This is a genomic window from Paenibacillus chitinolyticus, assembly GCF_045038035.1.
GTDB classification, from domain to species: domain Bacteria; phylum Bacillota; class Bacilli; order Paenibacillales; family NBRC-103111; genus Paenibacillus_F; species Paenibacillus_F chitinolyticus_A.
On record NZ_CP173427.1, the window covers coordinates 806,576 to 921,918 of the forward strand.

92 protein-coding genes and 2 pseudogenes (2 of these 94 running past the window's edge) are annotated in these 115,343 nt (G+C 51.2%); 73 read left to right on the forward strand and 21 right to left on the reverse strand.

From position 1 onward, the window contains the following. Together ACI48J_RS03655 and ACI48J_RS03660 are read right to left on the reverse strand one after the other, a co-directional pair. A protein-coding gene (locus ACI48J_RS03655; protein WP_405081727.1) for a BsuBI/PstI family type II restriction endonuclease crosses the window boundary here: on the reverse strand, positions 1 to 92 show its 5' portion. The gene continues 850 nt to the left of window position 1, outside the view; 92 of the gene's 942 nt are visible here — the first part of the coding sequence; the start codon lies at positions 90 to 92; its stop codon lies beyond the left edge, outside the window. After that, positions 89 to 1,576, reverse strand: coding sequence for an Eco57I restriction-modification methylase domain-containing protein (locus tag ACI48J_RS03660; protein WP_405081728.1), 1,488 nt, complete (start codon positions 1,574 to 1,576; stop codon positions 89 to 91). Before ACI48J_RS03660 ends, ACI48J_RS03655 begins: the two co-directional genes overlap by 4 nt. A gap of 1,536 nt (positions 1,577 to 3,112) precedes the next feature. Here ACI48J_RS03660 and ACI48J_RS03665 point away from each other — a divergent pair. After that, on the forward strand, positions 3,113 to 3,691 hold the full coding sequence (locus tag ACI48J_RS03665; protein WP_405081729.1) for a hypothetical protein: 579 nt from the start codon (positions 3,113 to 3,115) through the stop codon (positions 3,689 to 3,691). A 117-nt stretch (positions 3,692 to 3,808) separates the two neighbouring features. Further along, positions 3,809 to 4,372 carry a hypothetical protein gene (locus ACI48J_RS03670; RefSeq protein WP_405081730.1) on the forward strand — a complete coding sequence of 188 codons (564 nt, stop codon included), beginning with the start codon at positions 3,809 to 3,811 and terminating at the stop codon, positions 4,370 to 4,372. A gap of 438 nt (positions 4,373 to 4,810) precedes the next feature. Here the strand turns inward: ACI48J_RS03670 and ACI48J_RS03675 are convergent, their stop codons facing one another. Continuing rightward, positions 4,811 to 4,999 (reverse strand): hypothetical protein, encoded by a 189-nt coding sequence (locus tag ACI48J_RS03675; protein WP_405081731.1) that lies wholly within the window; start codon positions 4,997 to 4,999, stop codon positions 4,811 to 4,813. Between the two features lie 640 nt (positions 5,000 to 5,639). On the opposite strand from ACI48J_RS03675, the gene ACI48J_RS03680 reads away from it, so the two are divergent. The 15 genes from ACI48J_RS03680 (at position 5,640) to ACI48J_RS03750 (ending at position 20,352) form a co-directional block, all read left to right on the forward strand. Continuing rightward, complete coding sequence (locus tag ACI48J_RS03680) at positions 5,640 to 7,145, forward strand: TROVE domain-containing protein (protein ID WP_405081732.1); 1,506 nt, start codon at positions 5,640 to 5,642, stop codon at positions 7,143 to 7,145. A gap of 389 nt (positions 7,146 to 7,534) precedes the next feature. Beyond that, the gene (locus ACI48J_RS03685) at positions 7,535 to 8,485 is read left to right on the forward strand and encodes an iron-hydroxamate ABC transporter substrate-binding protein (RefSeq protein ID WP_405081733.1); all 951 of its coding nucleotides are present in this window, start codon (positions 7,535 to 7,537) and stop codon (positions 8,483 to 8,485) included. Positions 8,486 to 8,925: 440 nt separating this feature from the next. Continuing rightward, entirely contained in the window at positions 8,926 to 10,305 is a 1,380-nt protein-coding gene (locus ACI48J_RS03690) for an amino acid permease (protein ID WP_405081735.1), read from the forward strand. Between the two features lie 209 nt (positions 10,306 to 10,514). After that, entirely contained in the window at positions 10,515 to 11,177 is a 663-nt protein-coding gene (locus ACI48J_RS03695) for a TetR family transcriptional regulator (RefSeq protein ID WP_405081736.1), read from the forward strand. After that, complete coding sequence (locus tag ACI48J_RS03700; RefSeq protein ID WP_405081737.1) at positions 11,167 to 11,703, forward strand: GNAT family N-acetyltransferase; 537 nt, start codon at positions 11,167 to 11,169, stop codon at positions 11,701 to 11,703. Before ACI48J_RS03695 ends, ACI48J_RS03700 begins: the two co-directional genes overlap by 11 nt. Positions 11,704 to 11,827: 124 nt before the next feature. Next, positions 11,828 to 12,151, forward strand: a complete 324-nt coding sequence (locus ACI48J_RS03705; protein ID WP_405083175.1) for a YxiJ family protein — start codon at positions 11,828 to 11,830, stop codon at positions 12,149 to 12,151. A gap of 13 nt (positions 12,152 to 12,164) precedes the next feature. Beyond that, a complete protein-coding gene (locus tag ACI48J_RS03710) occupies positions 12,165 to 12,605 on the forward strand; it encodes a hypothetical protein (RefSeq protein WP_405081738.1) in 441 nt (146 codons plus the stop codon). Positions 12,606 to 12,758: 153 nt separating this feature from the next. Then, on the forward strand, positions 12,759 to 13,124 hold the full coding sequence (locus ACI48J_RS03715) for a DUF4180 domain-containing protein (RefSeq protein ID WP_405081740.1): 366 nt from the start codon (positions 12,759 to 12,761) through the stop codon (positions 13,122 to 13,124). Next, positions 13,121 to 13,639, forward strand: coding sequence for a hypothetical protein (locus tag ACI48J_RS03720; RefSeq protein WP_405081742.1), 519 nt, complete (start codon positions 13,121 to 13,123; stop codon positions 13,637 to 13,639). The genes ACI48J_RS03715 and ACI48J_RS03720 overlap by 4 nt, the downstream gene beginning before the upstream one ends. A 377-nt stretch (positions 13,640 to 14,016) precedes the next feature. Continuing rightward, positions 14,017 to 14,805 carry a MarR family winged helix-turn-helix transcriptional regulator gene (locus ACI48J_RS03725; RefSeq protein ID WP_405081744.1) on the forward strand — a complete coding sequence of 263 codons (789 nt, stop codon included), beginning with the start codon at positions 14,017 to 14,019 and terminating at the stop codon, positions 14,803 to 14,805. A gap of 147 nt (positions 14,806 to 14,952) precedes the next feature. Then, positions 14,953 to 16,401, forward strand: coding sequence for an aryl-sulfate sulfotransferase (locus ACI48J_RS03730; RefSeq protein ID WP_405081745.1), 1,449 nt, complete (start codon positions 14,953 to 14,955; stop codon positions 16,399 to 16,401). After that, a complete protein-coding gene (locus tag ACI48J_RS03735) occupies positions 16,402 to 17,490 on the forward strand; it encodes an ABC transporter substrate-binding protein (RefSeq protein ID WP_405081747.1) in 1,089 nt (362 codons plus the stop codon). Between the two features lie 57 nt (positions 17,491 to 17,547). After that, on the forward strand, positions 17,548 to 18,330 hold the full coding sequence (locus ACI48J_RS03740) for an ABC transporter ATP-binding protein (protein ID WP_387543638.1): 783 nt from the start codon (positions 17,548 to 17,550) through the stop codon (positions 18,328 to 18,330). Positions 18,331 to 18,345: 15 nt separating this feature from the next. After that, positions 18,346 to 19,206, forward strand: a complete 861-nt coding sequence (locus tag ACI48J_RS03745) for an ABC transporter permease (protein WP_405081748.1) — start codon at positions 18,346 to 18,348, stop codon at positions 19,204 to 19,206. Between the two features lie 174 nt (positions 19,207 to 19,380). Further along, positions 19,381 to 20,352, forward strand: a complete 972-nt coding sequence (locus ACI48J_RS03750) for a hypothetical protein (protein WP_405081749.1) — start codon at positions 19,381 to 19,383, stop codon at positions 20,350 to 20,352. 1,035 nt (positions 20,353 to 21,387) lie between these two features. Here the strand turns inward: ACI48J_RS03750 and ACI48J_RS03755 are convergent. Beyond that, positions 21,388 to 21,693 (reverse strand): hypothetical protein, encoded by a 306-nt coding sequence (locus ACI48J_RS03755; protein WP_405081750.1) that lies wholly within the window; start codon positions 21,691 to 21,693, stop codon positions 21,388 to 21,390. Positions 21,694 to 22,237: 544 nt separating this feature from the next. Here ACI48J_RS03755 and ACI48J_RS03760 point away from each other — a divergent pair. Next, complete coding sequence (locus tag ACI48J_RS03760; protein ID WP_405081752.1) at positions 22,238 to 22,606, forward strand: hypothetical protein; 369 nt, start codon at positions 22,238 to 22,240, stop codon at positions 22,604 to 22,606. A gap of 204 nt (positions 22,607 to 22,810) precedes the next feature. Continuing rightward, entirely contained in the window at positions 22,811 to 22,969 is a 159-nt protein-coding gene (locus ACI48J_RS03765; RefSeq protein WP_326052743.1) for a hypothetical protein, read from the forward strand. 524 nt (positions 22,970 to 23,493) lie between these two features. On the opposite strand, the gene ACI48J_RS03770 is transcribed toward ACI48J_RS03765, so the two are convergent. Together ACI48J_RS03770 and ACI48J_RS03775 are read right to left on the reverse strand one after the other, a co-directional pair. Next, on the reverse strand, positions 23,494 to 23,898 hold the full coding sequence (locus tag ACI48J_RS03770; RefSeq protein ID WP_405081753.1) for a type II toxin-antitoxin system death-on-curing family toxin: 405 nt from the start codon (positions 23,896 to 23,898) through the stop codon (positions 23,494 to 23,496). Next, positions 23,895 to 24,158: an AbrB family transcriptional regulator gene (locus ACI48J_RS03775; RefSeq protein ID WP_405081754.1), complete on the reverse strand. Its 264-nt coding sequence runs from the start codon at positions 24,156 to 24,158 to the stop codon at positions 23,895 to 23,897. The genes ACI48J_RS03770 and ACI48J_RS03775 overlap by 4 nt, the downstream gene beginning before the upstream one ends. An 86-nt stretch (positions 24,159 to 24,244) precedes the next feature. On the opposite strand from ACI48J_RS03775, the gene ACI48J_RS03780 reads away from it, so the two are divergent. The 11 genes and pseudogenes from ACI48J_RS03780 (at position 24,245) to ACI48J_RS03830 (ending at position 37,403) form a co-directional block, all read left to right on the forward strand. Beyond that, a complete protein-coding gene (locus ACI48J_RS03780) occupies positions 24,245 to 24,787 on the forward strand; it encodes a hypothetical protein (RefSeq protein WP_405081755.1) in 543 nt (180 codons plus the stop codon). A gap of 139 nt (positions 24,788 to 24,926) precedes the next feature. Next, the gene (locus ACI48J_RS03785) at positions 24,927 to 25,094 is read left to right on the forward strand and encodes a hypothetical protein (protein ID WP_405081756.1); all 168 of its coding nucleotides are present in this window, start codon (positions 24,927 to 24,929) and stop codon (positions 25,092 to 25,094) included. A 272-nt stretch (positions 25,095 to 25,366) separates the two neighbouring features. Beyond that, positions 25,367 to 25,975: pseudogene (locus tag ACI48J_RS03790) on the forward strand (ABC transporter permease); the annotation flags it as partial. A 392-nt stretch (positions 25,976 to 26,367) separates the two neighbouring features. Beyond that, complete coding sequence (locus tag ACI48J_RS03795; protein ID WP_405081757.1) at positions 26,368 to 28,371, forward strand: chromosome partitioning protein ParA; 2,004 nt, start codon at positions 26,368 to 26,370, stop codon at positions 28,369 to 28,371. Further along, complete coding sequence (locus tag ACI48J_RS03800; RefSeq protein ID WP_405081758.1) at positions 28,371 to 29,012, forward strand: hypothetical protein; 642 nt, start codon at positions 28,371 to 28,373, stop codon at positions 29,010 to 29,012. Before ACI48J_RS03795 ends, ACI48J_RS03800 begins: the two co-directional genes overlap by 1 nt. 2 nt (positions 29,013 to 29,014) lie before the next feature. Then, positions 29,015 to 30,130, forward strand: a complete 1,116-nt coding sequence (locus tag ACI48J_RS03805; RefSeq protein ID WP_405081760.1) for a hypothetical protein — start codon at positions 29,015 to 29,017, stop codon at positions 30,128 to 30,130. Between the two features lie 82 nt (positions 30,131 to 30,212). Beyond that, positions 30,213 to 31,505 carry a hypothetical protein gene (locus ACI48J_RS03810; RefSeq protein WP_405081761.1) on the forward strand — a complete coding sequence of 431 codons (1,293 nt, stop codon included), beginning with the start codon at positions 30,213 to 30,215 and terminating at the stop codon, positions 31,503 to 31,505. Between the two features lie 86 nt (positions 31,506 to 31,591). After that, a complete protein-coding gene (locus ACI48J_RS03815; protein ID WP_405081763.1) occupies positions 31,592 to 31,858 on the forward strand; it encodes a hypothetical protein in 267 nt (88 codons plus the stop codon). Positions 31,859 to 32,053: 195 nt separating this feature from the next. Beyond that, positions 32,054 to 32,737: a nuclease-related domain-containing protein gene (locus tag ACI48J_RS03820; protein WP_405081764.1), complete on the forward strand. Its 684-nt coding sequence runs from the start codon at positions 32,054 to 32,056 to the stop codon at positions 32,735 to 32,737. Between the two features lie 699 nt (positions 32,738 to 33,436). Next, positions 33,437 to 33,814, forward strand: coding sequence for a VanZ family protein (locus ACI48J_RS03825; protein WP_405083176.1), 378 nt, complete (start codon positions 33,437 to 33,439; stop codon positions 33,812 to 33,814). Between the two features lie 460 nt (positions 33,815 to 34,274). Beyond that, the gene (locus tag ACI48J_RS03830; RefSeq protein ID WP_405081766.1) at positions 34,275 to 37,403 is read left to right on the forward strand and encodes an FG-GAP-like repeat-containing protein; all 3,129 of its coding nucleotides are present in this window, start codon (positions 34,275 to 34,277) and stop codon (positions 37,401 to 37,403) included. A gap of 458 nt (positions 37,404 to 37,861) precedes the next feature. Here the strand turns inward: ACI48J_RS03830 and ACI48J_RS03835 are convergent, their stop codons facing one another. Beyond that, positions 37,862 to 38,818 carry a hypothetical protein gene (locus ACI48J_RS03835; protein WP_405081767.1) on the reverse strand — a complete coding sequence of 319 codons (957 nt, stop codon included), beginning with the start codon at positions 38,816 to 38,818 and terminating at the stop codon, positions 37,862 to 37,864. A 108-nt stretch (positions 38,819 to 38,926) separates the two neighbouring features. Between ACI48J_RS03835 and ACI48J_RS03840 the strand changes: the two genes are divergently transcribed. Beyond that, positions 38,927 to 39,937, forward strand: a complete 1,011-nt coding sequence (locus ACI48J_RS03840) for a hypothetical protein (protein WP_405081768.1) — start codon at positions 38,927 to 38,929, stop codon at positions 39,935 to 39,937. Further along, positions 39,937 to 40,389 carry a hypothetical protein gene (locus ACI48J_RS03845; RefSeq protein ID WP_405081769.1) on the forward strand — a complete coding sequence of 151 codons (453 nt, stop codon included), beginning with the start codon at positions 39,937 to 39,939 and terminating at the stop codon, positions 40,387 to 40,389. Before ACI48J_RS03840 ends, ACI48J_RS03845 begins: the two co-directional genes overlap by 1 nt. 102 nt (positions 40,390 to 40,491) lie before the next feature. On the opposite strand, the gene ACI48J_RS03850 is transcribed toward ACI48J_RS03845, so the two are convergent. Further along, a complete protein-coding gene (locus tag ACI48J_RS03850; RefSeq protein ID WP_405081770.1) occupies positions 40,492 to 41,736 on the reverse strand; it encodes a hypothetical protein in 1,245 nt (414 codons plus the stop codon). Positions 41,737 to 41,963: 227 nt separating this feature from the next. Here ACI48J_RS03850 and ACI48J_RS03855 point away from each other — a divergent pair, with 227 nt between their 5' ends. Beyond that, complete coding sequence (locus ACI48J_RS03855) at positions 41,964 to 44,573, forward strand: LuxR C-terminal-related transcriptional regulator (RefSeq protein WP_405081771.1); 2,610 nt, start codon at positions 41,964 to 41,966, stop codon at positions 44,571 to 44,573. Between the two features lie 175 nt (positions 44,574 to 44,748). Continuing rightward, positions 44,749 to 45,099, forward strand: a complete 351-nt coding sequence (locus tag ACI48J_RS03860; RefSeq protein WP_405083177.1) for a response regulator — start codon at positions 44,749 to 44,751, stop codon at positions 45,097 to 45,099. 148 nt (positions 45,100 to 45,247) lie between these two features. Here ACI48J_RS03860 and ACI48J_RS03865 read toward each other — a convergent pair whose 3' ends face one another. Continuing rightward, positions 45,248 to 46,132 carry a LysR family transcriptional regulator gene (locus ACI48J_RS03865; RefSeq protein WP_405081772.1) on the reverse strand — a complete coding sequence of 295 codons (885 nt, stop codon included), beginning with the start codon at positions 46,130 to 46,132 and terminating at the stop codon, positions 45,248 to 45,250. 210 nt (positions 46,133 to 46,342) lie between these two features. Between ACI48J_RS03865 and ACI48J_RS03870 the strand changes: the two genes are divergently transcribed. The 13 genes and pseudogenes from ACI48J_RS03870 to ACI48J_RS03930 form a co-directional block, all read left to right on the forward strand. Next, a complete protein-coding gene (locus ACI48J_RS03870) occupies positions 46,343 to 47,722 on the forward strand; it encodes a GntP family permease (protein WP_405083178.1) in 1,380 nt (459 codons plus the stop codon). A 191-nt stretch (positions 47,723 to 47,913) separates the two neighbouring features. Then, positions 47,914 to 48,699: a 3-hydroxybutyrate dehydrogenase gene (locus tag ACI48J_RS03875; RefSeq protein WP_405081774.1), complete on the forward strand. Its 786-nt coding sequence runs from the start codon at positions 47,914 to 47,916 to the stop codon at positions 48,697 to 48,699. 37 nt (positions 48,700 to 48,736) lie between these two features. Next, positions 48,737 to 49,447: a CoA transferase subunit A gene (locus ACI48J_RS03880; RefSeq protein ID WP_326052716.1), complete on the forward strand. Its 711-nt coding sequence runs from the start codon at positions 48,737 to 48,739 to the stop codon at positions 49,445 to 49,447. Then, complete coding sequence (locus ACI48J_RS03885; protein WP_326052715.1) at positions 49,444 to 50,118, forward strand: 3-oxoacid CoA-transferase subunit B; 675 nt, start codon at positions 49,444 to 49,446, stop codon at positions 50,116 to 50,118. Before ACI48J_RS03880 ends, ACI48J_RS03885 begins: the two co-directional genes overlap by 4 nt. Positions 50,119 to 50,124: 6 nt before the next feature. After that, positions 50,125 to 51,309 (forward strand): acetyl-CoA C-acetyltransferase, encoded by a 1,185-nt coding sequence (locus ACI48J_RS03890; RefSeq protein ID WP_405081775.1) that lies wholly within the window; start codon positions 50,125 to 50,127, stop codon positions 51,307 to 51,309. Positions 51,310 to 51,811: 502 nt separating this feature from the next. Beyond that, a complete protein-coding gene (locus ACI48J_RS03895) occupies positions 51,812 to 54,949 on the forward strand; it encodes an ATP-binding protein (RefSeq protein WP_405081776.1) in 3,138 nt (1,045 codons plus the stop codon). Next, a complete protein-coding gene (locus tag ACI48J_RS03900) occupies positions 54,930 to 56,063 on the forward strand; it encodes a response regulator (protein ID WP_405081777.1) in 1,134 nt (377 codons plus the stop codon). Before ACI48J_RS03895 ends, ACI48J_RS03900 begins: the two co-directional genes overlap by 20 nt. A gap of 295 nt (positions 56,064 to 56,358) precedes the next feature. Beyond that, the gene (locus ACI48J_RS03905) at positions 56,359 to 60,252 is read left to right on the forward strand and encodes an S-layer homology domain-containing protein (protein ID WP_405081778.1); all 3,894 of its coding nucleotides are present in this window, start codon (positions 56,359 to 56,361) and stop codon (positions 60,250 to 60,252) included. A gap of 199 nt (positions 60,253 to 60,451) precedes the next feature. Beyond that, entirely contained in the window at positions 60,452 to 62,332 is a 1,881-nt protein-coding gene (gene htpG / locus ACI48J_RS03910; protein ID WP_405081780.1) for a molecular chaperone HtpG, read from the forward strand. 316 nt (positions 62,333 to 62,648) lie between these two features. Further along, complete coding sequence (locus ACI48J_RS03915; protein ID WP_405081781.1) at positions 62,649 to 71,579, forward strand: GH36-type glycosyl hydrolase domain-containing protein; 8,931 nt, start codon at positions 62,649 to 62,651, stop codon at positions 71,577 to 71,579. Positions 71,580 to 71,674: 95 nt separating this feature from the next. Next, positions 71,675 to 72,331 carry a spore coat protein gene (locus tag ACI48J_RS03920; protein ID WP_405081782.1) on the forward strand — a complete coding sequence of 219 codons (657 nt, stop codon included), beginning with the start codon at positions 71,675 to 71,677 and terminating at the stop codon, positions 72,329 to 72,331. A gap of 109 nt (positions 72,332 to 72,440) precedes the next feature. After that, the gene (locus ACI48J_RS03925; RefSeq protein ID WP_405080756.1) at positions 72,441 to 72,839 is read left to right on the forward strand and encodes a transposase; all 399 of its coding nucleotides are present in this window, start codon (positions 72,441 to 72,443) and stop codon (positions 72,837 to 72,839) included. Then, positions 72,794 to 73,594 (forward strand): annotated as a pseudogene (locus tag ACI48J_RS03930) (IS3 family transposase); the annotation flags it as partial. The gene ACI48J_RS03925 and the pseudogene ACI48J_RS03930, both read left to right, overlap by 46 nt. A gap of 62 nt (positions 73,595 to 73,656) precedes the next feature. Here the strand turns inward: ACI48J_RS03930 and ACI48J_RS03935 are convergent. The 3 genes from ACI48J_RS03935 to ACI48J_RS03945 form a co-directional block, all read right to left on the reverse strand. Continuing rightward, a complete protein-coding gene (locus ACI48J_RS03935; RefSeq protein WP_405081783.1) occupies positions 73,657 to 74,421 on the reverse strand; it encodes a YqcI/YcgG family protein in 765 nt (254 codons plus the stop codon). Between the two features lie 108 nt (positions 74,422 to 74,529). Beyond that, positions 74,530 to 75,153, reverse strand: coding sequence for a LysE family transporter (locus ACI48J_RS03940; protein WP_326052586.1), 624 nt, complete (start codon positions 75,151 to 75,153; stop codon positions 74,530 to 74,532). Between the two features lie 82 nt (positions 75,154 to 75,235). Then, positions 75,236 to 75,826: a DUF1989 domain-containing protein gene (locus ACI48J_RS03945; RefSeq protein WP_405081785.1), complete on the reverse strand. Its 591-nt coding sequence runs from the start codon at positions 75,824 to 75,826 to the stop codon at positions 75,236 to 75,238. Positions 75,827 to 76,023: 197 nt separating this feature from the next. On the opposite strand from ACI48J_RS03945, the gene ACI48J_RS03950 reads away from it, so the two are divergent. The 4 genes from ACI48J_RS03950 (at position 76,024) to ACI48J_RS03965 (ending at position 80,709) form a co-directional block, all read left to right on the forward strand. After that, positions 76,024 to 76,686: a phosphodiester glycosidase family protein gene (locus tag ACI48J_RS03950; RefSeq protein ID WP_405081786.1), complete on the forward strand. Its 663-nt coding sequence runs from the start codon at positions 76,024 to 76,026 to the stop codon at positions 76,684 to 76,686. Positions 76,687 to 77,072: 386 nt separating this feature from the next. Continuing rightward, positions 77,073 to 78,449: a glycosyltransferase gene (locus ACI48J_RS03955; RefSeq protein ID WP_405081788.1), complete on the forward strand. Its 1,377-nt coding sequence runs from the start codon at positions 77,073 to 77,075 to the stop codon at positions 78,447 to 78,449. Between the two features lie 14 nt (positions 78,450 to 78,463). Beyond that, the gene (locus ACI48J_RS03960; protein WP_326052580.1) at positions 78,464 to 79,567 is read left to right on the forward strand and encodes an acyltransferase family protein; all 1,104 of its coding nucleotides are present in this window, start codon (positions 78,464 to 78,466) and stop codon (positions 79,565 to 79,567) included. A gap of 2 nt (positions 79,568 to 79,569) precedes the next feature. Then, positions 79,570 to 80,709, forward strand: a complete 1,140-nt coding sequence (locus ACI48J_RS03965) for a glycosyl hydrolase family 18 protein (protein ID WP_326052579.1) — start codon at positions 79,570 to 79,572, stop codon at positions 80,707 to 80,709. A gap of 102 nt (positions 80,710 to 80,811) precedes the next feature. Here ACI48J_RS03965 and ACI48J_RS03970 read toward each other — a convergent pair whose 3' ends face one another. The 4 genes from ACI48J_RS03970 to ACI48J_RS03985 all read right to left on the reverse strand — a co-directional run bounded on the left by ACI48J_RS03970 (position 80,812) and on the right by ACI48J_RS03985 (position 84,541). After that, positions 80,812 to 81,543, reverse strand: coding sequence for a class I SAM-dependent methyltransferase (locus ACI48J_RS03970; protein WP_405081790.1), 732 nt, complete (start codon positions 81,541 to 81,543; stop codon positions 80,812 to 80,814). A gap of 171 nt (positions 81,544 to 81,714) precedes the next feature. Beyond that, positions 81,715 to 82,596: a WYL domain-containing protein gene (locus tag ACI48J_RS03975; protein ID WP_405081792.1), complete on the reverse strand. Its 882-nt coding sequence runs from the start codon at positions 82,594 to 82,596 to the stop codon at positions 81,715 to 81,717. Further along, positions 82,571 to 83,902 carry a helix-turn-helix transcriptional regulator gene (locus ACI48J_RS03980; protein WP_405081793.1) on the reverse strand — a complete coding sequence of 444 codons (1,332 nt, stop codon included), beginning with the start codon at positions 83,900 to 83,902 and terminating at the stop codon, positions 82,571 to 82,573. Before ACI48J_RS03980 ends, ACI48J_RS03975 begins: the two co-directional genes overlap by 26 nt. Before the next feature lie 243 nt (positions 83,903 to 84,145). Beyond that, positions 84,146 to 84,541 carry a hypothetical protein gene (locus ACI48J_RS03985; protein ID WP_326052575.1) on the reverse strand — a complete coding sequence of 132 codons (396 nt, stop codon included), beginning with the start codon at positions 84,539 to 84,541 and terminating at the stop codon, positions 84,146 to 84,148. A gap of 216 nt (positions 84,542 to 84,757) precedes the next feature. Between ACI48J_RS03985 and ACI48J_RS03990 the strand changes: the two genes are divergently transcribed. Together ACI48J_RS03990 and ACI48J_RS03995 are read left to right on the forward strand one after the other, a co-directional pair. Next, a complete protein-coding gene (locus ACI48J_RS03990; protein ID WP_405081795.1) occupies positions 84,758 to 86,023 on the forward strand; it encodes a class I SAM-dependent methyltransferase in 1,266 nt (421 codons plus the stop codon). A 3-nt stretch (positions 86,024 to 86,026) separates the two neighbouring features. Then, positions 86,027 to 88,612, forward strand: a complete 2,586-nt coding sequence (locus ACI48J_RS03995) for a metallophosphoesterase (protein ID WP_405081797.1) — start codon at positions 86,027 to 86,029, stop codon at positions 88,610 to 88,612. Between the two features lie 764 nt (positions 88,613 to 89,376). On the opposite strand, the gene ACI48J_RS04000 is transcribed toward ACI48J_RS03995, so the two are convergent. Continuing rightward, positions 89,377 to 89,658, reverse strand: a complete 282-nt coding sequence (locus ACI48J_RS04000; RefSeq protein WP_405081798.1) for a hypothetical protein — start codon at positions 89,656 to 89,658, stop codon at positions 89,377 to 89,379. Positions 89,659 to 89,850: 192 nt separating this feature from the next. On the opposite strand from ACI48J_RS04000, the gene ACI48J_RS04005 reads away from it, so the two are divergent. The 13 genes from ACI48J_RS04005 to opuFB all read left to right on the forward strand — a co-directional run bounded on the left by ACI48J_RS04005 (position 89,851) and on the right by opuFB (position 100,828). Further along, positions 89,851 to 90,093, forward strand: a complete 243-nt coding sequence (locus ACI48J_RS04005; protein ID WP_326052571.1) for a spore gernimation protein GerQ — start codon at positions 89,851 to 89,853, stop codon at positions 90,091 to 90,093. A 12-nt stretch (positions 90,094 to 90,105) separates the two neighbouring features. Further along, positions 90,106 to 90,492 carry a spore coat protein gene (locus tag ACI48J_RS04010; RefSeq protein ID WP_218092929.1) on the forward strand — a complete coding sequence of 129 codons (387 nt, stop codon included), beginning with the start codon at positions 90,106 to 90,108 and terminating at the stop codon, positions 90,490 to 90,492. Beyond that, complete coding sequence (locus ACI48J_RS04015; protein ID WP_405081801.1) at positions 90,489 to 91,625, forward strand: zinc-dependent alcohol dehydrogenase; 1,137 nt, start codon at positions 90,489 to 90,491, stop codon at positions 91,623 to 91,625. The genes ACI48J_RS04010 and ACI48J_RS04015 overlap by 4 nt, the downstream gene beginning before the upstream one ends. 31 nt (positions 91,626 to 91,656) lie before the next feature. After that, positions 91,657 to 91,857, forward strand: coding sequence for a hypothetical protein (locus ACI48J_RS04020; RefSeq protein WP_405081803.1), 201 nt, complete (start codon positions 91,657 to 91,659; stop codon positions 91,855 to 91,857). Positions 91,858 to 91,868: 11 nt separating this feature from the next. Beyond that, positions 91,869 to 92,165: a spore coat protein gene (locus tag ACI48J_RS04025; RefSeq protein WP_405081805.1), complete on the forward strand. Its 297-nt coding sequence runs from the start codon at positions 91,869 to 91,871 to the stop codon at positions 92,163 to 92,165. 353 nt (positions 92,166 to 92,518) lie between these two features. Next, positions 92,519 to 93,391, forward strand: a complete 873-nt coding sequence (locus ACI48J_RS04030; protein ID WP_405081806.1) for an alpha/beta fold hydrolase — start codon at positions 92,519 to 92,521, stop codon at positions 93,389 to 93,391. An 80-nt stretch (positions 93,392 to 93,471) separates the two neighbouring features. Beyond that, positions 93,472 to 94,029 (forward strand): DUF1273 domain-containing protein, encoded by a 558-nt coding sequence (locus ACI48J_RS04035; RefSeq protein WP_217561720.1) that lies wholly within the window; start codon positions 93,472 to 93,474, stop codon positions 94,027 to 94,029. 240 nt (positions 94,030 to 94,269) lie between these two features. Continuing rightward, complete coding sequence (locus tag ACI48J_RS04040; protein ID WP_326052565.1) at positions 94,270 to 95,325, forward strand: fatty acid desaturase; 1,056 nt, start codon at positions 94,270 to 94,272, stop codon at positions 95,323 to 95,325. 65 nt (positions 95,326 to 95,390) lie between these two features. Further along, complete coding sequence (locus ACI48J_RS04045) at positions 95,391 to 96,527, forward strand: sensor histidine kinase (protein WP_405081808.1); 1,137 nt, start codon at positions 95,391 to 95,393, stop codon at positions 96,525 to 96,527. Further along, positions 96,524 to 97,123, forward strand: a complete 600-nt coding sequence (locus tag ACI48J_RS04050) for a response regulator transcription factor (RefSeq protein WP_103997010.1) — start codon at positions 96,524 to 96,526, stop codon at positions 97,121 to 97,123. Before ACI48J_RS04045 ends, ACI48J_RS04050 begins: the two co-directional genes overlap by 4 nt. A 416-nt stretch (positions 97,124 to 97,539) precedes the next feature. Next, complete coding sequence (locus ACI48J_RS04055; RefSeq protein WP_405081810.1) at positions 97,540 to 98,016, forward strand: DUF523 domain-containing protein; 477 nt, start codon at positions 97,540 to 97,542, stop codon at positions 98,014 to 98,016. A 332-nt stretch (positions 98,017 to 98,348) separates the two neighbouring features. Then, the gene (locus ACI48J_RS04060; RefSeq protein WP_405081812.1) at positions 98,349 to 99,311 is read left to right on the forward strand and encodes an ABC transporter ATP-binding protein; all 963 of its coding nucleotides are present in this window, start codon (positions 98,349 to 98,351) and stop codon (positions 99,309 to 99,311) included. Beyond that, positions 99,308 to 100,828, forward strand: coding sequence for an osmoprotectant update ABC transporter permease/substrate-binding subunit OpuFB (opuFB, locus tag ACI48J_RS04065; RefSeq protein ID WP_405081813.1), 1,521 nt, complete (start codon positions 99,308 to 99,310; stop codon positions 100,826 to 100,828). Before ACI48J_RS04060 ends, opuFB begins: the two co-directional genes overlap by 4 nt. Positions 100,829 to 100,970: 142 nt before the next feature. On the opposite strand, the gene ACI48J_RS04070 is transcribed toward opuFB, so the two are convergent. Further along, positions 100,971 to 101,528, reverse strand: a complete 558-nt coding sequence (locus tag ACI48J_RS04070; RefSeq protein ID WP_405081815.1) for a DJ-1/PfpI family protein — start codon at positions 101,526 to 101,528, stop codon at positions 100,971 to 100,973. 222 nt (positions 101,529 to 101,750) lie between these two features. Here ACI48J_RS04070 and ACI48J_RS04075 point away from each other — a divergent pair, with 222 nt between their 5' ends. The 4 genes from ACI48J_RS04075 to speD all read left to right on the forward strand — a co-directional run bounded on the left by ACI48J_RS04075 (position 101,751) and on the right by speD (position 105,771). Then, the gene (locus ACI48J_RS04075; RefSeq protein ID WP_405081816.1) at positions 101,751 to 102,938 is read left to right on the forward strand and encodes a GyrI-like domain-containing protein; all 1,188 of its coding nucleotides are present in this window, start codon (positions 101,751 to 101,753) and stop codon (positions 102,936 to 102,938) included. Positions 102,939 to 102,965: 27 nt separating this feature from the next. Then, positions 102,966 to 103,544, forward strand: coding sequence for a GNAT family N-acetyltransferase (locus tag ACI48J_RS04080; protein ID WP_405081818.1), 579 nt, complete (start codon positions 102,966 to 102,968; stop codon positions 103,542 to 103,544). Positions 103,545 to 103,701: 157 nt separating this feature from the next. Then, a complete protein-coding gene (locus ACI48J_RS04085) occupies positions 103,702 to 104,760 on the forward strand; it encodes a site-2 protease family protein (protein ID WP_405081820.1) in 1,059 nt (352 codons plus the stop codon). A 162-nt stretch (positions 104,761 to 104,922) separates the two neighbouring features. Then, positions 104,923 to 105,771 (forward strand): adenosylmethionine decarboxylase, encoded by an 849-nt coding sequence (gene speD / locus ACI48J_RS04090; RefSeq protein WP_405083179.1) that lies wholly within the window; start codon positions 104,923 to 104,925, stop codon positions 105,769 to 105,771. A 302-nt stretch (positions 105,772 to 106,073) separates the two neighbouring features. Here the strand turns inward: speD and ACI48J_RS04095 are convergent, their stop codons facing one another. Continuing rightward, complete coding sequence (locus ACI48J_RS04095; protein ID WP_405081822.1) at positions 106,074 to 106,796, reverse strand: DsbA family oxidoreductase; 723 nt, start codon at positions 106,794 to 106,796, stop codon at positions 106,074 to 106,076. A gap of 407 nt (positions 106,797 to 107,203) precedes the next feature. Between ACI48J_RS04095 and ACI48J_RS04100 the strand changes: the two genes are divergently transcribed. Both ACI48J_RS04100 and ACI48J_RS04105 read left to right on the forward strand, forming a co-directional pair. After that, positions 107,204 to 108,322, forward strand: coding sequence for an NADH-dependent flavin oxidoreductase (locus ACI48J_RS04100; RefSeq protein ID WP_405081823.1), 1,119 nt, complete (start codon positions 107,204 to 107,206; stop codon positions 108,320 to 108,322). A 311-nt stretch (positions 108,323 to 108,633) separates the two neighbouring features. Further along, the gene (locus ACI48J_RS04105; protein WP_405081825.1) at positions 108,634 to 109,863 is read left to right on the forward strand and encodes a hypothetical protein; all 1,230 of its coding nucleotides are present in this window, start codon (positions 108,634 to 108,636) and stop codon (positions 109,861 to 109,863) included. A gap of 360 nt (positions 109,864 to 110,223) precedes the next feature. On the opposite strand, the gene ACI48J_RS04110 is transcribed toward ACI48J_RS04105, so the two are convergent. Together ACI48J_RS04110 and ACI48J_RS04115 are read right to left on the reverse strand one after the other, a co-directional pair. After that, entirely contained in the window at positions 110,224 to 111,054 is an 831-nt protein-coding gene (locus tag ACI48J_RS04110; RefSeq protein WP_405081826.1) for a 1,4-dihydroxy-6-naphthoate synthase, read from the reverse strand. After that, positions 111,051 to 111,752: a futalosine hydrolase gene (locus tag ACI48J_RS04115; RefSeq protein ID WP_405083180.1), complete on the reverse strand. Its 702-nt coding sequence runs from the start codon at positions 111,750 to 111,752 to the stop codon at positions 111,051 to 111,053. Before ACI48J_RS04115 ends, ACI48J_RS04110 begins: the two co-directional genes overlap by 4 nt. 262 nt (positions 111,753 to 112,014) lie before the next feature. On the opposite strand from ACI48J_RS04115, the gene ACI48J_RS04120 reads away from it, so the two are divergent. Next, positions 112,015 to 115,343: the 5' portion of a PAS domain S-box protein gene (locus tag ACI48J_RS04120; RefSeq protein ID WP_405081828.1), read on the forward strand. It continues 211 nt past the right edge of the window; only the first 3,329 of its 3,540 coding nucleotides appear in the window; it begins with the start codon at positions 112,015 to 112,017; the stop codon falls past the right edge of the window.

Below are 115,343 nucleotides of genomic sequence, written 5' to 3' on the forward strand. Positions count from 1 at the left end.
GCAGAGCGTTCGTTTAGTTGAGCTCTAGGTAATCCGAGCGATCTGAGTATTTCGAGCGCTCCTCCGATATTAGGATGGGTGTCCTCAGTCACAAAATCTCCTCCAACTTCGAGTCTATTTCTTCTTGACCTATTTTATCAGAGTTTGACATCACCCATCTACCAAACTCCTCAAGTTTTTCCCTGCTTGGGAACTTCATAGTGCGGAGGTCAGTTGCATTGACCTGCGTATGTCCATTAAATACTCGAAAATACTTGTCAACTTCTGTCGAGTTCAAGTATGCATATAAACCAAAAGCTAACTCAGCGTGTATACCTTGCTTTTGATAATGGAGAACATTAAGTCCGTTTTCAAATCCAACTTCAGCATAGTTGACGCTACTTGGGGTTAATACCCCCGCGACGATACGACGTTTTTCTTCTTTGGAGGAGAATCGCTTTACCACTGTATAATAGCCATTTGGGTATAACCACTTTTTCATCTCTTCATCAACAAATACCGCATTAGGCTTCTTCATGACCTTAGGCCATTCTGTTAAAGTGCCCACGAAATGATTGGGGTAGAAGAGAGGGACCGTACCTTCTTCTGGCATATCCCGTAAATGATCTTTTACACGGAAATCAACTACTGGCCCTGTTGAAACTTCCACACCAATTTCCTTAAGGGAGAAACAAACTGATGGGTATCTTTCAATAAAACTTTCTTCATTAGAAGTTGGGATATGAATAAAGAATTCAGAGTCTTTCGGCTGGACAATCTTCTCGAACGGGTAGCAATTTACTTCATAATCGCTAAAGCTATCATCCCTAGAAGTAGATATGCGAACTTTACCTTGTTTCTTGCCGCGCTCTAACAACATGATCACATTTTCTTGCAAAACCTCATCATCCTTGAAAGCCTTGTCCCTTGAGTCGAATAAGTGCATGTGTTTTATTACAGCTTTTTCAAGCAAAAATTGACGAAAAGGTCGAAAGTAAGGGCCGTTACAGAAGCTTCTCGGGATAATCGCGACGATCTGGCCATGATCTTCCATCAACTCGATTGTCAGTGCTACGAATGCAGAGTATAAATTAACAGTTTCAATTCCGACGCCGCGAAGAAGTTTACGGTGTCTGGAATTACTCATAATTTTCTTATAAGGTGGATTCAAAATGGCATGAGAAAAGCGTATCTTAGTGCTTGAAAGTAAGCTGTTTTCATCCAACAAGACATTTGTTGCCCATTCAATAAAGTCCGCAGCTATGACTTGACGCCCAAGGTTCAGTGTACCTTCAAACAGCGAAAGTGTATTTGTAAGTTTTGATATGAGGACCTCATCGATTTCAACGGCTGTGACTACCGCTTGATTACTTAAGCCTTCAGAAATAAGCCGACTCAGAAAAGCACTAGTCAAAGAGCCGATCCCAGCTCCAGCATCCAAAAGGTTAGGGTTCGACATCTTTTCCATATCAAATAGTGAGGCCATAAAACTGGCAACACTTGCAGGTGTTAAAAATTGACCTAGCTCAGATTTTCGTTTGAGAGAAGGATTTATTGCCAGCCGTTCCTTATCAACGGTGTCTAATATTTGAGTCATGATTGCACCTCTTGCTTGCGGATTGTATTCATCTATTTTAATATAATGGGTTTAAGGTTTACAAACCCAACTTTTATAACGTACACCAAATATAAAAGTCCTCGAGGGTGTTTCCCATCGAGGACTTTGCCGATGCTCTCGGACAAGTACCATTTTATCAACATGATTGTCAGTTTGTAAAGGGCAGTTTGCCGTACCAAGCGTATCTTCGGTCTGCCCGAAATTACATATAAACTGGCGCAGCCAACTCAACATTTATGGGTTATACAATCTCTTCACAGTATTAAACGCAGCCACCTTTGGGGAAAATCGTTGTTGCCTGTGCTGCCCATTACCACAGTTTGGTTGGACTTGTCTGTAACAGAAGAAACAAATGCGACTGGTGCCGAAGCCCAGCTGGCAATATCGTTACTATCAGCACAGTTTCCGCCGCTCCTGCCAGCAGAGATTGCCTAAAAGGACAGAAGTTCTGGCAAGCATTACCGCAGCTTCTTGACGCAAGTTTCCGTTGGGACCGAATGTGCTGTCACCTTCACCCCCGACGATGACGAGCGAATAAGCGGATAGAATCACTGGATCAGTGGTATCCCTAAATATATCGATGATCAGAGATTTTAATTATGAGGAGAATGATCTGCCGCTATTGGAACGTGTTGCTTTTAAGAAGCATAACAAGCATTCGTTTCATAACATGGAGTTGGATATGGTCAACATTTTTGAAAAACATCCTACAGCATCGTGTCAAAAGATTATGATCGAACTGTATCACAAAGGGCTTTGCTCTCCTTGCAGACGGCGAGCTGTAGAAATTATAATGGCCAATCACATTCTGCCTGCCTCTTTGCGGGATGAGATCCGGTATGATTGCAATCCGGATATCCGTGAACTTTGGATGAAAAGCGCAAGCGCCGGGCTTCCCTAGCCGACGCCTGCGCTTATTTTCTTCTATAGAACTTTTCCCAATCGTTTATAACTTCCGCTCGGGTCAATAATTGATCCCTCGGCCATCGGGATGTTTCCCATTCATGTACTGCCTGCCGCTTTGTTTGGTAGATACGGAAGTCGCAAATATTCCAGGGGCAGTACAATTTCCGGTACCATTTCCCGTTTTGAACGTCGCCTTTGAAGCGGCGTACCGCTTTGCCGGCCTGCCGTTTGGTCCAACCGGTGCTTAGGTGCTGTTGGTCTTTAAATACAGGCGATTTTTTTACACTTCTGCTCATTTGGTTCTCTAGTCCCTCCTTTTGGGAAGCTAGAGACCGTCTAATATTTTCATAGTTCACCCCGGTGTTTGAGTTATTCAATCCGTAGATATAAACGGAATCCATACAAAAAAGTTACTTATAAAGGAAAAGGAATAATAAATACGTATATAATTAGGAGGGTTTATTATATGGAATTAAGACGACTAACGGATCATGTTTTCTATACGATGTTCAGCAAAGAGACCGATAGGCCGGTTTTCGGTTATATAAATGGGCAACGTTTGTATCGTTTAATATCGTTAAGGGCCGGTTATATACCGACAAGAAAACGGTGAATCCCGTCTACGAGCCCTATCCCACTAAGGGTGAATTGATCAAGCGGATGGAAGAGCTGTCCGGTGAACTGAAAAGCAAAGGGTTCGCCAAGGAGCCGAGGGACGTTTTGTTTCAGATTCCGGAAAAGGAAATCGGCGTGTTCGATAAAGCGAAGTGGCATTATGAGGGCGATTTTCCGTCTGAGCTGGATGTCATTCAAGCCTACGTGCCGACGGGGATGTTCATTGCCTGGGTGATTAAAAACGACCTCGCCGGCAAACGAAGCCGCAAAGAAGATGCGCCGGAGATCGAGCTTGTCAAACGGGATGAGATGACCGGCGCCGAGTTTTATCGTACCAACTGGGACGGTGTGCTCAGCTCGAAAGAATTGTCGGAGGAAGCGGAGGCGTTTGCCCGCGAATACCTCGATATCCAAAACGATGTTTATACGGCCGTCGACTTCACGAACGTATTGGCGGCGGGTTTACCGACGATTTACCACGTGAAGGACTCGCTTGAGAACTACCGGGTCATCGAGCCGATTATTTCGGAGTGTTACCGGGATTGGAAGTCCCGTCAGGGAAGGCTTGCTTGAAGCGGGACGATTGCGTGATTTACTTTTACCGTGTTACTTTTTCTCAGCCAAATCCTTCAAAACTCCTGCCGCAAAACCGATATAAAAGGAGCACTTGTAAAAAAGGAGAGTACTGGGATGTCTAAACGTAGCAAAATTGGTTTTTTGATTGGAATGGCCGTTGTACTACTGTTTGTGATGACGGCGTGTGGAAGCAAGGAAAAGACCGCAGATGTAAAGCCGACCGAGACGGCTAAGAGTTCGCCTGCGAACTCCGCTAATCCGGCGAATGCTTCAGCTAAGCCGATAGAGCCGGCTTCAGAGTCTAAACTAAGTGAGATCAACAACTTTATGACGTTGTCCATCTGGAACGATGGATTCGTAAACGTCGGTTTTTACACAAGCAGGGGTACGGGCAGCACAGGCAAGACTCTGGATATGGATTTCACAATGGAGCGCCTGGGCAGAGCCATGGAGAAAAAGGCGGAATATGATACGTACATTCAGGGTCTGGATGCGAAGTATGATAACGTGAAGCAAGTATGGGCGAAGCTTTCGAAAGAGACCGACAACCTGTATAAGCAGCTTAAGGAAAATACACCGAAGGCCAACGACAAGAGCTATAAGTTCGATACGGGATTATTCGAGCAGTACAGCGATGCTTTTAGAGATGATGTACGGGCTTTGAATAAGAAGCAATAAGCGTGTGAGGTCACCAACTACGAAATCTGATCGCTGAAAAGGCGTGGAGTCTGGCTCCAGGCCTTTTTTTGTTGCCGCCAATGTATTGACCGCAGGCTTGTCGTTGATTTACCACGTAGAGGATTCGCTTGAGAATTAAAGGATCCTCGAACCTATTATTAGGGAGCATTACCCAGGATGGAAGAGCATCCAAAGTTGGGGAACCGGAGATCTTCTACAGCGTAAATAATTGATGGACAAAGAGAAGGGCGGCCGAGCCAGCGAAGTTTTTCGAAAAGAAAAGGAGCGAACTATTTTGGATCCAAGCAATAATAGGGATAAGAAGAAGTGGTATTTAAAGAATGGTTTTGTCCTTGCTTTATGTGTCATAACCCCACCAATAGGTTATATTCATGTGCTAGTAAACCGAAAGCATTGGGAAAGAAAAGAAATGTTAAGCTACTTACTTTGGGCAACACTTTTTACTTCTTTTTGGCTCTTAAAATTCATTTCTAAAGAAGTACAGCTAGTTGCATTGATCTTAGCGCTAATTTTTTTATCTATAGGAACAAGGAAAAAATAGGACTGGTCAGCCAATCGGCAGGCCAATCCTATTTTTATTGAACCCGCTCGTTCGTTAACCAACATTTAGGCCCATCACCTGTTGGTTACGTCATGAAGCTATAATACTGCAGCAGCAACCGTTTTCGGATTTCATCTTCCCTCCGCGTAACGGAAACCAGAATCTTTTTCACAACAAAAAAGGTAAACTTTTCTCCGGTCGTAATACTTTCGCCATGTTCGCGGAACCAAAAATGAGCGAAGATAGGTACAGAAGGCAGGCACGTTAAACGGCCGGCCCAATAAAGATCACCGAGGCGCCTGGACGGGTTACTTCGACTTTTAATCGGCTGGTCGTTGGTTCGAGTCCAACTTCCTCCATGGGGAGGAATAGCTCAGATGGTAGAGCAGCATGTACCTGTCCGACCTATTTCCTCGGTGATTTCTACAAAAGAATAGGCGGAGCGAGGCGCCGGAAAGGGTTTCTTCGACTTATTAGGGTTAAGTATGATGGTGTCCGACGGATGCCGCGAACCTTTTCAACCACTTTCCTCGCTCCGCTTCTATCCCAAAAAAAATGAAAATCCGGCGAAGCGCAGGAACGGGTTCCTTCGAGCTTATCGACCAATGGAAATACCCCGGGCAGTACGGCAGGTTCGACTCCTGCAGCAGACCTGTTCCGCTTTTTCTTCGCCGGAGTTTTTTTGAAAAAAGGAGTGTGTGAATCATGAGTATGGCGAAAAAGTTGTTCGGCGCTCTCAGACCGGACGCCTACAATAAAGACAATTATCCTGCTTATACGCGGTCTGCGGAGGAGCGGTATGTGCAGACGCTGATGACGAATACGATGGGGAATACGTACTATGCGGATCAGCAGGAGCTGGTCGGCGAAGCGGCACAGCTTCATCACGAGATGGCCGAAGCCAATCCGAATTTCATGGCGCGGGCGATTGTGTTTGCCCGAAATGCCGGTTTTATGCGGCTTCAGCCTCTGTTCGGACTCGCGATCCTTTCCATGTATCGTCCGGATCTGTTTGCGAAGATTTTCCGGCAGGTGGTGCGGATTCCTTCGGATTTGTCCGATTTTCTGACCATCTTGAACGGTCTGGGGCGAGGAGAAGGCGGTCGCGCCGTGAAACGGCAGGTGAACCGGTTCCTGTCTGGAGTGTCCGAATACTGGGCGATGAAGTACAACGGACGCGGTCGCGGATACAGCCTGGGCGACGCCATAGCGACGGCGCATCCGAAGCCGAAGGATCTACAGCAGCAGGCATTGTTCCGCTATTTGCGCGGGATGGAGGCCAACCTGGCGCTGCTGCCGCAAGTCGAGGCGCTGGAGAGTTTGAAGCTGGCCGCAACCGAAGAAGAGCAGATTCGCTGGATCGAGCGCGGTAAGCTGCCGTACGAAACGGTGACGGGAGCGATCAAGCCGTCGAAGGCGGTCTGGGAGGCGCTGCTGTACCAGATGCCGACGTTTGCGCTGCTCCGTCATTTGAACGCGATGCAGCGGGCGGGTGTGCTCGAAGATGCGCGGCACGTGGAGTACATCGTGCAGCGGTTGACCGATCACCAGGCGCTGAGCAAAGCGAAGATCCTGCCCTTCCGGCTGGCGACGGCTTTCCGGCAGGTGGAGCATCCGGAGCTGAGGGACGCTTTGCGCGAAGCGGCGGAGCTTACGTTCGACAACCTGCCGGAGCTGGGTGATCAAACGGCGATTTTCCTCGATATCTCGGGCTCGATGAACGGGCAGTACCTGGAGACCGGTGCGGTTTTTGCCCTCGCGCTGTATAAAAAGACCCGGGGGAACTCCCTGTTCTGGCTGTTCGATACGGAGGTCATGGATGCGAAGCCTTCCCGCAAAGACAGCATTTTGACCCAGGCGGCGCAGATACATGCCCGAGGCGGAACGGATACGGGAGCGCCCGTTCGGAAGCTTATCCGGGAGCGCAAGAAAGTGGACCAGATCATCATGATCACGGACGAGCAGCAGAACAGCGGCAGCGCGTTTTATAAGGAGCTGAAACGGTACCGGTCCAAAGTGAACCGCGATGTGAAGGCGTTCATCATCGACCTTGCGCCTTACCGTCATGCGATGGTTCCCGTTCAGGACCGATACACCTACTACATTTACGGCTGGAGCGACACGGTGCTGTCCTACATCGCCCAGACCGTGCATGGCTATTCCGGCTTGACCGAAGAGGTAGCCGCGCTGGATTTGGATCGTTTACAATAAGCCGGCGGTAAACGACAAACGTGCGGAGGCAGCCGGTTTGCGAACAATATTACTTGCGATTCAGCGTGCGGATTCTTCTCCTGCCCAATGGCGGGAAGAGGCCCGCACGCTGTTTCTTTATGCACGCGGGGACTTTGCCGGTTGGCGCGTTGCGTCCCTTATAGAGATAAGCTTGGCCGATGACGATGTTTTTTCGACTTGTTGTAGTTTCAAAGCAGAAGAATGCTGAAAGTAGCCCCATCCTATTCAGGTATTGACAGCAACCCGACCTGCCTATAGAATGGTTAACATATTGATAATGATTATCATTATCGATAAAGTGAATGTCCTCTCAACTCACGATTGGATTATTCATAGATAAGCAAATTGATGAGGGAGAGAATCGTCTTATGAAAAAGTTAATTCCGTTATCCCTGTTCCTTGTCCTTCTTCTGAGCGCTTGCGGCGGCAACCAGACAGGCACCAAGAGCGGGAACAATGCGTCCTCAGATAGTTCCGGGACCGCGTCGGTAGCTTCAAAATCCGGCACGTTTACCTATCAATCCGAGAACGGGCCGGTCGAGGTTCCCTCGAATCCGCAGCGCGTCGTTGTGCTTACGCGTTTTTTAACGGGAAATGTGATGGCACTGGGGGTGCCTCTGGTCGGTGTGGACGAGATGTCCAAGGAAAACCCGAATTTCCAAGAGAAGCTGAAAAACATCGAGGCGGTTTCGGACGAAAGTCTTGAGAAGATCATCGAGCTGAAGCCGGATCTGATTATCGGGCTTTCCGACATCAAGAACATCGATAAGTTCAAGAAAATCGCTCCGACGGTCACTTATACTTACGGGAAAGTCAATTACTTAAAGCAGCAGTTGGAAGTCGGCAAATTGCTGAATAAAGAAAAGGAAGCGCAAGCTTGGATCGATGATTTCACAGCGCGCACCAAAAAAGCCGGAGATGAAATTAAGGCGAAGATCGGCGCAGATGCGACGGTATCTGTTATCGAGACGTTCAACAAGCAGCTCTATGTCTACGGGGATAACTTTGGACGCGGCACCGAAATCCTCTACCAGGCGTTCGGGCTGCGTATGCCGGATAAAGTCAAAGAAGCGACAAAGAAAGAAGGCTACTTTGCCCTGTCCACGGAAGTGTTAAAGGATTACACGGGCGACTATGTCATTTTCAGTAAGAACGCGGAGGAAGACAACTCCTTCCAGAAAACCGAAACCTACAAGAACATTTCCGCAGTCAAAAACAATCGGGTCTATGAAGCCGACGCGAAGGCGTTCTATTTTAACGACCCGCTGAGCATGGAATATCAATTGAAATTTTTCATCAAGCACTTTCTCGGTCAGTAAGCGAATCTCGGGATGTATCGCATCGTTTTAACGCAGTCGCAATTCGGGTGCATGTGAGAACGGCCAGGGACCCAGGTCCTTGGCTGTTTTTTTGATTGAAAGAAAGCGGAGTCTCTGCACAGTTGTCATCCTACGAAAATGTTCATCCAAGCATAAGGAAGAATGAGGAGTGAATCCTGATATATCGGCCGAACCTGTGATTCTTGCTCATCCGTCCTTCCGACCCCCAAATTCCAATAAATGCCTGCATGCCCGCGGTTGTATTTGCCAATATTCTGTCATACAATTTTTTGTAACGCGGAGGGACAGTCACGCAGAAAACACAGTGCTGCCGCTTCATCCGGATTGCATCACACTAAGTTGGGGGGAACGGTGTTACGGACTGGAACACGGAAAGCATGAAAAGCAGATAACGAACACAAACGAAGGGGAGCGTTCTTTTGGAAGCCAAACAATTAACCAGGGGACTGAAGCCTCGGCATATTGAGCTGATAGCGCTCGGGGGCACGATCGGCGTCGGGCTGTTTATGGGATCGGCCAGTACGATCAAATGGGCCGGCCCTTCCGTGCTGCTCGCTTATCTTTTGGCCGGGATTATTATGTTTTTCGTCATGCGGATCATGGGGGAAATGCTGCTGCTCGAACCGGTGACGGGCTCGTTCGCCACGTTTGCCCACAGATATATCGGCCCTTTGGCCGGTTATGTGACCGCCTGGAGCTATTGGTTCCTGTGGGTGACGGTGGGAATGGCGGAGGTGACCGCAATCGGGATTTACGTGGGCTACTGGTTCCCGGACATTCCCCAGTGGATTCCGGCCTTGATCGGCGTGGGAATCATTGCGGCGGCCAACCTGGCGGCGGTGAAATTTTACGGGGAATTCGAGTTCTGGTTCGCCATGATCAAGGTTGTCGCCATCGTGTTTATGCTGGTAATCGGAACGGCGATGATTTTCTTTGGATTCGGCAACGGGGGAGAGCCTATCGGTCTCTCGCATTTGTACAGTCATGGAGGTTTTTTTGCGGGAGGGTTAAAAGGATTCCTGTTTGCGCTCTGCATTGTAACCGCTGCTTATCAGGGGATCGAAATGGTCGGAATTACGGCGGGCGAAGCGGAAAATCCGAAGCATACGCTGCGCAAAGCGATTAAAAATATCATCTGGCGCATTCTGATCTTTTATGTAGGCGCTATTTTCGTGATCGTGACGATTTATCCGTGGAATCAGGTCGGCGAAATCGGAAGCCCCTTCGTGATGACTTTTGCCAAAGTGGGCATTGTCGCCGCAGCGGGCATTATCAATTTCGTCGTGCTTACAGCGGCGATGTCGGGGTGCAACAGCGGCATTTACAGTGCGGGCAGAATGCTGTACACGCTGGCGCAGAACGGGCAGGCTCCTAAATTTTTCGGGAAGGTCTCCAAAAGCGGTGTCCCGAGAAACAGCATCATCACCACGATTTCTTTGCTGCTGATCGGCGTGCTTTTCAATTACTTGGCACCGGATTCGAAGCTGTTCCTGTACATTTACAGCGCCAGCGTTCTTCCGGGGATGATTCCCTGGTTTGCGCTCGCCTTCAGCCAGTTTAAGTTCAGGAAAAAGTGGAAGCACGAGATGGCGGATCATCCTTTCAAATCGCGGTTTTTCCCGTTCAGCAACTATATTACCATCGTGTTCTTGTTCCTCGTCATCATCGGCATGTGGTTCAACCCGGATACCCGGGTGTCCCTGATCGTCGGGGCCGTGTTCATTGCGGTCGTTATCGTGGGGTACTATGTTTTTGGTATCGGGAAGCGGCAGATCGCCGGGGAAAATGAGGAAGCGTAATCGGCTAAAAGAGCCGGGCGAATTCGGGCGAAAGCTTGGGTTTGGCCCGGTTTTTTTGATAAAACTTAACCGGACGGGACTATAACAAATAACGCACGCTTCCATCTGGTTGCATGCTGTTTAATTTTGGAATATATATTGAAAAACGACATGAATGTCGTTTATAATTCAACTAGAACAACCCACATTGTTTGATCGGAGTAAAAAAGATGTCTCCCAAAGTGAACGAGGAATACAAAAAGCAAAAGAAAATCGCTTTGCTGCAATCGGCCAAACAGGTATTCATCCGCAAAGGATATAACGGAGCGACTATGCAGGACATCATGGAGACGGCAGGTGTGTCGAGGGGAGCTTTGTATGCTTATTTCGATAACATTGAGCATGTCTATCTGGAACTGCTACGGCATGAGGACCGGAAGCATGAAGTTTATTTTCGCAGTGACGATAGGGAAAACTGTTGGCAGCAGATAAAGAATTGGTTGAACAAGCAGCAGGACGAAATCGGGAGCATGGAGGAGAATTTAGTACTGGCGAACTCGCAGTTTTTCTCATCGGCCCAATACCGGAACAACAAAGACGCCTATCCGTACATCGCGGCACGGTATGATGGGACCCTAGAGGTGCTGACCGGATTTTTTGAAAAGGGGGCCGCGCAGGGCGAATTTGCACCGCGACTTCCCGCTGAATCCATTGCCCGGTACCTGATTTCGTTCATGGATGGATTAATCATGGATACGGCCCATATGGGTCCTGAGAAAACGAAGGTGAAAGAGCAGCTGGATGCTCTGCTTTTTACCCTGGAAGCTATGCTCGATCCGGTTGAAAACAAGACGGGGACAACGGAAAAGGAGAACAAAGAGGATGTTATTTGAATCTTCGAGAGTAGCTTTCCGAAAAATGACGGAAGATGACGCAGTCGTTTACCACACCTGGCGAAACGACATGGAAGTGATGAGAACGACCAATCCTTCCCTGGATTTGGTTACATTTGCGGATACCCGGCAGTTTGTGGAGCAGGTGATTTTGGGATCGGGCACGTCCAAAAGCTATATGATCCTGGATAAGCCGTCCGGGCGGTCGATCGGAATCACTTCTTTGACTCAGCTTGATTTTAAAAACCGCAGCGCAGAGTGCATCCTCGACATCGGCGAGAAAGAATTTTGGGGCAAAGGCTACGGAACCGAATCCTTAAGATTGCTGCTCGATTACGCTTTTCTTGAATTGAATCTGCATCGGGTATCCTTGCGGGTGTTTGCTTTTAACGATAAAGCCGTGGCTTTGTACGAAAAAATCGGGTTCAAACGGGAGGGAGTCTCCCGGCAGGCGGTATTCAGGGAAGGGACTTGGCACGACATATTACATATGGGCATTCTTCAAGAGGAGTATAGGCTTGGCTGACGGAATGAGGATGGCCGGAGGGTTGCTAGCTCTGATGAAGGATCGAGTTCAGTATGAATAAAGGTGATCTATCATAAAAAGAGAAAAAATCATTGAACACCTAAAGCTTTTGTATAATCTGGAATTGACCCGACCTTTTCCTTATAAGGATCTTGAGCTAATAAAGAAACATTTTGAGTTTGAATTTTCTTTACTCTCAGAGGAAGGTTTAAACGCCGACTTTAACGATTATTGTACGACTGTTGCAGGAACTATGAGTTATGTCCTCAACGGCAGCGAAGAAAATATCCCTCCACGACAAATGCTTTTCATTAAGATGAATTTTTTTGAAAGATTCCCTTCTTATAAGTTTTTTGAAAATAAGGTCTCTGACTATCTTGCCTTTCAGGATGAACTTAAAAGCTTTGAAAAAGCAAGAGAACTGCTAATACGGTACTTTATTAGGTGAGCGGTGAGTAATTTTGAAATCATGGAAAAAGTCCACCACGGATGTATATTTGGATGACATAGATTTTCATGATGCGCTAGTGGAGCGGATTGAGGTAAAAGAACGGGAGATTATCGTTGAACTTGAATCGGTCAACATTTTGCCGGGGCACCCGCTCAATCCGTACAATGTTGCTAAAAACACGGACAGGTGCAGGTTAATTTTCCGGCAGGTTGCTTCAAATCAAGCTGTTAGATTCCAGGAGGGAGACATTCCTCTTATTATGAATTGTACAGTCTTTAAAAGCTTAGAGATTCTTAAATTTGAACGTTTCCAATCAGATGAGTCTCAGGTCTTCAAGATTTTTGGGGTGGATGATCAGTTTTGCGGATGGGAAGTGAAGGCGGAAGGTTTTGTCCTCCAGTGGAACGATTTTATGGGGGATGCCTGGTTTGTAGGCTGGGAGAAAGATTAATAAATTTTCCAAACGGTGGTCTATATAAAGAGAATCGGGTCGGTCGGAAGCGGCAAAACGACATTGGCCGGAAGGCTGTCATCGGAGCTAGGGCTTCCGTCCCCGCCAGGACTCACCATCCATAAAAATTAATCAAACGGAGGAAAAATGAAAATGAATATAACCGTCGATCAACGGCAAAATTCTAAAGTAGCCATCATCTCCAGCGAGAATGTGGTCATAAACACCGTAAGCGACGCGCTGGACTTAATGGCGGATGTCCATTACAATCACGGATGCGATAAAATGCTTCTCAGAAAAGAACAGCTTACGGAGGACTTTTTTGAGCTGAAAACGAAGCTGGCCGGAGACATTTTGCAGAAATATATCAACTATCAGTTTAAAATTGCCATCGTCGGGGATTTCAGCGGCTACAACAGCAAAAGTCTGAACGATTTCATTTACGAATCCAACCAGGGAAAAAACGTGTTTTTTAAAGGGACCGAAGCCGAGGCGCTGGATGCGCTGCATGAGGCATGATCGATTTTCTGAAAACGAAAGGAATCAAGGCGTACAACGAGATTGTGGAGATAGCGGAACGGCCGGATTTGCTTTTTTCAAACGACCGGGATCAGGTGGATGCGGAGGCCCGCTATAACCATCGCACCATCCAGCGGCTGAACAAAATCATTAAAAACAACAAACTATCCTTAAACGAGCTGGAAGATATACTCGCTTTTGTAGAGTCGGCGTGGGCGTCTTATTTGAAGAAGTTTTATGCGGAAAAAACGTTTGTCTTCTACATGTGGGGAGATTATCAAATTCCTGCGATTAGAATTTCCGCAGTTTCTTATTATGAGGGGCTGGGGCTGCCTTTCGGATGTATAGTGAACCAGATTGACGATCGGAAGGAAGTTCTCACACAGTATCGGGAAAAAGCTTGTTTCGATGGAGTTCCAGTTGCGGAAAGTGAAGATTTAAACCTAGCGGCCGACGATGAAGAAGAAAATACTTATATACTTACGATGTATGCTAGGATTATCCATGCTAAATAAGGGACCGCTTTGGAGACAGGGCACCTAATGAGAATGATCAGGGTGTAAAAGAATCTGCTCGGGCGGGTTCTTTTTTTGTTTCAGAGAGAATTAACTCCCACATATTTCACTCCGATAAAAGTTAACTGGAAGAATAATGCGATTTAAATTTTAAAACCTACTTGACAGGTAAGAATAATTGGTTTAATCTTACTTCAAGATCACTAGATGATTCCTAATCAAATGAAAATTCATTAAGCGAACATTCATTATTTTAAAACTAAACTAATTAGGAAAGCCGATTGGACCGCCAAAGGCTCCTGTAATCTCTTGCCGTCAGACGGAGGAGATAACGGGGGCTTTTGTGTTTTTCCGGGCCTCCTGACGAAAGGAATGGCATGCACGAAAAAGACTGGGCGTTATACGAAGAGGCCGACTGGCTCTTCCGCAGGCTGGTACGCAAATTTGTGAAGGAACGCGACAAAATTTCCGTCGAAGGCATCACACTGCCGGGCATGCTCATCCTCAACTCTATTGACAGAGAGGGAGAGCAGCGGCTGGGAGAGCTGGCGGAGCAGCTGGATTTTACGTCCGGCGCCGTCACAGCGCTGTGCGACAAGCTGGAGGCTGGCGGCTACGCGGTTCGCAAAAGAAGCGAGTCCGACCGCAGGTCCGTAGCGCTGGACATTACGGATAAGGGCCGGGAACTGCTCCGGCGCAACGGGGGGCTCAGCGCGCATATGATCGGTATCCTGTTCGGCGAATTTTCGCCGGAGGAGCTGGCGCATCAGATCGCTTTTTCCCAAAGGCTGCTGGAGAAGCTGGACGGCTTCGCGGAGGCGGTGCTGGCGTATCCCGGAGAAGATGCAGAGGATGGGGATGAAACGGAAACAGACGATCCAGCCATTGGAGTTCCGTCACCCGTGGCGGCCGCAGAGACGGATGCTTTGCAGATTTCATTGCTGCAATCATCAGAAATAGCTGTCTCGGCAGGTTTGCCGGTCGAGTCAGCGAGAGGAGCGGGGACCGGCCTCGAACTGGAATCGGCTCGATTGTCCGCCAAGCCGGAACGGGGAAACGACTCCGCCAGCTCAGCACCCGGTCCGTCATCACAGCCACCGGCGGATCAGCCACCTGCTCCAAAACCTAAAACGGCAGCCCGCAAAAAGAATTTCATTTCTTATTAACCCGACTAGCCGAAGTTTTTGAGACAAGAGGAGTATGCTTTTCATTCGTCAAAATGCATGTACAAGTCAGATTCAATTTATAAGCTGTACCTTGCGAGGCAAATTCTTTTTTTACAAACCATCCAAAAGAGAGAGGACGTTAACCATATGGGACATCCGACAATTTATCCGACGGGAACGACGGTTTACAAACCGGGCAAAAGCTGGAGCGGCTACACGCTGTATCAGGCGGCGGAAACGGGGGCGCTGCTGATCGACATGAACGGGCGGGAGGTTCATTTGTGGAAAGGCCTGCGGGGGTTCCCGAATAAGCTGCTGCCGGGTGGGTACGTGTTCGGCAGTACGGCGGAGCGCGATCCGAAGTACGGGTTTCAGGATGAAGTGAATCTGGTGCAGGTGGACTGGGACGGCAACATCGTCTGGAAGTTTGACCGCTACCAGCACATCGAGGACCCCGGGCACGAGCCGCAGTGGATGGCGCGCCAGCACCACGATTACCAGCGCGAAGGCAATCCGGTCGGGTACTACGTGCCGGGGCAGGAGCCTAAAGTCCACTCCGGGAACACAATCGTACTCGCGCACAAGAACGTGAAGCGGCCCGAAATTTCGGATAAAGAGCTGCTCGACGATACGATCCTGGAAGTCGATTGGGAAGGAAATGTCGTCTGGGAGTGGACGACGAGCGATCATTTTGAGGAGCTGGGCTTCGACGAGGATGCCCGGAAGGCGCTGTACAACGATCCTAACACCCGTTTTTTCGGGGCGAACGCCGGCGACTGGATGCACATCAACTCCGCTTCGGTCCTCGGGCCGAACAAGCATTACGATGCAGGGGACGAAAGATTCCACCCAGACAACATCATCTGGGACGCGCGAGAGACGAACATTATTGCCATTACGGACAAAAAGACCGGTAAAATCGTCTGGAAGCTCGGTCCTAACTATAATACCGAAGAAACGAAACACATCGGCTGGATCATCGGCCAGCATCACGCCCATCTCATTCCGCAGGGACTGCCTGGAGCGGGCAACATCCTGATCTTCGACAACGGCGGCTGGGGCGGCTACGGCGCACCGAATCCGGAATCTCCCGACGGCATCAAAAATGCCCGCCGCGATCACTCCCGCATCCTGGAGATCAACCCGGTCACACTCGAAATCGAGTGGCAGTACACGCCGACGGAAGCGGGCTTCCAGGCTCCGCTCGATTCGTACCGGTTCTACAGCCCGTACATAAGTTCCGCCCAGCGTCTGCCGAACGGCAATACGCTGATTACCGAAGGGGCGGACGGCCGGATTTTTGAAGTGACACGTGAGCATGAGCTGGTGTGGGAATACATATCTCCTTACAAAAACAAACGCAACTCCAACATGGTCTACCGCGCCTACCGCGTTCCTTACGAGTGGGTACCGCAGCTTGAGCTGCCGGAGGAAGTGGAGATCGCACCGATCGACGTAGCGGACTTCCGTATGCCGGGGGCGGCTGCCCGCGGAGCGGTAACGACGGTGGAAGTCGAAGGAACCGTCTCCTACGGCGAGGGCGCGCTGTGCGTAGCGAGAACGGATGAAGGCCAGCCGGAACCGGAGAAGGGGTAGGTGAGGACGATGAGAGAGACTACAGATAAAAGTAAAAAGGCTGCGGGCCACCTTGGCCTACGCCAAGCATCCCATCCCCACCGCTACGCCCGAACGGTGCTCGCGCTTGTTCTCACCGCCGCGATGCTGGCCGTGCTGGCAGGCTGCGGCAAAGCGGCCGCCGACCCCAAACAGGGCGGCGCGGCGAGGCTGAAGCTGAAAATCGCGGACATTTCCACCAACTCGATTTTCCGCGTCGCCAAAAGCAAAGGCATCTTCGACAAGCACGGCATCGACGCCGAGCTCGTCTCGTTCGCCACACCGGCCGAGGGCGTCAACTCCCTGTTTATCAAACAGGTGGACGTCGCGTTCGGCGCGGATTTTCCTCTGCTGAACGCCGTGAGCAAAGGCGATTACGCCATTTTCGCCTCGTCGGGTACGGCAACCGATCTGAGCGCCAGCGAGTGGAAGCTGTTCGTCCGCAAGGATATCAAGAGCGCGGCCGAGCTCAAGGGCAAGAAGCTGAGCTTTTCCCGCGGCACTTTTGTCCCGTATTTGTGGGATGTGTATCTGGGCCAGAACGGCGTCAAATTGTCCGAGGTGAAGCTGATCGGCCAAGGCGGCTTCGATGAAGCGTATGTCGCGCTCAAAAAAGGCGAGATCGACGGCGCGTGGGTATACGGCGCGGTGCTCAACGAAAAATTCGGCGCTCTGGCCGAAGCGCACGAGCTGACCGACATGTCCAAAACGCCGGTGCGCCTCGGCAACGGCCTCATCGCTCCCACCGAGCTGCTCAAAGCGAACAAAGCAGGCTTCGTCAACTTCCTGAAGGCGATTGATGAAGCATCCGCCTACGCACAGGCGCACCAAGAGGAAACCGCGGACATCATGTACAAGGAAGTCAAGCAGCCGAAGGAAGCCACCCTCAAGGACCTCCCCAAAAACCCGTGGAAAATCGGGTTCACGGATAAAGCGTACAACGGCTACAAGGAGCAGAAAAAATACATGGTCGATAACGCCATCATCGAGAAGGATTTCGACCTGAAAAGCAAGTTGTACCTGGACATTTTGCGGGAAGCCTTCCCGGACCGGGTCATTGAAGTGAAGTAGTGCGGATATCGGAAAAACGGCAGCATACCGCGCCAAAACTGAACAGGGGGATGAAGTATGAGCACTGAGGCAGCGCCGAAACGCAACGAAATCCACATCGAACGCCTGGACAAAAGCTACATGCAGCCTTCCGCGGGCGAGCTGCACTACATCATTCAGGACGTGAATCTGGCGGTCCGGGGCGGCGAGTTTTTCGTCCTGCTGGGGCCGAGCGGCTGCGGCAAATCGACGCTGCTCAGTCTCATCGCGGGCTTCGTCTCCAAGACGTCCGGCCAGGTGCGCGTCGGTGACCGCGAGGTCGACCGGCCCGGCCAGGACCGCGCCGTCGTCTTCCAGCAGGCCGATTCGTCCCTGTTCCCCTGGCTTACGGTCAGGGAGAACGTAGAGTTCGGCCTGCGCATGAAGCGTGTCCCGGCGGCCGAGCGCCGCAGCATTTCCGACCAGTATATTGAACTGGTCGGTCTCAAGGGACACGAGAGCAAGTTCCCGCGCGAGCTGTCCGGCGGCATGAAGCAGCGCGTGCAGCTTGCCCGCGTGCTGTCGAACGATCCGGCCATCCTGCTCATGGATGAGCCGTTCGGCGCGCTCGACGCGATGACGCGCCGCACCATGCAGAAAGAGCTTCAGCGGATTTGGCAGGAAACCGACAAAACCGTCATTTTTGTCACCCACGACATCCAGGAAGCGCTGCTGCTCGGAGGCCGCATCGGCATCATGTCCGCCGGCCCGTCGTCCAACATCTCACACATCTACGACGTGCCCCTCGCGTATCCGCGGGACCTGGGGTCGCCGGAGTTTTACGAGCTGTACAACCGCATCCAGGCGCATTTCGACGAATAGGGAGGAGAAGCTGACATGAACACGAACGCCATTACGGCAAAAAAAACAATCACGACCAAGCCCTCAACCACCACGACTGCCGCCCGTAAACCGCTTATCCGCAAGCTATGGTTCAAAAAAACGCTGCTCACCCTCGTCTTCTGGATCGCGGGACTGCTCCTGTGGCACGGGCTGTCGCTCGTCTACGGACCGGAAATCCTGCCCGGCCCGGTCCTGACCGCCGAGGGCGGCTATGAGCTGCTCGCCGACGGCACCTTGCTGCAATACATCGGCATCAGCTCGTACCGCGTCCTGCTCGGCTGGACCCTCGGCAGCCTGATCGCCATTCCGGTCGGCCTCGTCATCGGCAAAGTCGACGCTATCCGCGCTTTTGCGGAGCCGTTTCTGAACTTCATCCGGTTCATCCCGCCGATTGCGTTTATCACGCTGTTCCTCGTCTGGTTCGGTATCGGAGAGACGTCGAAAGTCGTACTCATCCTGTACGCCACTTTCTTCATCGTCGTGCTGAACACCTTGACGGGCGTGCTCGCCGTAGAGGAGGACAAAATCCGCTCCGCCCGCAGCATGGGCGCCTCCGAGTGGCAGATCGTCCTGCACGTCATAATTCCGGCCACCGTGCCGTACATGTTCACGGGCATCCGCCTCGCCATGGGCACCTCCTTCATGGCCATCATCGGCGCCGAAATGATCGCCTCCAACGAAGGCGTCGGCTATCTTATCTGGAATTCACGGCTGTTTTTCCGTACGGACTGGATTTTCGTGGGGCTGATCTGCCTGGGGCTGATGGGCTTCATCACAGATCGCGCCGTGGCGCTGCTGGGGCGTAAGCTTTTGGCACGGTATGGGGTTGTGGGGACGGTGGGGGGACGGCGGTAGGGAGGACAACTAATATAATAAATTATAGCCTCGCAAAACTAGATTTTGACGAGGTTTTTATATGATAATTTTATTGAAAAAGTGAATCAATTTAATTAAATTCCAATTTATTGAAACATTTTAACTAATTGGTTCGTCTGATATACTGAAGTAAAATTTTAGGAGGTATTTTTTATGTTTAAAAGAAAGATAGCAACACTGATTACGTGTAGTAGTCTTGCCGTAACTCTATTCGGTCCTCTGTCGGTAAAAGCATCGGAAAGTGAGATTAATGAACATATAGTTGATCCTAAAACAATGGTAGTGAAAACGGATAAAGCTATGACAAAAGAAGAAGTCGATCAAATTTTAAAGAGTCTGAATGAGAAGACTAAAAATAGTCTTTCGAAGTCCCTTGCAAACAACAAAGATGAGTCTGTTGAAGAAAAATCCAAGAAAGGGAAAGAATTTATTGAACGATACAATAAAATATACAATTCAAAAGACAGAGGAATAACTATACAAGGAACCCATGATGATAATACAGCTAAACTTCGCCAAGGAAATTTCATAGAAACAATATTAGATTTAAATGAAGGTATGAATGATCTCCAAATATCCGAAGTTGTTCTTAATGGAAACATTGCAAAATCGGCAGCTAAACAACAATATCCCAACGATTCACAGCTAGAAGATGCTTTTCGTCACTATAGTTGGAATTTCATATCTACTAAAGATTCCATAGTGGGAAAGATCAAAACGAGAACAGCAACAATTAATCATGAATGGGGACTCCGGTTGGTAAATCCTGCGCTAAGTGTTTTTAATGAGGGTTACGAAAAGTACGTGAAGCAAGGTAAACCATCAGATACAGCAAGTAACGCGGCAATGAATGATGTAATTCAATGGGCTCCCGGCTTCAAAGAAAACTGTATTACAGCCGCTAAATCAAGCTACAGTTTTTTTAAAGGATTTTTCAGTGTTGCAAATATCATGGATTTGAGCAACAATGTATGGGGAAGATCCGGCCCTACTGATTATCCTGGTGCAAGCTATACAAGTGCTTTTTTACAAGACAAGGGGAAAAATAATCTTATTTTAAATGAAGCATATGTAGGGGACTATCAATACAACATGGTGTGGCAAAATCAATGGTATACTTACTAAGCATAAATTATCTTATACCCTAGCTCTGCTGGGGTTTTTTTGTTGCGATTCTATTTTGTGTTAAAATAGAGGCATGTTATCTGCAAAAAATTTTAGAAAGGAGGAAGGATTTTGTCCCTGAAGTTAAAAAAAATTCTTTATTATATCTGGTTAATTGTACCGTCTATTGGCATTATTTATTTATATTTTAAATATGGACGATACATGGATCCTCTAGACGATGAGTTTCCATTATTTAATGACGTTATGCTGATCGGTATATATATACCTTTATTATTCGTGCTATTTTATGGGGTATTGATGCATATCCTATATAAACTCATTAAACATAGTTACTGGCGTATTTTTCTTTTTTCGTTACTCATTATAATGGTTTTTATTTATTCAATTTCAATTATGGAGCAGAACTTAACTATTCGTATAGTGGTTAGTGTAATTGGGGCTTTTATAGGGTTTGCTTACTTTTTTATAACTACCTATTTCATAGATCCTAAGAAAAGAGTTCGATGACAATTCGAAAGGGCTAGTTTTCATAATTCAATATCTTTATAAGTTTGAGCAAGCAAGCTAAGCTGACTAAGCGGTTAATTACATCCTAAATCCTATTAAGGAAGATATTTATGAAAATGCGATCTAACCAATGTGAGATGAGGGGATGGATCGCTTTTTGTTTGAAGAATATTATGCGGAGCTTAGGCGGCGCCGTGGCGCTGCTGGGGCGTAAGCTTTTGGCTCGGTATGGGGTTGTGGGGACAGTGGGGGGACGGCGGTAGGGAACAAGCTTCCTAACGGAACCGAAAAAAGCAGTCGCACGGGTAAATGATACACCAATGCGGCTGCTTTGCTATGTCGGCTGAGAAACGCTATGTATGAGTATGGCAAAAGTTAAGTCGCAAGCTGACTCTTGTTTCTTTCCTTTACTATGGTTAAGATCCATACGGCATAATTAAAAGTGATCAAAATAGAAGCCACGTAAATCCAGTAGGAATATATATTTAAATTCACATACGAAATCAGCGTATATAGAACCCAAATTTAGCTTAGAAGTCGGATAATATTTAATGTAACGGGATCTCTTTTTATATATATTATTGAGAGCTCTATATATTTGAATTTCTTATTCGCTATTACATAATAAAATAAAAAAGCATGCAACGATAAATGAAAGATTGCAGTTAGAAAAGGAAAAATAATCAGACCTAAACCAAGTGCGGAAGCATTATCGACTCCCTCTGGAGTTAAGAGGCCCGCATCAAGCTTCTCCATACATTTGTAATACACAGATAGAACGGACAAAAGGGAAACAAGCAGGCTAACTATAAAATAAGTCTTTTTAGACATATAAAAATATCTCCCATCTAACCAATTGATAATAACTGGATGCCCACTCAATCCCAGTGTAAAGGAAGAGAAAAAATAAAGCACCTAAATTTACTTAAAGCAGATTATTAAATCTTACTTTTTTGCTTGTAGGTGCAGATTAAAGAATCCCTCCGTTAAAGAGGGATTTTTTATTGCCCTACACACAGCTGTAGGATGGAAAGTCATCATAATACTGTTTATATATGTTCTATATCTAAGCAGAGTTGCGATCAAATTTAATTAATAGATAAATTAAATACCACAATTTATTGGGATTTACTACCATGTAAAATAATAGTATCATTTGATGGTAATATCCAATAAATTGGTTTTAAGGGAGAGAGTCGTGAAGAAAACCATTTTATCTACTTTTCCGCCGCACTCATTGTTACCGCAATTCTGTACAATGCTTTAGCTAGTGTACCTAGTCATGAGACAACATCCTCTGTCTCTAAAGTTGAGGAAAACAGCACGGAGTCCCTTGGCAATAATACGGATACCGTAACAAAAGATGGAGTGAGTGTTGCCTTCGTCGCTGGATCAAGAGGATTCTGATTTCCTTAAAGCAAATTCGAGTGTTCGTGCCGTGGCAGAAAAATTCCTCGCCAATCGACATAATGCTAAAACAGTAGCTAACCCTGATAGTTACACTCCTAAATCCGACCCTATCTGGGGAAATGAAACCATTGTGTTGTCAAAGAAATCAAATGATTATAAAAACGCAGTTAAAAAGGATGTTATTACATTTGTATCAGTGTCCGTCACTAATGTAATCGGGGTTATTGGAGGAATCCTGTCCAAGAATAAATGGACAAAGTCGCCATCGGAAGTTTCTCCCAAACTGTATCTGGCTGGGTTAACAACCATGTGGATTACAAGTATACTTATATAACATTTTACAAAACGTATAGCGATTACTACGGAAGAGATGTATATTACTATGTAGAGGATATTTATGCAGACCCTTACCGGACGATTTTGAAAAAAACTGTCTTGAGCGAACCCCACGTGGACGCAGGGTATAAAGTTTATCTCACTACTAAAGATTACTACGATCTTTAGTTTTCGAATTAAGTAGTAAGGCGGTGGTGACGTTATGAAAACTCGTACCCAAAGAATACTTCTAACCGTCCCTTTTTTTATTGCAGTAGTTTTTATTGCAACAAAACTTGATAATATTTTATCCGCTATCATTAATGCTGTTTTTCTTTGGCTTGCTTGCACTTGGGTTCTTAAAGGAACTAAAGAGGATTAAGACAACGCTCCATCCATTAGGTAATAAATAGAAGCCCCGTCCAATTGGATGGGGCTTACATTTTTAAGATATTCGAGTGACATACAATTTCACTTCAAATGTAGAACTCACTGTTGTTAAAAGTACCGTCAAGAATGATTGAGGAAACTTCCTTTTTTATGTTCATGGCACTCACATTCTTCATCTGATTCTATGTTTACGACACCCATGAACCCAGTGCCAGTGATTTCTTTACGCCTCCCATCGTTTATGCAGTGAGCGTAGGAGTTTGTGAATCCCTTCATTACTTTATATACAAAAAAACGGCAACCGATCAAATCGGGAAACCGTTTTTTTGTGTTGAAAAGCATAGTGCTGCGCGGTCGTAAGTCCGTATCCTATATGAATGTCTTTCTACTCCCAAATAACACGATCAATAATTTTATCTTCCCAATCTAAAGTCATTTCGATCTTTGTTTTATCTTGCATGAGTAGCAAAGGATGGTTGCTCGCTGCTTATTGTTGAAAATCCGCCTGAAAAGTTGTTAAGGAATATTCACCGAATGCCGTTCGATAATTGAAGCAAGTTCCTCAAAAGTATACTTGTGGTTGACCATATCTACAGTAAAATTTTCAGCAGCTTTAGGATCCATTTTGAAATGATATCCGTTATAGCGCAGGAAAATAAGGAGTGCCGTGAACGCGGTTCTTTTATTGGCGTTCTGAAAAGGATGGTTTTGGCCGAGAGATTCGAACAGCGCGGCAGCTTTATTCCAAATTGCCGGATACGCATCTTCGCCAAATGCCGATGACAAGGGGCGATGTATGGCCGATTCGAGAAGACTGGAGGTCTTGACTCCGATTTGTTCCCCTGGGCTGTACCTCTGAATCATCGCGACGTTGATAGCGATAACCTCTTGGGCGGTTAAATAACGGGTTTTTGTGCTCATCTATTTTTAAGGCCTTTGAGGGTCTCGTCGTACTCACTGATTACCTCGGTCAAATTATCCAAAAAATCCGCGCTGATGCCTTCGGGCAGTGTAACTTTAGTCGCTTTCTTAATGAGGATTTCCCCGCTGGCTTGATTAACATCAATTTGTACCGTGTCCCCTTGCTCCAGGCCAATCTGCTTTAAAGCATCTGTCATGGTGATCCCGAGACTGTTCCCAAACTTCGTCACTTTTCTCTCCATATCGTTCACCTTACCCATCTTGTTTCCTCCTTCATAAGGATATTCAACTGTTATAACAATTATACGTGAATACCTCCTGTGGGGATAGGATAAAAAGGCCCGAGATGACAGCAGGTTCTATAAAAGTTAGAACTACATTTTACACAGGCCGTCAACTACAATTGCTCTATCAGCCAGGTCGGCAGATTGACTTCAAACCAACATACAAGGGCGGCGGCAGTATGAAAATTGTTAAATACCTCTTTCTATCCTTAAATAGTCTGTTGTCTTTTTACGCAGGTTTGTGGGCTTATGAAATGGTTCTATGGTTAGTTTGGGAGCAAACCGTTAGCGAAGGGGACTTACGAGCCGTTCAGTATTGGGCGGGAATCGCGTATCTCATCATCTTGGTTCCCTCTTATCTTTTGATATGTTCTTATGTCGCATCCAAAATAAAATCGGGAATTATGCGTCTGCTGCTTTATCCTATCGGGTGCGCACTCATGTTTGTTATTCCCACCTTATTTATATTTGCTGCTTTTGGCGGCGGGAATCTCTTTTCGGCGGAGGCGTTTCTGTTTTATGTGTTTTTTATTTCCTCGGGCGTAGTATTTGGTCTGGGGTATGCTTTGAGTCTGTTCTTGACATCAAATAGGTTTGAAAAATAATTCGTAGGTGCACTCCCTTTAGTGTAAAAGAGGGTGCTTTTTTGTTTTAACTTAATGAAGGAAATGAAAATATCGTTTACAATGGAATTATTAACCACCCTTAGCATTGCATGATTAACTTGGATCAGGAGGGTTTAGAATGTCTATGAAATTAATGCTGTCGGGGATTTTCGTATTCCTTTTGACCGATTTTATGGGAAATACAATGGGGATCAAGCTTTATTTGCTGGAACTTATTCTTCCTCTGTTAGGGATCGTTTTGTTTGTTTCAGGGCTCTTTGTGAAAAGTGGCCGTGATTCGCGGTGATTTGTAATCAAGACTGGAAGGAATAGGAGTCGCCTCTTGAAGCCAAAGACATTTTTAATGGAGTCTCAGGGGGTACCAGCGATTTCATTGTAGTGACGGTCTTTTTAGATACGAATATAGCATCTGAATTAGGGGGCAATCGAATGAATCTACTTCTGAAATTGCTATGACAATCAATGAATTTTGAGCTGAAGGGAAACTGTATATGGATATTTTGAAGGAAGCTTCCCGCACCTTAATTTCAAGTAACAGGATCATTGAAGAATAAAGCTATCGGCATCAGCTCGTACCGCGTTCTGCTTGGCTGGACCCTCGGCAGCCTGATCGCCATCCCGGTCGGCCTTATTATTGGCAAAGTGGACGCCATCCGCGCTTTCGCGTAGCCGGTTCTGAGCTACATTCGCTTCGTTCCACCGATCGCGTTTATCACCCTGTTCCTCGTCTGGTTCGGCATCGGGGAGACGTCGAAAGTCGTGCTCATACTGTACGCCACTTTCTTCATCGTTGTGCTGAATACCTTGACGGGAGTGCTCGTCGTGGAGGAGGACAAAATCCGCTCCGCCCGCAGCATGGGCGTCTCCGAATGGCAGATCGTCCTGCACGTCATCATCCCGGCCACCGTGCCGTACATGTTCACGGACATCCGCCTTGCCAGGGGCATCTCCTTCATGGCCATCATAGGCGGCGAAATGATCGCCTCCAACGAAGGCATCGGCTATCTTATCTGGAACTTGCGGCTGTTTTTCCGCACGGACTGGATTTTCGTGTGGCTGATCTGCCTGGGGCTGATGGGTTTCATAACAGATCGCACCGTGGCGCTGCTCTGGCGTAAGCTTTTGGCTCGGTATGGGGTTGTGGGGACAGTGGGGGGACGGCGGTAAAGGGAGGGGCTTCTAAAAAGCTATAATGGATTCTATATGAATTATGTGACACACTTACTGGTTGAAGTTTAAAGTAGTACAGTCATTATCTAATAAAACTGGATAAGTACAGCAATCTCAAAGGATAAAGATAAATATGTCTTTATCCTTTAAGATTTTTTTATTCCCACCACTTGTGGACACAAGAAAGTATAATTATATCCGCTGTACATTTTGAGGAGAAAGCCTTCAAAATTTACAAACTACTAGCATACAATAGTGTCTTTTTTGTTAAAATTTTAAATATATAGTAAACAGGAAAATGGTACAATATACCTAGAGACGGATGTATACTATTAGCCTATTTGTAAAATGGTAACTATTTTAGTGAACACTTTAGAGGGGGGAGTTACATGAAAGATATTTATTTGCCAATCTTAAGATCAATATCAATAAAAAATTATTCCCTATATGTTCAAGAGCCAACATTTAAATTTTATTTTTTAGATGGAATTAGCGCAATTATCGGTGGTAATGGTATTGGAAAAACCACATTTGTAGAAATAATACTTTATTGCTTGTTAGGACATAGGAGAATATATCCTGTACTTGGCAAGAAAAAAACCAAAACTAAAGAGAAGATAATTGATTCTAAGTTTTTCAGTTCTAGAATGAATCCTAAATATGGTGAAAATCTAAAGGCTGAGGCATGCTTAGAATTCACTATAGGTGGAAATGAAATAATTATAAATAGAAGCTTGTATTTAAATCAAATTATTTCATTAAAGATTAACGAGGAAGAAACAATACTATTTGATGAAGATTTTTATCGGCAAAAAATAACTCAATTTTCGGGCATTAATAGCTTCCAAATGTTTGATAATATTATAAGGAAATTTTTATTTTTTGATGAAAGAAGAGAGAATATTGCCTGGGATATTGATGTACAAGATGAAATTTTAAAAACTCTATTCTTCGATGAGGAATTTCTTCATAAATTTAAAGAACTTGAAGAAGAAGTGATTTATGAAGATACGCGAGGTAGACATAAAAGTGAAGATAGACGTTTAGAGAAAGAATCTTTAGAAAATTTAAAGCAAGAAAAAGAAAAGTTATTTGCTGAAGTAAAAAAAGATGGAGAAAGTATTGATTTAATACAACTCTATGAAAGAAAAGTTGAAATAGAAACGGAAATATTAGACGTCAAGAATGAACTGGATGATAAGCTTGATTTATTTAATATCGAACAAGAAAGATTAGATAATTCATTTGGGGAAAAAAATACATCAATGCAGAAAATTGAAGAATTAAATACTGATATTAATAAGTTAGAGGCGAAATTATATGCAAGTTTATACAATCAATTACCGGAGTATTATTTAAGCCTTGAAAGATTTTTGATAAGTGAAGGCAGATGTCTTGCTTGTGGAACAAAAAATAAAGACTTAAAGGCAATAGCCACCCAACATAAACAAGATGGAGAATGTATAATTTGCTCATCTAAGCTTCAGGATTTAGAGGCATTTGATCCAGAAATTGTAGATAAAATAAATATCTTGGTTGAGGAAAGAAATGAATTACAAATAATAGTTACTAATAAAGATCTTGAGATCACAACTCTACAAATTTCTGTAAATGTAATTAACAATGATGTTAACAATATCAAAAATAAACTTAATGATTTGCAAAGAGAGGTTCTATATATAGATTCTGTAGCTGCACAGTATAACAGTAAGAATAGCTCTGATACTTACACTCAAATAGTCGAAGTTAAACAAAAAAATATAGATAAACTAACCAACGAAATTACTGAAATATATAACAAAAGAGATGAGTTAAAGGATGAATTGAATAAATTGCACAATAAATTTAATAAAGTAGCTATTGGGTTAAATAAACATTTATCGTATTTTTTCAATAAATATGCGAGTACCTTTATTGGATTAGAATGTGAACTTACGGTTCAGAATAAGACAATAAATAAAATTCCTCATGTAACGTACTTGCCTAAAATTAATGGAAGTATCCGAGAAGGTGTTAATTCGGTTTCTGAATCACAGCGCTTTTTTCTTGATCAGGCGTTTAGAATGGCTATTATTGATTATCTTCAAAATAGCATAAAAGATTTTAAAACATTTTTTATTACCGAGACACCTGAAGGAAGTTTAGATATTGTCTATGAAAAACAAGTTGCTGAAATGTTTACCCTCTTTGCAAGATCGTCGAATAATATAATTTTTACTTCTAACCTAAATAGTTCGAACTTTCTACTAACTATATATAAAGAAATTAACGTGAAAGAAAGAGAAATGCGCACTTTAAATTTGTTGGAAAAAGGAAACCAAACGAGATTGCAACAAAACAATCCCCAATTAAAAGATTTATCTAAAAGAATAATGGAGAGTGAGGGCATTTAATGAAAGATCAAACATTAACAATAAAAAATGATTTAATAATAATGGCTTATTATATTGAAAAGTATGAATGGAATGAAGTGAATAAATCTACATTTCAAAGGTTACTTTACTTTTCAGCAGTTTTATCTCCAATATTTATGCCAAATGAAAATTGGGGATATATTTTCTCTAATACATTGTTTGGACCATATAATCATGAACTGGGCATTGAAATCAATGAGTTAGAAACAAAAGGTTTTTTAGAACTAAAAGAAAGAAGAATATATACTAATAGAATTGAGGAAAGATTTACAATTTCCAAACTAGGGATTGATACATTCGAAAAAAAATTATTTAATATAGCTACTTTGCGACCCAAAATTTTATGGTTTAATACTTTGGTCAAAACACTCAGCTTGTATGGAGAAGAGTTTTTAGTGAAATTAGTTAAGGAAGATCCTAATATCTATTATCAAAATGAAATGAATAAAAGATCAAAATTAGTAACTGATAATAGTAGTGATAATTTATCAAAAGAATTCTTCCAATTTTTAAAAGAGAAAGGAATAAGTAATGATATAAATTTTTCAATGAATCAAGATTATTTATTACTGTTTTTTGATGTATTGTATCAAAAATATAAGGGAGGGAGGGAAATTTGACCATGTTTGAAGACTATTCACTTGAGCTGAAGCATGTATATGAAAAAAATCCTATTATAAAACTTAATGAGCTTTTTGGAGATGAATTAGAGATTGAACCAGTAGAACTAATTAATCTTTTAATTATTATAAGGAAAAGCTGGGAATCTTATAAAGGCCTAGACGTTCAATGTGGTCTAATTATAGATACTAATACTCTACAAGAAACAGATTCGACAATCAAAAAATTTAATTTTTCGGAAAATATAAGAAATGTTATACAAGGTGGAAAATATAAATCAATTATTTACAAAGTTAATAGAAAAGGCGACATTATTGATACACAATTTACTGTTTCTAAAATTTGTTATGAAGATTTAGTCGATATTTCTAGATCACACAAAAAAATTGCCGTTTTTCTTGGTATTAATGGTATAGATGTGTTGATTAATGGAGTCACATTTGAAAGCGAAAATAGGTTGGATAATTATTCCGATGTTATAAATTTCAAGAAATTAAGAGATATCTCAAAATATCAAGAACTACTAAAAAACTTTTATTTAGAAAGAGTCCAATATGATCCATTTAGAAGTTTTTTTGTTCATAAAAGTGACGTAGGAAAAGACCAACATGGTTTAATCGATAAGCATCCAAAACTATTACAGGTCAAGCCTGAGGAACGTTTCCAAAGAGAACTTGAATATTTTTTGAAAAATAATTGTCTAGATGAAGTTAAAACAGAAATGAGAAATAGATTTGGAGAACGCTACGATGTTTGGGTAGCTACAAGTGATAACAGATTTTATGTTTTCGAAATAAAATGGTTAGGAAAGTCAATAACAGCTCAAGGTAATGTATTTGATCAGTATAATAATTCTGAGAGGGCTTTAGAAGGAGCTCACCAGTTAAAAAAATATGTTGATGATGCTGAAGAGTATGGACATCTTATTAATGGAGAGTTCAAAATTTTTTGCGGTGTTTTGGTTACTTATGATGCAAGGGAGGAAATGGATGATTTGGTATATCCTGAAGAATTTCAAGAATATGCTCAACTTGATTTAAATCAACACTTTAAAATTGACAAGTTTCGTGTTCCTGCTAGCCAACATTATTCAAAGGTAATAAAAAAAGCAAAATGATACACGCCTTCCTTAATTTATTCTTCCGGAAGTAGATAGAATTTGATAAAATTGTAGTAGTAAAGTAAGGAAGGCGAGAATAATGACATATAATGCAGCTAAAATTATAGACTGGTCACAAAATTATAGTAATTTTGTTAGTGCAAATAGAAATAAAGTAAAATCAATAAACAGATGGTATCCGATTCTTGAAGGTTATTCGAATGCTTTTGTAGAGTCTGTGGTTAGTGAACAAGGAATCAATCAAAGTGATTTAGTGTGCCTTGATCCTTTTTCCGGAGGGGGGACAACTCCTTTAGTAGCACAGAATATAGGGGCAAAATGTTATTCCTTTGAGGTTAGCCCTTTTATGAGTCAGGTTTGTAGGGCTAAGTTAAGACAAGACTATCATCCGCAAGAATTTCAAATGATCGTAGATTTAATTCGTGATTTGCTAGAAAAGGGAATTCAGCATGACTTTCAAGTAGGACTTAAAACATTAACAAAAAAAACATCACTAAAAAAGTGGTTGTACCATAAAACCACCTATACTTCACTCTTAAATATTCGTAAAGCTATTGATATAATTACAACAGAATATCCAAAATACCATGATATTTTATACGTAACACTTGGTTCGATTTTGGTTAATTTTAGCAATGTATATAGAGATGGAAAAGCTTTAAGATATAGGGATAATTGGAATAAAAAAACCTATAAAAAAAAGCAAATTTATGAGGCTTTTCTTGATAAGTGCCTAAATAGTGTGTTGTTAGATATAAACTCGCTTAAAGCTGGGAATATAAGTAACCTAGAATATTTTAGCAACGGAGATTGCAGACAGTTAATAGATAATCTCGAAAACGATCATTTGGATTTGGTTATAACTTCTCCTCCCTACTTAAACTCGAGAGACTATACTGATTCGCACATGATAGAACTGTGGATGTTAGGGCATGTAAATAATTATGACGAAGTAAGAACCTTAAGAAAAAAAACTATGCGTTCACATGTGCAAATTAAATGGGAAGATATTCCTCTTCCAAAGAGTAAAATACTTCAGAATAGATTAATAGATATTATGGTTTTTGAGGACAAATTTTGGAACAAGAGTATTCCTAATATGATAATAGGATATTTTTCGGATATTGAAGATCTTCTCTTTAAATTAAAATTTAAACTCAAGGGAAATGGTAAGATATATATAAATGTGGCTAACTCCTCTTATTTTGGTGTGGTTATTGAGACTGACCGTATTATTGAAGAGCTGGCTATTAATCTTGGTTATATAGTTAAAGAAATAAGGCTTGCAAGAAAGATAAAAACAAGTAGCCAACAATATGGGGAAGTTAAGTGGCTCAGAGAAAGTGTGATTGTAATAGAAAATACACCTTAGTGTTGTTTAATTACGCCCATACGTACCACCTCAATCTCAAATCTCTGCTACCCTATCCTTAAACCCTACAGGATGGAGGTAAATTCATGACTCATTGGCGTAACAACTCCCTAATCCACCGTTTCGATAAACTTGCAGACGAAGCCGACACAATAACGGTTTTCCAGCCTATGACTGAGCAGCTTAATGTCTTAGAAGTGGAATTATTGCAATCACTTCAACCTGATCAGCAAACGCTTTTCCGAGAATGGCAGGACAGTACAATAGCCCTGGAGTACATGAAGAAAGAGTGGATTTACATCAAAGGCGTGCAGGACGGCATTACAATCCTGTCTCAGCTTCATATCGAATGACTGGTCTTGGTCATGTTTAGCTCTTAGTCAACCAGGGGAAAGATCCACATTACCTACACACCACAAAGCCTCGTTCTCATTACCTTATAGGTATCGAGACCTAGGCTTTTTTTGTTTTGTGCCCTCCAAGAAAGGAAATCCATGGAATTTTAGCGAATGATGTCTTATATCGTTTTATGAATGAGGAGAAGACGTATGTTTGCTAAACTACGGGCACTTTTTGCCAAGCCAGCATTAAAACCATCCCAAAAGAAAGCTAAACAGGGACCCGCCGCGAGACGCCCCAAAGTGGAAGCCACCCGAATTGGGGAACTGGGGGAGCACAAAATCAATATTCAATTGGATCAGCTTCCAAAGGAATGCCGCTATCTGAGCGATCTGCTGATTCCGAATCCAAGGTCACGGTCAGGATATTCTCAAATTGATCATTTGGTCATTTCTCCCTATGGGCTTTTTGTCATTGAAACGAAGAATTACAACGGGGAAATCCAAGGTGCGCGTAAGGACCGCTACTGGCGTGTAAGCAACCGGTTCAACATGTACAATCCGCTGATGCAGAACTACGGGCATATCAAAGCGGTGGAGCTGCAAATTCCAGCTTACAAGCAGGTGAAATTCATTTCGATGATTTCGTTTACGATGCGGTGCCGTTTTAGCATAGATCCGGAGCTGCGGAAAATTCAGTCGGATGAACTTATCGTGTATGATGTTGAGCTTTCGGAGTTTATCGGGCGCAAGATGGTTCGCATGCAGGCAGAGAATCCGGAACCATCGCTTTCCGAAACGGATATTAGGGAGATTTACGAACTAGTCGCGGTAGCGAATATTACAGACACTAGGATCAGAGCCGAGCATATTGAGAAGAGTAAAAAGTCTTAGCACGCTATACGTGATAGGCAGAGTTTTCATAGATCACATTCTTTATATGACCTTGCCAAAAATCCGGATTATAAACTTGTTAAACAACCCCAGTTAAAGAAGACGTAAGAGCGGATGTTCAACTTTCTTCTAATGTCATAGAGCCAAGATCAGTAATAAATAAAACGCAGCCACAAGTGTTACCTTCTTCTAGCGCATTAATGAATTATAATTGGTGGAACAAGGTGGAAGGCACTAAGTTTTATTGAGATCAGACATTTGATTTTGCAAAAAGCTCTTTGCTCTTAAATTACAGGCAGTGGTGCGATTCTAATTTAGGACGAGACATTACAGCTAACGTTACTTACGCAGTTGTTATTGAAAAATGGAATGGCGATACCTTCTGGGGTGATAAAAAAGTTGTAGAAAATAACGAATCAGCAGCTCATCAAGTTAATATAACGGGGGATTCAGAAGGATTGAAGGGTGCGAAACTTAGATTTACCATCCCTTCCTATGGAGGAAATCCAAACCATGGCCGCGTATCTTTCGCAGGTTTCGGTGAATTGTATTGACTAATTGAAACATTTAATCAAAGATTAAGGGTATCCTGGAAATATCAGGATGCCTTTTTATCCTAATTAAGTAAGGTGGATTATTGTGTTAAAATTCAAGGGAAAGATAGTTCTCTATCTTATTTTTTTTGTATATTTGTTGTTCATGTATCGGATTCTATTCGTGCGGGCGGGTACCTGGATTGACTTTCAATATAACTTTCACCCTTTTGAAGCTTATTTTTATGAAAACAATTATAGAAATCCTAAATCGTTGATATATAATTTCTTCGGTAATATCTTGCTCTTTGTCCCTTTCGGCATCTTGTTACCGCTACTCTATATTTCTTTTAAGAAATTCAAAAACTATTTTTTGTTCCTTATCTCTACCATCCTTTGTATAGAGTTTATTCAATTATTTACTCGTGTAGGCATTTTTGATATCGATGATATTGTTCTCAATTCGATTGGTGGAGTTCTTGGATATTTCATTATTAAAAAGCTTTTAAACTATACCTTTTTCAAAAAAATATTTTATGACTGAACATTTTGCAGAAATTCCATTTTAATAGTCGCTTCGCTGCTAAAGCGTAATGGCGTCAAATTGCTAAACTTGGAAGGGATCGTTTACCTCTGGCATTATCCGTTGGAATTCCCTTGGAAGCGTAGCTCAATGTGTCTTCCCAGTGCAAAACAAACGGCTAACAGCAGGCTTTTCTCAATTGGTTTGAACTCATTAGCCAAAGCCCTGCCAAAAGATGCTTTTCCTAACATGAAAGGACTATAGCTCAATGAAAATACGAATTCGCGTTTCCTTTCTAATGCGTTTTTAATGGTTTATACTACAAATTTGTCCAAATAAAAGTAAGTTCTTTGTTTATTGAACCGATTTTTTCTTAAATTATTGTAATTTTTTTCTCCAACCCCTCCTCCGTCCCCCGAAAGGGGGATTTTTTCATACCCGTAATCCGTTATAATAAGCGGGTTAGTGTCTACTGGGGAGTGTGAGAGAATTGGTTCGGTTTACAAAAAAGATTCAAGCACAGAAATGGCTGCCGCTTGTACTGGGCGTGTCGCTGGCCGTGGTGCCGGTGAAAGCATATGCGGCGAATCTGGTGTTCGAGAATGCGGTCGCTTTTGAGGCCGGAGGCTGGGTTTACGACGTAACGGTTGGAGATGTGAACGGGGACGGGCTGGATGATCTGGTGACGCTGAATTTTCTGGCCAATCAGGTATCCGTTCTGCTCGGCAGGGGAGACGGAACTTTCGAAACCGCCCGGAGCTTTAACGTAGGCAACAATCCGAGAGCGGCGGTTATTGCGGATTTGGACGGGGATCATTATGCGGATTTGGCAGTTGTCGACATGAACGGTAATACCGTAAGTATTTTGAAGGGAAATGGGGACGGGACGTTTCAGACGGCGGTAACCGTACCATGCGGTGGAGCCTTCCCGCTGGGCATAGTTGCGGCGGATCTTAACGGAGACGGGGCTCCGGATCTGGCTCTGGCTAATAGTGTTTCAAATACGGTTTCGGTTTTACTCAATACGGGCAACGGCATGAGTTTTGTGCCGGGGATTTCTGTACCCGTCGGAATGAACCCAAGAAGTCTGGAAGCCTGGGACATGGATGGGGACGGGAGCCAAGATCTGGCTGTGGCCAATTCCGGCTCCGATACGGTCAGTATTCTGAAAAATGACGGGACCGGCACTCAGTTCAGCCGGGTTGATTATGCGGCAGGTAGAACACCGGAAAGAATGAAAGCGGCTGATTTAAACGGGGACGGCCGGAGGGATATGGTTTTTGCCGCTAACGGAGATCATGGCGTGACTGTGCTGCTGGACGTGGGCGGGGGTGTTTTCGGACCATCGGTGCTGTACCCTTCGGGAAATTATCCGCTTGATGTTGCACTGGGGGATTTTGACGGAGACGGAAAAATAGATATTCTCAGCCAAACCCAGACGGCGAATTTTGCGCTGATCAGGGGAAATGGAGACGGAACGTTCCAGTCTTCGGTCGGCTATGCTTATCCCCGGAATGCGCCTTATCTGGAGACCGGTGAATTTAACGGGGACGGCCGGTCGGATATTGTTTTTGCCGGAAATGGCTATTCAAGCACAACGGTTATGGTCTTGAATAGTAAGCCGGAAGGGACGCTCTCTCTCGGTTCGGACAAGATCGAAACGCCGGAGAACGGCGGAGCCGCGAATGTGACGATCAAACGGACAGGCTCCGGATCGGGCCAGGCAGCTGTGAGAATCCGGACAACGGACGGGACAGCGGTGGCGGGAAAAGATTATGCGGCGGTTGACGATGTGATTGTGCTGCAAGACGGAGAGACGAGCAAGGACTATCCGATTATGATTTTGGACAACCCGGTTTACGAAGGGGATAAAACGTTCAAGATCAGGCTGAGCGATCCGGCGAACGGATATGTGATCGGGAAGCCGAATGAAGCGGCCGTAACGATCCGGGAGGACGATGCGGTGCCGGATACAACGCCGCCTGCAGTAGACGTGTCCAAGTTCGGCGCCACGGATAACTATGCGGGCACGCCGGATCGGCTGTATGGAACGGCCGGGGCCGTAAGTGAAGCGGGAGCGTTGGTAAAAGCGTATCCGTGGACGGATACCGACAAGGACGGCATCGTGAACGCGGGTGAGCTGGGGGTGCCGGTGGCGCTGGGAACAAGCGACACGGACGGTTCTGTTCCGGCCGCCGATGTCGGAGACCTCGCTCCGGGAAGCTACGCTTATGTGATCACGGCCACGGATGCGGCCGGGAACGAGTCGGCGAAGGGGGCCGGCGCTGTCCTGACAGTGACGCTGGGGAAGGGAGTGTCTCCGGATACGGAAGCGCCCGTCTGGCCCGCGGGCGGAGCGCTGGCTTTCTCGGGCGTTACGTCCGCAGGCGTGAATGTAGGCTGGCCGGAGGCGGCGGACAACACAGCCGTTGCGGGGTACGATGTCTATAAAAACGGTGTCCTGCTGACGACGGTCAGCGCGGATACGTACAGCTATAAAGCGAGCGGCTTGACGGGCGACACCTTGTACTCGTTTGCGGTGAAGGTGAGGGATGCGGCCGGGAACGGGAGCGCGGAACTGGCCGGAACGGTACGGACTCTCGCCGTACCCGCTTCGGGAGGATCGTCGGGCTCTTCACCGTCTCTTTCGGCGGAGAGCAGGCTGCAGGAGCTGCGTCTTGCGGCCGGCGAAAAGGAAGTGCAGCTGACGCCGCAATTTCAGCCGGGAGTGAGCGATTATGCGGCTGTTACGGATGCGGAACGAGCCGTTATCCATTACAAGACGATGGATTCCGCAGCCAGAGCGGTAGTTAACGGGCTGAGCGCGGGATCGGCCGACGGGGAATATGCGGTTTCTTTGAACGAGGGCGTCCATGTGTTTAAAATCGCCGTTCAGGCGGAAGACGGGTCTACCCGGGAATATAAGCTGACGGTTACCCATAAAGCTGCCGGAGAGGGCGGGGGCAGCCCCGGAACGAAGCCTGAACCGGGCACGGCACCCGGGCCGGGAACAAAACCGGAGCCGGGTAAGGAACCCGGAGCGGGAGCGGAAAGCCGTTTTGCCGATATTTCCGGGCACTGGGCGGAAGCGGATATCGGGCGGGCTTATTCTCTCGGCCTCATCGACGGTTACGAGGACGGCAGATTCCTGCCGGACGCGTCCATCAACCGGGCCGAATGGATCGTGATGCTGGAGCGGCTGCTGAAGAGCGTTAAAGAGAGCGCGACAAGCGCTGCGCTGCCCGCTTTCGCCGACGCGGGTGCCATTCCCGCCTGGGCCAAGCAGGCGGTAGAGAACGCGGCCGCCAAAGGCCTCGTGACCGGCTACGAGGACGGCGCGTTCCGTCCGGGAGCGGCTGTCACCCGTGCGGAGCTGGCCGTGATGCTGGCCAAGGCCGTGAACGGCGGCCCTGCGGCGGAGGCCGGGAAAGCCCCGGCTTTCGCCGACGAGGCCGCCATCCCGGTCTGGGCCAAGCCTTACGTGCAGGCCGCAGCCGAGCGCGGGCTGATCGACGGGCGCAGCGGAGGAGAGTTCGCGCCGGGCGAGAAGGCGACACGGGCCGAAGCGGCCGTGCTGCTCGTCCGGCTGGCGAAGCTGCTGAACCCGTAGACGGATGGCCCTGCCGTTCGGCAAGCTTGCATGCTAAAGATGATGTGTGAATAAACTCCAAAAAAGCAGCCTTTCCGGTAATCGGACAGGCTGTTTTTTAATGATTATATCGATTCTAGTATTCCGTGCACCTGAGCGCTAAGACTCCATCCCCTCCAGCCGCCAGCGGCCTAGCCTTTAAAGCGCCAAGTGAGCGCAGCCGGATAATGGTCGGAAGGATAAGCCCCGTCGCGCTGTTCGCGGTTCACAGTAGTGTGGAGCATGCTAGTCGTCATCTGTTCAGGTAACAACTCCTTCCGTTTCCACCCCATACTATACCTCTGAGCGAACAGCAAGGACGCCTTAGTTAGTACATAATGATCAAGCTGAAATAGGAGATCAAAGGGATGACCTTTGGCATAATCAGTAAAAAGGCTGGCATCGTTAAACACCGACGTCAGCCTGCGATATATCAATAATTAATTAATTTTAATAGACTTTGCTTCTTTAATAAGACTCTCGACATTAAAAGAAGGACCATACACAGACTGGTTATACTTCAAACTCTCGTGGTTTTTCTTGATTCTTTCTAATTGATTAATATAATTGTTAAGTGTTTCTTTTGCTTGCTTTTTAACAAAATCCTTGTTTTCATTCTCTTCTATTCTGGCGAGTTCGTTTTTAATTGTAGAGAGCGTATTAGTTTTTGCTAATTCAAGATCGCCTCTAAGCAGTTTTTCCTCGGTCACCTTAGACAACACATCGTTTGAAGTTGTTGGAATCAAACCGTCAACGCCATTTCCTACAGTAGTGCTTACAACGTAAGTGTCTGAACTGTTGTAGATGGTATCTGGCAGAGCTAATAAGGTCCAATCTCTGGACATGACAAAACCTGTTCCGAAAAAGTTTACGCCCATATCATAAGCCGCTCGCCACACTAACTTGGAGCAGTACCACCCATCTGTGCGGGCCAGACCGGAGAATATATTATAATCGCCGTTTGAGTTGATTCTATAGTATTCAGCTTTGCCTGCTAAAGTAGCTTGCTGGCTTGTTGAAAAATTTTTAATTCTAAGTTGTGTAGCTTCGTTGTAAAAATCTCTAATTTTATTTGCATCTGTAATTACAATAGATTTTTTTGGATCGGGGGTTACATTCGTAGATTCAATTACGGTTGTATAATAACTGGATCCTGATTTAGTTGCATCTTGGTAAGCAAACATTGCATGCGTGTATGTTCCATAATTACTTCCTGGGTTATGACCAAGTATAATATCCCCGCGTTTCAAATTGCCTAAATTAAATGTATTGGGATGATCTAGGGTATGCGTTCCAGAAAATTCATCGGATGCATGAGCAATATTCTGTAAGCACAATGGGCCTCCGATAATTAAAACGCCGGCAGCAAATATGCCTTTCTTTAAATATTTTTTCATAATAGAAATGACCTCCATAATTGATAAAATTTGGTTGCCATTGTATTATAAATAAGCGGCGAGTCAATGACAACAAAAAATGTATATATTTTACATTTGGAGGTATGGATGCATTTTAAATTACTAATTCTATTAACATGTATTACGTTTCTCTCTGCTTGTAACAGCAGGACTGATGAAAATCAGTCAATGAAGTTCGTCGGCTTGGTTAAAGATGTTAAAAGCGGGAAAATGAATTTATCCAAATTAGAAAATAACAAGGATATCCTCTTCAGCCTAAATGGAATATCTTATTTTATTTTGAAGGATTCAAATGGAGTTTCGTGGATTCCTATCGAGAAAAATGAAAAGGGCGAGGCTGGGTCAAAAGTCATCCTTATTAACAATGAAGGTAAAGTTGTCAAAGAGCTAATTGACATTCCTCTCTCTCCCATAAAAGTTATTGAGGGCCCTAATAACATTATTGCAGTATTATGTTCATATACAGGATATAGCAGTATTGTTGTATTTTTTAATAAGAATACACTTGATGAAATTGAAAGAGTTGAAGTAAAGGGCAGCATTACTGATGCAGTTTTTGACGAAGACAATCTGTATATCTCAAGTGACAACTTGGAATTAAACAAAAATAGTTATGTTCATAAATTTAACCTTATAAATAAAAAGATTGATTCGACGAATATAGCCGGTAGCCTAAGAATAAACTCAATAATTGAAAAAGGTGAATTTTTATATGTAGGGGTACTGGCTTATGAAGGCAAAGATAGTACTTCGATTGTACAACTTAAGAAAAATAATCTTGATAAATCTAATGAATTTATGGTTTCGCATTCACCTTTTCACATGAAACTATCAAATGATCAAATATATATTTTACATTTATCCTATAGTGCTAATCCCATATATGGAGGACTTTTAACCGTACTTGATACTAGAAGTGAGAATATCAGGACTTTTAAGCTGCCTATTCTTGCAGAAAACTTTTATATTGAAAGTGACCGAATTATTTTTACAACATCCTTTTCAGATAATTATGCCATTTTAAATTTGCTTGATCACGAAACAAAAGTATATGCTGGTGCACCTATATCATCTAATCTTATAAAAGAGGGGAAATAATGAAGAAAATACTTCTGATCACTATATGTTTTTTGTTAACAAGTCTCGGTTTGTTGGGATGTTCCAATGATAAAGACCTTGTGGATGCAGGTGAAATCTTATTTTTATCAACCGTGGCGACAATCGAGCAAGATGCTGATTATAACAAATCATTTACTGGTGTGGGTTATAGTAAAGAAACGTTGGAAGGAATTAACGAATCGGACAGGAAAACATTATTCGAGCGTATAGCCCAAAAATACAACGTATCGGTTCAACAACTCCCTGAAGATTTTATCTTTGGGAAAAATGACCTGGCTCTTAGTATTAAAAGAAGCAAAACATCATCCAATAAAGTCACCGTGAATTCAACCAAAAGGATGGGGGCCGGTATTTCGTATACGATTGAGCTAGTAAAAAAAGAGGATGTCTGGAAAGTCGATAAGATTACAAAGACGAGCTCCGGCAAGTAAAAACATAAGTCTGACCCGTTGATCTGTATGATAAAACGGAAAAAAGAGCTTAAGAGTCGCACTCACTGGCAACTCTTTAAGCTCTTTTTCGTGCAAATTCGTTTATTTCTGAATCAAGGTAATGCGTGCGGTTTTGGCGCTGCGCGGAGGCGGGGGAGCGTCGGGATTGTCATTCGTGACTTGTGTCTCGACATACACTTCCTTTTTCCCGCTAAACTGGTAAACCAGCATATAGGAGCCCTCCATCTCGTCCCAGCCTTCCTGCAAAGGCTTGCCGAGCCGGTCGATGACTTTTTGCAGGGTCATGGGCGTATTGAGCTCGATGGCTGAAATTTTATTTTGCGCTCCGACAAAAAAAGAACAATTGCAAGGCTTGTACAGGTAGCCCGCGCCGCCTTCGCGATGCTGGTCCTGCTTCACTTTGCCCCATTTGGCCTCGACGGCTTTAAAGTCCGTGCCGAGACCGAATTCGATGCCGCCGAAATAGCCTTTTTTCATGTCGGCTATGGAAAGAGGCTCTTGAGCCTGCGCGTTCGGCGCTGCGGAACTTGGAGCCGGCGACGGTTTCGGCGCTGTCGTTGGCGACGCTGCCGGCTTGGCGGCAGCCGCGGGCGGAGTTGTCGGTTTCGCTGCCGGCGAAGCGGAACTGGTCTTGTTTGCGGAAGCTGCGGAACCGGCCGATGATTCCGATTTTGGTTCCTGCGAGACGGTTTGAGCCTCCTGAGCGAGCGTCTCTTTTTTGGAAAAATCGACTCCGAGCTGCTGCTGAATGGCGATGACCTTGCCGACGGAGTCGAACAGCAGGGCGTTCGCCTGTTTAATATGATCCCCGTAGGTTACGGCAGATCCGGCTTTGGTCGTGTTGATATAGTCCATCAGCCAATACATGCCTTGAGCTTTGTGGTCGTAAGCCTGGGCGTATTTTTCCCTGGATTTTTCAAGCTCGGTTGTCATATCCGGGCTCAGACCTGCCGGAACGGGAATTTTTCTGACTTTTTCCGCCACTTTCGAAAATTGATTGTAGGCATTCAAAATGACCGCGGAATCCGGCATGACATTCTCATGCATGTTGCCGATTTCCCGATCGGCTTCTTTTTTGGCTTCGCTGGCGCTTTTTTCGGCGGCATACAAGGCTTGCTCGAACGCAAGCACGAGGCTGGCCTGCTCTTCTTTCTTTTTGTCATCGGCTGCGGCGGGAGACTTAGTCTCCTGGGTCGGATTGGAGGCCGCCGGTTCCTCTACGGCTTTCAGGCCTTGAGCTTTTTGGAAAAGCAGATAACCCAGTACGCCGATGACTAAGAGCAGGCCGACGATGATGACGGAGCCCAGAGCTGCGTTTTTTTTCATGACGAATCTCTCCCAAGGAATGTAAGTGCTATTCTTTATTTATCGGCAGAGGCAGGGGGAAGATTGAGGATGCGGGGAATATTTATTAGGTCTTAGGAACTAGCCGTGTAAAAAGAGCCGATTTAGTTTCTTGCCGGATAGCTTATTTCCGACAGGAAAAGCAGGCTTTAGCCCCGAATACTGTCCGTTACTTGAGTTCGGAGAGAACGGTCAAACGGAGGATTGCTATGTCGCAAAAGGAAGACGCACTTTTAACTGAACCGCTCCTGCATGCCAAAATCGGCATCCCCCGCACGGTAGCTGCGCTGATCCGCAGGCCGCGTCTGGAAAAGCGCCTGGAGGAGGCGCTGGACGGGAACGTGACGCTGGTCTGCGCCCCTGCCGGTTCAGGCAAAACGACGCTGGTCGGCGAATGGATTACGGGCAGCGGGATGCCGGGGGCCTGGGTTTCCCTGGATGCGGGGGACAACCGGGGCGCCCGCTTCTGGCGCTACATCGCATCGGCGGTGGATGAAGCGTTTCCGGGCTACCTGGAGGAAGTGAGCCCGGTCCTTCCGCTTCTTCATACGGAACGCTTCGAGCAGGGACTGATTTTCTGCCTGAACGCGCTCTCCCGTATGAAAGGCAGGCTGCTGCTCGTGCTGGACGATTTTCATGTCATCCGGGAACCTCACCTGCTTCAGGCGGTGGCTTATTTTGCCAGGCATTTGCCCGCCCAGGTGCATATGTGCATCCTGAGCCGTACGGAGCCGGGCTTTGCGGTCACCCGGATGGAAGCCCGTCAGCTTGCCGGCCGCCTGAACGATCAGGACCTGCGGTTCACGGAACGGGAGGGCGCCGAATTTTTCGACAGGTGCGAACTGGAACTGAATGAAGAATCCGCTTCCGCTCTCGTGAGGAAAACGGAAGGGTGGGTAACGGGCCTAAAGCTGGCGGCTATCGCGCTGCGGCGTGAAGAGGAGAAAGAGCCGTTTATCCGTGAATTTGCCGGAGATACCCGCCAGGTGAAGCGGTATTTGCTGGAGGAAGTATTCGGGGGATTGTCCGAACGGATGAAGCGGTTCTTGCTAAGGAGCTCGATTCTGAAACGCTGGAACGTTTCCTTATGCCGGGCCGTTACCGGCTTCGAAGAAAGCAGGGATCTCATCGCCGAGCTGGAAAGCTCCCATTTGTTCGTGATCGCTCTGGACAACAGGGGAGACTGGTTCCGGTTCCACCATCTATTCTCCGAATTCCTGGTTCGTCGTCTTGACAGGGAAAGCGGGGAGGAGAAGGAGCCGCTTTTCCGTGAGGCCGGGACATGGTGCCGTGCGCAGGGGCTGGAAGAGGAAGCGGTGGAATATTTCCTGCAAGGCCGGTATTACGCACAGGCCATTGAGCTGCTGGAAGAGATGACTTCCCGCGTGGTGGACTGGGAGTGGTCGCATCTGCGCAAATGGCTTTCCTCGATTCCGGGAGAGATTTTGCTCCGGCATCCCGTCCTGTTTTTCTCGTACGCCAACTCGCTTGTGGCGGAGGAAGCGGGGGATGCGGCGGAAGGCGAAGCCCTGCTGCTGCAGGCGGAAGCCTGGTTCGCGTCCGCCTCGGAAACGATGAGCGCGGAGCAGCGTCACGTGTATCTGGCCATGTCCCATTACGTGAAGGGGACTTTGATGGTTTTCGCCCGCAACGATCTGGAGCGGGCCCGGGAGCATTACGAGCAGGTGACCCGGTATGCCCCGGACGGGATCCGGATCATTTTCGGGCTGCCGGAGAAGCCGATCCAGGCCGTGACGGTCAAAAGCTACAAAATCGGCCGGGGACACGCCTCCCGTGCGATCGCGGAACCGTATACGATGCAGATGGCCGAGCTGTACCGGGCCGTTAATCCGGTTTTCCTGGGAAGGCTCTTCCTTAACCACGCCGAGGTCCTTTATTACTGGAACGATTTGCAGGGCGCCGCGCAGTACAGTTCACAGGCCATGGTCTGGATCGGGCAAAGCCGGGGACGTCCCGAGCATGACCTGGTGCCGGGCTGGGTGCTCCAGGCCAGGCTGCTTGCGGCCGAAGGCCGTCTGTTCGAAGCGATGGAACGGCTCGAAGACGGCAGGCGCCGGATGCTGTGGATGGAGGTTCCGCGCGGAGCGGACATCCTGGAGATGGAGAAGGCCCGGCTGCAGCTTCAGTCCGGCAACCCGGGGCCGGCGCTGGAGTGGCGGCAGCGGTGCAGGCTCGGCAGCGGAGACCGGGTGACCGTCTTCGGGCTGTACGATTACCAGCTTCTGGCCCGGGTGCTGGTCCACGAACAGCGGTGGGAAGAAGCCGGAGCCCTGCTGGAGAAGCTCCTGTATCTCGCCGAAAGCGAGATGAGACCGATCGATGCGGCGGAAATCAGGTCCGTACAGGCGGACATGCTTCTGGCACGGGGGCTGAAGCCCAAAGCTTTGCTTCAGCTCGAAGAGGCGCTTCGAATCTCCGAAGCGAACGATTTCGTCCGTATTTTTCTGGACGAAAGTGCCCCCGTGCGCAGTCTGCTTGCAGAGCTGGCTGCGGCCAAGCAGCAGGGACGCTACCGGGGACCGGATGCGGCGACGCTGGGCTTCGTCCGCAAAATTCTTGCAGGCATGGATCCGGGGCTGGCTGCCGGAGCGGCTTCATCCCCGCTGGAAGCCCTGCTGACGGCGCGCGAGATGGACGTTTACCAGGGGCTGCTGGATCGTCTGAGCGGCAGCCAGATTGCGCAGAAGCTGGGCGTTGCTTACGAAACAGTCAAAACGCACCGCAGCCGTATTTATGCGAAGCTCGGCGTCCGGAACCGGGACGAAGCGATCCGGCGCGCCCGGGAGCTGGAGTGGTGACGGCTGCCGGGACGGTTACGGTATAGGGGAACAGGCGCCTGGTTGAATAATCCGGGTGATTCCGCACTAGAGTAGCCCCCGCATGTTTAGTTTTTGTTCAGTTTGTTTTGATACATTGGAACAGACAGAAGGAGGGGGCGCTTTGAACGTACTGATTGCGGACGACGCCGCATTTATGAGAACGTTGGTCCGAATGTTTTTGGAGCAGATGGGGCACACCGTAATCGGCGAAGCCCAAAACGGGAAGGAAGCGGTCGATCTTTACGGCCTGTTGAAGCCGGATCTCGTGACGATGGATATTACGATGCCCGAAATGGACGGACTGGAAGCCGTTAAGCGCATCAAATCCGCAGATCCGGACGCCAAAATCATCATGTGCTCCGCCATGGGGCAGCAGCAGGTTGTCATGGAGGCCATCCGCAGCGGGGCCAGCGATTTCGTGGTCAAGCCGATCCAGAAGGAACGCTTGCAGGAGGCCGTCGAAAAGCTGTTTGCCGGACAAGGGACGAAGACAGGCGTTTTGTAGGTTTAATTTTCTCCACTAACCGTACCGGGATGATTATAAGTAAAAGCACAGTTAGGCGACAAAATGAAAAAGATACCCGCACCGGCAGGTATCCTTTTTTTTATGCCTTCTTTTCGCTGATGGCGCACGTAGATTCCCGTACTCCGGCTCAAACCTCCGCCTTTTCTCCAATAAATTCCAGAAGCTCCCGCATCGCGTAGGAGATGTACCTTTCTTTGTTCCACAGGACATACAAATTCCACGGAATACCCGGCGAAGTCCTATGGATGACCCGGACATCGGGGTTCGCTATTTTGGAGCAGATAGGTTCCGGGATAAAAGAGACCCCGAGCCCCCCGGCGACCATCTCCACCAGCAGGTCCCACTGCGAGCTTTCGTGGGCGATAGCCGGGTGAAAACCCGCGCTGTGGCAGGCGTCGAGGACGTGATGCCGCACGGCGAAACCTTTGGCGAACAGCAGAAACGGCTCCCGGCTCAAATCGGCGAGAGAGACCGTATCCCGTTCGGCCAGCGGATGCGCGCGATGCAGCACGAGGGAGACGTGCTGGCGGATGAACGGCAGCCGCCCCAGGCTGGAATCCTCGTCCGGAGAGATGACGACGCCCATGTCGATCGATCCGTCCAGGACGCGCTGCTCGACGGTTTTGGCGCCCTCCTCGATCATAACGAACTGAATCGCGGGATATTTCCGCTGGAAAGGCGCGATCACGCGCGGAAAAAAGACGGTGCTGATTACTGGGGGCAGTCCGATGCGGATGGTGCCCGTTTTGAGCTGGGACACGTCGTCCAGCGTGGTGTAGAGGTCGTTCACCGACTGGATAATGACCTGCATCCGCTGGATGGCGGCGATACCCGAGTCGGTGAGCTTGACGGTTTTGCCGCTGCGGTCGAACAAGGTGACGCCGAGCTCGTCCTCCATGCTTTTGACCAGCTTGCTTAAGGTCGGTTGAGTCATATGTAAAATTTCGGCGGCTTTCGTGAAATTCTGCTGTTTGGCGACCTCCAGAACGGAGGCGAGATTCCTTACATCCACGGTCGTTCATCCCCAGCCATAAAATTTTGGAATGGTAGCTATTCGATGTCTGAATTTTACCTTGCCTCACCTGCCGTGTAAACTAGAAGCGGACACAGAACGTTCAAATTTCAGGGGACGCCCCGGAATTTCATGGAAAGCGGCACGCAACTTAAAAGAATGTAAGGGCTTACAAGTGATCTTCTGACAGAAAAGAGGAGAAGGTGCATGGTGTTTGTTCAGGTCGTGGCGATTGTACTCGCCTTGGGGCTGCTGATGTTTTTCGCTTACCGGGGGTATCCGGTGATCGTGTTCGCCCCGATCTTTACGCTGCTGGCCGTGGTCATTTCCGGACTCGCGCTAATGCCGAGCTATACGGAGACCTATATGGCGAATGCGGCGAACTATATTAAAACGTACTTCCCGATCTTCCTGCTCGGGGCGATTTTCGGCAAGGTGATGGAGCTCAACGGAGCGGCTTCCTCGATTGCCCGGTCCATCGTCAAAATGCTCGGCTCCAAACGCGCCATGCTGTCGGTCGTTCTGGCCTGCGCGGTGCTGACTTACGGCGGCGTCTCGCTGTTCGTGGTCGCTTTCGCCGTCTATCCTTTCGCGGTGGCGGTTTTCCGCGAAGCGGATATTCCGAAACGGCTCATTCCCGGCACGATCGCTCTCGGCGCCTTCACCTTCACGATGGATGCGCTCCCCGGAACGCCGCAAGTGCAGAACATTATTCCGACCACGTATTTCGGAACGGACGCCTACGCGGCCCCGGTCGTGGGAATTGTGGGCGGAATCATGGTGCTGGCGGCGGGCATGTTCTGGCTGGAAAGACGCCGCAAGCAGGCGGCTGACGCAGGCGAAGGCTATGGCACCGGACACAAGAACGAGCCGGAAACTGCGGAAGGCCAGCGTTACCCGAACCTGTGGGTTTCGCTTATTCCGCTCGTGCTGGTGCTTGTGTTTAACTACCTGCTGAGCCGGGGATTTTTAACGGTCAACACCTGGTACAGCCCGGAGCTTCTCAAAACGTTTAACATCGCGAATGTGAAAACGGTTGCATCTTCATGGGCGCTTATTATTGCCCTGTTCATCGGCATCGCGGCGGCGCTCTGTATCAACGTCCGGCACGTTCAGAGCAAGCTGGCGGCGGGGCTGACGGCGGCCGCGATGGGATCGCTTCTGGCGATTTTCAACACGGCTTCCGAGGTCGGCTTCGGTAACGTCGTCAAGACGCTGCCCGGCTTCAAAGCGATTCAGAACTTCATCCTCAACATCAGCTCCCAGCCGCTGATTAACGAAGCGGTGTCGGTCAATATTTTGTCCGGGGTCACCGGCTCCGCATCGGGCGGGCTGTCCATCGCTCTCGAAGTGATGGGCAAACAGTACCTGGCCGCGGGCCAGGCGGCGGGAATCAGCCCGGAGTGGCTGCACCGGATCGCCTCGATGGCGTCCGGGGGGATGGATACGCTGCCGCACAACGGCGCGGTCATTACGCTGCTGGCCATCACGGGCCTGACGCACCGGCAGTCTTACAAGGATATTTTCGCCATAACCGTCGTCAAAACGCTCACGGTGCTTATTCTCGCCGCTGTCTTGTCTTTCTTCTAAAGCGGGCAGGCGCGGGGGAGACAGAGGCATCCGGCGGATCGTTTAAACCGTTAACGGTAAAGTCCCTTAATAAGAAATGCAGGCAGCTTTAATCCCGATTTATTCACCTAGGCTTACTTAATTGCACTCAAACTGGTATCAGCATTCATTAGAATCCGAGATGAGAACGGTTCACGGAAGGAGTGGCGGTTATGACCCCATTTTTAGCTCAAAAAACAGCTTTGATCACCGGCGCGGCCAGCGGTATCGGCCTTGAAATCGCCCGCACATTCGCCCGCGAAGGGGCCAAGGTCGTTATTTCCGACATTCAGGAGGAAAAGGCAAAAACGGCGGCTCGGCAGCTGACGGATGAAGGACACGAAGCGGTCGGTCTCGCCTGCGACGTAACCGACGAAAGCCAGTTCGCCGGAGCGATCCGGACAACGCACGAAACCTTCGGCCGGTTCGATATTCTCGTAAACAACGCGGGCCTGCAGCATGTCGCGCCTATCGAAGAATTCCCGGTTGAAAAGTTCGAATTCATGATCAAGGTGATGCTGACGGGAGCTTTTATCGGGATCAAGCACGCCCTGCCCATTATGAAGGAACAGCAGTACGGGCGGATTATCAACATGGCTTCGATCAACGGCGTGATCGGTTTTGCGGGCAAAGCCGCCTACAACAGCGCGAAGCATGGACTTATCGGGCTGACGAAGGTAGCGGCCCTGGAAGGCGCGGCGCACGGCATCACGGTTAACGCGCTGTGCCCGGGCTACGTGGATACGCCGCTCGTACGCGGCCAGCTGGAAGATCTGGCAAGAACGCGGGGCGTTCCCCTGGAAAGCGTGCTGGAGGAGGTCATCTACCCGCTGGTGCCGCAGAAAAGGCTCCTGTCGGTCGATGAAATCGCCGAATTCGCCATGCTCATCGCCAGCGACAAGCTGAAGGGCGTGACGGGAACGTCCATGCTGATTGACGGCGGTTATACGGCACAGTAGAGAGAGAAATTTATCACGCGAGAGGAGAGGGGCAGACATGAGCAAGGTTCTGAAATCGGCGGAGGAAGCCGTACGTGTAATCGGCGAAGGAGCGACCCTGATCGTCGGAGGTTTCGGCCTGTGCGGCATACCGGAGAATCTGATCGCGGCCCTGCAGCGGCAGGGCACCGGCGAGCTTACGGTCGTCAGCAATAACTGCGGAGTCGACGATTGGGGGCTGGGGCTGCTGCTGGCTAACAAGCAGATCAAGAAGATGGTGTCCTCCTACGTCGGAGAAAATAAAACGTTCGAGAAGCAGTACTTAAGCGGCGAACTGGAGGTTGAGCTGGTTCCTCAGGGCACGCTGGCGGAACGCATCCGGGCCGGCGGGGCGGGCATTCCCGCTTTTTACACGGCGACGGGCGTCGGGACGCTGGTAGCGGAAGGCAAAGAGGAGAAACATTTCGGGGGCCGGCCGTATATTCTGGAAAAAGCGATCACCGGCGACTTTGCGCTCGTGAAAGCGTGGAAAGCGGACACGGCGGGAAACCTCGTGTTCCGCAAAACGTCCCGCAACTTCAACCCGCTGGCTGCGGCAGCCGGCAAGATCACGTTCGCGGAAGCCGAGGAGATTGTGGAGGCGGGAGAGCTGGACCCCGATGACATTCATACGCCGGGCATTTTTGTGCAGCATGTCGTGCAGGGCGGGAGCTATCAGAAACGGATCGAGCGTCTGACGGTCCGCGAAGCGAAGGAGGAGACAGCATGAGCCATCCGCGCCAAAGAATCGTGGAGCGCGCCGTACGGGAAATCCGGGACGGCATGTACGTCAACCTGGGGATCGGAATGCCGACGCTCGTAGCCGACGAAATTCCCGCCGGTATTACAGTGATGCTTCAATCCGAGAACGGTCTGCTGGGCATCGGTCCTTATCCGAAACGGGGAGAGGAAGACCCGGATTTGATCAACGCGGGCAAGGAAACCGTCACGGCGGTACCGGGCGCTTCCTATTTCGACAGTGCGGAATCGTTCGCCATGATCCGGGGCGGCCATATTGACTTGGCTATTCTGGGCGGTATGGAGGTATCCGGCGAAGGTGACCTTGCGAACTGGATGATTCCGGGAAAAATGGTCAAAGGCATGGGCGGCGCGATGGATCTGGTGAGCGGAGCCAAGCGCATCGTCGTCATCATGGAACACGTGAACAAATACGGGGAATCCAAGGTGAAAAAAGCCTGCACCCTTCCTTTGACAGGCAGAGGAGTGGTGGACCGGCTCATTACGGATCTGGCCGTGTTCGATTTTACGCCGGAGGGCATGGTGCTCACCGAGCTGCTCGGAGAAGCGGAGCCGGACGAAGTCCGGGCCAAGACCGAAGCGGAATTCACGCTCGGCCCTCTTTTAAAAGAGCGGCTCGAAGCCTGCGGACAGGAAGGGTGATCCGAAATGACCAGAGAAGCGGTTATCGTCAGCGCCGTGCGGACGGCGATCGGCAGCTTTCAGGGCTCCCTGGCCGGCGTGCCCGCGACGGAGCTCGGAAGCATCGTTATCCGGGGAGCGCTGGAGCGCGCGGGAGTGGAGCAGGAGCGGGTCCATGAGGTAATCATGGGCAACGTGCTCCAGGCGGGACTGGGGCAGAACCCGGCGAGACAGGCTTGGCTGAAAAGCGGGTTTTCCGACGGCGTTCCCGCCCTTACGGTGAATAAAGTATGCGGCTCCGGGCTCAAAGCCGTCATGCTGGCGGCCCAATCGGTTATGCTCGGCGATGCCGACATTGCGGTCGCCGGAGGCATGGAAAATATGAGCGCGGCGCCGTACCTGCTGGAAGGCGCCCGCTCGGGCCTGCGCATGGGCGACGGCAAGCTCGTCGATTCCATGATCCGCGATGGCCTCTGGTGCGCCATGTGCGACATTCACATGGGCGAAACCGCGGAGAATGTCGCGGACCGGTACGGCCTCTCCCGCGAGGAGCAGGACGAGTTCGCGGCTCTCAGCCAGCAGAAGGCGGAGCAAGCGGCCGCGGCCGGACGCTTCCGGAGCGAGATCGTGCCGGTCCCCGTCCCGCGGAAGAAGCAGGACCCGCTGCCGTTCGACCGCGACGAGTTCCCGCGCGCGGGCACGACCGCGGAGACGCTTTCGCGGTTGCGTCCGGCGTTCCGCTCCGGCGGGACCGTGACCGCCGGCAACGCCTCCGGCATCAACGACGGGGCGGCAGCCGTCGTCGTCATGTCGGCCGAGGAAGCCGGCCGGCGGGGGCTGAAACCCCTTGCCCGGATCAAGGGCTACGCCTCGGCGGCGCTGGATCCGGCCGTGATGGGCCTCGGGCCCGTAAGCGCCGTGCGGCGGCTGTTGAACCGGACGGGCGTGCCGATAGACGGCATCGACCTGTTCGAGTTCAACGAGGCCTTTGCGGCGCAGTCGCTTGCCGTGGGGCGCGAGCTCGGCGTATCGCCGGAAAAGCTCAACGTCAACGGCGGGGCCATCGCCCTCGGGCACCCCATCGGCGCCAGCGGCGCGCGCGTGCTCGTGACGCTGCTGCACGAGCTGGAACGGCGCGGCGGCAAGCGCGGCCTGGCCTCGCTGTGCATCGGCGGCGGGCAGGGCGTGGCGCTGCTGGTGGAGCGCGATTAGGGCGGCAACCGTACCGTTACGGTGTTCATAGTATGCGGTCAGACGGGTCTCTCCTGTTCATTGGAGGCCCGTTTTTTTGCGGGACAGGAGACTTTTTTAAAGATATTACTTCATGCCCTGTAAATAACCGAGGATCTTAACATTAAACGAGGTGAAAAACGTCCGCTCTAACGGGGGCGTTTTTTATTTACCGCATTGTGTAAAAAACCGGCGTATACTCGAGACGCTTCCCCGTATCGCGCGGGCAAATCAGAACGGCTTAATTCTTCGCGTTGAATTTATCCGAACCAAAAGAAACCCGGCGCGGGCTGTGGTACAATACAACAGCATCGCAACTTTTATCCGGCAGGTGACAAAAAATGGGGACTTTATATCATAGAAGTGAATGGGAGCAAAATTTGTCTGCGGTGCCGCACACGTGCGGCGGTCAGAAGCGGTACAGGAGCTGCGGGAATGGCTTACAGGGATTTTGCAAGCGATTTCATTCGCTGTGGATTAAACTATGAAAAAACAAGGCCTGTTTTTTATACTGGGGGCCGCGCTAATTCTGCTTATGCCGGTGTATTCCGTTTTTCAGCATCTGCTGTCGCTGGAACGGAATCCCGATGCGGTCCGCGGAGTGCTGGATCTCAGAGGCTGGAACTTTGCGGAAAAAGGGACGGTCCGGCTGAGCGGCGAGTGGGAGTTTTACAGGGGAAAGCTGCTCGTTCCCGGAGATTTTCACCCTTCCGCGGAAGCGGGAAAAACGCCTCCCGCACCGACCGGCATGGCGCAAATTCCGGGGAAATGGAATGCGTATATGGGAGAGGACGGCGGCCCGGCTGCGGAAGGATATGCCACGTTCCGGCTTAAAGTGCGGCTTAACGAGACCGGCGGGGCCCTTTACGGCATCCGCACGGGCAATATCCGCATGGCTAACCGGGTGTTCGTGAACGGCCGGGAAGTGGGAGCGAGCGGAACGCCGGGCCGTACGGCCGACGAAGAAAGTCCCGACAACGTCCCGTACACGGGGTTTTCCTACCTGCAGGGCAGCGAAGCCGAGATCGTGGTTCAGATCTCCAACCACAGCTATTCCTCCGGCGGCATGTACACTCCGATTCTGTTCGGGGACGAGAAGTCTGTCATGAAAAGCCGGGAAGCGGCTTTATTCTCCGAGTGGATGACGATGGCGGGATTCCTGATTCCCGGACTGTATTTTCTGGTTTTGTACAGGATCCGCAGGAAAGATCCCGCTTCGCTGTATTTGGGATTATTCTGTCTGGTCGGGCTGTTGTACGTGCTCACGCACGGGGAGAAGCTGCTTGCCGAGGCCTGGCCGGGCTTTTCTTATATTGGGATGCTCAAGCTGCAGCTTATGGTATCCTCCTTCGTGTACTTTTTGCTGCTCCGTTATGTAGCCGTTGCCGTACCGGGCGGCGTTCATCCGCTTGCCATGAGGCTGAGCACCGTCGTGACGGCGTCCGGTGTGCTGGCGGGCCTGCTGCTGCCGCCTGTTGTTTTTTCAAGGCTGGAATTGCTTATCTTGGGGGTCTCTTTCCTCAGTATGGGCTATATGGCCTTCGTTTTGCTGCGGGACGTGCGCAAGCGTTCGGAGGATACGATGCTTATGATCGCCGGTGTGATGAGTATTCTGATGGTCATCGCGGCCTATGTGCTTACCCTGATGGGACTATACGAAGGGCTCCTGCTCGTTCCGGCGGAAATGCTGCTGTTCGTGCTGACCCAGGCCGTCCTGATGGCGCAGCGGTTTAACCGCACTTTCGTAGAGGTGGATCAGCTGTCGCGCCGGCTTCTTTCCCTGGACGGGCTGAAGGATGAATTCATGGCGAACACGTCCCATGAGCTCCGCACGCCTCTGCACGGAATGGTCAACATGGCCCAGTCTATGCTGGAAGGCGCATCGGGAGATCTGAACGGCAAGCAGAGGACCGATTTAGCCATGATTGTATCGACGGGCCGGAGACTGACTTATCTCATTAACGATATTCTGGATTTCAGCAAGCTCAAAAACGGCGAAATTGTGCTGAAACGGCAGCCGGTCGATCTCAAAGCCGCAACGAACGCCGTGCTGGAAGTCATGACGCATGTCGCGAGGCATAAAGAAATTACGTTTGAGCAAAATTGGCCGGAAAAGCTTCCCTGGCTGCTCACGGATGAAGACCGGCTTCAGCAGATTTTGTACAATTTGCTCGGAAACGCCGTGAAGTTCACACCCAGGGGCAGCATCACGATCGGTGCGGAAACGAAGAACGGCCATGTGCTGGTCTTCGTTAAAGACACGGGGATCGGGATCGCGGAGGATCGCATGGAAGATATTTTCCATGCGTATGACCAGGCCGCCGGACCGGAAGGCCGGGATTACGAAGGAACCGGCCTCGGACTGAGTATTACGAAGAAGCTGGTCGAACTGGGTGAGGGAACGATCGAAGCGGAATCCCGGCTCGGAGAAGGCTCCGTATTCCGGTTTACCGTTCCGTCGACTACGGCCGCACCGGAAGCGGCACGGTCTTCCGATGCGGGTTCCAGGGCTTCGGCGGCAAGGGAGGAAACGGCCGCCGCCGTCCTGCGTGAAGGCCGGGAGGACCGGCGGGCCGGCAACATCGACGCGACGGTCCTGCTGGTCGACGATGATCCGGTCAACCTGCAGGTGCTGTACAACCTGCTGTCGGTCGAAGGTTACCGGCTGATCGCGGTGGACGGCGGGGACAAAGCGATGGCGCATATCGGCTCCGGGCAATCCATCGACCTGGTCATTGCCGACTGGATGATGCCGGGCATGTCCGGTCTGGAATTGTGCCGGACGATCCGCGCCCGTCTTTCGCTGGCCGAGCTCCCGGTCTTGCTGCTGACTGCACGGAGCCTGCCGGAGGATGTGCGCGCAGGATTCCAGGCGGGTGCCAACGATTTCTTGCGCAAGCCGGTCGATGCCGACGAGCTGAGAGCCCGGGTGCGGACCCTGCTTGAGATGCGCAAGTCCGTCCGGAACGCGGTTTCGGCGGAGATGGCGTTTTTGCAGGCGCAGATCAAGCCGCATTTTTTGTACAATGCGCTGAATACGATTATCGCGGTGCTGCCCTCCGACCCGGACAAAACGACGAAGCTTCTTCTGGAACTCAGCCGTTATCTTCGGGGCAGCTTCGATTTTCAGAATCGCGACCAGTTGGTACCTTTACAGAAGGAAATGGCTCTCGTTCAGTCGTATTTAGTTCTGGAGAAGGCACGTTTCGAAGAACGGCTGCAGGTGATATACGACATCCGGTCCGAGCCGAACCGTCTGATCCCCCCGCTCAGCATCCAGCCTATCGTTGAAAATGCGGTTCGCCACGGCATCATGAGACGTGCGGAAGGCGGAACGATCGGAATTTCCGTCGAGGAGAAGGAGGATGTTCTGCTCGTGGAAATTACGGATAACGGAGTCGGGATGGAACCCGGACGCGCGGCATCCCTCTTGTCGGCAGAGGCCGGGGGAGGGGTCGGCCTGATCAACATTCATACCCGGCTGCTGACGATGTTCGGCGAAGGGCTCGACATCCGGACCGAGGCGGGACGGGGAACGATTGTCCGATTCCGGGTGCCGAATAACGGGGGAACCCGCGGGAATGCGGGAGGAGGTCAAAACAGTGAAGGCCATTCTGATTGACGACGAAAAGCCCGCCCTGATCCAGATGGAGCGTCTGCTCCAGTCGGATGGGCGCATGGAGGTCGCGGGCATGTATACGCAGGCCCGGCACGGGCTTGAACATATGACTGCCGAGAAAGCGGACATCGTGTTCCTGGACATCGAGATGCCCGAGATGAACGGCCTGGAAGCGGCGGAGCATCTGTACCGGCTGAACCCGGAGGCGCAGATCGTCTACGTAACCGCCTATAACGACTACGCGATCGAAGCGTTCGAGCTTGGCGCGATCGACTATCTGCTCAAGCCGGTCGATCCGGAACGGTTCGCCAAGACCGTCAGCCGCCTGGAGTCGCGCCTTAGCCAGCTTCAGGCCGTCCGCCGGGAGGCGGCACCGTCCGGCGAACCGTCCGTGCTGTGCTTCAAGCAGCTGTCCCTGGCGGGAAGCGCCGGTACAGGCGGCAGCTTGAGATGGCGCACGCAGAAAGCGCAGGAGCTGTTCGCTTTCCTCGTTCACCACCGGAGCAAGCGGGTGGCCAAGGATGTCATTCTGGAGACGCTATGGCCGGAGCTTTCTCTGGATAAAGCGGTCACCCAGCTCCACACCTCCGTATACCAGGTGCGTAAAATGCTCAAAGCCTGGGGAATCGGAGCGGTCATCGATTACTCCCACGACAGCTATCGCTTCACGGGGGACGATTTCCGCACCGATGTGGACCTGTTCCTGGCCGGAGCCTCTGTCGGCGAGATTACGTCGCGGGAGCAGTGGCGGCGGCTGGACCAGGCGCTGCAGCTGTACCGGGGAGAATATCTGGAAGAGCACGATTATTTCTGGGCCAAATCGTACCGGGCGCAGCTGCTCGGACAGTATATCCAGGCCAGTCTTCTGGCCTCGGCTTACGAAGTATCCGCAGGTCAGACCCAATCAGCTATCCGGCGGCTGGAGCTCCTCCAGAAAAAGGAGCCGTTCTCGGAAGAAATTTGCCGGGCGGGGATGGAAGCCCATGCCGGACTGGGTGACAAGCTGTCGTTGAAAAAGCAATACGAAGCGTTTGCAAGCGCCCTCCGGGAAGAGCTGGGATCAGAGCCCGGCCGCGAAACTGCCAACCTGTATAGGCGCTTGATGCAGACCATCTGAGCGATCCGGTTATCCCGGACGAAGCCTTTGCCCCGATTGAGCGGCGGGGCTTTTTTTGTGGGGCTGAAACCCGATGGAAAACAGGTTTGCGGCTGCCGAGATCCGAAACAGACCGTATTGGCGAAAAATGACGAATTTTGTCCAGAATCCGTTCAGCGGCGTTTGATACAATTTTCCATGATAAAAACAGGGGGAAGGGACTGGATGAAGCTCAGATAAAGAGAGAAAAAAATTTTCGTTGATAGCCGTTCTGTCAGTGCGTTAAAAAGTTTTCTATAACTTATGAGGTGAATGTATGCATCAGAGAAAATCCTCTTTCCGATGGATTTCGGTTATGTTGATGAGCGTGATTGTGCTTAACGCCGTTTTGTTCGGCGCAGCGGGCCCGGTTAAGGCGGGGGCTTCCGGCGGACTTTCAGCTTATAACGCGGCGGTCACTGCTGCGGAAATGTATCAAGCCATTACGGATTACCCGGACGAAATTTTCGAAACCGTGCAGCAGAAGGATATTTTTTACGCGAACAGGAAAGCGGATAACGATTTTATCGTGGATGACCTGATCAGCAAGCGTCCTTTCGCGACGGTTACGGAGCTTCGGGATGCTTACGCCAGCGCAATGGACGAGAGATATTTCTTTCTGTTTCTCCATGAATCAAAGGATACAGCCGGTGTAAGCGCCGCTTTGAGCTGGGTTAATGACGGAACCTTCCTCAATCCCGGATTGGATTTGGGCAAGTATTCCGCTTTGGATTACACGGAGCAAGCGGTTGTGGACAAAGCTGTGCTTGACGGCATTCCTGTCAACGGGTATGTCGCCGCGTTCGGGATTCAAACCATCATAGACGCGACGATCGGCCAGATTGTGTCCGGAGCTCTCCAGGATGACAAAACGGCTCTGGTGATCGGTTATGCGGCGGGAGATAGTGCCGCACATGTTACCCAAAACGTAACCCTCCCAGCCTCGGGTACGCATTTCACGCAAATCACGTGGACCGGAGGTAACGGAGTCATCGATCCGGCAACGGGAATTGTCACGCCTTCGTCAGGCGGAGATGTTACGGCGGTTCTGCAAGCGAAGATCAGCAGAAATAATGAACATGTGACCAAGGACTTCACCTTGACCGTCAAAAGCTCGGCGCCTCCTGTTGCGCCTCCGGCGATCACGGCACATCCGCAAAGTACCCCGCTGGTGTTTGAAGGAACGCCCGCTTCCTTTAGCGTTACGGCCACGGGAACGGGATTGACGTACCAGTGGCAGGTAGACATCGGATCAGGCTTCGTAAACCTGCCGGGCGATACGAACGCCACGCTGAACATTCCGGCCGTTTCGCCGATCATGAACGGCTATAAGTACCGTGTCGTCGTGTCGGATACGGGCGGCCTGTCGGTCACGTCGAACGAAGCGGTGCTGAACGTGCTGCCGATGTTTCCGATGTTTCCGCCGATGATTACGGCGCACCCGCAAAGCACCCCGCTATTGCTTGAAGGAACGCCCGCTTCCTTTAGCGTTACGGCCATGGGAACGGGACTGACGTATCAGTGGCAGGAAGACAGCGGCATGGGCTTCCTAAACCTGCAGGGCGAGACAAACGCCACGCTGAACATTCCGGCCGTCACGCAAAACATGAACGGGTACACCTACCGCGTTGTCGTGTCGGGTACGGGCGGTCAGCAGGTGACGTCGAATGCGGCGGTGCTGACGGTGCTGCCGATGATACCGACGTTTCCGACGGTAATTATGATTCATCCGCAAAGCACGCCGCCAGTGCTTGAAGGAAATCCCGCAGCTTTTAGCGTTTTGGCCTCGGGAATGGGGTTGACCTATCAGTGGCAGGTGAACACGGGACAAGGGTTCCAAAACCTGCCGGGCGAGACGAACGTCGTGCTGGACATTCCGGCCGTCACGCTGAACATGAACGGGTACACCTACCGTGTGGTCGTGTCGGGTACGGGCGGGCAGACGGTGACGTCGAACGCGGCGATGCTGACGGTGCTGCCGATGATTCCGATACCGACTTTGCCGCCGGTAATTGTAGTCCATCCGCAAAGCCCGCCTCCGGTGCCGGAAGGAGCCCCCGCCAGCTTTAGCGTAACCGCAACGGGAGCGAAGCTGATTTACCAGTGGCAGGAAGACAACGGTTTGGGATTCCAGGACATGCCGGGCGAGACGAACGCGACGCTGAACATTGCGGCCGTTTCGCAGGGAATGGACGGCTATCGGTACCGTGTTGTCGTGACGGGCAAGGGAGGTCTGCAAGCTATTTCGAACGATGCGACTTTGACTGTGACACAGCCCATCGTGCCGCCCGTTATCAAAAACCAGCCCCCGGAGGACCTCTCGGTTCCCAAGGGAGCTCGCATTAATCTTTCCCTGAGTGCGGACGGACGCGATCTGAGCTTTCAGTGGCAGGTGAACACGGGAACGGGTTTTCACGATTTGCCGGGCGAGACGGGATCTCTCCTTAGCATTTTCCCCGTGACCCAGGAAATGAACGGGAACAAATACCGCGTCATCGTCTCGGCGTCGGGACTGTACCCGACCACTTCTGACGAAACGCTTCTGACGGTGTATACCGTTCCGTCAGCGCCTACAAACGTTACCGCCACGGCGGGCAACGGACAAGCCGTCGTCTCCTTTACGGCGCCGTCTGACGGCGGAAACGCGATCACGGGTTACGAAGTCGCCGTTTCGCCAGGCAATAAAATCATAAGCGGCACGGCCGGCCCGATCACGGTAACCGGGCTTGCGAACGGCACCGCGTACACGTTCACCGTTAAAGCTCTTAACGCGGCAGGCGAAGGTCCAGCTTCGGCTTCATCGAATGCCGTCACGCCTTATGCGCCGTCAAGCGGCGGCGGTGGAGGCGGAGGTTCCTCGGAATCGGGTACGCCGACGCCGACAACGCCGACCGTTCCGGAAGTACCGGCTAACGATGGAGCCGATATCCTCGTTAACGGGAAGACGGAACGTGCAGGAACTTTGAAGTCGTCCGAAGTAAACGGTCAATCTGTTCTGACGATCGTAGTTGATCCGAAGAAGCTGGACGAGAAGCTGGCGTCCGAAGGCCAGCGTGCCGTCGTGACCATTCCGCTTGCGAAGGACAAAAAAGCGGACGTGCTCATCGGCGAACTGACGGGCCAAATGGTTAAAGCCATGGAGCAGAAGCAGGCTGTCGTTAAAATCTCCGCCGGAGATATCACGTATACGATTCCTGCGGAACAAATCAATGTCAGCGCGCTGTCGGATCAGCTCGGCAAGCCGGCCGCACTGGACGATATCAAAGTGCGCATCGAGGTTGCCGCTCCTTCCAAGGAAACGCTGAAAATCGTCGAAAATTCAGCGTCCGGTGGGAATTTCACGCTGGTAGCTCCGGCGATCAACTTTGCGGTCACCGGAACATACGGCGGGGCAACGGTTGAAGTTTCCCGTTTCAACGCCTACGTAGAGCGCATGATCGCCATCCCGGATGGCGTAGATCCAAGCAAGATTACGACCGGCGTTGTCGTGGAAGCGGACGGTACCGTCCGTCACGTGCCGACCCGGATCGTAAACGTAGACGGGCACTATTTTGCGAAAATCAACAGTTTAACGAACAGCACCTACTCCGTAATCTGGCACCCGCTCGAATTCCGGGACGTTGCCGGACACTGGGCTCAGAATGCGGTTAACGATATGGGCTCGCGCATGGTTATCAACGGAGTCGAAAACGGCACGTTTAACCCCGATACGGCCATTACGCGTGCGGAGTTTGCGGCCATCATGGTGCGTGCGCTGGGACTTAAACAAGAAAATGCGTCCACGCCTTTCTCGGACGTGAAAGCAGCGGATTGGTACAGCGCTGCGGTGCAAACCGCTTACGCGTACAAGCTGATCGGCGGTTTTGAAGACGGAACGTTCCGTCCGTCCGACAAAATCACCCGTGAACAGGCTATGGTCATCATGGCAAAAGCGATGAAGACTACCGGCCTCCGGGACAAGCTGCCGTCCCAAGTAGAGGCGGAATCGCTGGCTCCTTATGCGGATGCCGCAGCGACTGCCGATTGGGCGAAAAGCGGCGTGGCCGATTGCCTGCAGGGCGCAATCTTTGCGGGGAGAACCGCCACGGAGCTGGCTCCGAAAGCGTCGATTACAAGAGCGGAAGTCGCCGCCATCGTGCAGAGACTTCTTCAGAAATCCGAACTGATTTAAGAAGAGAAGAGTTATTCCTTCGGCGGTCTTGCAGACAGCCGGGGGAGTGGCTCTTTTTTTATGAAAAAAGAGAGAAACGCTCGCATGTATTTTTAACGGAGCGGTTGACTTCAAAAAATGGAATAGGTACTATAAAACTAGGAATTAGCACTCATGACATTGGAGTGCTAACTATGATCTTTCGGAAGGAGATTCACTCATGGCCAAGAAGCAGTTTAAAGCGGAATCCAAGCGTTTGCTGGAAATGATGATTAACTCGATTTACACGCAGAGGGAAATCTTTTTAAGAGAGCTGATTTCGAATGCCAGCGATGCGATCGACAAAATTTACTACAAGGCCCTGACGGACGACAGTCTGAAATTCAACTCCGACAATTATTTCATCAAATTGAAGGCCGACCGGGCTAGCCGTACGCTGACGCTTTCCGATACGGGAATCGGCATGACCAAAGAGGATCTCGAAAACAACCTGGGCGTGATCGCCAAGAGCGGTTCGCTCGCTTTCAAGAAGGAAAACGAAGCCAAGGAAGGCCACAACATTATCGGGCAGTTCGGCGTCGGTTTTTATTCCGCTTTCATGGTGGCGGACGTCGTTACGGTCATCAGCCGGGCGCTCGGCAGCGAGGAAGCGTTCAAATGGGAGTCCAAAGGCGCGGACGGCTACACGATTGTGCCTGCCGACAAAGAAACGGTCGGAACCGAAATCATTTTGAAAATTAAAGAGAATACCGAGGACGACAACTACGACGAGTATTTGGAAGAATATCGCCTCAAGGCGATTATCAAGAAATACTCCGACTTTATCCGCTATCCGATCAAGATGGACGTAACCTCACGCAAGCTTAAAGAAGGCAGCGACGATGAATTCGAAGAGGTACAGGAAGAACAGACGATCAACAGCATGGTTCCGATCTGGCGCAAGAACAAAAATGAGCTGACGACGGAAGACTATGAAAACTTTTATGCGGAAAAACGGTACGGCTTCGACAAGCCGCTCAAACATATCCATATCAGTGCGGACGGAGCTGTCGTATACAAAGCGATCTTGTTTATTCCGGAAAATACGCCGTTTGATTATTACACGAAGGAATACGAGAAGGGCCTGGAGCTGTATTCCAATGGTGTGCTGATTATGAACAAGTGCGCGGATCTGCTGCCGGATTATTTCGGATTCGTAAAAGGGATGGTCGATTCGGAGGATCTGTCCCTGAACATTTCCAGGGAAATGCTGCAGCATGACCGCCAGCTGACGCTGATCGCCAAAAATATCAAAAACAAAATCAAGAGCCAGCTGCAAAGCATGCTCAAGGACGAAAGAGACAAATACGAGCAGTTCTACAAGTCTTTCGGCCGGCAGCTTAAGTTCGGTGTCTATAACGACTACGGCACTCATAAGGACGATCTGCAAGACTTGCTCATGTTCACCTCTTCCAAAGAGAAAAAGCTCGTCACGCTCGATGAATACGTATCGGCCATGCCGGAAGACCAGAAGTACATTTACTACGCTTCCGGGGAGTCCATCGACCGGATCGAGAAGCTTCCGCAAACCGAGATGGTTCTCGATAAAGGCTACGAAATTCTGTACTTCACCGACGATGTCGACGAATTCGCCATTAAAATGCTGATGGCTTACAAGGAAAAAGAATTCAAATCCGTGTCCAGCGGCGACCTCGGAATCGAGCCGGACGCGGCGGACAAGCAGACGGAAGAAGAGGAAAACGACAGCAAGGATCTGTTCGAGGCGATGAAAGAGATCCTGTCGGACAAAGTGAAGAACGTAAAAGCGTCCAAGCGCCTGAAATCCCATCCGGTCTGCCTGTCCACCGAAGGCGAGCTGACGATCGAAATGGAGAAAATTTTGAAAGCCATGCCGAACGGACAAGAAGTCCAGGCCGACAAAGTGCTGGAAATCAACGTCAATCACGACGTGTTCCGCTCCCTTAAAGAAGCTTATGCGAACGATAAAGACAAGCTGAACCTGTACACGAATCTGCTGTACAATCAGGCTCTTCTGATCGAAGGTCTCCAAGTGAGCGACCCGGTCGAATTTACGAATAGTATTTGCAAAATCATGGTATAAGCCGCCCGGCGGTTCAGACAAAAAGGCCCGTTCCTTTCGGAACGAGGCCTTTTTTGCCTGTCCGCGTTGAGGGGAAAACTATAATGGATTCGGCGTGTAAGCCTGGCTCTCCGTCGTGCTGCCCGTCATATGATTCTGCCGCTATCTACTGCATAGGGCATGCAGGCGAAACGGTTTCGTTCAAGGCCCGATCCTTCGGAGGATGCTTTCCGGCTCATAAAACCAGCCAAAGCTGGGAATAATTTAGTTGTCCCGGACTGTTTAGTTACACCGGACGAACAGTACACCTTTGACTAACTGATCTCCGGAGGAACCGATGACCTATACGAACGAACAACTCAGCCAAAAAGCGCGGGAACTTGCGCTGCAGCACGTAACGACCTTGCCGCGTACAAGGCCTGCTTATATCGAACAACATTTTATGAAGGACATAGAAAGCTTAAGGGATTTTGTGCTTTCCCTCCAGACGGTTCATGCCGGCTGTACCCAACCGGCGGAGCAGTGGCTGCTGGACAATGCCGAATTTGTCGAAGAGCAAGCCCAGGAAGTGAGGGCTCTGCTTCTTCAGGATGGACTGGGCCGCATGCCGAGATTGCGCGGCAGCGGGCTTCTCCGCATTCAGTCCGTAATGGAAGACTATTTGACGCATGTCGAGGGAATTTTGAGCGAGGAAACGATACTCGTTTATATTCAGGCCTACCAGGAAGTGAGCGCCTTAACGCTGACAGAAGCCCGTTCGGTGCCGCTCATTCTGCGCCTGGTCCTGGTGAAGAAGCTGGCGGAAACGATGGCTTTCGTCCGGGAGCGCCGCGAAGTCTGCATAGACGTCGGACGCATTCTTTCCTTGATCGAGCCTGCCGCCTTAAGCCCCGAAACGGTCCATCTCCAGGTGGAAAAAGCGGGCCTGACGATTCCTTTGCCGGGCCCGTGGATCGTCCATTTAATCAGCCATCTGCGGGAATGGGCCGGGGATACGGCTTCCGTCCGAGAATGGCTCGTTTGCAGTTATGAGAACGGGACGGAGGACCTCGACCGCATCGTTTCTTACGAGCATCAGCTGCAGGCAGCTTATCAGGTCCGGGCGGGGAGCGTAATCACCAGCTTGCGCAAAAACGAGCGCTGGGACTGGAACGGTCTCTTCGAGCAGATCAGTCTGCCGGACCGGACGCTCCGCCTGGAGTATACGGGCGTGTACCCGCTGCTCGACGCGTATAGCCGGAACCAGATTCTCGCTGAAGTGGAGCGGCTTGCCCGCCGCCTGCGGGTGCCCGAGAATCTGGTTGCCGGACAGGCGGCGGCGCTGGCCAGGGAAGCGGCGGAGAGGGCGGATGCCGCCCGCGCCGGTTCCGGCAGCCTGGGTGCCGCCGCCGCGCACGCGGACGGCCGGAACGGCTCTTCGTTGGCGTCGGCAGGAACAGCCGCGGAAACGGAGGCTGCATCCGGAGAGCAGCCTGCTGCGGGATCGGCCGTGGAAGCGGGCTCCGCGTCCGGGGAGCTGCCAGCATCGGCACGAAGAGCGGAGGCGCCTGCTGCGGGATCGGCCGTGGAAGCGGGCTCCGCATCCGGGGAGCTGCCAGCATCGGCACGAGGAGCGGGCTCGCTTCAGGCGGATATGCCAGCCGCAGATACACGCGAGTCTCTCCGCCAGCCGCAGCCCCCCGAAACCTCGGCCGCTTCCCGGCAAAGCGATGTCCTTATTCTCCACGAGAATGGGGAAGTCACAGCGCCTCTGGCGGCGGGGGACCGCACCCGGGAGCAGTTTCCTTCCTATTATCTGTTCGAATCGGAGGGTGTACAGAAGCTGATCGCCTCGCTGCGGAAGTGCAGCTCTCCCCGGACGATGCCGGAGAACGCTATATCCAAGCGCCCGGCAGGCACCTATTTCGCCTCGATGCTCGGCTTGTTCGCCGTGCTCTGGCTTATCGCGGCCGTATGGATCGGAAGCGGGTACGGTTTATCCGCTCTCGCCTGGGCAGCCGTCCTCGCGGCTTTGCTATTGCCCGTGAGCGAATGGGGAATGACCTGGCTGCATTTCGCCATTGAGCGGATTTGCCGTCCGCGTCCTCTGCTCCGCTATGATTTCTCCGCCGGTGTTCCGGCGGAAGCCGGTACGATGGTGGTTATACCGGCGATCTGGTCTTCGCCCGACGAGGTGGCGGAGCTTGCGGACCGCCTGGAGGTTCACTATCTGGCCAACCGCGATTCCAACATTCATTATGCGCTTTTAGGCGATTTTACGGATGCACCGGAAGAAACGCTTCCGGAAGATCACGGGCTGGTCCGTCTTGCGGAGGACAAAATTCGTACGCTTAACGAGAAGTATTCCGCGGCAGGCGGAACGACGTTTCATTTTTACCAGCGGCGCAGGTTGTGGAATCCCCGGGAGAGCGTGTATATGGGCTGGGAGCGCAAACGCGGCAAGCTGGTCGAATTCGTGGAACTGCTGAGAGGCAGCGGCGATACCAGCTATGCGGTGCAATTCGGCGATGCGTCCGTGCTTCCGCGCATCCGCTATCTGATCACGCTGGATGCGGATACGCAGCTTCCGATGGGCAGCGCGCAGCGGATGATCGGAACCCTGCATCTGCCGTACAACCGGCCCCGCTTGAACAAAGCCCGGACACGGGTCGTGGAGGGCTACGGGGTGCTTCAGCCGCGCATCGGAATCAGCCACGATTCGGCGATGCGCTCGCGGCTGGCGTATTTCTGGTCCGAGCCGGGCATGGACCCGTATGCGTTCGCGGCTTCGGACCCTTACCAGGATGCGCTGGGCCAGGGCATTTTTACAGGAAAGGGCATCTTCGATGTAGATGTGTTTGCCGAGCTTCTGTGCGAGCGGATTCCCGATAATACCGTACTCAGCCACGATTTGCTGGAAGGCGGTTTTATGCGCGCCGCGCTGTTGTCCGATATCGAGCTGATCGACGATCATCCGGCCAAGTTTGTTTCCTACCAGAAACGGCTGCACCGGTGGGTGCGCGGAGACTGGCAGCTTGTGTGCTGGCTTTTTTCCCGTATCTGCGACCGGCGGGGCGTGCTACGGCCCATTGATTTATCTTTTTTGACCCGCTGGCAGATGCTGGACAACCTGAGGCGGAGTCTGCTTCCGCCTGCGCTGTTCGTCCTGCTCGTTCTCGCCTGGACCGTTCTGCCGGGATCGCCGTGGCGCTGGGCCGCTGTGCTGCTGGCGACGATTTTTCTGCCGCTGCTCCGGCAGTTGTTTATGCTGCACCGGATTTACCGGCAGCCTAGACGGCTGCTGGCGACGGCCCTGCATGTCGTTATCCAGATCTGGACGCTGCCTTTTCAAACGGCTGTGCTGCTGGATGCGATCGGCAGAACGCTGTACCGGGTGTTCGTCAGCAAGCGCCGGCTGCTGGAATGGACCAGCTCGTCGCATATCGAGCGAAGCAGCCGGGAACAGCGGCGCGCACCGCTTCTTCAAGCGGGATGGGGGTATGCGCTCATTCTTGTGTTTGCGCTCGCTTCGGCTGTACAGGCCTCGGCGTCCCTGTTGTGGGCGGGCCTTGCGCTAAGCTTGTTCTGGGCGCTGGCCCCTCTGGCTGTCTCCTGGCTGGACCGGCCTGTGGAGCGGGAGGAAGCGCCGCTTGGAGCGGAGGAACAGGACAAGCTCCGAGAGCTGGCTAGACAAATCTGGTCTTTTTATGAAGACTATGCCGGTCCGAAAGATCATTACCTGCCTCCGGATAACATCCAGGTAGACCCGCCGAACGGAGTGGCTCACAGGACGTCTCCGACCAATATCGGCTTTTTGCTGACTTCGGCGCTTGCGGCACGCGAATTCGGTTTTATCGACACTCCATCGCTGGTTGAAAAGCTGGAAAATACGATCGGGACGGTCGAAAGCCTGGAGAAATGGCACGGTCATTTATACAACTGGTACGACACGCTGACGCTGGGGATTCTTCCGCCCGCCTATGTGTCCACAGTCGATTCGGGCAATTTCGTCGCAAGTCTGATGACGGTCAAGCAGGGCCTGACAAGCTGGCTGCGGCAAGAAGCGGAAACGCAAGGCCGCTTTACGGGGATCAGCCCGGCAGGGGCAGGGGCCTACGGGGTGGAATTTGCTGTCGATTTGGATCAGACCCCGCCCGGAGAATCCGCGTTGAACGGGATTGACGGAAAAGCCGGAAAAGTAAAGGAAGACGGCAAAAACGGCATGAACGGCAAAAACGGAATAAATGGCGAAGACCGTGAAGATCGTGAAGACCGACATCCCCGAAACGGCTCCCGCCCGGCAGTCCTGACGGCCGAAGGAAGCAGATTTGAGCAAGCGGGTCATGAGGACCCGTCGAATTTTCCGGATTGGTTGACCCGGGGGCAGCAGCTTTTACAGCGGCTCGAAACGCTTATCGCGGCGACCGATTTTACGCAGCTTTACGATCATAAGGCCAAGCTCTTTGTTCTCGGGTATCATGGCGCGACAGGGGAGCGGGACAGCATCTTGTACGATCTGCTGGCGTCCGAGGCGAGGCAGACCAGCTTCGTCGCGATCGCGCTGGGCCAGGTGTCCGTATCCCACTGGATGGCGCTGGGCCGCACGGTCAAACTCCAGGGGAACAAGACCACGCTGGTTTCGTGGTCGGGCACGATGTTTGAGTATATGATGCCGTGGCTCATCATGCGGACTTACCGCAATACGCTATGGGACAGCACTTACCGGGGCGTCGTCAAGCGCCAGCTGGAATACGCGCATGAACGGGGCGTTCCGTTCGGCATCTCGGAATCGGGCTATTACGCGTTCGATTACCAGATGAACTATCAGTACCGGGCATTCGGTGTGCCGGGCCTCGGATTCAAACGGGGACTGGAAGAGGATCTTGTGATCGCGCCTTATGCGGCGGTTATGGCGCTTCCGTTTGCCCTCCGGGAAGGGCTGGAGGACCTGAACCGCATGGAGGAGCTTGGAGCAAGGGGGAAATACGGCTTCTACGAAGCGATTGATTTTACGGCGGACCGAATGCCGCAGGGGGAAGACTGCAAAATCATCCGCAGCTTTATGGCTCACCACCAGGGCATGAGCTTGCTGACAATCGCGAACCTGCTTCTCCCCGTTAAAATGTACGATTATTTTCACAGCGACAAACGCGTCCAGGCGGCCGAACTGCTCCTGATCGAACGCATTCCGCCGCGCGAGTCGATGCTGACCCGGGAATTGACGGGAAAGTCGCGTATTCAAAAGCCGGTGGCGGAACGCGCTTATTCCGCGCCGGAAAACATAGCGGCCGACACGCCGGCCCCGGAAGTGGGCGTCCACTCCAACGGGACGTTCACGACGGCCGTTACCAACAGCGGAAGCGGGTTTATCCGCTGGAACGGACTGGCCGTTTCCCGATGGAGGGAAGATCCGGTCGGAGACCCGTGGGGCGTGTACCTGTACATCCGCGATGTTACACGGGAGAAGGTATGGTCCCCCGCCTTCCAGCCCTGCCGCGTTCCTTCGGACTCTCAGAGCGTACGCTTCTCCCAGGAGCGGACAACTTTCCGCCGAGAGGATGACGGCATACAGACCGTGCTTGAAATTACGGTCTCGCCCGAGATGAACGCGGAAGTCCGGCGGCTGACGCTGGAGAACAAAAGCAGCGAGGACCGCATCGTCGAAGTGACGACGTTTCTGGAAATCGCTCTGGCGCAGCCCGATGCGGACAAGGCTCATCCGGCCTTCACGAAGTTGTTTGTCGAAACGCAGTTTGAGGAGGAGACGGGCTGCCTGCTTGCCCGCAAACGTCCGCGGAATGCGGGAGAGAAGTCGATTTGGGCTTTTCACAACTTGTCGGCCTTCGGCGCTGTTCTCGGTCCGGCCGAGTTTGAGACCGACCGGGCCGCTTTCATCGGCCGGGGTCATTCTCTTGCGAGGCCGAAAGGACTCGCTTCCCGCCTCGAGGGTACGGTCGGTTCCGTCGCCGATCCCGCTTTCGTCATGCGCCGCCGCATCGGCCTCAAGCCTGGCGAGAGCGTCCGGCTCTGCGCGGTTACGGGCGTGGCGGATTCGAAGGAGCAAAGCTTGGACATGGTCCGGCAGCTTTCTCAGGCGCAGCAGGTCGACAGAACCTTCCGGCTCGCCTGGACCCGCAGCCAGATCGATTTGCAGCATCTGCATATCACGCGGGCGGAGGCCGCCGTTTACCGGGCGTTGGCGGGCCGCGTGCTTTATAGGGGGCCATTCAGGCCGGAACAGGCGGAAAGCATCGTCTCCAACAGCAAAGGACAGCAGGGTCTCTGGGCTTACGGAATTTCCGGCGATAGGCCCATCGTGCTGGCGAGAGTTGCCGACAGCGCGAATCTGCCGTTCGTGCAGAAGCTGCTGGGGGGCTTCGAGTATTTGCGGCGGCACGGGCTGTTTTTCGATCTCGTGCTGTTTAACGAATCGCCGGGCGGGTATCAGCAGGAGCTAAGGGATGCGCTCGTCCGCTTGTCGGAGCAGGCAGCCGGAAATGCGGGTGCCGCCGGGCAGGGAGGCATCCATGTCGTCCCCGCTTCCTCAATGCCCGAAGAGGACCACACGCTGCTGCTTGCGGCGGCGAGGGTCGTTCTGCGTGCGGACGGGCCAAGCCTGCGGGCGCAGCTGAAAATCTGGCCCCGGAAGGATGCCTACGATGTGCCGCTGCCGGTTACGGCGGGGGAAGCGCCGGCTCCGCTCCGGCCGGATGCGTCCGAAGTCTCCGGCACAGCCGGGGATGCGGCCGCAGCAACCGACATTGCCACTGGCACAACGGCCGCCACAGGCACAACCGTCCCGGCGCAGGCCAAGGACACGACCGCAGCCCAGGTCGCGGGAACGGGGCAAGATTCCCCCGGCGCCTTATTTTTCAACGGGTGGGGAGGCTTTTCCCCGGACGGCCGGGAGTACCGGATCACGCTCAAAAACGGAGAGCATCTCCCGGCTCCATGGATTAACGTGATGGCGAATCCAAGGTTCGGCTGTCTGGCCTCCGAACTGTACACGGGTTACACGTGGTGGCGCAACAGCCGGGAGTGCAAGCTGACCCCGTGGTCGAACGATCCCGCCCTGGACCCGCCGGGCGAAGCCTTCTATATCCGCGATGAACAAAACGGGGATTTTTGGCAGATGGCGCCTTCCCGGCGGCAAGATGATCCGTCCGTTTACCGGGTGGCTCACGGCAGGGGATATTCGCGCTATGAGCATGAAAGCCGGGGAATACGGCAGGAAATGACGGTTTTCGTTCCGCTGGAGGACCCCGTCAAGATTATCGAAGTGAAGCTGCGAAATACAACATCGCATAATAAATCCTTGTCCGCTACCTACTATGCGGAATGGGTGCTGGGCGTCCAGCGGGAAGGGAACGCCTCCTTCATTATGACCGACTGGGATGACGAAGCGGACGGCCTGACCGCCCGAAATGTGTATCAGGAAAACTTCCGGAATGCCACCGCCTTCTTAACGGTGCATGCCGGCGAAAGCAGTCTGTCCTGGACGGGCGACAGGCTTGAATTTATCGGCCGCAACCGGACGATTGAAGATCCGGCCGCCATGAGGCGGAACGATCTGTCGGGCTTTACCGGTCCCGTTTATGACGGATGCGGGGCCGTGCGGACGAAGTTCGAACTGGAACCGGGCGCCGAGCGAAAGGTCTATATTCTTCTGGGCTGCGGGGATTCCCGCGAAGAAGCGGTGCGGATAGCCCGCAAGTACAGGGAGCCTGATGCTTGCACAGCCGCTTATGAGGCGGTTTGTACGTTCTGGGAAGAGTTGCTTGGAACCGTGACCGTGTCCACTCCCGTGCCGGAAATGGATATGATGCTGAACCACTGGCTCCTCTACCAGACATTGGCTTGCCGTATGTGGGCCCGTACCGCCTTCTATCAGGCGGGGGGAGCCTACGGGTTCCGGGATCAGCTCCAGGATTCGCTGGCACTGCTGAACAGCCGTCCGGATCTGACCCGTGCCCAGATTCTCCTTCACGCCTCTCATCAGTACGAAGAAGGGGATGTCCAGCACTGGTGGCACGAGGAGACGCACCGCGGTATCCGTACCCGTTTTTCGGATGACCTGCTGTGGCTCCCTTACGCCGTGTCCCGGTATATCGATCATACGGAGGACGGGAGCATCCTTGACGAAACTGTGCCGTTCCTGACCAGCAAACCGCTGGAAGCGGATGAACACGAACGCTATGAGGAAACGGTCCTCTCCGGCAATAGCGGGACGATCTTCGATCACTGTCTGCGGGCGGTAGACCGCGCTCTGAAATTCGGGGAGCACGGGCTGCCTCTGATCGGCATCGGCGACTGGAACGACGGCATGAGTATGATCGGCCCAGAGGGGCGGGGAGAGAGCGTCTGGCTGGGATGGTTCCTTGGAGATGTCCTCCAAGGAATGGCCGATCTTTGCGAAGTCCGGGGAAAACAAGAACTCGCCGAGCGATTCCGGAGCCGACGTGAGAAGCTGGCCGCGGCGCTGAACGAAAGCGCCTGGGACGGCCAGTGGTACCGCCGCGCCTTCACGGATGCCGGTCAATGGCTCGGGTCGATCCACAACGCGGAGTGCCGCATCGATTCCATCGCTCAGTCATGGTCGGTCATCTCTGGCATGGCTCCGGACGATAGAGCCCGCCAGGCGATGAAATCCTTCGACCGGGAACTTGTGGACCGCAGCTTGTCCGTCGCCCATATTCTGACGCCTCCGTTCGACAAGACCGACCCGAGCCCGGGATATATCCAGGGGTACCCTCCCGGTATCCGGGAAAACGGCGGCCAGTATACGCACGGTGTGATCTGGAGTATCGTGGCCTGGTGCGGTCTCGGAAACGGGGAAAAGGCGCTTGAACTGTTCCAGATGTTCAACCCTATCATGCATACCAAAACAGCGGCGGAGGTCCGGAAGTATGTCGGTGAGCCTTACGCCATGGCAGCCGATGTATACACGGAGCCGCCGCACAGGGGACATGCGGGCTGGACCTGGTATACCGGTGCCTCGGGTTGGATGTATCAGGCGGGTATGGAGTGGATTCTCGGCATTAGACGCCGGGGCACGAAGCTGTATATCCGCCCTTGTATTCCTCCGGAATGGCCGGAGTTCTCGGCGGTATACCGCTTCGGGGAATCCGAATACCGGATCACGGTCCTTAATCCGTCGCGGAAATCAAGCGGTTGTACGCGCCTGACGATCGACGGACAGGAGGCGGACGGAGATCTCTCCTCCGGCGAAGGTCCGTTCGTTCCGCTGAAAGACGATAACCGGGTTCACGAGATTGTCGTTACGTTGTAATCCGGAGGGGAGAAAGAAAGTCCTCCTCATAAAAAAAGGATTCAAAACCTAAACTATTCAAGTTGTTAACCATCAACTAAGCGGAGGGATTTCACATGCAGCAGCAAAATTATTTCAACAATCAGAACCAGCAAGGATTGCCTAACTTTAACCACGGCGGCCACGAATTTTTTGACATGCACGAGGTGCTTTCCGGCACGATCAACGTGCTCGACCAATTTATGCTGTTCCGGACTTTCGTCAAAGACCCGGAGCTTCTGGACATCATCGACCGCCAGTACAGCTTTATCCTTTCTCAATACAACCTCACCGCGGAATGTTTCGCGACAGGCCGGAAGCCGAGCCATGAGACGTCCACGTACATGATGCAGCAGCCGACCAGCATTCAGTACGGCATCAAGCCGAGCCAGCCCAAGAAGCCGAACCAGTCTCTGGCGGACGTGAAGGATGCTGGAATCAGCGGCCATATGCTCGGACTGATCAAAACGCACGCGTCTCTTCTGACGATGTCCGCTGTGGAAGTCACGAATCCGGTTGTCCGCCGTGTTCTTGCTTCCCAGGTGCAGAATTTCATCGAGCTGGCTTACGAGATTTTCCTGTACCAAAACAAACATGCGTACTATCAGGTGCCCCAGCTTCAACAAAACGATATGCAGAGCATGCTGAACACGTTCGTACCAACGCCGGGCTACCCGCAATCGCCTATCGGCAATCAAGGCATTCCGGCGAATTTCGCTCCGCGCTACCAGTAAAAACACAAGAAACCCGGTTACGGTTCGTTTGAACTGAAGTGCACCCCTTAGAATGGACATTGGATGAAACCCCTGGTTTATCCGATGACATTTTAGGGGGTGCATTTTTATGCCATTGAAAAAGGGGCAAAAGCTTCAAACGTACAGTTTCGAGACGAAGAAGCAAGCAATCGAGATGCGATTGCAAGGGATGACGAAGCAAAAAGTAGCGGAATTGCTGGGGATTGCAGACGTTGGAAGGTTAAAAGTGTGGATGCGGCGTTACAATCAGATGGGTGACTTTTGGCTTATGGATGGGCGTGGGAAACCAGAGGAATATTCTGATGCCAATCGCTATGTTAAACGATTAGAAATGGAGAATGCCGTTCTAAAAAAGTGGTTGGCGATTACGAAGGCGGAGGTGTACCAGAGAAATATAGGCTCGTCCATGAGCTCCGTGAAAGCTTTAGCGTTGCAGAGCTCTGTAAAGAGGTCGGCGTCTCCCGAAGTGGATACTACACTTACTTAAAGCGGATCGGTGAAGATAAGAATGCAGCGGATAAGCAACTCATCCGTGCCACATACGAACGTTACAACGGAATTTACGGCTACCGACAAGTTCAGTTGTTCTTATGGCAAGATGAGAAGGTCTGGATGAATCACAAGAAAGTTCAACGATTCATGCAAGCGATGGGGCTACGCTCCACCATACGTCGTAAATACCGCACTCAAGGTCGGATCTGGAACGTAGGCGATCGGGTCGTTAAGAACAGCTTGGATCGACAATTTCGAGCGGATAGCCCCAAACAAAAATGGGTCACGGACATCACCCAATATCGAATTGGGGAGGTATGGCTCTATCTCTCCGCGATTAAAGACCTCTGTCAGAACGAAGTCGTAAGTTACCATATGAGCCTTCGAAATGATACGGAGCTTGTCCTACAGACGTTTTCGAAAGCATTTGAAAAGGAGAAGGACGTGACCGGGATGATCGTACACAGCGATCAGGGAACCCAGTACACGTCCTACAAATACCACGACATGCTGCAGAAGGTTGGCGCCCAAATCAGCATGTCTCGCCGAGGCAATTGTTATGACAATGCCTCGATGGAGAGCTTCTTCTCGCATCTCAAAACGGAAGGGCTCTACCCCTATGATATTCGATCCGTCGAAGAAGCACAAAGACGAATTGAAGACTATATTCACTTTTACAACAACCGTCGACCGCAACGAAAATTAAACAAGCTGTCACCGGTCGAGTACCGGAAACAGCTTGTTGGATAGGGTTTTTCTTTAGTGTCCACTAATTGGGGGCTTGACCAAACCACACCGGGTTTTCTTTTTTTTCAGGATGGTGCATTTTTTTGAAGCTTATTTTTCATCGCCATAAACGGGCACCGGGAAGGAGACGACTCATCGTCCCGCAGGAAATACTGCTTCCACTCCTGATTGTCCGGCTGTCCGTACCATTTGAGTGAAGCATGCACCGGCACGTCATCGTAGTCCGCGAGTTTTTGGCGGATCATTTTGCTGATATTCCGTCCGAACGCAGTCGTTTCGTTGATCTCGTCGAAAATCCAGCGGGGCTGGAACGCGACAAGAAACGAAGAGAAGTGCCGGCTTCTGCGCGGCCCGTGAGCGGGTGTCGCACAGAAGGCGAAATAAGGCTGACCGGCAAAACAAAATTCCCACGTTGGTTTCGCCGGGTCCTGCGGGATATCGTCGGGCCAAGGGGCTTTGTCTTTGTCGTGCAATCGGTTGAGGAGGGACCAGAACAAGGTTTCGTACTCAAGAATGTCCGCGTGATTTTTCAAGTCCTCCGGGGTTTCGAAAAAAATAACAAGCGAGGCGTATTTTCCCGTTTCACGCGAGCAGCTCCCATAGGCGTTCAGAAGCTCGGCCGTATCGGATACAGCTTGGGCGGACCGGGGATCGGGCGCAAAGCCGTACCGGAGATTATTCGTGATGTACCCGAGGTGTCCGGGCACACAGGGGTACTTGTTCTCAGGGCCCGCGATCATCGCGGCGAATTCCCCGAACGCCGTCCGCTGCCATTCCGGAAGCTCCATTCGGTGCTCCTCGATCCAGATCTTGCTGCGGAGTTCCGCCATCTCTCCACCCCCTCTCCACACCATGCAGTATATGAGATCGGTTTGGAATAGGTGAATGTCCCGTGCCCGTGCGGTGTCGATCCCGGGGGTTCCGGAGGTAAATGAGGGTCAGCCCGCAAGCATAAGAAGAGCCTGATAGCCGAAGTAAAGCCCGAACAAAATGAGAGAGATCCCGGCGAGCAGGGAAGTGATCTGAAGTATCAGGCGGTTTCCGAACCGGTGAAAAGAGCTTGCGATGATAGCCATCGCGATATCCCAGACCATAATGCCGACAAATATGCCGAGGCTGTGCCAAAGCGCCTGGCCGGCGTGGCTCTGTGAGCTTTGGGCAAGAGTGGAGCCGTATATACCCAGCCAGAAGAGAATGGTTAAGGGGCTCGTCAGCGCCATAAAAAAGCCGGACCGGAAAGAGCTCATTTCGGAAGGAAATTCCCGCATTTCGCCGTTTTCCCTCAGCTTGAGATTTTTCAGGGTCATGATTCCCGTGTATAGAAGAACAAAGCAGCCGAACAGCCACAGGAAGGTTTTCATAAAGGGGGTATCGAGGAAATGGGCAACGCCGAAATAAATCAGCAGCATGTAAAAAAGATCGGCAACCATCGCGCCCACTCCGACCAGCCACGCGTGCAGAAAGCCGAAGCGGACACCTTTTTCCAGTTGGGCGGCATTGATGGGACCTGCGGGCGCGGATAACGAGAAGCCAAGCACGACATAGGTCAAGAAGGCATTCAAAAAGCAACACTCCCCTTAGAGATGGATGGCAGGTACAAGCGTACAAGTCATTGTATTCAGGGGATGTCTCGCTTAGAAGAATTTACAAAATTTGGACTTCGATCGGTGTGCAGACGTAGCCGTTGCAGATGCTTTCCGAAGCCGGACAAGCCGACATCGCGACCAGCAGATCCGTTTCCGCACGCAGGTCCACATAATCTCCGGCCTTGGACAGCGGTCTTTTGACATGGATGGAACCGTCCGGCTGTATAACCGTGTGCATAAACAAATTGAACGGATAGTGCTGTTCCGGAGGCTCGATGCCGAACTGGGCGATGGCGCGGTTCAAGTTGTGGTAACAGCACGCATGATCCTTCTTCCGGTACGTGAACTCGTACATTTCCGGCCGGCAGGCGGAGTTGATAAAATCGTGCTGGCCCACCGTGTCGGCCACAAGGGTGAGCAGCGGCGTATAGCGGGTGGAATACAGGATATCCCCGGGTGTCACTTTCATTTTGCGCAGAGCATCCATTGTGACGGTCGGGTCGAACTTCTCCGCGGGATTGTCCGCCCGGTAGGCGACGATATCGGCAATCTGCTCGCCTTCCACGTCCGTGATCCGCACGGTTTGGCCCTTGCTTAGCCGGAATCCGAGTCCTTCGGTTGCGGGAATCCGCCATTTTTGCGTGGACAAATCGGGTCCTCCTTCGTATGGAAAGATTTTAATAGTATGGCTTGGGTTCCGCGGAGGTATTCGCCAGGGCTGGCCGCATCGGAGCCGGAATCGGAGGGGGAAGAAAAATCCGGCCGAACGGTTGTATTTGTGCACCATTTTCCGCCTTTAAAGTGAAGGGGCTGACGCCCTGAAAACTTAAAGGGGAGTGAATATAAATGGCCTATACTTTTTCAACGGTCACCGCATCCAACGGAGTTAAGCTCTATTCGATTAAAACGAGTCCCAAAAACATTACTATCAAATCCATCGGCGCATCGAGCGTTGTCGGACAGACAGCTTACGGGGTGAACGGCGGGTATTTCTACGACGGGACTCTGCTGCAGATTGCGGTGAACAACAATATCCCCGTGGCGCCTAACGGCAGTGAGAACGCGAAATATGCCCGAGGCACGCTGGTGTGGGACGACCAAAGCGGGGCGTTCTCCGTTCAGGTCGTTCAGAAGTCGAGCGATATTCAGGTGGCCAACAGAAGCAATTACTGGGCGCAGGGCGGCATCAGCATGATGCTGAAAAGCAGCGAGTCCGCCTGGAAAACCCAGGCCGCCGCGGAAAATATCCAGAACCCGGACGGCGCGGCCAACCGGACTGCCCTCGTGTACAACAACACGAACAACGTTTGGCTGATCGTGACCGATTCGAAGCCGACAGCGGCCGCTTTCCGTACTGCGATCAAAGAGAAGATCGGTTCCGGAACCCTGGTGGACGGCATCTTCCTGGACGGAAGCGGCTCCTCGCAGTATAAAGTGGCCGAAAGCTCCTACGGCGGGTCGGATGCCAAGCCGCGGCTTGTTTACCAGATGGTCGCTTTGAAGAGCTGATAGATATGTAGATTTTTTTAATACATGCTTAAATTACTTGATTTTTCTTAATAATCTTCTTAAAAAATCCAATTAATTCCTTAAAAGACTCCAAGTAAACGCTTTGAGTCTTTTTTTCTTTACAAATAACGAAAATCACAAAACATTCACTTAGCAGAGTTAGATAATCGAAGCAAAACGGAGGAAAATTTTAGTAAACGTGTGATGTATTCGCTTTATCGGATGATGTAAGAGTTTTACACTACTAGTAGATTAGACTAAATTAGATAAAAAGAACTACATTTCCAGAAGAAAGGAGATTATCGGATAAATCCTTTAACGCTGTAATGCGGGCCTTAACCGGAGGAGACCTATAGACAAAGAGAAAAGATAGGAGGAGTAGAGAGATGCAGATTCTGTTATACGTAACGACAATCGTTTTTTTGGCGTTCCAGCTCCTGTATACCTTTATTCCGCTGCTGTTCAGCAAGGTAAAGAAGCTGGAGGAAGGCTTGGAGGAAAAATCGATTTCCGTTCTTGTGCCGGCCTACAACGAAGAACTGACGATCCGCAATTGTATCGAAGCGATGGAGGGCCTGAAGTACCGGAATCATGAAATCATCATTATCAACGATGGGTCGAAAGACGCAACTCTCCGGAGGCTCCAGGAGCTGCTGGATCTGCAGGAAGATGACCGCCCGGTCATGCAGGAGTTAACCTATCAGCCGGTTAGAGCCTTTTACCGGTCCCGGCAGTATCCCCATATTTATGTCATCGATAAACAGAACGGCGGCAAAGCCGACTCCCTCAACGCCGGAATCGATTACGCCCTCTCGGACATCGTCATCACGCTGGATGCCGACTCGATGCTGGAAGCAAGCTCCCTTCAATATGTGAACCAGTATTTTCACGATCCCGACGTCATGGCGCTTGGCGGTACCGTCAAGATTGTCCAGGGCGCGGAAAGAAAGGACGGGCAAATCCAGGAGAGGTTTACCGGCAAAGGCCTCATCAAGAGTCAGATCATTTCCTATATTCACGGGTTCTACGTCAGAAAACTGACCCAGTCGGCGCTTAACTCGATCGTGGTCATTTCCGGCGCTTTCGGCGCTTTTTACAAAGAGGTGCTCATCCAGGTGGACGGATTTCGGAGCACGGTCGGCGAGGATATCGACATCACGCTGAAAATTCACGAATATATCAAAGCGAACAACCTTTCCAAAAAGCTCGTGTACGCCCCCGAGGCCGTCTGTTACACCGAATGCCCCGAGAACATGCCGAACTTCTACAAACAGCGGATCCGCTGGCAGAAAGCTTTTGTCGACTGTATCCTCATTTATTGGTCGGACCTGCCTCGTAAGTTCAATCTGGGCGTCCGGCTGTTTTTCGCCATTGACGGCTTTGTGCTGGGAACGCTGACGGCGTTCACGACCTTCGTGTATTTGTTCCAGCTACTTATAGCCGGAGACGGCATCTGGATGGCGCTGCTCATCCTGTCGGCCACGCTGCTTATTAACGCCGTTCAGATTGTTATTTCGCTCGTTCTCTGCAAGAAATACGGGAGCACTTACACGCTCAAGGATTATATCCGCATGTTTATTTTCAGCCAATTGGAACTGCTGACGTACCGGAATGTACTGCTCTATATCAATATTGTGGGGACATTCAAATATTTCGATAACGATGAAGGTTGGGGCTATGTCGAGAGAAAAGGAATCGCGTCCATCTCCCGGAACGTAACCGCCCCGCCTTCCGCACCCGCTGCCCCACTATCCCAGAGCTAACGGAGGAAAACTTTATGAACAACGCAGTGCTCAAATCGAACCGGATCATTTACATCGATCTCCTGCGGATTCTCTCGATTCTCGCCGTGATCATTTTACATATTACCGCCACCCTGCTGACCAGCACGAACGATTTCAATACGGCCTCCTGGTGGGTGAGCAATCTGTTCAATTCCGCCGCGCGTTTCGCGGTGCCCGTCTTTTTTATGATCAGCGGAGCGATGATTCTGCGGTCGGAAGTCAAATCCTACAAAACGTTCTTCCTGAAGCGCATCATGCCGCTTGTCGTTTCGCTCGTAAGCTGGTCCCTCATCTACAGCATTTTCACCCAGTATTATTTGCAGAAAAGTACCATGGGCGCGGGGGAATTCCTGCTCAGCTTCGCTTATAAGTTCATTCTGGACCGCAACTATATCCACCTGTGGTTCCTATATGCGATCATCGCCATCTACCTGACGGTGCCGCTCATCAGCCGAATGGTCAAGGCATGTACCGAGAAGGAGCTTCGGTATTACCTGCTGCTCTGGTTTACCGTCAGCATCGCGTATCGCTTCATTACGGACAGCGTGCTGCGGATTACATCGGAAAGCCTGTACGTGCCCATTATGAACATTCCGTTGTTTATGGGGTATCTCGGCTATTTTATCCTCGGCTATTATCTGTTCCATTACGAAATATCGCTCAAGCTGAAGAACGTCCTGTTCAATCTGGGGATCGTCTCCTTCTTTCTGACGCCGGTGGCCACGTATTTCGCTTCCATGTACAGCGGGGTGCTGGACGAAATGTTCTACGGCAATTACTCCGTGACGACATTTTTCATGGCGGCCGGCCTCTTTATTCTCTTTAAAGAAAAAGATGTCGCGATCAGCGCCAGGGTAAACGACAAAGTCAAACGGCTCGTCGGCTCCATTTCCAAAGCGAGCTTCAGCATTTATCTGATTCACCTGCTTATCGAAATTATGGTCTCCCGGAGGACGGAGGTCGAAGGAAGTCTGATCGAGACGACCTTGACGCTTCTGTTTAACCTCGGCGCGGTCTTCGTGGTCAGCTACATTCTCGTCAAAATTCTCAATCTCAACAAAATCGTGACGAATGTCTTATTCGGCGGGAAAGGGTAACGATGAAAATACACCTGTATACGAAACTGTTCGTGGCGCTGCTGATCTCCGGAATGGGCTTTTACTTCTATACCGCCACTCAGGCCAAAGACCATAAAATCAATTCCGTCTACGTCATCCCGACCGGGGACAAGCTGGACCAGATCAACTTCGAGGAAAAGAAGATCGACATCGCGTTCTTGGCTTTCGCCCAGATAGGGGACAAGTACAAGGTATCCTTTCATAAAGACGAAGCGGCGGATGCCGAAATCAAGGAGAACATCAAAAAGCTCAAAAAAAACAATCCCAAAACGAGCCTCGTGCTCGCGGTAGGGGGATACGGCGCGGACGGCTTTTCCGACGCCAGCCTGCAGGAGAACCGGCGGACGTTTACCGACAACATTATCGCGCTGGTCAAAGAACTCGGCCTGGACGGGGTCGATATCGATTGGGAATATCCGGCCTCGGATGCCTGGGGAACGCAAAAATCCCGCAGCGAAGACACGCAGAACTTCACGTTCCTGATGAAGGAACTCAGAGAGAAGCTGAACCAGCTTCCGCATAAGAACAAGAAGTACATCCTGACCTTCGCGTCGGGGACGCAGGACTGGTACTTCAAGAACGTCGAGGTTAAGAAAGTGGAAAAATACGTCGACTACATTAACGTCATGAGCTACGATCTGACGGGCAAATGGTCGGATACGACGGGGCTTAACTCTAATCTGTACAAGGATGCGGAGAACAAATCCCTAGACAGCGTGGACGGCATTGTGCAGCTGTATCTCAGCCATCATATCGATCCGGCGAAGCTGCTGCTCGGAGTTCCCGCGTATTCGTACGGATGGGAAGACGTCAAGAGCGACGGCGACGGAGCGTTCTCGCCGGGCAAGCCGATCGACATCGACAAAACCGATCTCAGCTACAAGACCATCGAGGAGAAATACATGGACAAGAACGGGTTCAAACGGTATTTCGACGAGAAGGCCAAAGCCGCTTATTTGTACGACGGACAAACGTTCATCTCTTACGAGGATAAAGAAGCGCTCCGCGAAAAAATCGCCTACATTAAGGCGAACAATCTCGGCGGCGCCATGGTCTGGGAATATTCCCAGGATGCGGACGACGGGCTTGTGAAGTACTTGGGGGATCATTTGAACGAATAAGAAAAGGGAGCGGACGCTTCAGAAGCAAACGGCCCCGGGCTGTCTCTTAGGAGGCAGCCTTTTTTGTATCGGGGGCCGGGTTCTATGCAAACGACACCGAGGCTATATTCGGGGAGTAAATTTCCGGCCGAAAATATGGCCGTCCTTATAGCCGTCGTCCCCGAAGAAATCTTTTGCCAGATGCATGTATAAGCGGGGATGAACAAGCGATAAAGGATCCGATTCCGATGGCAGGTAATCTTTAAGGGAAGCATAACGGCTCAGGGCTTCTTCTCTTACATAAAGCAGGGTGTTTTGTGCGTACCACCACTGGACATGAGCATTTTCCCAGACCTGCTTGCGGATACAATCAATGGCGACAAATCCTTTTTTGTTAAAAAGATCCGCCCAGTAGCCCGGCCACTGCTCGTTAATATGATTTTTCCCCCCCTGATAAGGAATAGCGGCGGAGAATAAAACGGCATCCCCGTGAGAAACGAGGGTATTTACATAGGTTTCGGCGGAAGTATGGGGCAGGTGTTCGCCGACCTCCAGGGAAACGACCAGATCATACTGCTTTCCGGAAGAAAAGAACGTGACAAGATCATGTTTCCTGAAATTCTCTTTCGGTATTTGGAGCATGTCCTCGTTCACATAATCACCGTCTACCCCCAGGATTTCCCCGACTCCGAGGTTTTTAAAAACGGAAAGCCAGGCGCCCGTGCCGCACCCGATGTCGATGACGGATTCCGGGTTAATAAGGTCCAAGAGAATAGGAACTATCTCGCAGGCCGATTTCCTGGACCCATCCTGCTGTGACTTAAAAAAATCCGGGTTATAAACGGTTTCGTTCATTGTTTTCACTACTCCTTTTCCACTGGGAATCATGATGGTTTTTCAACGTTGTTCAGACAATTGAATCGGGATTAGTATTTTATGGTAAATTATACCTTGTTTTATCTATTGCTTACAATCGTTTAAAAAAGGTTTAGTATTGTTTTCCACATCCGCACGCAAAAAAAAGCGTCAGCTCCCCGGAGCCGATGCTTTTGGCGGTTCTATGTGCTTTTCCGTCTCTAGGTCAGGCGAAATGCCGCCGTTTTCTTCAGGTTCATCCCCATAGCGTGCGAGCGCCCGCGCCGACGAATCGGCCATCCGCCACCTCAGATGCCGTCCTTCCACGACTTTTACTCTCTTTCCGAGAAAACGGATTTTGGATAAAATGTACTCCGCGTCTTCACTCATATAAGTCAGCCGGATTTGGTACAGATCCATCTCGTCGTCATAGTTGACCTCTTTCTCGAAGCAGGAGAAAGCGTACAGAATCCGTGACAACTCACGGTTATAAGTGCGCACGACTTCGATGACCGAGCTTTCTTTGCGCAGCCGGGTGCTCTGGTCAAGCTTGGCGGTAATTTCCTCGTATACGCCGTCCGCCGGAGCCTCAGCCTCCAGCTCAAGGATGCTGCCGAGCCTGGTCGCCATATACATGCGGTTCCGCAAATGGTACCAGAGCAGGTACCATTCTTTCTTCACCATGGAGTATTCCAGTTTGTATGGGATGCCCGATTGCCTCTCCATCGTACGGCCGTTTCGGATCCGGTAGCTGAGCCGGATTCCCTGCCGTTCCCGCATTAAACGGCGCAGGGGGCGCAGAAGCGGATGATACACCTGCTTGTCGGGGCTTTTGGCCTTCTCCGTGACAAGGGAAGCCGTCCCCAGATCCGGCTCCTCTTCGAGAAGGCTGCGCAGCTTCGCCAGCGTTTCGGCCGCAAATGCCTCTTCTGCGGCGGAATGCTCCAGAGCGGACTTTAACCAGGTGCGCTCATGGGAAGTCAGCGTCACGACACCGGACTCCTCCAGCCGGGAAATCATCTGGTAGTTAAAGATTTTCTCGAACAGGTTCATAGTAGGCTTGAATCTCCTTCCATTCCGCGATGAATTCTTGTCTCAGCTGCCGGGGCGCGAGCACTTCACAGCTGGACCCGAAGCTGCGGAGCCAGGGCTTGATCTCGGTCAGTCCGTTGACCGTAATTTCGTAGACGAATGATTCTTCGCTCTCTTCGGTAATCGTCCCCCATTGCCCTTGCAGCAGCACCCTCTCCTTGATAAAGTCGGCCGGAGCATCCAGCGGCCTGTAGAAACGCGCACGGACCTTAACGGGTCCGGATGTATCGATGAGCCAGCTGTAGCGCGTTTTCTCTTCCAGTTCCGCCAGCTTGCTCCGGAACTCTTCTTCCGTGACGGGGCTCTGCTCCTCAATCTGGGTGAGTCCTTCGATCCGGAACTTCATGATCCCTTTTCTCGCATCATTGCCGAGCAGATACCATCTTCCGTACTGATGGTCATACACAACCTTCAGCGGAAGCACATGCGCCTGTTTCCCGTCCGTCTCCCGTTCGAACAGGGGATTCGTATTGCGGGAGGCATAGCTTTTGTGCGTCTTCGGCGAAAAATACAGAAACCGGAGCTTCCTCCGCTGCCGGATAGCCTGAAAGAGGGGGAACAGATGCGCTTCGTCCAGAATGCGCGAGTAATAGTGATATTTGTATAAAAAAGGCTCGGCGATTGCCGCTTCCAGCCCCTGCTGCCGGATCGCCTTCTTGAGGCTGTCCCGGAGGAGATAGCCCTGTACGGAAGGAAGCCGGGTATTCGCCATCACGTCCGCAAAATCGTACAGGTCCAGAAGCTCCTCCCGGCTCAGCTGCCGGATCAGATCGTTATGCAGGAGGTACCGGTAGGGGCGGCTGCTTCCTTCTTTGCGGATCACGCCGACTTCCTCCAAATATTTGAGGTCGGAGCGGATCGTTTTCTCGTCGGGGAGAGGAACATCGTCCGGCATTCCGCCGCAGCATGCGTCGATCAGTTCTCCGGCCGACATGGCCTGCTCCCGCTTCTGCATGACCGCCAGAAGGAAAGGCAGACGACGGCTCTCGGATTCCTTCATGGATTTCGCCCGGTAAAGGAAGAGGAGCAGCGGATCGGAGGATTCATAGTAATTGAAACGGAGCATCTCCGCGAATTCCCGGCCCTGTTCTTCGGCCAGCGGATAAGAGACGGCGCTCGCTATTTCTTTGAGCCGGCGTAACGTTTTATCGAAGGTATGTACGGAAATGCCCAGCCGCTCGGCAAACTGCTGCCGGCTGTAGGCCCCGCTCGTCAGAACAAGCAGACGAAGGAATTGAATTTCTTTATCGAAGCTTTCGCGGGCCATAGTCCTCCCCCTCCCGTTTTATTCCCTAAAATCTGTCATCTTTTCATTGTATCAAAGGCTGGAGACGGGGGGAATGGAAAACTTTCTCTGGCGTCGTAATACTTTCGCCATGTTCCGCTTACGCCGGATGAGCGAGAATAAGGATAAGAAAAAGGCATGAATGGGGGGAGGCCGAAGGGAATAAAAAAAGACCGGGCAGCGTTTGGAAGTGAGGGTTCTTCTTCGCTACCTAGTCTTGGCTAATTATTTCGTGTAGAACGCATTCAAATTGTAATTATGGTTTCCATCCGCGCTGTAGCCCGATTTCACAGCTATTCTGAAATAGTAAGCCGTGTTTTCTTTTAAAGACGTGTATGTGCCTGTAATATCTTGTTCTACCGATTTCAGAGAAATTTGTTTATCCGCATCATATAGCGAAACCTTATAAATTTGTCCACCGGGAGAGGTAAGAGTGAGTTTAAAGGTTACTCCCTTAACACCTTTGGGTACTACGAAACGAACCCAGTCGACCTGATCTTCTTTTTTTAGTTCGCCCTTATAGTCTCCCGGGGGGAAATCGGCGGCGAAAACGCTGGAGCCTAGCGAGAAAATCAATGTAAATACCATCATAATAGAAAGAATTAATTTAGTGCGTTTCATACAATAATCTCTCCCAGTCTTAAAATTTTCCAATATGAATGTGATTTTTACGCGGAAAACGCAACCCTCAAATTAACAATATTGGAATAATTAAACATTATCATATTTTTTTGAACTAGGCAATGCCATTACAAAGGTTAGAAGATAGATTCGTTTTCCGCAGCATTCTGTTCGAAACTATATGAAAACTATAAACATATTAAGGAGAACCCTCTAATGGCTATTGTTCAGTTGAGCTCGACAAATCCGCAGTTTTCTTATCTCATCCGCAAAAATCCGGAGTCCGGCATGCTGCTCAGACCGGTCCGCAAAGGCATAGCTTACGGCTGGTACACCGGCGAGAACACTTTTAACGTGTATTTCAAGGATGCGGACAACGAAATTTCCTACAAACAGCACGACAAGGAAGAATTCGAATACCTCAATGTGTCCCGTTACAATACGCCGTTGTTTCCGCTGAGCGCATGGAACGAGTTTTTTACGGCTCCGCTTAAAATCCGGGACGAACGGGATACGGAAGGGTTTACGCACACCGTCCGGATTCCGATGATTCACATCGAAATGATCCGGTACATTCATTTTTTTGAAAAGCATTTGCCGGATTTTACGTTTGAAATCGTGCATCAGGCGCATAAAACCTACTCTCTGACGGTGACGACGAACCTAAGTCTTTATCATCTGCTGCATGCCGTCAGTGTGCTCTGCTTGTTCTTGTCCACGTTCGGCAACGAATATATCGACATTTCCGATCTTCTGCTCGAGAAGTATATCCGGAGCGTTCAGGTGATCGACGCGCCGTTTTATATCCGCAGTTTGTTCGTCAGGAATTTCCTGAATTCGCGGGAGCGTTTTAAGAAATATAAGGCGGAGCTGGAAAAAACGGACCGCTACGAAATCGATTTCGATTTCGGAGGGACAGGTCACCAGAGGCGGACTTTCATACGTAGTGAGCTTCCTTTTGACAAAGCGGTTCTCGATATCGGATGCGGGGAAGGGTTTTACGCCCTCCCTTTCGCGGCTAAACTGGAAGACACTTACTACGCGGTAGATGTTGACGAAGAGGCGCTGGAAACGGTCGGCCGCAAGGCTCGGGCCAAGGAGCTGGATAATCTCGTTACCCTGCCTTCGATCGGGCATTTTCTCGACCAGTATAACGGAGAACAAGTCGATGTGATTCTGACGGAGGTCATTGAGCACATGAGCCGCGAGGAAGCGCGGGAGCTGATTTTGCAGGTTTGTGCGGAGGTCGATTTCGACCGGTTTATCATTACGACGCCTAACGCCGATTTCAATCCCTTCTATGAACTGGACGGTTACAGGCACCCCGATCATAAATGGGAGATGGGCGAGATGGAATTCAGGCAGTGGATCGACAGTTTCATCGGGACAACGGGCTGCCAGGCCAAATCGGCGGCCATCGGGGACGGAGTCAACACCATCCGCACGACACAGGGCGTTATTTTAAGGAAAAAGGAGGCGTAACCCGTGAACATTCAAACCCGCGTCCATACCATTTTCATGCTGGTCGGTTCGACCGAATGCGGCAAGACGACTTTTGCCAAGGAAGTTCTCATTCCCGGGCTTCAATTCGAAGCTTCCGATAAAGCGGTGAAAGCCAACGTTCAATATTTGTCCTCGGACCGCATCCGGCAGGAAATCCTCGGATTCGATTACGATAAATACGAACAGATTATGCTGGAATCCAGCGGCCAGGCTTTTCATCTCTTGTTCGAGCGGCTGAAGACGGCGACTTCTTTTCCCGTCAATGCCGAGTTTGTGGTGGTCGACACGACGGGGCTGGCCGAGGATTTTCGTGAGAAAGTCCGCGAGGTGGCGAAGGAAAACAACTACAACTTGGAAGTGATCCTTTTCGATTACCGGAAACGGCACGATTATTATGCGTCCGAACGGTCCAAGAAGCTGATTACGTCCCATATCAACCGGCTGAAAAAAGACGTGATGGGCTCGCTCTCCCGCGAAGGGTATACGAAAATTCACAAGGTGCGTGCCAAAGACTTCTACTCCCCGGAGGAAGGGAAGGCTAACGAAGCGTACACGGTTGAAATTCTGGACCTTGAGGAGTATTTAGCCGCCGTACTACCGCAGGAGCACGACTGTATCATTGTCGGGGATGTTCACGAATGCGTGGACGATCTGAAAGGACTCCTGCTCGATTACGGCTTCAAGCTCAGCGGTAATTCACTGGAACTCCCGGACAAGCTGCGGCATACGAAAATCGTGCTGACGGGAGACTGGATCGATAAAGGCCATCGTACGAGAGCCATCGTGGAATTCCTGTACGAAAATCGTGAACACTTTCTGCTTGTCCTCGGCAATCACGAAAACTTCGTGTTCAAGTACTTGAAAGGCGAGATCGGCGGCGTGGAGGAGGAACTGTTTCATTCGTATTTCACGTCCGTCGAGACGTTGAGGAAGGATGCCGAGCTGCTGCGGAAATTCAACGAGCTCGTCGGAATGTCGAAGCCGTTTTACCGCAAGGTCGGTAGCCGGGGACCTTCTTTCTACGTGACGCATTCGCCGTGCCGTAATAAATATATCGGGAAGCTGGATGCGAATTCGGCGCGTCATCAGCGTAATTTCAGGCTGGACCGGGAACAATCTTTCGAACGGCAGCTCGCTTTCCTGAAAGAAGAGGCCGTGAAGAATCATCCGTTTCACGTGTTTGGTCACGTCGCCGCGAAGAACGCGTTCCGGATCGGAAACAAGGTCCACGTGGACACAGGCTGCGTAAGCGGCAATAAGCTGACCGGGGTCAGCCTTTCGTTCAAGCCGTTTTTCAAATCGCGCGGCGCGGAGGCGGCGGTAATGCCGGAAGATCTGCCGGTTCTGTTCCGGGAAGATCGTAAAGTGACTCTTGGGGACCTGGAGGCCGAGGAACTGAGAAGGCTGCATTACTGCTCCCGAAACCGGATCAACACCATTTCCGGAACGATGTCTCCCGCGGACAAAGACGAAGCTGCGGGCGAACTGGAATCGCTGAGGCAGGGCCTGCGTTACTTTGCGGATCACGGGGTGGATAAAGTCGTGCTTCAGCCCAAATATATGGGTTCCCGATGCCAAATCTATTTGCACCGCGACCCCGACCATTGCTATGGCGTCAGCCGGAACGGCTACAAGATCAAGGGAGCCGATTTAAGCGATATTTTCAGGAGCTTGCTGGTAAAATACCGTGCCTATATGGAAGAAAACAAAATAGCCGTGCTTCTGCTGGACGGTGAATTGCTTCCCTGGCATGCGCTGGGGGAAGGGCTTATCGAGCGCCAGTTCAGACCGATCGAGAAGGCGCTGGAAGCGGAGCTGGATTTTCTGAAGGCGAACGGATTCGAAGAAGCGTTCGGCAAACTTGCGGAATCTTACGAGGCAAGCGGCTTCGAAAAGGATCAGTTCACGATGCCGAAGGCCCGTTTAAGCGAAAAATACGGTGCGAGCGTCTACCAGAACTACAAGCACATGCGCGGTCTGCTGGAGAAACGGGTCCCGCTGGAGGAGCACGAGACTGCATACCGCACGTATAAAAGGCAGCTGGAGCTTTACGGGGAGCCCGGCGAGCCGGAATACAAGCCGTTTGCGATCCTCAAGATCGTATATGAAAACGGCGAGGAGGAAATTCCGCAGCTTGCGACGTCCGGGATGTACGCATTTTTGTCCGAGGATAAATTTCTCCTGCTGAATTTGAATGACCCGGACAGCTACGTGAAAGCGGAAGCGTACTTCGAGAGCCTGACGACCGGTCTTCATATGGAAGGAGTCGTTATCAAGCCGGAGCTGCCCGGCAGCGAGACCGTGCCGTACATGAAAGTCCGCAACCGGGATTACTTGTCCCTCGTTTACGGATACGACTACCGCTTTCCGCACAAGTATGCCAAGCTCATGAAGCAGAAGAACATCAAGCTTAAGCTGCGAACCTCGCTGAACGAATACCTGCTGGGTCAGAAGATGCTTGCCGTGAAATACGGCGATATTGCACCTGACCACGAGGGATATAAGGAAGCTGCGGCCAATGTGCTGTTTGAAGTGGCGAAGGAGAAAGAGATCGACCCGAGGCTGTAGAGCGAGTAAACCGTTACAAAGTTGAGTTTGTTTCAAAAAGACTATAACGGTAATACTAATACATCTTCTGGAGCAGATTACATTCGTTTTGACTCCTCAGTAAACACTTTACATCTCAAGTTGCTACTGACTCTAATGCTGCAGTTGATGAAACATATAATACCAATCCTGAAATCCAAAAAATTCAAGAAAAGATGCTTAATGCTACCGATAATTTTAAAAATGGACTTGTGAATGAATCAATTTCGGATGGTAAAAGTATTCTGGATTTAGACCCACAATAAAAAACAATATGAAAAAAGTCTTTTACCTATAGATCGAGTAATCTTGACGGATCTCGTGAAATAAGTATTAGAATGACATCAAAAAAAGAAACAGCGGCAGCCATGGACGAGAAAATAAAGTCCTAGACTGCCGCTGTTTTGTTGAACTAGCGTTCTCCGTTTGTTGAACAGGCTGCTGCGCGGCAGCCTCCAAAATTCGATTAAGTTTTTTGAAAAGGTTCGAGACACCTCAAAAAAACAAAAAGCTTCGGCACAAGCCGAAGCCTTCTGACGGTGATTCTCCGTGTCTATGGCAAAATACGTTCCTCCGAGTGTCAACGCAGGTTATTTGCCCATGCGGAGAGTATCGGAGGAAGTTCGGAAAACGCAGCGTCTACTCGACATAGACAGACGACCCTACCTCGACATTAGTGAGCCTGACTCCACTTGTATCTGAAAAAGAAGGAGAATCTCTGCCAGCCTATCTGCGCCAAGACCGTTTTATTGTTGGTCCGGCAGACGTAATGCGTTTGCTGAAGTTTGCGCTTGATCTAAAAATTCCTCTGCTCGGGTCAATTGCTGCCGGGCCGTCTCCAAAGCTTGTGAATTTGTTGCCGCATTAGATTCACTTATCGAGCTTATCGCCTGATTTAAAGCCGTTTGCGCCTCGGAAACCGCATTAGATGCATGCTGCTCCAGCGTATTGCCGCTCGAGTTAAGTGCGCCTTCTGCCGGTTTTTTTGCATTTTCGGTGGCTAGATCAATTTTGTTTTCATTGGGCAAAGCGAGTCCTCCTCCTTTGAGCAAAGATTATTAATTTAAACAGAAATAAGTATGCGGTTGACATTTTGTTTATATTCCTGCGATTGCATGGGAATATCCAGATCCCACATTTCCGGCAATCAATTTTTTAGTATAAGATCCGAGGACGTCGGAAAATCTAATGTTGATGAAAAAAGGAGTGATAATTTCTCAATGAATACACCAACACTAGCGCCGCACGAATCGATGGAACTGCATGAAGCGTTAAACTTTAAAACGCTCTGCCTCGCTAAGTCAAAACTTATGCAAGGCTTAGTCTTTGACCAAGAGCTAAAAGCGTTAATGCAGAAAGACGTAATTCAATCCACACAACAGATCGCCGAGCTGCAAGCAATCTACGCAAGAGTACCTTTCCAAGCGCCTGTTCCGAATAGCCCGACACCTATAACACATTAAAGGGGAACGCAAATGAATACCGATTATTTAGACCCGATTAATTCATTAAATATGCCGGAAATGGCAGATATGACTTTTGCCATGGACTTCCTTCTTCGTGCCAAGGAGGGTGTGCGAAATTTGTCCATCGCCCTGACGGAAACGGCTTCTCCGGATGTAAGAGCGCTGCTGCGCAATCATCTTAAACAGGGGATTGCAATGCACCAAGAAATCACGGAGCTCATGATTCGAAAAAAATGGTTCCATCCTTACGAGCTGAACGAACAGTACCAACTCGACCAGCTTTCGGCGAAAAATACGGTGATGATCGGGCAGATGAATTTGTTCCCGGATGATACGTCGCGTAAAGGGATGTTTGATCGGACCCCAGATGAACATATTGGAGGACATAAAGCATGAAGGCGGTAACATATCAAGGGATCAAAAATGTCGTGGTCAAAGAGGTGCCGGATCCGAAGATTGAGAAACCGGACGATATGATCGTAAAGATCACCAGTACCGCCATTTGCGGTTCCGACCTTCACCTTATTCACGGGATGATCCCTAACCTTCAGGAGAACTATGTCATCGGGCATGAACCGATGGGGATCGTAGAAGAGGTAGGCCCAGGCGTGACAAAGGTAAAGAAAGGCGACCGTGTGATCATTCCGTTCAACATCGCATGCGGAGAATGCTTTTTCTGCAATAATCAGCTGGAAAGCCAATGTGACAAGTCTAACGAACACGGGGATATGGGCGCATATTTCGGCTACTCCGGAACGACCGGCGGATACCCTGGCGGGCAAGCCGAGTATTTACGAGTCCCGTTCGCAAATTTTACCCACTTCAAGATTCCCGAAAACTGCGAACAACCGGACGAAAAGCTAAGCTTGATCGCCGATGCCATGACGACGGCATTCTGGAGCGTAGATAACGCAGGCGTAAAGAATGGAGATACGGTCATCGTGCTCGGCTGCGGTCCGGTCGGACTTCTGGCCCAGAAATTCTGCTGGCTAAAAGGAGCAAAGCGGGTCATAGCCGTCGACTATGTCGATTACCGCTTACAGCATGCGAAGCGAACGAATAATGTAGAAATCGTAAACTTCGAACAGGATAAGAATATCGGCAACAATCTCAAGGAAATGACCAAAGGCGGCGCCGATGTCGTGATTGATGCGGTAGGAATGGACGGCAAGATGAGCGATCTCGAATTTCTAGCCAGCGGTTTGAAACTGCAAGGCGGTACCATGAGCGCATTTATCATTGCGTCTCAGGCTGTCCGCAAAGGCGGGACCATCCAAGTCACTGGGGTATACGGTGGACGCTATAACGGATTCCCGCTCGGCGACATCATGCAGCGCAACGTGAATATCCGTTCCGGACAAGCTCCGGTCATTCACTACATGCCGTATATGTACGAGTTGGTTACGTCGGGCAAAGTGGACCCTGGAGACATTGTTACGCACGTCATTCCGCTCAGCGAGGCTAAGCGCGGCTATGAAGCGTTTGATACGAAAACGGACGATTGCATCAAAGTCGTCTTAAAGCCTTGAATATGAATAGATACATGGGAGGACAATCCGAATGAATTCCAATTACGCTTTGCATGAAATGCTGGAGGTTCATGAAATGGCTGCGTTCAAGACGGTTTGCACGACCAAATCCAAAACCATGCAAGCTCTGGTAACCGACCCGGAGCTCATGCAAATTTTGCAGCAAGACGTGCAATTATCACAGCAGCAGCTTCGGGAGCTCGGTGGAGTGCTGACTAAAGTGACCCTATAGGAGATAAAAACATGAACACAATATTAGAACACATGACAGGGCTTCATACGCTGACCGATGACGTGATCGCAATGGATTTATTGATGAACGCCAAGAGTGGAGTCAGAAACTACGCTATGGCCGTGACCGAATGTGCCACCCCCGAAATCAAGCAAATTTTGATGAAACAGCTCGACGAAGCCATAGACTCCCATGAAAAGATAACAATCTACATGATGCAGCGGGGCCTATACCATCCCTACCATATTCCAGAGCAAATTCAGCTCGATCTGAAAAACATTGAGACCGCTATGAACATTCCGTCCTGACACCGTATTTCGTCCCGGCAAAACGCGCAAAACCACAAGGGTTTAGGCGCGTTTTTGTTTTTAGCCGGAGACTTCAGAGAACAAAATGTTCCCCGTGTCAAGAATTCAACAATAAGGGCGGATACGCTCCGGACTTATTGCGGACATGCCGGAAGGGTTCCCGCTGCCCTATTTCCATCCCGATATATTTACAGTATCAGGGATATGCATTATGATGAACGTAACGTTACGAAACATTAAAAATAACCTGTATTACCGGAGGAGCCTGTCATCAAGGGTTAACTGTGTCTGCGCACGGTTGCCGTTGGTGGCGGGTTCTTTTTCTTATTTCAATAGTCGGAGGCGGGATGCTCATGAATACCATTTATCACAGTGACCAAGGGAAAAATATATTGCTCAACAGCTACGAGCATTCCCTATCGCTCCTTCAAACCGAGCCGAAACGGACCTGCGTCCAAACGCGCTTTGGTTTAACGCATGTTCTGGAAATGGGCTCGTCCGAGTCGAAGCCCCTAATGATTTTGCAAGGGGGGAACTGTATTAACCCGATGACGCTGGCCTGGTTTCAACCTTTGTTTGAGGAATACCGAATTATTGCCCCTGATACAATTGGGCACCCGGGCTTAAGCGACGAGACGCGAATATCGGCTCAAGATGACAGCTTTGCATACTGGATAGCGGATCTATTGCGGCATTTTGATCTTAAAAAATGTGCGTTTATCGGTCCCTCGTACGGGGGCGGAATTATTTTGCGTTTGGCTGCCTGTATGCCGGAACGGATCGCCTGTGCGGTTCTCGTAAACCCGGCAGGAATAAAAACGGGGCCCAAAATGCCAATGATTCGCAAAGTACTGCTTCCGCTGCTCGACTTTAAGCTGCTTTCTTCGTCCAGAGCGCTGCGCCGGATAGCCGATGCCTTATCGTTAGGGTCCATGAGTGAAGCGGATATGCGAATACTCGGGGAGATCTTTCAATATGTCAGGCTTGAACGAAACATGCCTAAGCTCGTGGAGAAAGAAGAGCTAGAGGATTATTCCGCGCCTACCCTGGTTTTGGCGAGCAAGCGTGATATCTTCTTCCCCGGTGAAGAAGTTGTGCGCCGGGCAAGAGAGGTCGTTCCTAACCTGGCCTCAACCGGCATTTATAATTGCGGGCACTTTCCGACGACGGAAGAAAAGAAAAAAATGAATGACGATATCCGGCGATTTTTATACCAATTCTATTAAGGACGGGTGACCCGGCCATCCGCCGTTTCGTGTATATTGGAAGATGTACGTTATCACCCGCACCGAAGGAGTGTCCGCAGTTGAAAAACCTTCTCGTGACCGGTTACCGGGCGCATGAGCTGAACATTTTTAACGAAAAGCACGAAGGCATCGAGTATATTAAAAAAGCGATCGCGGGCCGGCTTGTCCCGCTCATCGAAGACGGGCTGGAATGGGTCATCACGCCGGGGCAGTACGGGGTGGATCTGTGGGCGTGCGAAGTCGTGATCGGACTCAAGAAGGAGTATCCGCAGTTGAAGCTTTCGATTCTGACCGCCTACGCCAACCCGGAAGAGAAGTGGAAGGAAGACAAGCAGGAGTTTTACCGCGGCATCCTTAAGGATGTGGATTTCTACGGAGCCGTCAGCAAGCAGCCGTATGCCGGCGTGTGGCAGCTGCAGGCCCGGGACGATCTTCTCCTGCGCAAAACGGACGGCCTTCTTCTTTTTTATGACGAAGAAGCGGGCGAGGGGAGTCCCCGTTTTATGAAAGAGCGGGCCCTGAAGAAACAGAACGAAGACGGATACGCCGTCATGATCATCACGCCCGAAGAGGTTCAGGACATAGCGGACGAAGAAAACCGGGCGGATTTTTACTGACGCCGGTCCCGTCATGCCGGCCTTCCCGGCTCTAACCTTGCGGAATCCGCGTTTATCCCTTGCGAGCAGCCGTTTCGGTTCATTCCCGCCGCATTTTTTCCTCCGCCCTATATGACATTTATCATGTGCCCTCATGACGTTTATGACTACTGCGCGAAAGCGGTTCTCCTTATAATAGGGGTAGAATAGCGCGCTGACGCCAGGGATTTAACCCCGCGTCAGAACGAGGAGGACACACGAATGTCTCAGTCGAAAGTTATGAATTTGAAAAAAGATGTCGCCCCCTATGAAAAAACCGATACAAAATCCAGTATCCGGCAGGTTTTCAACACGATTGTGCCTCTCCTCCTGCTGTGGTATGCGGCTTACGCAAGTCTTGCCGTCTCCTACTGGCTCACGCTTCCTCTGGCTTTACTCACAGCCGGGTTTGTCATCCGGACGTTCATCATATTTCACGACTGCTGTCATCAGTCTTTCTTTAAAAGCCGCCGGGCGAACGATATCCTCGGCACCATTACCGGCGTTCTCACGCTGTGTCCGTACGAGCAGTGGAAGTACAGCCACTCCGTGCATCACGCCACCAGCAGCAATCTCGACAAGCGCGGCACCGGAGACATGTGGGTGCTGACTGTGGAAGAGTACGCCGCGTCTCCCTGGTTCCGCAAGGTCGCTTACCGCATCTACCGCAATCCGCTGGTCATGTTCGGCCTCGGGCCGATTGCCGTCTTCCTGATCCAGTACCGTTTCAACCGGAAGAAAGCGAAGCGCAAGGAACGCATCAATACGTATGTAATCAACATTTCCATCGTGCTGCTGTACGCGCTGATGTGCTGGCTGATCGGCTGGCAGGCATTCGTGCTCGTGCAGGCGCCGGTCTTCTTCGTCTCGGGACTGCTGGGCATCTGGCTCTTCTATGTGCAGCACCAGTTCGAAGATTCCTACTTTGAGAAGGAAGACGAGTGGAGCTACGTGAAAGCGGCCGTTGACGGCAGCTCTTACTACCAGCTTCCGAAAGTTTTGCAGTGGATCACAGGCAACATCGGCTACCATCATGTTCACCATCTGAGCCCGAGAGTGCCGAACTATAACCTGGAAAAAGCGCACAATTCCACGCTCCCTCTGCAAAAAGCGACGACCATTACGCTTCGCACGAGCCTGCAGTCTCTCCGATTCCGTCTGTGGGACGAAAAAGGCAAGACGTTTGTAAGCTTTAAAGATGTCAAACATGTGCTCCGCAGGCCGGGAGCCGCAAGCGATGTCCTGAAAAATCCGAAACCGGGTTTCCAGGGCGAATAGTCCCAAACTTAACGGTTTATGCTAAAATGGATGTAAAACGGCGCCGCGGAAAAGGTGAAGAGACCATGCAGAATTGGATTCGAATTTTTCAGAAAAACACCGGTCTCAGTCCTTATGTGTGGGTGGTCTTTTACATCCTTCCTTTTTATTTCATATTCAGTTCGGGTTCCACCCTCAAGAACGTCTTCGGCATCGGCATGATCATCGTGTTTTTCTGCTGCTATGTGCTGTCCGTCGTATCGAAGGGGTGGCTTGTGTATTTCTGGACGAGCGTGCAGATCGTCGTTTCGATCGCGATGACACTGCTGTTCGGGTATGTGTATTTCTCGCTGTTTCTCGCTTTTTTTATCGGGAATATCCAGAACAAGATCGGCTTCTTCACCTTCTATACCATTCATCTGGTAAGTACGATCGCTACGATCAATTTCGGGTTTGTCACGCAAAATCCGATTTTCATTACACAGCTGCCATTTGTGCTGATCTCCCTGATCGGGGTGATTCTGCTTCCGGTCAATACGTATACGAAGAACAAACGGGATAAGCTGCAGGAGCAGCTGGAGGACGCGAACAAGCGGATTGACGAGCTGGTCAAGCTGGAGGAGCGCCAGCGGATCGCCCGGGACCTGCATGATACGCTGGGGCAGAAGCTTTCCCTTATCGGGCTCAAGAGCGATCTGGCGGGCAAGCTCATCGCCAAGAATCCGAACCAGGCGCGGGCCGAGATTAACGATGTGCGGCAGACGGCGCGCAGCGCGCTGAAAGAAGTGCGCGAAATGGTAACCAACATGCGCAGTACGCGGGTTGCCGAGGAAATGTTCCGGGTCAAGCAGATTCTGAAGGCGGCGCAGATTTCGTTCAAGCTGGAAGGCGACCCGAAGCAGATTGATACTTCGCTGATGTCGGAGAACGTCGTCAGCATGTGTCTCAAAGAGGCCGTGACCAACGTGGTCAAACACAGCGGTGCGACGGCCTGCACGATCGTGATCGAACCGTCGCGGACGGACCTCGTCGTCAAGGTGAAGGACAACGGGAACGGCCGGGCGGAGCAGTTCGATTATTTCCGCGGGAACGGGCTGCGGGGGATGAAAGAACGTCTGGAATTTATTAACGGCACGCTGGAAATTCTCTCCGACGGAGGGACCACGGTCGTCATTAAAATTCCGATTGTTTTGAAACAACCGGCAAAGGAGGCGGGGAAATGATTCGCATTGTGATCGCCGAGGACCAGCGGATGCTGCTGGGCGCGCTAGCTTCCCTGCTTAATCTGGAAGAAGATATGACCGTTGTCGGCGTCGCGGGCAACGGCGAAGACGCGCTGAAGCTCGTGCAGGAGCACAAGCCGGACGTCTGCATCATGGACATCGAGATGCCGGCGAAGAGCGGGCTGGATGCGGCCGAAGAGCTGAAAGGCTCCGGCTGCAAGGTCATCATCCTGACGACGTTCGCTCGCTCCGGCTATTTCGAGCGCGCGATGAAGGCCGGCGTGAACGGCTACCTGCTCAAGGACAGCCCCAGCGAAGAGCTGGCGGATTCCATCCGCAGCGTAATGGCGGGACGCAGGCTCTACGCCTCGGAGCTGGTGGACGAAGCCTACAGCGAGGAGAATCCCCTGACGGAGCGGGAGAAAGAAGTGCTGCTTCTCATCGCCGACGGCAAGAATACGAAGGAGATCGCCAGCCAGATGTACATTACGACCGGGACGGTCCGCAATTACATCTCGGTGATCCTCGACAAGCTGGACGTGAGCAACCGGATCGAAGCCATCACCCGCTTCAAGGAGAAGGGCTGGTTCAAATAAACCGGGACGGGCCCAAACCTGAGCCCGGAAGCGCTCATCCCCTGCCATAACTTCCTTTCCGTAAACGTGTGCCTTATGAGAATGGCGCCGGTGCCGCGGAAAGGTTTTTTTGCTTTGCGAAACGCGGAAAGCGGAAATAAAGGCTCGGGCGGCCTTCGGAGGAGACGGCCCGAGCCTTTTGCTAATCGGGTTAACTACCGGCAAACGGCAGCTTAGACCGGCTGGACAAGGAAGCGGGGACCGCGGGCGCATCAGGCGGGGAGCAGCCGCATTGCGTTACCCCGTCACCCGGGGAAGCGGCACGGCCGCGGTCAACCGCACAAAGGCCTGCCAGTGTATTGTTGCCAGACAAAACCGGCGGTGCTACACTTTCCGTAGAGGTTTACAAACTTTACGGATAAAGGATGTCAGTCTAAATGATACTTGTCAGTTCTTGCTTGGCCGGACTGGAATGCCGGTATAACGCGACACACAGTCTGGTGGAGAAGATTTCCGAATTAGTCGGCGAAGGCAAGGCCATGATGGTCTGTCCGGAGCTGCTTGGCGGGTTTTCGACTCCGCGCGAACCGGCTGAAATTACCGGAGGTACGGGCGAGGACGTGCTTGCCGGCGGAGCGAAGGTGGTCGACCGATCCGGGAACGATGTAACCGGGCTTTACACGAGCGGAGCTTTTAAAACACTGGAGCTTGCCCGCAAGGTCGGCGCGACCGTAGTCGTGCTCAAAGAAAACAGCCCTTCCTGCGGCAGCCGGGCCATTTACAACGGGTCTTTTAACGGAACCAAAATTTCCGGCGAGGGAGTGACGGCGGCTTTGCTCCGCAAAGAAGGCTTCAAAGTGATCTCGGAGGACGAGCTGCTGGAGCACGGCCTGTCGGAATACGTGTCTGTTTAAGACAGGGAGAGTGTAGAAGCGGCACCAGCAGCGGTCGCTTCACATTTAGGGGCCTGACTGACTGCAGCGGCGCGATGCTTGTACCGGATGTTCGAGCGCGGATCAGGCGGGACCGGACGAATCTATCCTTACAACCTGATTATTTGGAAAGCTTACGCGGGCAAAGACGTGAAGTCTTGCCTGCATGCCGAATAACCTCTTCTCAAAACCTGGACGGGCCTCTATGCCTATCAAGGTTTTTTTCGCAGATTCATTTTTTGCCCGTAAGGCTATTATAAAGAGAGATAGGTACACAGGGGCCAATAAAAGTCAGTGGCGCAGAGGAGAAAATTATGATCCGTTTCGAGAACGTCTCTAAACGTTACGCGGACGATACGGTAGCCGTAAACGATCTGAATCTGGAAATCAACGAAGGGGAATTTTTCGTATTTATCGGGCCCAGCGGGTGCGGGAAAACGACGACGCTGAAAATGATCAACCGGCTTATCCCGCTCTCCGGGGGAACGCTGTGGATCAACGGGCGCAAAGTGAGCGAATACGACATCCACGAGCTTCGCTGGAACATCGGCTATGTGCTTCAGCAGATCGCGCTGTTTCCGCATATGACGATCGAAGAGAATATCGCCATCGTGCCGGAAATGCGCAAATGGGACCGCGCGAAAATACGCGCCCGCGTGGACGAGCTGCTCGATATGGTGGGGCTCGAGCCTAAGACCTACCGCTCCCGCAAGCCGAAGGAGCTGTCCGGCGGACAGCAGCAGCGGGTGGGAGTCGTCCGCGCCTTGGCCGCGGACCCGCAGATCGTGCTGATGGACGAACCGTTCAGCGCGCTGGACCCGCTCAGCCGGGAGAGGCTGCAGAACGAGCTGCTGGAGCTCCAGCAGCGGATCAAGAAGACGATCGTGTTCGTCACGCACGATATGCAGGAAGCGATGAAGCTGGGTGACCGGATCTGCCTTATGAACGAAGGCGAGATCGTCCAGCTGGACACCCCGCAGGGGTTTTTACAAAATCCCGCCAGCGCGTTCGTGGAACAGTTCGTCGGCGGGCAGAAGGGGCTCTTCGGCAGCCGGTTGACGCTGGAAGATGTGCTGCTGGAAATCGGCCCGTCCGATTTCCCGACCCGTCCCGCGGCTATCGCCAAGGCGGAAGTGCCGCTGGAAGCGGCCCTGCAGCTGCTTGCCGATGAAGAGGTGCTCGCCGTCGAGAAGGCGGGCGTGGTCGTGGGCTCCGTCTCGCGGCAAGCGCTGCTGAAGTTCATGGCCGGGCGGCTGAAGGAGGGGGCGCGGACATGAATACGCTGGCCGAGGTTTTCCGCGAGAGGCAGTCCCAGCTTCTCGGCGCCGTGACGGACCATATCGTGCTGTCCGTTATCGCCTTGTTTTTCGCCGTCCTCATTTCGGTTCCGCTCGGCATTTACCTCACCCGGAAGACCCGCGGAGCGGAAGGGATTATCGGCATCGCGGCCGTCTTGCAGACGATTCCGTCGCTGGCGCTGCTCGGCATGCTTATTCCGCTGTTCGGAATCGGGCGGGTGCCGGCGGTAATCGCGCTCGTCATCTACGCGCTGCTTCCCATTCTCCGCAACACGTATACGGGGATCAAAGAGGTGGACGCCTCGCTGATCGAAGCGTCCAAAGCGATGGGGATGAACAGCCGCAGGCGCCTGTTCAAAGTGGAGCTGCCGCTCGCGCTTCCCGTCATTCTGGCCGGCATCCGCACGGCCACCGTGCTCATCATCAGCACGGCGACGCTGGCCGCCCTCATCGGAGCGGGAGGTCTTGGAGATCTCATCCTGCTCGGCATCGACCGGAACGATTCGGCGCTCATCGTTCTTGGCGCGGTTCCGGCGGCGCTTCTGGCCATTTTGTTCGACCTGCTGCTGAGGGCGTTCGAGCGCATGTCGTTCCGGCGCTTCGTGCCGGCAGCCGGAGCTGCCGTCCTGGCTGTGCTTCTTCTGCTGCTGGTCCCGTATTTCACGGGCGGGAAGGCCAAGAATCTCGTGATCGCGGGCAAGCTCGGCTCCGAGCCGGAGATTCTCATCCAGATGTACAAGCAGCTCATCGAGCAGGACACGGATTTGAAGGTTGAACTTAAGCCGGGCTTAGGGAAAACGTCGTTTGTTTTCAACGCGCTGAAGGCCGGCGAAATCGACATTTACCCGGAGTTTACGGGAACCGCCATCTCCGAGTTTCTGAAGGAAACACCGGTCAGCACCGACAGCGGGCAGGTGTACGAACAGGCGAAAGCCGGCATGCTGAGTAAATTCGGCATGGAAATGCTGACGCCGATGGCGTACAACAACACCTATGCGCTGGCGGTGCCCGCACAGCTTGCGGAAGAGCGCGGGCTGAAGAACATTTCCGATCTGCAAAACGTTCGGCAGACGATTAAGCCCGGCTTTACGCTGGAATTTGCCGACCGCGAAGACGGGTACCGGGGCATTCAGAAGCTGTACGGTCTCCAGTTCGCGGACGTCAAAAAGATGGAGCCCAAAATCCGCTATCAGGCCGTACAGTCCGGCGATATCAATCTAGTGGACGCGTACTCCACCGACAGTGAACTGAAGCAGTATAAGCTGACGATGCTGGAGGACGACAAGCATTTGTTCCCGCCGTATCAGGGCGCGCCCGTGCTGCGAACGAAGACGCTGGAAGAGCATCCTGAACTGCGTGGAGTCCTGGACAAGCTGGGCGGGAAGATCAGCGACGACGAGATGCGTGAAATGAACTACAAGGTGAACGTTCAGGGAGCGTCGGCGGAACAGACCGCGAAGGATTATTTGACGCGGGCGGGTCTGCTGGGGAAATAAGCGGAGGGTTGCCGAATCGACGCTGCTTTTCGTCCGCCTTCTATGTGAATGGACTTGATTACGTAAAAGACCTGCCGGGGGCTGAAGCTTCGGCAGGTCTTTTTTATATCGTATAAATGATAAGGGATGTTAATAAGTCCGGTCAGCTTTTCACGAGCTTCAGAAATTCACGCATAAAACCAGGCAGATCCGGCCAGGCATGCCCGGAGACGAGGTTTCCGTCCACGTGCAGCGTTTCTTCCGTGTAGTTCGCCCCGAGGCTCTCCACATCGAACCGGCAGGCAGTGTAGGCGGTCAGGGTGCGGCCCTCGAAATATTTGTTGTTTTTTAGAGACGCAAGTACGAGAGCGGCATGACAGATAGCCCCGACCGGCTTGCCTTCTTCGAAGAAGTGGCCCACGATGCGGGGAATGTTCGGATCCAGCCGGATATATTCGGGCGCACGGCCGCCGGGGATGATCAGAGCGTCGAACTCGGCCGGATTGACCTCATCGAATGAAACGTGGGATTCGAGAAGGTAACCGGGCTTCTCCGTGTAGGTGTCCCAGCCCTCGAAGTCGTGGATGACGGTTTTAAGCACTTTCTGCTGGGGAGACGCGAGAACCGCTTCATAGCCCTCTTCCAGTACGCGATAGTACGGATAATACACCTCTAAAGCTTCGACTGCATCGCCTGTAATGATCAAGATCTTCTTGGACATTGGATCACTCCTACAAGGATTTTAGGCTTGGAACACCCATATCCATATTTTGCATCGGGGGCAACTATCTGTAAAGAGGGCAGACTTCGGTTCTTGCAGGATCGGCGGCAAACCACGTGAGAATGCCGTCAAGCAAACCTCCCCGCAGGCGTGATAAACTATATTTAATACGGGGGTTAATACTGCCGGTCGGCGCCCGCTGCGGAGCTTCCGCTCTCTCTGTTGAGGCGCATCGATCCGATTGCGCCTAACGAAACGGAGGCGCTTATTCTGACGGGCAGTACTGCGGATGCCTCTGCGCAGGACGGCAGGACCGCCTCTGAGAGCATGAGGCGGCTTAAAGGGATGACGGGCGGAGCGGGCATCGTCGTAACCTGCGGCGGTCAGGGCAGGGAGAGCATCCGGCCTGACCGCCGCCCCCCGCACCGAGACTGCACGGTCCGAACCGGCCGTGCTAAGATTCCGCCCGAAAGGACGAAGCATACCATGAAGCATGAATATGCCGACCGCATCGGCAAAGTGATCGCCTACATCGAGGAAAACAGCTCGCGCAAACTCGATCTGGACACGCTGGCGGGCGTATCGAACTTTTCCAAATATCATTTCTCCCGCATTTTTGCCGCTGTGACAGGCGCAACTCCGGCCGCTTACGTGACCCGCAACCGTCTGGAGAACGCCGTCCGGCTTCTGAAGGATACCGACAAGACGGTGCTGGATATCGCGCATTCCTGCGGGTTTGAATCTTTATCGACTTTTAACGGCGTGTTCAAAAGGCGGTACGGGAAATCTCCGAGTGAACTCCGCAAAGAACTCCAAGACCGCAATTTTTCGTTAGGAGATCGCAAGAAGCGGGAAGAGGCCTCCTCCTCTCACGAGTATGATGAAAGTGCCGGTAACGTAAACCACTTTCTGAGGAGGATTTGGAGTATGAATGTGACGCTGAAAGAACTGCCGGATTTGGAAGTCGCCTTCGTTCGGCATACGGGAAGCTACCTGGATACGGGGCGGGCCTGGGAGAAGCTGGGGAGCTGGGCCGGCCGGAACGGACTCACCCCGGAGCGCCAGCAGTTCATCGGGATTTCGCTGGACGACCCGTCTCTCGTGGACGAATTTGCCTGCCGCTACGATGCCTGCGTCACGCTGCCGCCCGATTTCGAGCGGGAAGGCCATACCGAGGTGAGCTTCAAAAAGCTGGAGGGCGGCCTGTACGGCCGGTACGCTTTTTACGATACCGTGGACAAGCTGGCCCTCGCTTACGCAAACTTGTACGGTAACTGGCTGCCGGAAAGCGGGTACGAAGCGGACGACAGGTACGGCTTGGAGTTCTGTATGAACGACCCGTTCCGGGACCCGGAAGGCAAAGCGAAGGTGGATCTGTATATTCCCGTCCGGCCCAAAGATGAACGATGAACTTATTCCGCTGTAAGAAGGTGTGACATGAACATTCAAACTGTATTTGCGCAGCTTCCGGTTCTGGAATCCTCCAGGGTGGTGCTGAAAAAAATCGGAGAAGACAACCTCGGCGAGGTCTTCGTCATATACGACAACGAGGAAGTATTCCGGCACTGCGGCATTATCCCCAAGCATAACAAAGAGACGGTCCGTTCGATGATCGGCCATTTCGAGAGAGATTTCGGCAAAAAATCAAGAATCAAATGGGGGATCTTCCGGAAGGAGGACGGCAGGCTGACGGGAATCGCGGAAGCTTTCGATTTCAACCAGAAAGTCGATAGGGTGACGATCGGCTATTTCCTGGCGGAAGATTACTGGGGCATGGGAATCGCCACCGAAGCCGTCCGGCTGCTGACCGCCTATCTGTTTACGGAAGCGGAGGTAAACCGGATTCAGGCCGAGGTGATGCCGGCGAACGATGCTTCCAAGAAGGTGCTGATCAAGAACGGCTTCCGCAAAGAAGGAACGCTTCGGCAGGCCGCATTATGGCCGGGCAAAGGAATTGTCGATCTGGAAATCTACGCGATTTTAAAGGAAGACTACGACGCGGCACCGGATAAATAGAAGGATTCCGGCATGTCAGGCACATTCGTTCAGGCGGATGTGCCTCTTTGTGTTTTTAACTTTTTATTTTATGAGGTAAAATAAACCTGACACAACTTTTTAACAAAACGGCGGGAAGCGTTGGCACAAGCTCTGCCGGTCTTCAAAGGAGAGAGAAATGAAGGGAAAAGTAAAGTTTTTAATCGGCTGTTTAGTTGTTCTTGCGGCAATTGCCGTTGCGAGCCCCGGCATGGCTCTGAATATCGTCGTTTTCTTCCTGTCCTTCGTAGCCGCGGGCGGAGCCGCCCTTTTTGTGCACGAATTGGGTCATGTTCTGGGAGCGTTTATTACGGGCAGAAAAGTAATCAAATTCAGTTTGGGGCCCATTACCCTGTCCATTCCGCAGAAAAAGATCATTTTTTCTTGGAAGAACTTTTATTATGTCGGCAATGTGCTGGTGGATGTGGCCGATTTCAAGGATGAAGCTTCTTATGAGCGAAATAACAAGAAACAGTCGGTCATTTTCATTCTCGGGCCTGTTATGAGCCTGGTAACGGGTATCCTGGCCTTGACGCTGCTTAAAAACAGCTTCGACTATCTGGTCGTGACGCTGTTCGGTATTTTATCGCTGGCGATGGGCCTGGGTACATTGATCTTCTCGGACGGCAGGCTTGCCAAAACGATTGCCGATCCGTACGAATCGCTTTATTATTACTGGAATATTTTATTTACCATTCCGAATGTTAAGGAAGAGAGCCTCAAATTTCTGCTGCTGAAGTCGGAAACGTATCTGTTCGATAAATACATCGGCAACAAGAAGGGAATCACGGAGAAGTTTACAGATCTGTTTGTGCTGTATTATTCGAAATATTTCAGCCAGGTGATCGGCAGAGAACGAATCAATGCCATTGATTTTATGCCGTTTCTGATGGATGCTCTCCGCGATGAAGCCGGGAAAAGACATAACAAAATGATCGTTTCCCATATTTTATGCGAGGAAGCGATGGGCTGGAGTCTGGCGGGCAGGCAGGAGGAAGCGGAATCCTTGTACGCTTTTGTCCAGGAGCATGGGGTTACGGAGCCGATCACCCGGCTTAAAGTCGAATCCGTCCTCAAACGATCCGTGGAGCTCGGCCGTGAATATGCGGCACAACGCAAAGCGCTTGTGCAGAACAACGTGTTTGATTATTACGAAGAAAAATGGTTAAAGGAACGCGGGCTTCCCGGTTTTAAGTAAGACCGGATAAAGCGCGTGTCGGAGGCTGCCCGCAAGGGTGGTCTTTTTGTAGTTGCGGAGGGGCGGCGCCTCCCTTTTTTCGACATGTTTTTTATTGGGCGGAGTGGGTAAAAATAAAAAGAGTCTTTTTTTAACCTGAATGAGGATAGGGGGAAATCAATGATGGCACTGACACCCGAGCAGCGGATCACCCTCCATGGCTTTAATAACCTTACAAAGTCATTGAGTTTTAATATGTACGATATTTGTTACACCCGTACCCGGGAAGAGCGGAAGGCGTATCTCGAATATATCGACGAGCAGTACAATGCGGAGAGGCTGACGAAAATTTTGAATACCGTGTCCGACATCATCGGCGCCCACGTCCTGAATATCGCCAAGCAGGATTATGAGCCCCAGGGCTCCAGCGTTACGATGCTCGTATCGGAAGGACCGGTCGATACCGCACCCACGGAATCGTTCGAGGAATCACCGGGTCCCCTGCCGGAAGCCGTTGTGGCTCATCTCGATAAAAGCCACATCACGGTCCATACGTATCCGGAATATCACCCTGATGAAGGTATTTCCACGTTCCGTGCGGATATCGACGTCTCCACTTGCGGCGAAATTTCTCCGCTAAAGGCGCTGAACTATATGATCCATTCGTTCGACACGGATATCTTTACGATGGATTACCGGGTCCGCGGCTTTACGCGGGACATTAACGGCCATAAATTGTTTATCGACCACGAAATCAGCTCCATCCAGAACTATATTCCGCAGTCCATCAAGGATAAGTATCATATGATCGACGTGAACGTATACCAGGAAAATATTTTCCACACGAAATGTAAACTGCGTGAATTCGATCTTAACAACTATTTGTTCGGCTACACGAAGGACAAGCTGACTGCCGAGGAGCAGGAGGAAATAACGGAAAGCCTAACGCTGGAGATGGACGAAATCTTCTACGGCAAAAATATTTATTCCGCTACGCTTGAGGATGAAGAAGGCGCGGCGGGTGAAGTCTGACGCATAAGCCGAGAAAGCGGGACACGGGGCAGCGGACGGGATGAAAAAACAGGACACCGGACGTTACGTGTCTTTGATGTGAGGTTGTTGCCCGCGCGCAGAGCATCGGGTTTTGACTTCGCATAAGGGCGGTCTACCGCAGACGGGTGTTGTTCTCGCTGTGCCGGCAGCAGCCAGGGTCATGCCGGCAGCGCCGGCCGCTGAACACCGACTGCGGAACACCGACTGCGGAGCGCCGACTGCGGGACACAAACAAAGGCCGTCCATTGCCGGACGGCCTTTCGTTGAAAAGCGGGAGAAGGTTACTTATCCCGCGCGGGAGGCGTACACACGCCGTCGGCACAGGCTCCGTCAGCCGCGCCGCTTTCGTCGCCCAAAATCGTGAGAGGCTTGGATTCGCCGTACGCTTTCTCCAGAGCCTGCACGAAAACTTCAACGGGCTGGGCGCCCGAAATGCCGTATTTGCGGTCGATCACGAAGAACGGAACGCCGGTTATGCCCAGCTCGGCGCCTTCCTGCTCGTCGGCGCGCACTTCGCTAGCATACAGGTCGCCCGCAAGCATTTGCTCGGCCGCGGCCTTGTCGAGTCCCACTTCCTCGGCAAGGGAAGCCAGTACGGCACGATCACCGAGATGAAGAGAATCCGTGAAATAGGCTTTCAGCAGCCGTTCGGTCATCTCGTGCATTTTGCCGTGGGCGTTCGCGAAATGAGCCAGACGGTGCGCGTCGAATGTGTTCGTCAGGACGATTGTGTCCATGCGGTAGGTGAGTCCGACGGATTCCGCTTGCGCAACCACATTGGCATTCATGGTTTTGGCCTGCTCGACGCTCATCCCGTATTTCTTGGAAAGCATCACATGGACGCTGTGGCCGATATCCCGGGGAGAGTTCGGGTCCAACTCGAAACTGCGGTACACCACTTCAAGCTCGCTCTTGCGGGGAAATTGTTCAAGCGCCTGCTCGAACCGGCGTTTGCCGATATAACAGAACGGACACGCAAAATCGGACCAGATTTCAATTTTCATAGTAGGAAAACCTCCAAATTTCTATCTCGAACCGTTTGCACGGAGCAAACAGGGAGCGGGTGATGGTTCATCTTGTAATCATTATAGTTACAGTTTGTCCGGAAAGCAAGAGGGGCGAATACAGGTAAGAAAAACAGCAAAGCCAAGCAGGCTGTAAAAAAATCCGTGAAGGGAAAATAAGGATCACTTTTTGATAAATCCAAGAGAAACAGGCGGAATAGACCGAAAAAGAGAGGCGGCTGCAAAAATAAGCGGGATGAGGCCCCTTGACAACGCCAACTGTTACTAATAAAATAACAGACATTGCCGGGTATAACAATTCCTTGGCTTTCCGATATATGTACAAAAGAAATAGAGAAAGCTAACCCTGTAGAATTTGTTTGAATATAGAGGAGGAAAAAAACCAGATGAACAGCAAATTCAAGCCTTTATTCGAGAGGTTCTCTCTCTCCAGCGGTGTGGAGCTGGATAATCGCATCGTGATGGCTCCGATGACAAATTTTTCGTCCCACGAGGACGGAACCGTCTCGGATGCCGAAATCGCCTACTATGAGCGCAGATCCAATGGAGCGGGTCTCGTCATTACGGCTTGCACGTACGTAACGCCTAACGGCAAAGGGTTTCCCGGCGAGTTTGCCGGAGACCGCGATGAGATGATTCCGAGCCTGGCCCGTCTCGCTTCGGCCATCAAGGGGCAGGGCGCCAAAGCCATCCTGCAAATTTTCCACGGCGGCCGGAGCTGTCCGCCGGAGCTGGTGCCGAACGGCGAGATCGTAAGCGCAAGCGCCGTGGCGGAAGAGAAGGAAGGCAGCATCGTGCCCAGAGCGCTGACGGATGCCGAGATCGAAGGCATTATCCGCGACTTCGGGGAAGCGACCCGCCGCGCCATCGAAGCGGGCTACGACGGCGTGGAGATTCACGGAGCGAACGGCTATCTCATTCAGCAGTTCTTCTCTCCTCATTCCAACCGCCGCGACGACCGCTGGGGCGGAGACGTGAACAAGCGCATGACTTTCCCGCTTGCCGTCGTGGATGAAGTGAAGCGTGTCGCGGCGGAGCATGCGAAACAGCCGTTCGCCGTAGGCTACCGCTTCTCGCCGGAGGAACCCGAGACTCCCGGAATCTCCATGGACGATTCCATTCAGCTCGTAAATACGCTGGCCGACAAGGGTTTGGATTATATCCACGTGTCCCTGATGGATTTCTGGTCGGCTCCGAGAACGCTGGACGATAACCGTCCGCGGATCGAGATCATCCTCGAAACCGTCGGCGGCAGAACGCCCGTGATGGGCGTAGGCTCTATCCATACGGCGGACGACGCTTTGAAAGCTTTGGAGTCCGGTGTGCCTCTGGTCGCTCTAGGCCGCGAACTGATCGTGGAACCGGACTGGGTCGGCAAAGTCGCGGACGGACGCGAGTCGGAGATCAAGACGACGCTGACCAAAGACGATCAGGAGCGTCTGGTCATTCCCGATCCTTTGTGGAACGCGATCATAAACACACCGGGCTGGTTCCCTGTGGTTTAAACATTCCGCTTTCGAAAACACCTTCAAGATATGGAACCTGTGACGGGACATATCTGAAGGTGTTTTTTGTGCATTTATAAAGGTTAAAAAGTGTGATCTCTCGGGCATTGTAAATAGAGCAATTGAAAAATGGAAAATTTAGCGATAAAATGCAGATGGTAATATTTCTATTTTTATCATTGTTAACTAAATTTTACATCAAGGAGGGGACTCTGGATAATTTTATTCAATGTTGATTTTAAATAAATGCTACATTTTAATAAAAATATTATTTTTCGAAGTTTAACTTCTTTACAGGTAGGGAAAGTTCTATGAAAAGAATGATGGTTGTGATCAAGATCTTGATATTATTTTTAATCGTGACCGGCTGCAGTTACATATCCCCAGAGAAAAAAAGCTTTATCGACAAATGGGAGGAGGACATCCGCTACTTGGCCCGTGAGTTACCTTCGAAGCACGTTGATGCTTTTTCCAGAATTACTCAGGGTCAGTTCAATAATAAAATTAGTGACCTTCTGGCCCAAGTTCCCCGGCTTAATGAACAGCAGATTAAGGTCAAACTGCTTGAGCTTGTAGCCGATATCGGGGATGGGCACACTTATTTACAGTTTCCGGTTCAAGAGTCGCTTCCTTTTTCTTTGCTGCAATTTTCAGACGGTATCTATGTTGTCGGCGCAGATCCTTCGTACAGTTCCGTTCTTGGAAAAAAACTAATCCAAATAAATGGAACTCCCATTGACAGAGTGAAAGACAAGTATCGCTCGATTATTTCTCACGATAATGAATATTCAGTGGCAGCTCGATTTCCTGATTACCTAAAAAATGTGGATTTTCTATACGGTCTGAATTTTGCGAAGCCGGGACAAACGATATCGTTTAGGTTCGCAGACAATAATGGAGTTACTAATGAGATTAAGACAAGCGGGACGAAAGAAAATAATCGTTCCATAACGCTGAACACCGCTTCTGTACCGTTGTTTATGCAAAATAGCTCGGAAAATTATTGGTTTGCTTCTCTTCCGGAAAAGAAGGCTATCTACATCAAGTATAATCAATGTTTGGAGATGGCAGATAAGCCCGTAAACGATTTTATCCAAGACATTTTGGACCAAATAACCCAACATCCGACGAATAAGCTAATCATCGATTTTAGATACAACGGGGGAGGGAGGTCCGGTTTGTTAAATGGCTTGATTGATCCTATCGACAAGTTAAATAAAACGGGGTCTTTGAAAACATATCTATTTATTAATAACGCATCGGCTTCGGCTGCCGTCAGTGATGCCCTTACATTTAAGAACGAACTCGGAGGTATCCTTATCGGACAACCGACCTCTTCCAAGCCGGATATGTTCGGGAATGTCCAGACATTCACTTTGCCAAACTCAAAAACGGTCGTTTATTACTCCACGAAAAAGTTTATTCTAATCGGCAATAAAAAAATCGATTCTCTTTATCCGGATATTGATATAGATTGGACCATGCAGGACTTTCTTGAGGGAAAGGACACCGACATGGACTACGTTTTTATGAATGACTAGAAAGCAAGAAGAGCATCAGGACCGTATAAGTTGAGAAAAAAATTTACAAAATCTTCTCGTTGAGCGGAGACCAGCCGCACGTGTGTGAAGGTTTAGGAAGCGATCCAACGTAAAAAAGCCTGCGCTTTCGCGAAGGCTTTTTTTGCGTTGGATCGTTTTAGTGAATGGATAGGAAAATCAATTCGGAAGAGAAACCAAGCCCTGCCGCTAAAGTGGGCAGGTTTTGTCGTTCATATCGCCGAGTCGATCACCGAGCTGGCGGGATGCGTTTTAAATGGGAAAGCCGTGCGTTTAAAATCCGGCCTTCCGAAACAAGCGCGGGCGTTGCACGGCAGCAACGGCATGAACACTCTGGCCCCGTTACCCGCGAAGCATCTTTAGATCGAACTCGGGCACCAGCCCTTCCTTCGCGGCTCGTCCGAGCAGCGCTTCGACCGCTCCGTAGCCGTCTTCGCCGAGATCCGCCGTGAACGAATTCACGTACAAGTCGATATGCGCTTTGGCGACCTCGGGAGACATTTCCTGCGCATGCCGGAGCACGTAAGCCTGAGACGCTTCCGGATGAGCCCACGCGTACTCCACGGAAGAGCGGACCCATCCCGCCAACGCCTCCAGATCCATCGAACGCTTCGCGATGATGGCGCCGAGCGGAATCGGGAGTCCCGTGTCGGACTCCCACCAGCTGCCGAGATCGGCCAGCAGGCTGAGACCGTAGGACGGGTAAGTGAAGCGCGCCTCGTGAATGACGAGGCCCGCGTCGATCTTCCCGTCCCGCACGGCCGGCATGATCTCGTGGAAAGGCATCACGACGATCTCGCCGACGCCGCCCGGAACCTGTTGGGCGGCCCACAGCCGGAACAGCAGGTACGCGGTCGAGCGTTCGCTCGGGACGGCTACGTGCTTGCCGGAGAGGGACGCCGGATCGGCGGAGTCCCGGGACAGCACGAGCGGTCCGCAGCCTCTGCCGAGAGCGCCGCCGCAAGGGAGCAGGGCGTAGTCCGAAAGGACCCAGGGCAGCGCGGCGTAAGAGATTTTCATCACTTCGGGACCGCCGGGTCCGGCGGCCAGACTGTTGGTAATATCGATGTCGGCATACAGGACATCGAGCTCGGGTGCGCCCGGGACGAGCCCGTGCACCCAGGCGTGAAAGACGAACGTGTCGTTCGGACACGGGGAAAACGCGATTTTCATAACAGCACCTCCGGTAAGACTGAACTGGCTTTCTCCAGCATGGCGAGCGCTTCGGGAATTCGCCATGCCGCTTTGTTGCGCGGCCCCACCGCGTTGGAGACCGAACGGAGCTCCAGGCACGGGATGCCGAGGGCGAGGGCGGCGCTTGCCGCGCCGAAGCCTTCCATGCCCTCGGCGGCGGCGCCGGGCACCCGCCCGGCAAGCTCCAGGGCATGCTCCGCCGTGCCGGTCACGGTGGAGACCGTAAGCACAGGACCTGTGCTTACGGGCAGCCCGGCGGCCGCCAGAGCCTCGGCGACGCGGCCGGCAAGCGCCGCGTCGACGGGCACGCGGGCCGAGCCGAAGCCAAGCTCGTCCAGGCTGAGGAAACCCCCGGGCGTCTCGGCGCCCAGATCGGCCGCGAGAATCTCGCTCGACACGACGAGCGAGCCGACCTCGGCCCGGCCCTCGAAGCCGCCTGCGATTCCGGCGGCTATGACGAGGTCGTATTCGGCGGCGGCGAGCGCCGCCGAGGTGGAGACAGCCGCGGCCACGGGCCCGACGCCCGCGAGCTCCACCCGGAAGCCGGGCGCTCCGGCAAGACCGCGGAGCACGGCGTCCCGCTCGGCTTCTACGGGCGTCATGATCAGGACGCGCTTGATGTGAGGCGTTTCTCCCGCAGGGAGCGGGGAAGAGGCCGAATAAAAATCAGGGCTCATTTGTATGATCTCCTTTAATTGCTGATCCGGATAAGCTATATTATAAACCAATGTTTCGCGGTATAAAAACTTTAGGGCTAAACAAATTTTCTTCCTCGTTAAATTTATCCGCATTCACGTACGGATCGGGAAGGACTGGAACACGCTTTTTCCGAACTAATACCTATCTGAATCCAATTCGTGCCTTTCTTGTCTCATGGCAGCCTCACCTGCCGCGCATCATCCCCGGACTTACTCTTCAACGCATAAAGGAGACATCACCTTGAATGAATTTATCATCGGCGCTGCTGTATGCATCCTTCTTCTGGCCGTCCAAATCCTTCTCATTCTTTACAAAAGAAATCTGGAAAAATGGAAACATCATGAACAGCTCGTCCAAAAATACGGCCTGCTGGTCAATATTATGCATACCGTGGATGTGGGAACCTGGTCGTACGATTATTCGTCCCGGCGTGTTCCTTTTACATCGGAAGCCCTGAACAAGATTACCGGTTACCGGCCCGAATATTTCGCTACCCGGGAAGCCTGGGAAACAATCATCCATCCGGACGATTTTCATCTGTACAGGGCATCGTGCGCTAACGTCAGACAGGGGATTTCCGATTTCAGCGAATACCGGATCGTCCACGCCTGCGGCGATACCCGGTGGGTGCAGGTGCGGATGATTCCGACACTGGATGAAACGAACGGCCGGATACTCCGTCTGGATGGGGTGGTGCTGGACATTATGGCCAGGAAAGCCGCGGAGGAGGCTCTGCAGAGAAGCGAACAGCGCTACCGTTCTCTCTTCGAACATCATTCGGATGTGATTGTCGAGCTGGATCTGCACGGGAAGGCTCTGGATATCAATTCGGCGGCCCTGGAAATTACGGGAAGCCCGCACAATATCGCGAACCCGCTTTCGCTTATCGAATTGTTCGGCGTGGACAGCCTGAAGAGGATGTCGGTGTATTTCGACCAGGTGGTGCAGGGGACGACCCAGACGTTCGAAATGACCTCCTATCATAAAGAGGGCCGCATGTACCACTGGGATATGAAAATGGTGCCCGTATATGTAAACGGCGCGGTTACGGGAGTTTTCGTGCTGTGCAGAGACATTACTTCGAAGAAACGGACAGAGCGGTCGTTACACAACAGCGAGGCCACATACCGTCTGATCGCGGAAAATATGACGGATCTCGTGGCCGTAGTCGGCAGGGACGGAAAGTTCCGCTACGCGTCTCCTTCCTATAAAGCAAGGCTGGGCTTGGACGAATCGACCGCAGCCGGCCTGTCGCTGTACGATATGATGCATCCCGAAGACGGGGAACTGATCCGGCATAAGCTGGAAGGAGTACCGGGATCGGCTTGCGTATGGACGGCGCGCTGCCGGCTTATCCATGCGAACGGCTCCGAGCTGCATTTCGATTGTGTAGCCAATCCTGTCCGGGAAGCCGACGGGAATGTGGAGAGCATCATCATCGTATCCCGGAACATCACGGAGAAAGTGCTGATCGAGCGGGAGCTGATGGAGAGCGAAGAACGGTACAGGCATCTGATCGAGCTGCTGCCCCAGCCCTTGACGATGATCCGCGACGAGCGGTTTATCTACGCGAACCCCGCGGGGCTGGAGCTGTTCGGCGCTGCGCTGCCCTGCGATCTCATCGGCCGGAGCATCTACGAGTTCATGCATCCGGATTATGTGGAGCAGGCCCGGGGCCGCGCGCTTGCGATGGCGCGGGAGAAGTATGCTCCCCCGCTGGAGTACCGAATGGTCCGTACCGACGGGAGCGTCATCGACGTGGAAGTGACGGGCATCTACGACGGGCTGACGCTTTCCTCTCTCCATGTCCATACGGATATCACGGTGCGAAAGCAGATGGAGCAGGCGCTCCGGGACAGCGAAGAACGCTACCGCAGCCTTGTGGAGCTGTCCCCGGTTTCGATCGCGCTTTATAAGGACGGACGGGTCATCTATGCGAATCCCGCCGCGGTGCAGGTGCTGGGCGCGGGAAACGCGGAGGAGATCATAGGCACGACGCCGCAGGACTGGATCCAGCCGGATTCGCTCTTGGAGGGAGAACAGGCCATCCGGGACTCCGGGGCCAGCGTCTCAATCGATCTGGCCATTACCCGGCGCGACGGCAACGTGATCGATATGCTGGCGACGGCAATCTACGACGAGCGCTCGGAAGCGTTCCTCGTTTTCTTCGAGGATATTACGACGCGCAAACAGGCTGAAACCGCCCTGCAGGAAAGCGAGAAGCTGAGCCGCCACCTGGTGGAGCTGTCGCCGATTCCGACGGTTCTGACCCGGGACCACAAATTCGAGTACGTCAATCCGGCGGGCCTGGATTTGTTCGGAGCGGGAACGACCTGCAGCCTGATCGGCCGCTCGATTTACGACACCGTCCACCCGAACTACAGGGACAAGGTGCGCACCCGTCTGAACGCGGTTTACGAGAACAAGGAAGCCACCCGCATCGCCGAGCACAAAATCGTCCGCCTGGACGGCAGGATCATCGATGCCGAAGCGGTATCCATCCCGATCCCGTATGTCGGGAGGGACGCCGCGATGACCGTCATCCGGGATATAAGCGAGCAGAAGAAGGCGGAGAAGGACCGGAATTATGCGGAACAGATTGTCCGCGAGAGCAAGGACCGCTACTATATGCTGCAGACGAGCCTGGACCGTTTCTCCAGCGATTTATTCGGGCTTATGAATGTGCAGGAGCTGGACCGGAGACTTATTCAGGAAATCCGGGAAATGATTTGTACGGAGAAGGTCAGTCTCGTTGAGGTGGACAAGCAAAACAAGATTACGGTCAAAAACGGCAGTTCGGACATTCCCCAGCACGTCTGGGAGGAGATTGTCGAGGGCTGCTCGGACCCGCTGCCCGTCTGTGAAATCATCGACACGCCGGACGGACATCTGATCCGCATCGGAGAAATAAAAGGAAAAAGCTATCTGCTGTGCATCGGGGAAAAGTCCCCTTCTCTCGTATTACAATCCAAAAGGGTGTGGATCAAAACGATTGCCCGCTACGCGAGCGTCCTGTACGACAATTTCAGAGTCATCGAAGATCTGACTCAAGAGCTCCGCGAGCTGGCGACCCGCCATAAGACGCCTTCCTGGCTGACCCGGCTTTTATTCACTTTATCCGAGAATGAAAGCAAGCGTCTTTCCCAGGATCTGCATGACGGCGCTCTGCAAGAGCAGATCATCTGGTACCGCAAGCTTGACGAGCTTTCGGCTGACGCCGAGGTTCCGCCGGGGCTGCGAGAGAAGCTGGCGCAGATTACGCAGGGGCTGCTCGATGTCATTTACCAGATCCGCATCACGTGCAACGAACTGAGACCGCCGATGCTCAAAGAAGAGGGGCTTGTGACTTCTCTGGAGGCTCTGTTCGAATTTACGCAGTTGCGGAGCGACTATTCGATTGTTTTTGATTATACGGGTTTTCACGGCTCTCCGCTCGATGACGATTTGTTGATCGGGTTGTATCGAATTGTACAGGAGCTTTTGGCCAACGCGACGAAACATTCTAACGCAGCGAAAGTTCAATTCAAGTTGTCGGCTCACTCCGACCGGATTCATTTGAGTTATGAGGA

Bases quoted from the DNA above. Each gene is read 5' to 3' on its own strand.
- ACI48J_RS03660 (WP_405081728.1), bottom strand. From the start codon at position 1,576: ATGACTCAAATATTAGACACCGTTGATAAGGAACGGCTGGCAATAAAT.
- ACI48J_RS03670 (WP_405081730.1), top strand. From the start codon at position 3,809: ATGTCTAAACGTAGCAAAATTGGTTTTTTGATTGGAATGGCCGTTGTA.
- ACI48J_RS03675 (WP_405081731.1), bottom strand. From the start codon at position 4,999: ATGTTGGTTAACGAACGAGCGGGTTCAATAAAAATAGGATTGGCCTGC.
- ACI48J_RS03680 (WP_405081732.1), top strand. From the start codon at position 5,640: ATGAGTATGGCGAAAAAGTTGTTCGGCGCTCTCAGACCGGACGCCTAC.
- ACI48J_RS03685 (WP_405081733.1), top strand. From the start codon at position 7,535: ATGAAAAAGTTAATTCCGTTATCCCTGTTCCTTGTCCTTCTTCTGAGC.
- ACI48J_RS03695 (WP_405081736.1), top strand. From the start codon at position 10,515: ATGTCTCCCAAAGTGAACGAGGAATACAAAAAGCAAAAGAAAATCGCT.
- ACI48J_RS03700 (WP_405081737.1), top strand. From the start codon at position 11,167: ATGTTATTTGAATCTTCGAGAGTAGCTTTCCGAAAAATGACGGAAGAT.
- ACI48J_RS03715 (WP_405081740.1), top strand. From the start codon at position 12,759: ATGAATATAACCGTCGATCAACGGCAAAATTCTAAAGTAGCCATCATC.
- ACI48J_RS03720 (WP_405081742.1), top strand. From the start codon at position 13,121: ATGATCGATTTTCTGAAAACGAAAGGAATCAAGGCGTACAACGAGATT.
- ACI48J_RS03725 (WP_405081744.1), top strand. From the start codon at position 14,017: ATGCACGAAAAAGACTGGGCGTTATACGAAGAGGCCGACTGGCTCTTC.
- ACI48J_RS03730 (WP_405081745.1), top strand. From the start codon at position 14,953: ATGGGACATCCGACAATTTATCCGACGGGAACGACGGTTTACAAACCG.
- ACI48J_RS03740 (WP_387543638.1), top strand. From the start codon at position 17,548: ATGAGCACTGAGGCAGCGCCGAAACGCAACGAAATCCACATCGAACGC.
- ACI48J_RS03745 (WP_405081748.1), top strand. From the start codon at position 18,346: ATGAACACGAACGCCATTACGGCAAAAAAAACAATCACGACCAAGCCC.
- ACI48J_RS03750 (WP_405081749.1), top strand. From the start codon at position 19,381: ATGTTTAAAAGAAAGATAGCAACACTGATTACGTGTAGTAGTCTTGCC.
- ACI48J_RS03755 (WP_405081750.1), bottom strand. From the start codon at position 21,693: ATGTCTAAAAAGACTTATTTTATAGTTAGCCTGCTTGTTTCCCTTTTG.
- ACI48J_RS03765 (WP_326052743.1), top strand. From the start codon at position 22,811: ATGAAAACTCGTACCCAAAGAATACTTCTAACCGTCCCTTTTTTTATT.
- ACI48J_RS03770 (WP_405081753.1), bottom strand. From the start codon at position 23,898: ATGAGCACAAAAACCCGTTATTTAACCGCCCAAGAGGTTATCGCTATC.
- ACI48J_RS03775 (WP_405081754.1), bottom strand. From the start codon at position 24,158: ATGGGTAAGGTGAACGATATGGAGAGAAAAGTGACGAAGTTTGGGAAC.
- ACI48J_RS03780 (WP_405081755.1), top strand. From the start codon at position 24,245: ATGACAGCAGGTTCTATAAAAGTTAGAACTACATTTTACACAGGCCGT.
- ACI48J_RS03785 (WP_405081756.1), top strand. From the start codon at position 24,927: ATGTCTATGAAATTAATGCTGTCGGGGATTTTCGTATTCCTTTTGACC.
- ACI48J_RS03795 (WP_405081757.1), top strand. From the start codon at position 26,368: ATGAAAGATATTTATTTGCCAATCTTAAGATCAATATCAATAAAAAAT.
- ACI48J_RS03800 (WP_405081758.1), top strand. From the start codon at position 28,371: ATGAAAGATCAAACATTAACAATAAAAAATGATTTAATAATAATGGCT.
- ACI48J_RS03805 (WP_405081760.1), top strand. From the start codon at position 29,015: ATGTTTGAAGACTATTCACTTGAGCTGAAGCATGTATATGAAAAAAAT.
- ACI48J_RS03810 (WP_405081761.1), top strand. From the start codon at position 30,213: ATGACATATAATGCAGCTAAAATTATAGACTGGTCACAAAATTATAGT.
- ACI48J_RS03815 (WP_405081763.1), top strand. From the start codon at position 31,592: ATGACTCATTGGCGTAACAACTCCCTAATCCACCGTTTCGATAAACTT.
- ACI48J_RS03820 (WP_405081764.1), top strand. From the start codon at position 32,054: ATGTTTGCTAAACTACGGGCACTTTTTGCCAAGCCAGCATTAAAACCA.
- ACI48J_RS03825 (WP_405083176.1), top strand. From the start codon at position 33,437: ATGTATCGGATTCTATTCGTGCGGGCGGGTACCTGGATTGACTTTCAA.
- ACI48J_RS03835 (WP_405081767.1), bottom strand. From the start codon at position 38,818: ATGAAAAAATATTTAAAGAAAGGCATATTTGCTGCCGGCGTTTTAATT.
- ACI48J_RS03840 (WP_405081768.1), top strand. From the start codon at position 38,927: ATGCATTTTAAATTACTAATTCTATTAACATGTATTACGTTTCTCTCT.
- ACI48J_RS03845 (WP_405081769.1), top strand. From the start codon at position 39,937: ATGAAGAAAATACTTCTGATCACTATATGTTTTTTGTTAACAAGTCTC.
- ACI48J_RS03850 (WP_405081770.1), bottom strand. From the start codon at position 41,736: ATGAAAAAAAACGCAGCTCTGGGCTCCGTCATCATCGTCGGCCTGCTC.
- ACI48J_RS03855 (WP_405081771.1), top strand. From the start codon at position 41,964: ATGTCGCAAAAGGAAGACGCACTTTTAACTGAACCGCTCCTGCATGCC.
- ACI48J_RS03860 (WP_405083177.1), top strand. From the start codon at position 44,749: ATGAGAACGTTGGTCCGAATGTTTTTGGAGCAGATGGGGCACACCGTA.
- ACI48J_RS03875 (WP_405081774.1), top strand. From the start codon at position 47,914: ATGACCCCATTTTTAGCTCAAAAAACAGCTTTGATCACCGGCGCGGCC.
- ACI48J_RS03880 (WP_326052716.1), top strand. From the start codon at position 48,737: ATGAGCAAGGTTCTGAAATCGGCGGAGGAAGCCGTACGTGTAATCGGC.
- ACI48J_RS03885 (WP_326052715.1), top strand. From the start codon at position 49,444: ATGAGCCATCCGCGCCAAAGAATCGTGGAGCGCGCCGTACGGGAAATC.
- ACI48J_RS03890 (WP_405081775.1), top strand. From the start codon at position 50,125: ATGACCAGAGAAGCGGTTATCGTCAGCGCCGTGCGGACGGCGATCGGC.
- ACI48J_RS03895 (WP_405081776.1), top strand. From the start codon at position 51,812: ATGAAAAAACAAGGCCTGTTTTTTATACTGGGGGCCGCGCTAATTCTG.
- ACI48J_RS03905 (WP_405081778.1), top strand. From the start codon at position 56,359: ATGCATCAGAGAAAATCCTCTTTCCGATGGATTTCGGTTATGTTGATG.
- htpG (WP_405081780.1), top strand. From the start codon at position 60,452: ATGGCCAAGAAGCAGTTTAAAGCGGAATCCAAGCGTTTGCTGGAAATG.
- ACI48J_RS03915 (WP_405081781.1), top strand. From the start codon at position 62,649: ATGACCTATACGAACGAACAACTCAGCCAAAAAGCGCGGGAACTTGCG.
- ACI48J_RS03920 (WP_405081782.1), top strand. From the start codon at position 71,675: ATGCAGCAGCAAAATTATTTCAACAATCAGAACCAGCAAGGATTGCCT.
- ACI48J_RS03925 (WP_405080756.1), top strand. From the start codon at position 72,441: ATGCCATTGAAAAAGGGGCAAAAGCTTCAAACGTACAGTTTCGAGACG.
- ACI48J_RS03935 (WP_405081783.1), bottom strand. From the start codon at position 74,421: ATGGCGGAACTCCGCAGCAAGATCTGGATCGAGGAGCACCGAATGGAG.
- ACI48J_RS03950 (WP_405081786.1), top strand. From the start codon at position 76,024: ATGGCCTATACTTTTTCAACGGTCACCGCATCCAACGGAGTTAAGCTC.
- ACI48J_RS03955 (WP_405081788.1), top strand. From the start codon at position 77,073: ATGCAGATTCTGTTATACGTAACGACAATCGTTTTTTTGGCGTTCCAG.
- ACI48J_RS03960 (WP_326052580.1), top strand. From the start codon at position 78,464: ATGAACAACGCAGTGCTCAAATCGAACCGGATCATTTACATCGATCTC.
- ACI48J_RS03965 (WP_326052579.1), top strand. From the start codon at position 79,570: ATGAAAATACACCTGTATACGAAACTGTTCGTGGCGCTGCTGATCTCC.
- ACI48J_RS03970 (WP_405081790.1), bottom strand. From the start codon at position 81,543: ATGAACGAAACCGTTTATAACCCGGATTTTTTTAAGTCACAGCAGGAT.
- ACI48J_RS03975 (WP_405081792.1), bottom strand. From the start codon at position 82,596: ATGAACCTGTTCGAGAAAATCTTTAACTACCAGATGATTTCCCGGCTG.
- ACI48J_RS03980 (WP_405081793.1), bottom strand. From the start codon at position 83,902: ATGGCCCGCGAAAGCTTCGATAAAGAAATTCAATTCCTTCGTCTGCTT.
- ACI48J_RS03985 (WP_326052575.1), bottom strand. From the start codon at position 84,541: ATGAAACGCACTAAATTAATTCTTTCTATTATGATGGTATTTACATTG.
- ACI48J_RS03990 (WP_405081795.1), top strand. From the start codon at position 84,758: ATGGCTATTGTTCAGTTGAGCTCGACAAATCCGCAGTTTTCTTATCTC.
- ACI48J_RS04005 (WP_326052571.1), top strand. From the start codon at position 89,851: ATGAATACACCAACACTAGCGCCGCACGAATCGATGGAACTGCATGAA.
- ACI48J_RS04010 (WP_218092929.1), top strand. From the start codon at position 90,106: ATGAATACCGATTATTTAGACCCGATTAATTCATTAAATATGCCGGAA.
- ACI48J_RS04015 (WP_405081801.1), top strand. From the start codon at position 90,489: ATGAAGGCGGTAACATATCAAGGGATCAAAAATGTCGTGGTCAAAGAG.
- ACI48J_RS04020 (WP_405081803.1), top strand. From the start codon at position 91,657: ATGAATTCCAATTACGCTTTGCATGAAATGCTGGAGGTTCATGAAATG.
- ACI48J_RS04025 (WP_405081805.1), top strand. From the start codon at position 91,869: ATGAACACAATATTAGAACACATGACAGGGCTTCATACGCTGACCGAT.
- ACI48J_RS04030 (WP_405081806.1), top strand. From the start codon at position 92,519: ATGAATACCATTTATCACAGTGACCAAGGGAAAAATATATTGCTCAAC.
- ACI48J_RS04040 (WP_326052565.1), top strand. From the start codon at position 94,270: ATGTCTCAGTCGAAAGTTATGAATTTGAAAAAAGATGTCGCCCCCTAT.
- ACI48J_RS04045 (WP_405081808.1), top strand. From the start codon at position 95,391: ATGCAGAATTGGATTCGAATTTTTCAGAAAAACACCGGTCTCAGTCCT.
- ACI48J_RS04050 (WP_103997010.1), top strand. From the start codon at position 96,524: ATGATTCGCATTGTGATCGCCGAGGACCAGCGGATGCTGCTGGGCGCG.
- ACI48J_RS04055 (WP_405081810.1), top strand. From the start codon at position 97,540: ATGATACTTGTCAGTTCTTGCTTGGCCGGACTGGAATGCCGGTATAAC.
- ACI48J_RS04060 (WP_405081812.1), top strand. From the start codon at position 98,349: ATGATCCGTTTCGAGAACGTCTCTAAACGTTACGCGGACGATACGGTA.
- opuFB (WP_405081813.1), top strand. From the start codon at position 99,308: ATGAATACGCTGGCCGAGGTTTTCCGCGAGAGGCAGTCCCAGCTTCTC.
- ACI48J_RS04070 (WP_405081815.1), bottom strand. From the start codon at position 101,528: ATGTCCAAGAAGATCTTGATCATTACAGGCGATGCAGTCGAAGCTTTA.
- ACI48J_RS04080 (WP_405081818.1), top strand. From the start codon at position 102,966: ATGAACATTCAAACTGTATTTGCGCAGCTTCCGGTTCTGGAATCCTCC.
- ACI48J_RS04085 (WP_405081820.1), top strand. From the start codon at position 103,702: ATGAAGGGAAAAGTAAAGTTTTTAATCGGCTGTTTAGTTGTTCTTGCG.
- speD (WP_405083179.1), top strand. From the start codon at position 104,923: ATGGCACTGACACCCGAGCAGCGGATCACCCTCCATGGCTTTAATAAC.
- ACI48J_RS04095 (WP_405081822.1), bottom strand. From the start codon at position 106,796: ATGAAAATTGAAATCTGGTCCGATTTTGCGTGTCCGTTCTGTTATATC.
- ACI48J_RS04100 (WP_405081823.1), top strand. From the start codon at position 107,204: ATGAACAGCAAATTCAAGCCTTTATTCGAGAGGTTCTCTCTCTCCAGC.
- ACI48J_RS04105 (WP_405081825.1), top strand. From the start codon at position 108,634: ATGAAAAGAATGATGGTTGTGATCAAGATCTTGATATTATTTTTAATC.
- ACI48J_RS04110 (WP_405081826.1), bottom strand. From the start codon at position 111,054: ATGAAAATCGCGTTTTCCCCGTGTCCGAACGACACGTTCGTCTTTCAC.
- ACI48J_RS04115 (WP_405083180.1), bottom strand. From the start codon at position 111,752: ATGAGCCCTGATTTTTATTCGGCCTCTTCCCCGCTCCCTGCGGGAGAA.